Origin of the sequence: Agrobacterium sp. CFBP 3001 (genome assembly GCF_027871605.1) — a bacterium.
In the GTDB taxonomy this organism is placed as follows: Bacteria; Pseudomonadota; Alphaproteobacteria; order Rhizobiales; family Rhizobiaceae; genus Agrobacterium; species Agrobacterium leguminum.
On sequence record NZ_JAQAHD010000006.1, the window covers coordinates 54,657 to 168,659 of the forward strand.

General features: G+C 60.9%; 107 protein-coding genes, 1 tRNA gene and 2 pseudogenes (2 of these 110 running past the window's edge). 57 read left to right on the plus strand and 53 right to left on the minus strand.

Translation table 11 applies throughout. The features are described 5' to 3' along the window. On the minus strand, positions 1–692 hold the start of the coding sequence (gene dsbD / locus PH605_RS10155; RefSeq protein ID WP_142844972.1) for a protein-disulfide reductase DsbD. 1,129 nt of this gene lie to the left of the window's left edge; 692 of the gene's 1,821 nt are visible here — the first part of the coding sequence; its start codon is at positions 690–692; the stop codon falls past the left edge of the window. Between the two features lie 116 nt (positions 693–808). Between dsbD and PH605_RS10160 the strand changes: the two genes are divergently transcribed. From PH605_RS10160 to PH605_RS10170, 3 genes are all read left to right on the plus strand, one after another. Next, entirely contained in the window at positions 809–1,468 is a 660-nt protein-coding gene (locus PH605_RS10160) for a response regulator (RefSeq protein WP_065656201.1), read from the plus strand. Next, positions 1,468–2,826 carry an ATP-binding protein gene (locus PH605_RS10165; protein ID WP_142844971.1) on the plus strand — a complete coding sequence of 453 codons (1,359 nt, stop codon included), beginning with the start codon at positions 1,468–1,470 and terminating at the stop codon, positions 2,824–2,826. The genes PH605_RS10160 and PH605_RS10165 overlap by 1 nt, the downstream gene beginning before the upstream one ends. Before the next feature lie 80 nt (positions 2,827–2,906). Continuing rightward, complete coding sequence (locus PH605_RS10170) at positions 2,907–3,608, plus strand: L,D-transpeptidase (protein ID WP_237680920.1); 702 nt, start codon at positions 2,907–2,909, stop codon at positions 3,606–3,608. Positions 3,609–3,671: 63 nt separating this feature from the next. On the opposite strand, the gene PH605_RS10175 is transcribed toward PH605_RS10170, so the two are convergent. Next, positions 3,672–4,520, minus strand: a complete 849-nt coding sequence (locus PH605_RS10175; protein ID WP_162856837.1) for a LysR family transcriptional regulator — start codon at positions 4,518–4,520, stop codon at positions 3,672–3,674. Positions 4,521–4,623: 103 nt separating this feature from the next. Here PH605_RS10175 and PH605_RS10180 point away from each other — a divergent pair, with 103 nt between their 5' ends. Further along, on the plus strand, positions 4,624–5,958 hold the full coding sequence (locus PH605_RS10180; protein WP_142844970.1) for an aspartate aminotransferase family protein: 1,335 nt from the start codon (positions 4,624–4,626) through the stop codon (positions 5,956–5,958). Here PH605_RS10180 and PH605_RS10185 read toward each other — a convergent pair. Both PH605_RS10185 and PH605_RS10190 read right to left on the minus strand, forming a co-directional pair. Then, a complete protein-coding gene (locus PH605_RS10185) occupies positions 5,955–8,060 on the minus strand; it encodes a sensor histidine kinase (RefSeq protein WP_142844969.1) in 2,106 nt (701 codons plus the stop codon). The two genes, PH605_RS10180 and PH605_RS10185, sit on opposite strands and share 4 nt — an antisense overlap. Continuing rightward, positions 8,057–8,791, minus strand: a complete 735-nt coding sequence (locus PH605_RS10190) for a response regulator transcription factor (RefSeq protein ID WP_142844968.1) — start codon at positions 8,789–8,791, stop codon at positions 8,057–8,059. Before PH605_RS10190 ends, PH605_RS10185 begins: the two co-directional genes overlap by 4 nt. A gap of 239 nt (positions 8,792–9,030) precedes the next feature. Here PH605_RS10190 and PH605_RS10195 point away from each other — a divergent pair, with 239 nt between their 5' ends. The 4 genes from PH605_RS10195 to PH605_RS10210 all read left to right on the plus strand — a co-directional run bounded on the left by PH605_RS10195 (position 9,031) and on the right by PH605_RS10210 (position 14,544). Then, positions 9,031–10,029: an ABC transporter substrate-binding protein gene (locus PH605_RS10195; RefSeq protein ID WP_142845011.1), complete on the plus strand. Its 999-nt coding sequence runs from the start codon at positions 9,031–9,033 to the stop codon at positions 10,027–10,029. Positions 10,030–10,143: 114 nt separating this feature from the next. Then, on the plus strand, positions 10,144–11,169 hold the full coding sequence (locus tag PH605_RS10200; protein WP_142844967.1) for an ABC transporter substrate-binding protein: 1,026 nt from the start codon (positions 10,144–10,146) through the stop codon (positions 11,167–11,169). Positions 11,170–11,254: 85 nt separating this feature from the next. Further along, entirely contained in the window at positions 11,255–13,486 is a 2,232-nt protein-coding gene (locus PH605_RS10205; protein WP_142844966.1) for an ABC transporter permease, read from the plus strand. Continuing rightward, a complete protein-coding gene (locus tag PH605_RS10210; RefSeq protein ID WP_125145427.1) occupies positions 13,483–14,544 on the plus strand; it encodes an ABC transporter ATP-binding protein in 1,062 nt (353 codons plus the stop codon). Before PH605_RS10205 ends, PH605_RS10210 begins: the two co-directional genes overlap by 4 nt. 75 nt (positions 14,545–14,619) lie before the next feature. Here the strand turns inward: PH605_RS10210 and PH605_RS10215 are convergent, their stop codons facing one another. Then, on the minus strand, positions 14,620–16,656 hold the full coding sequence (locus tag PH605_RS10215) for an NADH:flavin oxidoreductase (protein WP_142844965.1): 2,037 nt from the start codon (positions 16,654–16,656) through the stop codon (positions 14,620–14,622). A gap of 141 nt (positions 16,657–16,797) precedes the next feature. Here PH605_RS10215 and PH605_RS10220 point away from each other — a divergent pair, with 141 nt between their 5' ends. The 3 genes and pseudogenes from PH605_RS10220 to PH605_RS25330 form a co-directional block, all read left to right on the plus strand. Next, on the plus strand, positions 16,798–17,439 hold the full coding sequence (locus PH605_RS10220) for a TetR/AcrR family transcriptional regulator (RefSeq protein WP_161987860.1): 642 nt from the start codon (positions 16,798–16,800) through the stop codon (positions 17,437–17,439). A gap of 166 nt (positions 17,440–17,605) precedes the next feature. Next, a pseudogene (locus tag PH605_RS25365) lies at positions 17,606–17,725 on the plus strand (DNA-binding response regulator); the annotation flags it as partial. Then, positions 17,685–17,918, plus strand: a pseudogene (locus PH605_RS25330) (sensor histidine kinase); the annotation flags it as partial. The pseudogenes PH605_RS25365 and PH605_RS25330, both read left to right, overlap by 41 nt. Before the next feature lie 20 nt (positions 17,919–17,938). Here the strand turns inward: PH605_RS25330 and PH605_RS10225 are convergent. Then, entirely contained in the window at positions 17,939–18,370 is a 432-nt protein-coding gene (locus PH605_RS10225; protein ID WP_004433168.1) for a MarR family winged helix-turn-helix transcriptional regulator, read from the minus strand. Positions 18,371–18,576: 206 nt separating this feature from the next. Here PH605_RS10225 and graD point away from each other — a divergent pair, with 206 nt between their 5' ends. The 7 genes from graD to PH605_RS10260 all read left to right on the plus strand — a co-directional run bounded on the left by graD (position 18,577) and on the right by PH605_RS10260 (position 25,266). Next, on the plus strand, positions 18,577–19,116 hold the full coding sequence (gene graD, locus PH605_RS10230) for an FADH(2)-dependent resorcinol hydroxylase reductase component (protein ID WP_020810141.1): 540 nt from the start codon (positions 18,577–18,579) through the stop codon (positions 19,114–19,116). 93 nt (positions 19,117–19,209) lie between these two features. Further along, positions 19,210–20,439 (plus strand): FADH(2)-dependent resorcinol hydroxylase oxygenase component, encoded by a 1,230-nt coding sequence (graA, locus tag PH605_RS10235; RefSeq protein ID WP_078051628.1) that lies wholly within the window; start codon positions 19,210–19,212, stop codon positions 20,437–20,439. Positions 20,440–20,485: 46 nt separating this feature from the next. Then, complete coding sequence (tsdA, locus tag PH605_RS10240) at positions 20,486–21,469, plus strand: gamma-resorcylate decarboxylase (protein WP_078051629.1); 984 nt, start codon at positions 20,486–20,488, stop codon at positions 21,467–21,469. A 3-nt stretch (positions 21,470–21,472) separates the two neighbouring features. Further along, positions 21,473–22,528 (plus strand): maleylacetate reductase, encoded by a 1,056-nt coding sequence (graC, locus tag PH605_RS10245; protein WP_078051630.1) that lies wholly within the window; start codon positions 21,473–21,475, stop codon positions 22,526–22,528. Positions 22,529–22,540: 12 nt separating this feature from the next. Further along, entirely contained in the window at positions 22,541–23,428 is an 888-nt protein-coding gene (gene graB, locus PH605_RS10250) for a hydroxyquinol 1,2-dioxygenase (protein WP_078051631.1), read from the plus strand. Beyond that, on the plus strand, positions 23,425–23,763 hold the full coding sequence (locus PH605_RS10255; RefSeq protein ID WP_142844964.1) for a YciI family protein: 339 nt from the start codon (positions 23,425–23,427) through the stop codon (positions 23,761–23,763). The genes graB and PH605_RS10255 overlap by 4 nt, the downstream gene beginning before the upstream one ends. Positions 23,764–23,979: 216 nt before the next feature. Continuing rightward, positions 23,980–25,266, plus strand: a complete 1,287-nt coding sequence (locus PH605_RS10260) for an MFS transporter (RefSeq protein WP_161987859.1) — start codon at positions 23,980–23,982, stop codon at positions 25,264–25,266. Positions 25,267–25,365: 99 nt separating this feature from the next. On the opposite strand, the gene PH605_RS10265 is transcribed toward PH605_RS10260, so the two are convergent. The 3 genes from PH605_RS10265 to mprF all read right to left on the minus strand — a co-directional run bounded on the left by PH605_RS10265 (position 25,366) and on the right by mprF (position 30,898). Further along, entirely contained in the window at positions 25,366–26,694 is a 1,329-nt protein-coding gene (locus PH605_RS10265) for a telomere resolvase (protein ID WP_142844963.1), read from the minus strand. A gap of 221 nt (positions 26,695–26,915) precedes the next feature. Further along, on the minus strand, positions 26,916–28,301 hold the full coding sequence (locus PH605_RS10270) for a virulence factor (protein ID WP_161987858.1): 1,386 nt from the start codon (positions 28,299–28,301) through the stop codon (positions 26,916–26,918). Further along, positions 28,298–30,898, minus strand: a complete 2,601-nt coding sequence (gene mprF, locus PH605_RS10275; RefSeq protein ID WP_080856748.1) for a bifunctional lysylphosphatidylglycerol flippase/synthetase MprF — start codon at positions 30,896–30,898, stop codon at positions 28,298–28,300. The genes PH605_RS10270 and mprF overlap by 4 nt, the downstream gene beginning before the upstream one ends. 274 nt (positions 30,899–31,172) lie before the next feature. On the opposite strand from mprF, the gene PH605_RS10280 reads away from it, so the two are divergent. Beyond that, positions 31,173–31,466 (plus strand): hypothetical protein, encoded by a 294-nt coding sequence (locus PH605_RS10280; RefSeq protein WP_142844962.1) that lies wholly within the window; start codon positions 31,173–31,175, stop codon positions 31,464–31,466. Positions 31,467–31,521: 55 nt separating this feature from the next. Here PH605_RS10280 and PH605_RS10285 read toward each other — a convergent pair whose 3' ends face one another. Further along, on the minus strand, positions 31,522–32,562 hold the full coding sequence (locus tag PH605_RS10285) for a dipeptidase (protein WP_142844961.1): 1,041 nt from the start codon (positions 32,560–32,562) through the stop codon (positions 31,522–31,524). A 235-nt stretch (positions 32,563–32,797) separates the two neighbouring features. Between PH605_RS10285 and PH605_RS10290 the strand changes: the two genes are divergently transcribed. The 7 genes from PH605_RS10290 to PH605_RS10320 all read left to right on the plus strand — a co-directional run bounded on the left by PH605_RS10290 (position 32,798) and on the right by PH605_RS10320 (position 40,754). Then, positions 32,798–34,393: an ABC transporter substrate-binding protein gene (locus tag PH605_RS10290; RefSeq protein WP_078051637.1), complete on the plus strand. Its 1,596-nt coding sequence runs from the start codon at positions 32,798–32,800 to the stop codon at positions 34,391–34,393. A 2-nt stretch (positions 34,394–34,395) separates the two neighbouring features. After that, the gene (locus PH605_RS10295) at positions 34,396–35,409 is read left to right on the plus strand and encodes an ABC transporter permease (protein ID WP_065656219.1); all 1,014 of its coding nucleotides are present in this window, start codon (positions 34,396–34,398) and stop codon (positions 35,407–35,409) included. After that, positions 35,406–36,308: a nickel transporter permease gene (nikC, locus tag PH605_RS10300; protein ID WP_004433196.1), complete on the plus strand. Its 903-nt coding sequence runs from the start codon at positions 35,406–35,408 to the stop codon at positions 36,306–36,308. Before PH605_RS10295 ends, nikC begins: the two co-directional genes overlap by 4 nt. Before the next feature lie 3 nt (positions 36,309–36,311). Beyond that, positions 36,312–37,142, plus strand: a complete 831-nt coding sequence (locus PH605_RS10305) for an ABC transporter ATP-binding protein (protein ID WP_004443518.1) — start codon at positions 36,312–36,314, stop codon at positions 37,140–37,142. Beyond that, positions 37,139–37,879, plus strand: coding sequence for an ABC transporter ATP-binding protein (locus PH605_RS10310; protein WP_137003976.1), 741 nt, complete (start codon positions 37,139–37,141; stop codon positions 37,877–37,879). Before PH605_RS10305 ends, PH605_RS10310 begins: the two co-directional genes overlap by 4 nt. A gap of 212 nt (positions 37,880–38,091) precedes the next feature. After that, a complete protein-coding gene (locus PH605_RS10315; RefSeq protein ID WP_142844960.1) occupies positions 38,092–39,603 on the plus strand; it encodes a serine hydrolase domain-containing protein in 1,512 nt (503 codons plus the stop codon). Between the two features lie 254 nt (positions 39,604–39,857). Next, a complete protein-coding gene (locus tag PH605_RS10320) occupies positions 39,858–40,754 on the plus strand; it encodes a LysR substrate-binding domain-containing protein (protein WP_142844959.1) in 897 nt (298 codons plus the stop codon). Between the two features lie 7 nt (positions 40,755–40,761). On the opposite strand, the gene PH605_RS10325 is transcribed toward PH605_RS10320, so the two are convergent. From PH605_RS10325 to PH605_RS10365, 9 genes are all read right to left on the minus strand, one after another. Beyond that, a complete protein-coding gene (locus tag PH605_RS10325) occupies positions 40,762–41,628 on the minus strand; it encodes a D-amino-acid transaminase (protein ID WP_142844958.1) in 867 nt (288 codons plus the stop codon). Positions 41,629–41,648: 20 nt separating this feature from the next. After that, positions 41,649–42,707, minus strand: coding sequence for a P1 family peptidase (locus PH605_RS10330; RefSeq protein ID WP_142844957.1), 1,059 nt, complete (start codon positions 42,705–42,707; stop codon positions 41,649–41,651). A gap of 144 nt (positions 42,708–42,851) precedes the next feature. Further along, the gene (locus PH605_RS10335; RefSeq protein WP_142844956.1) at positions 42,852–43,811 is read right to left on the minus strand and encodes a sugar kinase; all 960 of its coding nucleotides are present in this window, start codon (positions 43,809–43,811) and stop codon (positions 42,852–42,854) included. Positions 43,812–43,832: 21 nt separating this feature from the next. Then, complete coding sequence (locus tag PH605_RS10340; RefSeq protein WP_078051645.1) at positions 43,833–44,891, minus strand: ABC transporter ATP-binding protein; 1,059 nt, start codon at positions 44,889–44,891, stop codon at positions 43,833–43,835. 29 nt (positions 44,892–44,920) lie between these two features. Beyond that, complete coding sequence (locus tag PH605_RS10345) at positions 44,921–45,742, minus strand: carbohydrate ABC transporter permease (protein WP_174039668.1); 822 nt, start codon at positions 45,740–45,742, stop codon at positions 44,921–44,923. 14 nt (positions 45,743–45,756) lie between these two features. After that, positions 45,757–46,695: a carbohydrate ABC transporter permease gene (locus PH605_RS10350; protein ID WP_078051647.1), complete on the minus strand. Its 939-nt coding sequence runs from the start codon at positions 46,693–46,695 to the stop codon at positions 45,757–45,759. Next, entirely contained in the window at positions 46,695–48,026 is a 1,332-nt protein-coding gene (locus tag PH605_RS10355) for an ABC transporter substrate-binding protein (RefSeq protein WP_065655582.1), read from the minus strand. The genes PH605_RS10350 and PH605_RS10355 overlap by 1 nt, the downstream gene beginning before the upstream one ends. A gap of 105 nt (positions 48,027–48,131) precedes the next feature. After that, the gene (locus PH605_RS10360; RefSeq protein ID WP_020810165.1) at positions 48,132–48,788 is read right to left on the minus strand and encodes a GntR family transcriptional regulator; all 657 of its coding nucleotides are present in this window, start codon (positions 48,786–48,788) and stop codon (positions 48,132–48,134) included. 21 nt (positions 48,789–48,809) lie between these two features. Then, positions 48,810–49,694: a dihydrodipicolinate synthase family protein gene (locus PH605_RS10365; protein WP_142844955.1), complete on the minus strand. Its 885-nt coding sequence runs from the start codon at positions 49,692–49,694 to the stop codon at positions 48,810–48,812. 305 nt (positions 49,695–49,999) lie between these two features. Between PH605_RS10365 and PH605_RS10370 the strand changes: the two genes are divergently transcribed. The 7 genes from PH605_RS10370 to rutF all read left to right on the plus strand — a co-directional run bounded on the left by PH605_RS10370 (position 50,000) and on the right by rutF (position 55,275). Then, a complete protein-coding gene (locus tag PH605_RS10370; RefSeq protein ID WP_078051649.1) occupies positions 50,000–50,611 on the plus strand; it encodes a biliverdin-producing heme oxygenase in 612 nt (203 codons plus the stop codon). 460 nt (positions 50,612–51,071) lie between these two features. After that, positions 51,072–52,163 (plus strand): pyrimidine utilization protein A, encoded by a 1,092-nt coding sequence (gene rutA / locus PH605_RS10375; RefSeq protein ID WP_142844954.1) that lies wholly within the window; start codon positions 51,072–51,074, stop codon positions 52,161–52,163. Beyond that, entirely contained in the window at positions 52,160–52,900 is a 741-nt protein-coding gene (gene rutB / locus PH605_RS10380) for a pyrimidine utilization protein B (protein WP_142844953.1), read from the plus strand. Before rutA ends, rutB begins: the two co-directional genes overlap by 4 nt. A 25-nt stretch (positions 52,901–52,925) precedes the next feature. Beyond that, entirely contained in the window at positions 52,926–53,312 is a 387-nt protein-coding gene (gene rutC / locus PH605_RS10385; RefSeq protein WP_003492069.1) for a pyrimidine utilization protein C, read from the plus strand. A 13-nt stretch (positions 53,313–53,325) separates the two neighbouring features. Next, entirely contained in the window at positions 53,326–54,117 is a 792-nt protein-coding gene (gene rutD, locus PH605_RS10390) for a pyrimidine utilization protein D (RefSeq protein ID WP_161987857.1), read from the plus strand. Between the two features lie 16 nt (positions 54,118–54,133). Further along, the gene (locus PH605_RS10395) at positions 54,134–54,724 is read left to right on the plus strand and encodes a malonic semialdehyde reductase (protein WP_059760057.1); all 591 of its coding nucleotides are present in this window, start codon (positions 54,134–54,136) and stop codon (positions 54,722–54,724) included. 26 nt (positions 54,725–54,750) lie between these two features. Continuing rightward, on the plus strand, positions 54,751–55,275 hold the full coding sequence (gene rutF / locus PH605_RS10400; RefSeq protein WP_065655575.1) for an NADH-dependent FMN reductase RutF: 525 nt from the start codon (positions 54,751–54,753) through the stop codon (positions 55,273–55,275). Positions 55,276–55,344: 69 nt separating this feature from the next. Here rutF and PH605_RS10405 read toward each other — a convergent pair whose 3' ends face one another. The 3 genes from PH605_RS10405 to PH605_RS10415 form a co-directional block, all read right to left on the minus strand. Continuing rightward, a complete protein-coding gene (locus PH605_RS10405; protein ID WP_003522629.1) occupies positions 55,345–56,790 on the minus strand; it encodes an NAD(P)(+) transhydrogenase (Re/Si-specific) subunit beta in 1,446 nt (481 codons plus the stop codon). Positions 56,791–56,809: 19 nt separating this feature from the next. After that, positions 56,810–58,384, minus strand: coding sequence for a Re/Si-specific NAD(P)(+) transhydrogenase subunit alpha (locus PH605_RS10410; RefSeq protein WP_065655573.1), 1,575 nt, complete (start codon positions 58,382–58,384; stop codon positions 56,810–56,812). Positions 58,385–58,581: 197 nt separating this feature from the next. Next, positions 58,582–60,465 (minus strand): MFS transporter, encoded by a 1,884-nt coding sequence (locus tag PH605_RS10415; protein WP_161987856.1) that lies wholly within the window; start codon positions 60,463–60,465, stop codon positions 58,582–58,584. 508 nt (positions 60,466–60,973) lie between these two features. Between PH605_RS10415 and PH605_RS10420 the strand changes: the two genes are divergently transcribed. Both PH605_RS10420 and PH605_RS10425 read left to right on the plus strand, forming a co-directional pair. Then, entirely contained in the window at positions 60,974–62,008 is a 1,035-nt protein-coding gene (locus tag PH605_RS10420; protein ID WP_003522626.1) for an aspartate-semialdehyde dehydrogenase, read from the plus strand. Positions 62,009–62,230: 222 nt separating this feature from the next. Continuing rightward, on the plus strand, positions 62,231–63,046 hold the full coding sequence (locus PH605_RS10425; RefSeq protein ID WP_003522625.1) for a lytic murein transglycosylase: 816 nt from the start codon (positions 62,231–62,233) through the stop codon (positions 63,044–63,046). A gap of 177 nt (positions 63,047–63,223) precedes the next feature. Here PH605_RS10425 and PH605_RS10430 read toward each other — a convergent pair whose 3' ends face one another. Together PH605_RS10430 and pdxY are read right to left on the minus strand one after the other, a co-directional pair. Beyond that, entirely contained in the window at positions 63,224–63,865 is a 642-nt protein-coding gene (locus PH605_RS10430; RefSeq protein ID WP_065655570.1) for a carbonic anhydrase, read from the minus strand. A 175-nt stretch (positions 63,866–64,040) separates the two neighbouring features. Further along, positions 64,041–64,916 (minus strand): pyridoxal kinase PdxY, encoded by an 876-nt coding sequence (gene pdxY / locus PH605_RS10435; RefSeq protein WP_078051917.1) that lies wholly within the window; start codon positions 64,914–64,916, stop codon positions 64,041–64,043. A gap of 225 nt (positions 64,917–65,141) precedes the next feature. Here pdxY and PH605_RS10440 point away from each other — a divergent pair, with 225 nt between their 5' ends. Beyond that, on the plus strand, positions 65,142–66,602 hold the full coding sequence (locus PH605_RS10440) for a phospholipase D-like domain-containing protein (RefSeq protein ID WP_125145524.1): 1,461 nt from the start codon (positions 65,142–65,144) through the stop codon (positions 66,600–66,602). Between the two features lie 49 nt (positions 66,603–66,651). Then, positions 66,652–67,497, plus strand: a complete 846-nt coding sequence (locus tag PH605_RS10445) for an endonuclease/exonuclease/phosphatase family protein (protein WP_078051654.1) — start codon at positions 66,652–66,654, stop codon at positions 67,495–67,497. 46 nt (positions 67,498–67,543) lie between these two features. Here PH605_RS10445 and PH605_RS10450 read toward each other — a convergent pair whose 3' ends face one another. From PH605_RS10450 to PH605_RS10465, 4 genes are all read right to left on the minus strand, one after another. Continuing rightward, the gene (locus PH605_RS10450; RefSeq protein WP_065655566.1) at positions 67,544–67,747 is read right to left on the minus strand and encodes a hypothetical protein; all 204 of its coding nucleotides are present in this window, start codon (positions 67,745–67,747) and stop codon (positions 67,544–67,546) included. 291 nt (positions 67,748–68,038) lie between these two features. Further along, positions 68,039–71,233 carry an efflux RND transporter permease subunit gene (locus PH605_RS10455; protein WP_142844952.1) on the minus strand — a complete coding sequence of 1,065 codons (3,195 nt, stop codon included), beginning with the start codon at positions 71,231–71,233 and terminating at the stop codon, positions 68,039–68,041. A gap of 130 nt (positions 71,234–71,363) precedes the next feature. Then, a complete protein-coding gene (locus PH605_RS10460; protein WP_078051656.1) occupies positions 71,364–72,554 on the minus strand; it encodes an efflux RND transporter periplasmic adaptor subunit in 1,191 nt (396 codons plus the stop codon). A gap of 56 nt (positions 72,555–72,610) precedes the next feature. Continuing rightward, positions 72,611–73,417, minus strand: coding sequence for an alpha/beta hydrolase fold domain-containing protein (locus PH605_RS10465; RefSeq protein WP_020809339.1), 807 nt, complete (start codon positions 73,415–73,417; stop codon positions 72,611–72,613). Positions 73,418–73,666: 249 nt separating this feature from the next. On the opposite strand from PH605_RS10465, the gene PH605_RS10470 reads away from it, so the two are divergent. Next, positions 73,667–74,566, plus strand: coding sequence for a LysR family transcriptional regulator (locus PH605_RS10470; RefSeq protein ID WP_003522616.1), 900 nt, complete (start codon positions 73,667–73,669; stop codon positions 74,564–74,566). A gap of 9 nt (positions 74,567–74,575) precedes the next feature. Here the strand turns inward: PH605_RS10470 and PH605_RS10475 are convergent, their stop codons facing one another. Then, the gene (locus PH605_RS10475; RefSeq protein ID WP_142844951.1) at positions 74,576–75,475 is read right to left on the minus strand and encodes a LysR family transcriptional regulator; all 900 of its coding nucleotides are present in this window, start codon (positions 75,473–75,475) and stop codon (positions 74,576–74,578) included. A 191-nt stretch (positions 75,476–75,666) separates the two neighbouring features. Between PH605_RS10475 and PH605_RS10480 the strand changes: the two genes are divergently transcribed. Both PH605_RS10480 and PH605_RS10485 read left to right on the plus strand, forming a co-directional pair. Beyond that, on the plus strand, positions 75,667–76,848 hold the full coding sequence (locus PH605_RS10480; RefSeq protein ID WP_142844950.1) for an MFS transporter: 1,182 nt from the start codon (positions 75,667–75,669) through the stop codon (positions 76,846–76,848). A 61-nt stretch (positions 76,849–76,909) separates the two neighbouring features. Then, on the plus strand, positions 76,910–77,743 hold the full coding sequence (locus PH605_RS10485) for an aldo/keto reductase (RefSeq protein WP_125145451.1): 834 nt from the start codon (positions 76,910–76,912) through the stop codon (positions 77,741–77,743). Positions 77,744–77,884: 141 nt separating this feature from the next. Here PH605_RS10485 and PH605_RS10490 read toward each other — a convergent pair. Beyond that, a tRNA-Gly gene (locus PH605_RS10490) sits at positions 77,885–77,959 on the minus strand. Positions 77,960–78,083: 124 nt separating this feature from the next. Between PH605_RS10490 and PH605_RS10495 the strand changes: the two genes are divergently transcribed. After that, positions 78,084–78,236 (plus strand): hypothetical protein, encoded by a 153-nt coding sequence (locus PH605_RS10495; protein WP_161987855.1) that lies wholly within the window; start codon positions 78,084–78,086, stop codon positions 78,234–78,236. Positions 78,237–78,346: 110 nt separating this feature from the next. Beyond that, positions 78,347–78,568 (plus strand): hypothetical protein, encoded by a 222-nt coding sequence (locus tag PH605_RS10500; protein WP_003522612.1) that lies wholly within the window; start codon positions 78,347–78,349, stop codon positions 78,566–78,568. A gap of 78 nt (positions 78,569–78,646) precedes the next feature. On the opposite strand, the gene dps is transcribed toward PH605_RS10500, so the two are convergent. From dps to PH605_RS10550, 10 genes are all read right to left on the minus strand, one after another. Beyond that, positions 78,647–79,135, minus strand: a complete 489-nt coding sequence (gene dps, locus PH605_RS10505) for a DNA starvation/stationary phase protection protein Dps (RefSeq protein ID WP_003522611.1) — start codon at positions 79,133–79,135, stop codon at positions 78,647–78,649. A gap of 122 nt (positions 79,136–79,257) precedes the next feature. Continuing rightward, entirely contained in the window at positions 79,258–80,016 is a 759-nt protein-coding gene (locus tag PH605_RS10510) for an iron ABC transporter ATP-binding protein (protein WP_078051660.1), read from the minus strand. Beyond that, positions 80,013–80,981 carry an iron chelate uptake ABC transporter family permease subunit gene (locus PH605_RS10515; protein ID WP_142844949.1) on the minus strand — a complete coding sequence of 323 codons (969 nt, stop codon included), beginning with the start codon at positions 80,979–80,981 and terminating at the stop codon, positions 80,013–80,015. Before PH605_RS10515 ends, PH605_RS10510 begins: the two co-directional genes overlap by 4 nt. Beyond that, the gene (locus PH605_RS10520; RefSeq protein ID WP_271040144.1) at positions 80,974–81,939 is read right to left on the minus strand and encodes an ABC transporter permease; all 966 of its coding nucleotides are present in this window, start codon (positions 81,937–81,939) and stop codon (positions 80,974–80,976) included. Before PH605_RS10520 ends, PH605_RS10515 begins: the two co-directional genes overlap by 8 nt. A 220-nt stretch (positions 81,940–82,159) precedes the next feature. Beyond that, entirely contained in the window at positions 82,160–83,098 is a 939-nt protein-coding gene (locus PH605_RS10525; RefSeq protein WP_078051662.1) for a siderophore ABC transporter substrate-binding protein, read from the minus strand. Between the two features lie 274 nt (positions 83,099–83,372). Next, positions 83,373–83,630: a hypothetical protein gene (locus PH605_RS10530; protein WP_003522606.1), complete on the minus strand. Its 258-nt coding sequence runs from the start codon at positions 83,628–83,630 to the stop codon at positions 83,373–83,375. Between the two features lie 127 nt (positions 83,631–83,757). Beyond that, positions 83,758–85,275 (minus strand): tripartite tricarboxylate transporter permease, encoded by a 1,518-nt coding sequence (locus PH605_RS10535; RefSeq protein ID WP_020809148.1) that lies wholly within the window; start codon positions 85,273–85,275, stop codon positions 83,758–83,760. Positions 85,276–85,382: 107 nt separating this feature from the next. Further along, positions 85,383–85,877: a tripartite tricarboxylate transporter TctB family protein gene (locus PH605_RS10540; RefSeq protein ID WP_078051663.1), complete on the minus strand. Its 495-nt coding sequence runs from the start codon at positions 85,875–85,877 to the stop codon at positions 85,383–85,385. Continuing rightward, positions 85,874–86,818, minus strand: coding sequence for a Bug family tripartite tricarboxylate transporter substrate binding protein (locus tag PH605_RS10545; protein ID WP_078051664.1), 945 nt, complete (start codon positions 86,816–86,818; stop codon positions 85,874–85,876). Before PH605_RS10545 ends, PH605_RS10540 begins: the two co-directional genes overlap by 4 nt. Before the next feature lie 337 nt (positions 86,819–87,155). Then, positions 87,156–88,253, minus strand: coding sequence for an ABC transporter substrate-binding protein (locus PH605_RS10550; protein ID WP_425292601.1), 1,098 nt, complete (start codon positions 88,251–88,253; stop codon positions 87,156–87,158). 52 nt (positions 88,254–88,305) lie between these two features. Between PH605_RS10550 and PH605_RS10555 the strand changes: the two genes are divergently transcribed. Together PH605_RS10555 and PH605_RS10560 are read left to right on the plus strand one after the other, a co-directional pair. Next, complete coding sequence (locus tag PH605_RS10555; RefSeq protein ID WP_003491888.1) at positions 88,306–88,986, plus strand: response regulator; 681 nt, start codon at positions 88,306–88,308, stop codon at positions 88,984–88,986. Next, positions 88,983–90,377 carry a sensor histidine kinase gene (locus PH605_RS10560; RefSeq protein ID WP_142844947.1) on the plus strand — a complete coding sequence of 465 codons (1,395 nt, stop codon included), beginning with the start codon at positions 88,983–88,985 and terminating at the stop codon, positions 90,375–90,377. Before PH605_RS10555 ends, PH605_RS10560 begins: the two co-directional genes overlap by 4 nt. A 13-nt stretch (positions 90,378–90,390) precedes the next feature. Here the strand turns inward: PH605_RS10560 and PH605_RS10565 are convergent, their stop codons facing one another. The 6 genes from PH605_RS10565 to PH605_RS10590 all read right to left on the minus strand — a co-directional run bounded on the left by PH605_RS10565 (position 90,391) and on the right by PH605_RS10590 (position 93,977). Beyond that, complete coding sequence (locus tag PH605_RS10565) at positions 90,391–90,696, minus strand: addiction module antidote protein (protein ID WP_065655553.1); 306 nt, start codon at positions 90,694–90,696, stop codon at positions 90,391–90,393. 4 nt (positions 90,697–90,700) lie between these two features. Then, positions 90,701–90,997 carry a type II toxin-antitoxin system RelE/ParE family toxin gene (locus PH605_RS10570; protein ID WP_142844946.1) on the minus strand — a complete coding sequence of 99 codons (297 nt, stop codon included), beginning with the start codon at positions 90,995–90,997 and terminating at the stop codon, positions 90,701–90,703. A gap of 44 nt (positions 90,998–91,041) precedes the next feature. Further along, a complete protein-coding gene (gene purU / locus PH605_RS10575; protein WP_065655552.1) occupies positions 91,042–91,926 on the minus strand; it encodes a formyltetrahydrofolate deformylase in 885 nt (294 codons plus the stop codon). Positions 91,927–92,142: 216 nt separating this feature from the next. Then, entirely contained in the window at positions 92,143–92,919 is a 777-nt protein-coding gene (locus PH605_RS10580; protein WP_078051920.1) for a YbaY family lipoprotein, read from the minus strand. A gap of 176 nt (positions 92,920–93,095) precedes the next feature. Further along, positions 93,096–93,620, minus strand: coding sequence for a heme utilization cystosolic carrier protein HutX (hutX, locus tag PH605_RS10585; RefSeq protein ID WP_080856731.1), 525 nt, complete (start codon positions 93,618–93,620; stop codon positions 93,096–93,098). Positions 93,621–93,629: 9 nt separating this feature from the next. Beyond that, the gene (locus tag PH605_RS10590) at positions 93,630–93,977 is read right to left on the minus strand and encodes an antibiotic biosynthesis monooxygenase family protein (RefSeq protein ID WP_003522597.1); all 348 of its coding nucleotides are present in this window, start codon (positions 93,975–93,977) and stop codon (positions 93,630–93,632) included. Positions 93,978–94,164: 187 nt separating this feature from the next. On the opposite strand from PH605_RS10590, the gene PH605_RS10595 reads away from it, so the two are divergent. The 3 genes from PH605_RS10595 to PH605_RS10605 are packed head-to-tail and all read left to right on the plus strand — an operon-like array spanning position 94,165 to position 96,922. Beyond that, the gene (locus tag PH605_RS10595; protein ID WP_142844945.1) at positions 94,165–95,058 is read left to right on the plus strand and encodes a heme/hemin ABC transporter substrate-binding protein; all 894 of its coding nucleotides are present in this window, start codon (positions 94,165–94,167) and stop codon (positions 95,056–95,058) included. Next, positions 95,055–96,143, plus strand: a complete 1,089-nt coding sequence (locus tag PH605_RS10600; RefSeq protein ID WP_142844944.1) for a FecCD family ABC transporter permease — start codon at positions 95,055–95,057, stop codon at positions 96,141–96,143. The genes PH605_RS10595 and PH605_RS10600 overlap by 4 nt, the downstream gene beginning before the upstream one ends. Beyond that, positions 96,140–96,922, plus strand: a complete 783-nt coding sequence (locus PH605_RS10605; RefSeq protein WP_142844943.1) for a heme ABC transporter ATP-binding protein — start codon at positions 96,140–96,142, stop codon at positions 96,920–96,922. The genes PH605_RS10600 and PH605_RS10605 overlap by 4 nt, the downstream gene beginning before the upstream one ends. A gap of 16 nt (positions 96,923–96,938) precedes the next feature. On the opposite strand, the gene PH605_RS10610 is transcribed toward PH605_RS10605, so the two are convergent. Further along, positions 96,939–97,295: a YbaN family protein gene (locus PH605_RS10610; RefSeq protein WP_059754575.1), complete on the minus strand. Its 357-nt coding sequence runs from the start codon at positions 97,293–97,295 to the stop codon at positions 96,939–96,941. 252 nt (positions 97,296–97,547) lie between these two features. On the opposite strand from PH605_RS10610, the gene PH605_RS10615 reads away from it, so the two are divergent. The 5 genes from PH605_RS10615 (at position 97,548) to PH605_RS10635 (ending at position 101,805) form a co-directional block, all read left to right on the plus strand. Further along, positions 97,548–97,943 carry a VOC family protein gene (locus tag PH605_RS10615; RefSeq protein WP_142844942.1) on the plus strand — a complete coding sequence of 132 codons (396 nt, stop codon included), beginning with the start codon at positions 97,548–97,550 and terminating at the stop codon, positions 97,941–97,943. 23 nt (positions 97,944–97,966) lie between these two features. Further along, a complete protein-coding gene (gene ung / locus PH605_RS10620; RefSeq protein WP_142844941.1) occupies positions 97,967–98,680 on the plus strand; it encodes a uracil-DNA glycosylase in 714 nt (237 codons plus the stop codon). Between the two features lie 71 nt (positions 98,681–98,751). Further along, the gene (locus PH605_RS10625) at positions 98,752–99,828 is read left to right on the plus strand and encodes a siderophore-interacting protein (RefSeq protein ID WP_142844940.1); all 1,077 of its coding nucleotides are present in this window, start codon (positions 98,752–98,754) and stop codon (positions 99,826–99,828) included. Between the two features lie 163 nt (positions 99,829–99,991). Next, positions 99,992–100,936 (plus strand): VOC family protein, encoded by a 945-nt coding sequence (locus PH605_RS10630; RefSeq protein WP_142844939.1) that lies wholly within the window; start codon positions 99,992–99,994, stop codon positions 100,934–100,936. Between the two features lie 254 nt (positions 100,937–101,190). After that, positions 101,191–101,805 carry an alpha/beta hydrolase gene (locus PH605_RS10635; RefSeq protein ID WP_142844938.1) on the plus strand — a complete coding sequence of 205 codons (615 nt, stop codon included), beginning with the start codon at positions 101,191–101,193 and terminating at the stop codon, positions 101,803–101,805. A gap of 54 nt (positions 101,806–101,859) precedes the next feature. On the opposite strand, the gene PH605_RS10640 is transcribed toward PH605_RS10635, so the two are convergent. After that, entirely contained in the window at positions 101,860–102,444 is a 585-nt protein-coding gene (locus tag PH605_RS10640) for a transglycosylase SLT domain-containing protein (protein WP_003522586.1), read from the minus strand. Positions 102,445–103,108: 664 nt separating this feature from the next. Between PH605_RS10640 and PH605_RS10645 the strand changes: the two genes are divergently transcribed. After that, positions 103,109–103,642, plus strand: coding sequence for a transglutaminase-like cysteine peptidase (locus tag PH605_RS10645; RefSeq protein WP_142844937.1), 534 nt, complete (start codon positions 103,109–103,111; stop codon positions 103,640–103,642). A gap of 90 nt (positions 103,643–103,732) precedes the next feature. On the opposite strand, the gene PH605_RS10650 is transcribed toward PH605_RS10645, so the two are convergent. Next, complete coding sequence (locus PH605_RS10650; protein WP_161987854.1) at positions 103,733–104,620, minus strand: DMT family transporter; 888 nt, start codon at positions 104,618–104,620, stop codon at positions 103,733–103,735. A 241-nt stretch (positions 104,621–104,861) separates the two neighbouring features. Here PH605_RS10650 and PH605_RS10655 point away from each other — a divergent pair, with 241 nt between their 5' ends. Beyond that, a complete protein-coding gene (locus PH605_RS10655; RefSeq protein ID WP_003522583.1) occupies positions 104,862–106,160 on the plus strand; it encodes an adenylosuccinate synthase in 1,299 nt (432 codons plus the stop codon). 70 nt (positions 106,161–106,230) lie between these two features. Continuing rightward, positions 106,231–108,525 (plus strand): hypothetical protein, encoded by a 2,295-nt coding sequence (locus PH605_RS10660; RefSeq protein ID WP_161987853.1) that lies wholly within the window; start codon positions 106,231–106,233, stop codon positions 108,523–108,525. Positions 108,526–108,956: 431 nt separating this feature from the next. On the opposite strand, the gene rpoH is transcribed toward PH605_RS10660, so the two are convergent. From rpoH to PH605_RS10675, 3 genes are all read right to left on the minus strand, one after another. Further along, positions 108,957–109,859, minus strand: a complete 903-nt coding sequence (gene rpoH, locus PH605_RS10665) for an RNA polymerase sigma factor RpoH (protein ID WP_003522581.1) — start codon at positions 109,857–109,859, stop codon at positions 108,957–108,959. A gap of 166 nt (positions 109,860–110,025) precedes the next feature. Then, a complete protein-coding gene (locus tag PH605_RS10670; protein ID WP_142845008.1) occupies positions 110,026–110,850 on the minus strand; it encodes a class I SAM-dependent methyltransferase in 825 nt (274 codons plus the stop codon). A gap of 273 nt (positions 110,851–111,123) precedes the next feature. Continuing rightward, positions 111,124–112,146: an RluA family pseudouridine synthase gene (locus PH605_RS10675; protein ID WP_142844934.1), complete on the minus strand. Its 1,023-nt coding sequence runs from the start codon at positions 112,144–112,146 to the stop codon at positions 111,124–111,126. A gap of 38 nt (positions 112,147–112,184) precedes the next feature. On the opposite strand from PH605_RS10675, the gene PH605_RS10680 reads away from it, so the two are divergent. After that, positions 112,185–112,577: a hypothetical protein gene (locus tag PH605_RS10680; RefSeq protein WP_065655535.1), complete on the plus strand. Its 393-nt coding sequence runs from the start codon at positions 112,185–112,187 to the stop codon at positions 112,575–112,577. Further along, positions 112,567–113,421, plus strand: coding sequence for a TrmH family RNA methyltransferase (locus PH605_RS10685; protein WP_142844933.1), 855 nt, complete (start codon positions 112,567–112,569; stop codon positions 113,419–113,421). Before PH605_RS10680 ends, PH605_RS10685 begins: the two co-directional genes overlap by 11 nt. Before the next feature lie 222 nt (positions 113,422–113,643). Here PH605_RS10685 and PH605_RS10690 read toward each other — a convergent pair whose 3' ends face one another. After that, positions 113,644–114,003, minus strand: partial view of a hypothetical protein gene (locus PH605_RS10690; protein WP_142844932.1) — the 3' portion only. The gene runs 870 nt beyond the window's last position; only the last 360 of its 1,230 coding nucleotides appear in the window; its start codon lies off the right edge, out of view — the gene reads right to left on this strand; its stop codon occupies positions 113,644–113,646.

The following is a 114,003-nucleotide window of genomic DNA, read 5'->3' on the forward strand; positions in this document are numbered from 1 at the left end:
AGGAAGCCGCGCCGCGCGGTCAATTTTTCCCCTTCCCGGGCGAGCAGGGCCGCAACGATAGGATACATCGGGAAAACGCATGGCGTGAAGGCGAGCAGCAATCCGAAACCGAGAAATCCGGCAAGAAGCAGGATCAATCCGCCATCCGCCAGCAGCAGATCGACCGCTGTCTGCGCGTTATCCTCCGCCAGTGAAAATCCTTCCTGTGTGGCGTCCATGGAGACGCCGGCCGAAGCCTGTGCGGCTTTGGCGAAGCTGTTTTGGGAAAACACACCTTCAGCGCCCACGGTCAGGCTTGCCATATCGACCGTTTTGGTGGTCGGCGGATAGCAGAGCCCCTTGTCCTTGCAACCCTGATAGGTAAGGCGGAATTTTGCCGGCGCTTCGGCGACCGATGCCGTTGCGGTCTTGTAGAAAATCTCGGTAAAGCCGAAACTGGGGTCTTCTTTCATCTCTCCGGGGAGGGACTGGATTTCCAGTTTGCGGCCGTCCTCGCCTTCTGCGCTCAGATAGTCACGGTAGAGATAATAGCCGTCATTGATCGCCCAGCGAATGATGGCGCGGCCGTCGTTTCCCCGCTCGACCGTTGCCTTGAACGCCTGGTCCATGGCAAGTGGTGTTTCCATCGCGGACGCCGGGGAGACGACCCTGAAAAGCGCCAGGATCACAAATGTGAACGCCAATATGCGCATCCGGCATATCCTTTCATGTATTCTTCCATGCCGGGACTGATCTCGCCGGGAGCTTAAGGCAGGCTTAAGCTGGTGCGCGCATGGCAAGATTGGATGGACCGCTTGCGGAGGCGTGATTGCGAATTCTCATTGTCGAAGATGATCCGATCCTGCTCGACGGGTTACGGGAAGGTTTGAAGCTGAGCGGCTTCGTCGCGGACGGCGTGACAACGGCCGCCGACGCGTCGGAGGCGCTGGCGACGGATAATTTCGATGCGGTCGTTCTTGATCGAATGCTGCCGGACGGTTCCGGGCTGGATGTCCTGAACGGCTTGCGTCGCAGTGGAAACCGGATTCCCGTCCTGCTCCTGACGGCCAAGGATGAGGTTGGAGACCGCATCGATGGTTTGGATGCGGGCGCCGACGATTATCTTGGCAAACCTTTCGATCTGGATGAGGTTGCCGCCCGTCTGCGGGCGATCATGCGCCGTGCGGCCGGGCGGGCGAGTGCGCAGATCAGCCTGCGAGGGCTGACGCTGGATCCCGCTTCGATGCAGGTTCTTCGGGATGGGTCGACCGTAATCCTGTCGCGCCGCGAGTTCTCGATCCTTCATGCGCTGATGGAAAGTCCCCAGGCAATTCACTCCAAACAGGCACTGGAAGAGCGTCTCTACGGCTGGCAGGAGGATGTGGAGAGCAATACGATCGAGGTGCATGTGCATAAGCTGCGCGCCAAACTTGGAAGTGCCGCCATCGAAACGGTGCGCGGGGTTGGCTACAGATTGGGGATGCCCTGATGCGTTCGATCCGTTTGCGGCTTTTTGCGATCCTGCTGGCGACGACGGGAGCCCTCTGGCTGCTTGCCGTCATGTGGACCTATTTCAGTGTGCAGCATCAGGTCGAGCGGGTGCTGGACGCGCGACTGATGGAAGCCGCCCGCATGGTCAGCTCGCTCCTTACCGATCACCATATCGATGTGGCTGCCGCCGTGGACGACACGAAAGCCACCGACGCCGCCTCGTCGTTCGATCTCCAGGGGGACTACCGACGACAGCTCTCCTGCCAGATATGGTCGCTTCAGGGGCAACTCGTCAGCCGGTCGGAAAGTGCGCCGCGTGAATCGCTAACAGACAATCGCGACGGGTTTAGCGAAACCATCGTCGATGGTGTCCGATGGCGTGTCTTTGCGGTTGTGAATCCGAACCTCAATGCCCGTGTTCTTGTGGGCGACAGTCTGGAGATACGCGACAGGCTGGTTGCCGATGTGGTCAAGGGGCAGCTCGTTCCGGCCGTTGCCATTTTGCCGATCCTTGCGGTGCTGATCTGGCTGAGTGTTGGACAGGGGCTGGGACCGCTCAACAGGATCGCTATGTCACTGGGGTTGAGGTCTGCGGATGAACTGCACGCCATCGAAAACAGGGACACGCCCAGTGAAATCAAGCCATTGCTTAGATCGCTGAACTCCCTCTTCCTGCGGGTGGAGGCAGCCCGTGAGCGTGAGAAGACGTTTATCGCCTATGCCGCCCACGAGTTGAAGACCCCGCTTGCCGGATTGAAGACCCAGGCTCAGGTGGCGCTGCGGAGTAAGGAGGATGATGTTCGAGACAAGGCGCTGGCGCATATTTCGACGAGCGTTGACCGGACCGGGCGTCTTGTCCGCCAGCTTATCGACCTGGCGCTCGTCGATTCGGCGGATCGCGGCGACGGGATCGAGACGGTGCTGCTCGCAGGGATAATGGAGGACATTCGGTCCGATCTTGAAGCCCAGAGCAGCAGGCGTGGCATCTCCGTGAAGCTTCGCATGCAACCGGATGAAATGGTGACCTTGAGAAACGTCAATCTCCTGCGTCTGGCGCTGCGCAACGTGATCGAGAATGCGATTCAGTATTCGCCGGAGGGCTCAAGCGTTGAGATTTGTGCACTGAAGAACGGTCCCGAGGTCGAAATCGACGTGACGGATCAAGGGCAGGGCATAAACCCGGAAGATCAGGCGACTGTGAGGGAGCGGTTCAAGCGAGGACATTCGGCCCATGGCGAGGGCAGCGGCCTTGGCCTGGCGATTGTCGACATGGCGATGCGAAAGCTCGGCGGGGAACTTGATTTTCGTCAGGCTGATTCCGGCTTTGTCGTGACGCTTATTCTGCCGCAGGAGTGACCGGACTACGGTTTAAGGCAGCCTTAAGGTTGGAGCTTCAGCCACGTTTTATAGGCTCCAACCAATTCCAGCAGGCTCCCATGATTCGTCTAATTGTTTCTCCTCGCAGGCCGATGGCCGTCGCGTTGACAATCTTCCTCACCGCTTGCGCAAGCAATGCCGACCGTATTCCCGGCGCTGCGCCGCGCCCTTCCAATGAGCGTGTCGAAGATCGGGAGGCAGCCCCAATCGGAACCGACCCGGTGCTTATGTATGGCGAAAAGACGGATGCCGGTTTTCATATTGCCGGCGTTAATACCGGAAAAATGAATCCTGCCTTCGTGCGACAGGTCGTAAGCTATGCCACGGACGAAAAGCCCGGTACGATCATCGTCGATCAACGAGCGCGTTTCCTTTATCTGATTCAACCCGGCGGTAAGGCGATCCGATATGCCGTGGGTGTCGGCCCTGTTGCGCGCGCCTTCGATGGTGGCGACGCGATTATTGCGCGAAAAGCTGCCTGGCCTCGCTGGATCCCAACACCTGAAATGGTCGCAAGGAACCCCGCGCATTACGGCCCGAACAAGGATGGAGTCGATGGCGGCCCGTCGAACCCGATGGGTGCCCGAGCGCTGTATATGCATAAGGATGGCAGGGATACATATTATCGTGTTCACGGCACGAATGATCCAGGCTCAATCGGCAAGGCTGTATCGGCCGGCTGCATTCGTCTTCTGAATCAGGATATCATCGACCTCTACAACCGGGTAAAGCCCGGTGCCCGGATCGTTGTACAAGGATAGCATGCAGCCGCTTGATAGCCTGGCGAAGTTCCAGGCGATTCCGAAGCCCGGATTAACCTGACGCTACAGGCTAAGACCGGGAAGAACGGTGCGGATGTGATCGCCCAGCGCCCTGGCTGCCGACGATGTCTGCGTATCGGCAAACTCGATGGCAATGCCGATCGTCGGCAGGGGTGGTAGCCCGCTTTTGACGATATGAAGGTCGGCTGGAACGGCTGTCCTTGTCAGCACGCTGATGGCGTGGCCGGAGCGCGCGATTGCGATGAGGCCGGAAAGGCTGTTGCTGGCGAAGGCGACGCGGTAGCGGCGATTGGCGGCTTCCATGGCGTCGCACGCCGCGCGGTGATCCAGCGTCACGGGCGCGGAGAGCGCCAGCGGCAGCACATCCTTGGCGAGGAGATCCGGCTCCGGCCTGTCCGCCACCCAGACGAAGCTTTCCCTGCGGAGCACGTCGCGGTGATCCGGATCGGATTGCGAAACCAGCGCCATGTCGATCTGGCGGCGTTGTAGGAGGGGGCGCAGTTCCGTCGTGGGTGCGCAGACCATGCGCAGATCGACTTTCGGGTAGGTGCCGAAGAAGCCTCTCAGCAGTTCCGGCAGGAAGGCGATGGAATAATCTTCAGGGCAGCCAAGGCTCACGGTTCCTTGCAGCGTCGCCTCGCCCATATCGGCAAGGATTTCATCATGCCGGGCAAGCAGGGCGCTGGCATGGGCAAGCAGTCTCTCGCCCGCCGCAGTTACGCGCACTCCCGAACCCGTTCGCTGGAGCAGGGTATGGCCGACCAGCTCTTCCAGCCGCTGCATCTGGGTGCTGAGCGCGGATTGGGTGCGTCCGATCTGCGCTGCGGCGACGCTGATGGAGCCGGCGCGAGCGACAATGATAAAGTTCTTCAGCAGCGTAAGGTCGAGCATGGCGATATCAAAATTATCGATATCGGAGTAAAATACTATCAATTGGACTGAGGTGGCAATGGGTTGTTATGTTTCCGCAAGATAAACTCTTGGGGAATATGCCATGGACAAGCTTGCGAAGAACTTCGCCTCGCTCAATGACGAACCGGCTTTCTGGGAGGCCGCCAATAAACATCTGACCCGCTACGGACCGGCCTTCGAGGAGATCATCGTCGAACGGGCTGAGGGAAGTTTCGTCTACGATGCGGATGGGCGCGCCATTCTCGATTTCACCTCCGGCCAGATGAGCGCTTTGATCGGGCATACCCATCCGGATATCGTTGCCACCGTCAACCGGCAGATGGCATCGGTCGCCCATCTCTTTTCCGGCATGTTGTCGCGCCCTGTCGTCGACCTGGCGGCGCGGCTGGCGGCGCTCGCGCCGGGTCTTGATCGCGTGCAATTGCTGACCACCGGGGCTGAATCCAACGAGGCGGCGATCCGCATGGCGAAGCTTGTGACCGGCGGGCATGAGATCGTCGCTTTCGCGCAGAGCTGGCACGGCATGACCGGCGCTGCGGCCTCCGCCACCTATAGCGCCGGCCGCAGGGGTTATGGCCCGGCCACGGCCGGTTCACTCGTTATTCCCGCGCCGAATGCCTATCGTCCGCGTTTCAAGAATCCCGATGGATCGAATGACTGGCAGGCGGAACTCGACGATGCTTTCGAACTGATAGATCGCCAGTCGACCGGCAATCTTGCCGCCTTCATTGCCGAGCCGATCCTGTCGAGCGGCGGTATCCTCGAACTGCCGGCCGGTTATCTCGCTGCGCTAAAGAAAAAGTGCGAGGAGCGCGGCATGCTGCTCATTCTCGATGAAGCCCAGACCGGTGTTGGCCGGACCGGGCATATGTTCGCCTTCCAGCGGGACGGTGTGACGCCCGATATCATGACGCTGTCGAAGACGCTCGGCGCTGGCCTGCCGCTTGCGGCGGTGATGACGAGCGCGGAGGTCGAACAGAAGGCCTTCGAGAGGGGTTTCCTGTTCTATACGACCCATGTTTCCGATCCCCTGCCGGCGGCTGTCGGCGTGACGGTTCTCGATGTGGTGGCGCGAGATGGTCTGGTGGAACAGGCAATTGCCCGCGGGAACCGTTTGAAGGAGGGGCTGCTCTCGCTGCAGCAGCGGTTCGAATGCGTTGGAGATGTGCGCGGGCGCGGGCTTTTGCTCGGACTTGAAGTCGTCGCCGACCGGCATACGAAAGCCCCCGGTTTCGAACTCGGTGCGCGCATCATGCAGGAGGCGATGTTGCGCGGCCTCAGCATGAACATCGTCAAGCTGCCCGGCATGGGCGGCGTCTTCCGCATTGCGCCGGCGCTGACGGTATCGGATTCGGAAATCGACCTTGGGCTGGAGATACTGGCGGATTCGATCGAATCCGCACAGCTTGCCCGCTAGGTGTGACCGGCATTTGCCGGAAACGTCAGTTCAACCCTTGCGCCTTCGCCGGGCCGGGAACTGATATGCGCTTCGCCGCCGCTCTGGCGCACGAAACCGTAGACCATGGCGAGGCCGAGACCTGCACCGCCATGGTCGCCCCGCGTGGTGAAATAGGGCTCGAAGGCCTTGTCCACGGCCTCCGGCGTCATGCCGATGCCCTCGTCGGTGACGGCGATCACCAGCGTATCTTTGCCGGAGGCGGCCTGGATTGAAATCAGGCCGCCATCGGGCATGGCGGCTGCGGCGTTCAGGCAGAGATTGAGGATGGATTGTTCGAAAAGGGCCGGGTCCAGCGGTATCGAGGGAAGATCGCCCTCGATATCGAGCGCGATCCGGCATTTAGGGCCGACGGCGATTTCGAGAATATCGGCCATGCCGCGCAGCAGGCTTGCGACATTGATGACGCTTGGATGAATCGGCTGCTGGCTGCCGATGGTAAGCATGCTGCTGGCCAGAGACCGGCCGCGGTCCGCCGCCTTGCGGATGCGGGCGATGTGCCGCTTCTGGCGATCGTTGAAACCGGCTTCCCGCTCCAGAAGTCCTAGACTGCCGGTGATGATGCCGATCATGTTGCCCACCTCGTGGCTGACCTGATGGGTCATGCGCATGATGCCATCAAGCCTCTGGGCTTTGACGGCTTCCGCTTCCTGACGATCGAGAGCGGTCACATCGCGGGCGAGCAGCACGATGCCGCCATCCGGCTGGCGTGACATCGATACTTCAATCACCCGCTGATCGTCTGTGCGATGGCGAAGGACTGCGCGGTCGAGCAATTCCCCCGGTTCTGCGTCGAAGGGCAGCAGAGCCGGGTCGATTTCCGGGATCGGTTCGACAAACCGGCGAAGCGGCAGTTTTCGCGATGAGCCGGAGCGTCCGACGAGTTCGATGATGCGACGATTCATGGTGATGGGCCGGCCGGCCGGATCGAAGAGCGCAATTCCCTCGTTCATGGTGCGGAAGGTCGAGCGGATGGTGCGGGCTGCCGCTTCGGCCGTACGCCTGAGGCGCGAGACGCGGTCGACGCTGTCATGGAAGGCGCGAAACGCATCGAGCAGCCGGATCAACTCTGTCTCGGGACCGGTATAGGCGGGCGGGCCGACATCCTTATCCCCCTTGGCAAGGGCATTCATGCCGTTGGAGAGCGTCACGATCCCGCGCGAGACACGCATTACCGAGCGGATCGAGAAGATCGCCACGATGAGAACCAGAAGTGAGGCGACGGCGACAATGATCAGCAGCCGGTTGAGAGCATCGGAAGTCGAAATCAGGTCTTCGTTCAAGCTGCGCGCAACCGCATCGCCCTGGGTTTCTGTCACATGGGAAAGATCCCGCGAGACGGTGTGAAGGCGGGAGACCGAGGCGCGGATGGCGAACATTTCCAGAAGGTAACGGCTCTGGGCTTCGAAGACCCGCTCATAGGGCTGCAGCTCGGCCACGGGCAGGCGCTCGCCGGGATAGCCCTGCTGGCGCGCCGTCGTTTCCGCCACGTAGCGGCGGCGCAGTTCGCCAAGCTGGAAAAGGCTGTCGGATGCGGATGCGGCCTGTACGATGCCGTTCATTCGCCGGCGCAGTTCCGGATCGAGGATGCCCTGACCGGTGGCGATTTCGCCGAGCGCCGCTGCCGCTTCCGCCTTGTGGCCCTGTGCCGCATCGGCATCCTTCGCAAGATCGAGCGTCTGTTCCCGGATGATCTGGAGGAGTTCGACGATGCGTTCGCTGGCAAAGCCACGGGTGATCCGTTCGCCGCTGTCCGGTCCTGTCATTTTAAGCAAAATATCGACCTGCTGGACCACCGAGCGGCTTTCGCTGGAAACGCGATAGGGCGAGGCGGCGTTCATCAGGAACGGTGCGCTGGAGACGAGATCGGAGACCTGCCGCGAGACCAGCGACGCCTTGGCGAGGCTTGAAAAGGCCTGCAACCCATAGGCCGCCATTTCATCGCGGGCGCGCTGCAGGCCATAAATGGCGATGGCGGAAAGGCTGAAGACGAGGAGGCAGGTAAAGACAATCGCAAAGGGCAGGCGAAAGGCGATGGAGGAAAGGAAGGAGCGGCTGATCACGGGGAAGGCTCGCCCTCATCGGTGTGGAGCACGTAACCCTTGCCGCGCCGCGTCTTGATATGGCGCGGCAGGTCGGGATTGATCTCGATCTTGCGCCTGAGCCGCAGCACCAGCACGTCGACATTTCTGTCGATGTAACGGTCGCTCTCCGAACCCAGCCTGTCGAGAATCTGGGAGCGGCTGACGGGCTGGTTGGGTGTTTCCGCCAGTATTTCCAGAAGCGCGAATTCGGCGGTGGTCAGTGTCCGGCTACGGTCCGCGAGGCAGACGGCGCGGCGTGCATCGAGATCGATTGCCCAGTCGCCGAGGCGAAGCGCCCCGCGCCCATGATCGCTGTCCTTCTCCTGTTTCAGCGAAGGGATCGTTCGGCGTAGAACAGCTTTGATCCGGGCCGTGAGTTCGATGGGTTCGAAGGGTTTGACCACATAATCGTCGGCTGCGGTCTCAAGCCCGAGAACCCGGTCGGCGGCGCTGCCGGCGGCAGTGACCATGACGATGCCGATGTCGATCTGGCTGCGCAGCCGCTGGGCGAAGGTGCGTCCGGATGTGCCCGGCAGATTGTGATCGACCAGCACAAGCTGCATCCTGTCCCTTGCCAATATCTCGTCCGCCTCCTCGGCGGAGCGCGCGCAGGTGGGCAGCCAGCCCTCCGCCTCGATGAGGTCCGAGATGAGCTCGGCCATATCCGGATCGTCCTCGACGATCAGAATGCGAACCTTCTGATTAAGCACTGCACTTTCCTCCCGCCATCATCATAGGCATTGCGGCGGCGATCTTCAAAGGCTCGCTGGTTATCGCCCCTGTCATAATTGTAATATCTGTAATCTTGTTCGGCGGTGCGGTGAAAGATTGGTAACCATTCTTCGATTGCGGTGCGGACAGGATGTGACATGCTGTAGGTGGAGACTGGAACGGGGAGGTTCCGGGCAGGGAGGCTTAATTGAAAGCATTGACCGCACTTGCGGCGAGCATGGCTTTATGGCTGTGCGGCGCAGGGCATGGCATGGCCGAGCCGAAGTTGAACGTCCTTTGCGGCGTCGACGAGGCCTGGTGCGTGACCATGCAGCGGGCTTTCGAAGCCAGGGCCGGTCTCGAGATTTCGATGGTGCGCAAGAGCACCGGCGAAATTCTCGACCAGATTCGGGCCGAACGATCCCATCCCACTGTCGATGTCTGGTGGGGCGGTACTGGCGATACCCATTTGCAGGCGGGGTCTGAAGGGCTGCTGGATGAATACCGGCCTGTCCATCAGCAGGATTTGCTGCCGTGGGCGCAGAATTTCTCGGTGATGTCTGGATCGCGGTCTGCGGGAATTTATGCCGGCGCGCTGGGCTTTGCCTATAATTCGGAACTGCTTGCGAAGAACAATCTGCCGGCGCCGACCTGCTGGAAGGATCTGGCGAAGGATGTCTATCGCGGCCATATCCTGACCGGCAATCCGAACTATTCAGGCACGGCCTTCACCATGCTGGCCACTCTCGTCCAGCTCTTCGGCGAGGAGGAAGCTTTCGGGTTCGTGGCGAAGCTCAACCAGAACGTCGTGGGCTATACCAAGGTGGGTGCTGCACCGGTGAAGGCGGCGGCGCGGGGCGAAGTCCTGATCGGAATTTCCTTCATGCATGATGCAGTGACGCAGAAGACCGAAGGGTTTCCGCTTGTTATCGTCGCCCCCTGCGAGGGCACCGGTTACGAGATCGGGGCGGTCAGCATCGTCAAGGGCAACCGCAATACGGCACTTGCGCAGGATTTCGTGGAATTTGCGTTGAGCCCGGAAGGGCAGGCGACCGGGGCCGCGGCCGGCCAGAACCAGGTGCCTTCCAACGCCCGGGCGACATTGCCGCTGACCGCACCTGACATATCGATGATCAAGATGGTGGATTACGATTTTGCCACCTTCGGACAGCCGGAAGAGCGAAGTCGGCTATTGAGCCGCTTCGACAGCGAAATCCACCCGAGCCAGACCCAGTAGGGCCAAAACCAACATCCCGAAAAAGACAGCGCGCGCGCCGCAGAGCGCCGCGACCGGCAGCGCCATGTCTGCGCGCGGCCCAAGAATTCAGACGCAAACTACAGGAGGATAACGATGCGACTGACGATACTTTCCACCCTGCTTTTTGCCGGCACGGCACTCAGCGCCGTTTCCGCGCAGGCGGCGGGCGAACTCAACCTGATCTGCTCGGCCGATGTCGTCATCTGCGAACAGATGAAGGGCGATTTTGAAAAGTCACACGACATCAAGGTCAATATGGTGCGTCTGCCTTCGGGCGAGACCTATGCCAAAGTGCGTGCGGAAGCCCGCAACCCCAAGACCGACATCTGGTGGGCCGGCACCGGCGATCCGCACATGCAGGCGGCGTCCGAGAACCTGACGCTCGAATACAAATCACCGATGCTGGACCAATTGCAGGACTGGGCCGTGAAGCAGGCGGAAAGCAGCGGTTACAGGACGGTCGGCGTTTATGCCGGCGCGCTGGGCTGGGGCTACAACACCGAAATCTTCAAGTCCAAGGGTTACAAGGAGCCGAAGTGCTGGGCCGACCTGCTGGCGCCGGAACTGAAGGGCGAAATCCAGATCGCCAATCCGAATTCGTCCGGCACCGCCTATACGGCGCTTGCCTCGCTGGTGCAGATCATGGGCGAAGATCAGGCGATTGATTATCTGAAGAAGCTCAACGCCAATATTTCGCAATATACCAAATCCGGCTCGGCACCGGTCAAGGCGGCGGCACGCGGCGAAACGGCGCTCGGCATCGTCTTCATGCATGATGCGGTGGCGCAGACTGCGGAAGGTTTCCCCGTCAAGTCCATCGCGCCCTGCGAAGGGACGGGTTACGAGATCGGCTCCATGTCGATCATCAAGGGCGCCCGCAACCTCGACAACGCGAAGACCTGGTACGACTGGGCGCTGACGCCGGAGGTGCAGTCGCGCATGAAGGATGCCAAGTCCTTCCAGCTGCCCTCCAACAAGACGGCGGAAGTGCCGAAGGAAGCGCCGAAGTTCGAAGACATCAAGCTCATCGACTACGACTTCAAGACCTATGGCGACCCGGCCAAGCGCAAGGCGCTTCTGGAGCGCTGGGACCGCGAAGTTGGTGCGGTCGCCAACTGATCTTAACTCCGGCGACAGGCATCCCGGCTTTTTTAGCCGGGGTGTCCGCCACTCTTTCATCGGCATGAAATAAGCGAGGTCGGCCATGACACGTGGCAATCGCAGGCTGGACATCGTCCTGGCGCTCGGGGCTTTTGCCCTCATTCTTCTTCCCTGGTATCGCATCGAAGGCGGCTTTTTCAGCTTCCGCTGGCTTTCCGGATTTTTCTCTTCCGCCAGCAATGCGCCCGGTGTGCTGCAAATATTGTCCTATGGAAAACCATGGCTGGTCGGCGTTGCTATCTTTTTCCTCGCCGCATGCCTTCTCCGGTCCATCCGTGATCCGATGCGGCGCGGCGGTCTGCTTGCCGCCGTCGGCGCTGCCGGGCTCGTTTTCCTCGCCTTGCAGGGGCTGGCCATCGGCTTTAGCGGCTGGAGCTGGACGGTGAGCGAAAACCTCTTCGGCATGCTTGCCGATGGCCAACCTTCCATGGGTGCCGGTGCCGTCGTAATGTCGTTCGTCTTCGTGCTGCTTTTCGCCTTCGGTCTCGCCGAGCGGGGCGTCATGAAAGGCGACGCCTTCGTCGTCGGTGCCATTTCCGTTCTGGTTTTCCTCGTCACGGTTTTTGTCTTTTATCCGATTGGCAGCATGCTGGTCGCCTCCGTTCAGGATTTCGATGGCTCCTTTAATGCCGATGGCTTCATCCGCAATATTCAGGATCCCGGCATCTGGAGCCTTGGTTGCGTGGCGGGCGAAGAGCGTTGTGGCGTTGCCTGGCGGACGCTGTTTCTTGCCCTGATGACGGCCTTCGGTTCGACCGTGCTCGGTCTCGGCTTCGCGCTGATTGCCACCCGCACCCGCTTTCCCTTCAAGAAGGGCCTGCGGCTTCTCACCGTTCTGCCGATCATCACACCGCCTTTCGTCATCGGCCTTGCCCTGACACTGCTTTTCGGTCGCGCCGGTGTCGTCACCGAATGGCTTTCCTATCTCTTCGGCATTGAGCCCGGTCGCTGGCTTTATGGCATGACCGGCATCTGGATCGCGCAGGTCCTTTCCTTCACGCCCATCTCGTTTCTGGTGCTGATCGGCGTGGTTGAAGGCGTCAGCCCGTCGATGGAAGAAGCCTCGCAGACGCTGCGCGCCGACCGCTGGCGCACCTTCTGGCGGGTGTCGCTGCCGCTGATGAAACCCGGTCTCGCCAATGCCTTTCTGATCGGCTTCATCGAGAGCATGGCGGATTTCGGCAATCCGCTGGTGCTTGGCGGCACCCATGGCGTGCTATCGACGGAAATCTTCTTTGCCGTCGTCGGCTCGCAGAACGATCCGTCGCGTGCTGCGGTTCTGGCGATCATCCTCCTGTGCTTCACGCTTTCGGCCTTCCTTGCCCAACGCTTCTGGCTGGCCGGCAAGAATTTTGCGACGGTGACAGGCAAGGGTGACAGCGGCGCGCATATCGCGCTGCCGCGCGGCCTGTCCATCGGCGTTCACGCCGTCGTGGTGCCGTGGATGGTCTTCACCATCGTTGTTTATGGCATGATCCTTGTGGGCGGTTTCGTGAAGACATGGGGTCTCGACAATTCCCTGACGCTCGACCACTACGTCCGCGCCTTTTCCGTCAGCTTCTCCAATGGCTCGATTGCCTGGACGGGCGTCGCCTGGAATTCGTTCTGGACGACCATGAAGATCGCACTGGTTTCCGCGCCGCTGACCGCTGCCGTCGGTCTTTTGACCGCCTATATCATCGTGCGGCAGAAATTCGCCGGGCGGAACCTGTTCGAATTCGCGCTGATGATGAGTTTTGCCATTCCCGGCACGGTCATCGGCGTCAGCTACATCATGGCCTTCAACCTGCCGCCGGTGGAAATGACCGGCTCGGCGCTCATCCTGATCGCCTGCTTCGTGTTCCGCAACATGCCGGTCGGCGTGCGCGGCGGCATTGCGGCGATGAGCCAGCTGGACAAGAGCCTCGACGAAGCCTCGCTGACGCTGCGGGCCAATAGTTTCCGCACCATCCGCAAGGTCATCCTGCCGCTCTTGAGGCCCGCAATCACGGCCGCACTGGTCTATTCCTTCGTGCGCGCCATCACCTCCATCAGCGCTGTCATCTTCCTCGTCAGCGCCGAATACAACATGGCGACCTCCTATATCGTCGGCCTTGTCGAGAACGGCGAATATGGGGTGGCGATTGCCTATTCCTCCATGCTGATCGTGGTGATGATCACCGTCATCACAGGCTTCCAGCTCATTGTCGGCGAGCGTCGCCTGCGGCGCGAAAACCGCGTCGCCGGCCTGCCTTCCGCTTCCTCCGTTCCTCTCGCTCAGGAGAAAACCGCATGATTTCGGTAAAGCCCGGCTCCGTCACCTTTCAGAATGTCCGCAAGACCTTCGGCGCCTTCACCGCCATTCCCGACCTGTCGCTCACCATCGAGCCCGGCACGCTTGTAACCCTGCTCGGTCCCTCCGGCTGCGGCAAGACGACGACGCTGCGCATGCTGGCGGGCCTCGAGCATCCGACCTCGGGCCGTATTCTCATTGGCGACAAGGATGTGACCATGCTGCCCGCCAATGAGCGCGATGTCTCGATGGTCTTCCAGTCCTATGCGCTTTTCCCGCATATGACGGCGCTCGACAATGTCGCCTATGGTCTGCAATCCTCCGGGCTGCGCAAGGCGGAAGCGCGGGAAAGGGCGGAAGAGGGGCTGAAGCTCGTCGGCCTTGCCGGCATGGGCCACCGCCTGCCTGCCGAACTTTCCGGCGGCCAACAGCAGCGCGTGGCGGTTGCCCGCGCTCTTGTGCTCGAGCCGCAGGTGCTGCTGCTGGACGAGCCGCTTTCCAACCTCGATGCCCGCCTTCGCCGCCGGGTCCGCACCGAAATCCGCGAATTGCAGCAGCGGCTTGGCTTTACTGCCGTCTATGTCACGCATGATCAGGATGAGGCGCTCGCTGTTTCCGACCGGATCATCGTGATGAAGGATGGCGAAATCGCCCAGTCGGGTGCGCCACGCGATCTTTACGAGGCCCCGGCCTCCGCTTTCATCGCCGATTTCATGGGTGAGGCGAATGTCGTCGGTTGCGAGGTCATTGGCGTTGAGGGCGCCGATGCGCTGATCCGCGTCGGGGGGATCGATCATCGGGTCGCGGCCCGCAACGCCCGGCCGGGTCCCGCAGAGCTTGCGGTCCGCCCCGGCTCGATTTCCATCGGGCAACCTGGCGGGCCGGGGCTTGCCGGAAGGGTGCTGCACAGCGCCTATCTCGGCGGTCACGTTGAATATGAGGTGGAAACCGATATCGGTACGCTTTTCATTGTCGACCATGCTGTTGAGACCAGCCTGCCGGCGGCGAGCGATGTGACGCTGGGGTTCAAGAACAGGGGCATTGCCTTGATTCAGGCTTGAAGCCGCTCCTGCCCTCAGGATTACATCGAGACAGAGGCAGATTTGTTCTGCCTCTGTCTGTCGGGAAGGCGGGTCTCAAATATCCTTTGCCAGACGAAGCGCATCGTAGATCGCCGCATGGGTATTGCGTGCGGCGACCGCATCGCCGATCCGGAAGAGCCGGTAGGCGCCTTCCGGGTTGCGCTCGACCGCTTGGGCGGCTCCCGCAAGCAGGGCGTCGTAGGAGATTTCCCCGAGGTTTTTCGAACCGGGTTTGAGTTCGAAATAAAGGTCGTCCAGCGGGATCGTGCCGTGGTTGACGACGATCTGATCGACGGTTCTCGCTTTGGCCACGCCGCCATAATCGCTGCCGACATGGGCAATGAGCTGGTTGCCGTTTCTTTCCGCTGCTTCCAGCCGGTAGGTAACGGTGAAAGTCACATCGTGTTTCTGCAGCGAGCGCATATAGGGAACGAGGTTCATGGCCATGACTTCCGGGGCGAAGGCGCGGTCGGGCGTCATGATCTCCACCTTCGCCCCCGCTTTTGCAAGGAATTCGGCGGCTTGCAGACCGGCATGATCGCCGGCATCGTCGAAAACCAGTACATTCGTTCCCGGCTTGACGTCTCCTGAAATGATATCCCATGCCGAGACGACGAGATCGTTGCCGCTGGAAAGTACATCGGTATGCGGCAAGCCGCCGGTGGCGATGATGACCACGTCAGGGTTCTCCGAAAGAACCGTGTCCGCTTCGGCCCAGTTGTTGAAGTGAAAGGTAACGCCCAGTCTCTCGCACTGGCTCATGCGCCAGTCGATGATGCCGATCATCTCACGGCGGCGTTCGCTTTGCGCCGTCAGCCGGATCTGGCCGCCGGGATTGTTGGCGGCCTCGAACACGACGACCTCATGGCCGCGTTCGGCACAGACGCGCGCGGCCTCGAGCCCGGCCGGTCCGGCGCCGACGATCACCACCTTCCGGCGTTCCGCCGCCTTGGGTATCTCGTGCGGCATGGTTTCCTCACGACCCGTTGCCGCATTGTGAATGCAGAAGGCGAGACCGCCCTGATAGATACGGTCGAGACAATAATTGGCGCCCACGCAGGGGCGAATATCTTCCTCGCGTTTTTCCATGATCTTGCGCACGATATGCGGATCGGTCATGTGGGCGCGGGTCATGCCCACCATGTCCACCTTGCCGGCGGCGATGGCGTGGCGCGCGGTGGCGACATCGGGGATCTTGGCGGCGTGGAATGTCGGGAAACTGGTCACGGCGCGGATTTCACCGGCGAAATCGAGATGCGGTGCATTGGCCATGCCCTGAATGGGGATGACGTCGGTCAGGCCCGGGTCGGTGTCGATATGACCCCTGATGACATTGAGATAATCGATCAGGCCGCTGTCCTTCAGGCGTCTGGCGATTTCGATGCCTTCTGCCTTCCCGGTGCCGCCCTCAAGACATTCGTCGGCGGTATAGCGGACACCGAGGATGAAATCGTCGCCCACGCGTTCGCGCATCGCCCTGAAAACGTCGAGACAGAAACGCATGCGGTTTTCAAGCGGGCCGCCATAGGGGCCGTCCAGTTCGTTGGTCAGCGGCGAGACGAACTGGTCGATCAGATGGCCATAGGCTTCCAGCTCCACCCCGTCCATTCCGCCCGCCTTCATGCGTTCGGCGGCGTCGGCGAAGTCCTTGATGATGCGCTCGATATCCCAGTCCTCGATCTTCTTGGGAAAAGCCCGATGCGCCGCTTCGCGGTGATGGGATGGCGCAAGGATCGGCAGCCAGTCGCCCTTGTCCCAGCGGGTGCGGCGGCCGAGATGCGTGAGCTGGATCATGATAGCCGCACCCTCTTCATGCACGGCGTCGGTCATTTCCCGGATCCACGGGACGATTTCATCCTTGTAGGCGAGCAGGTTGTTGAAGACGGGCGGGCTGTCCCTGGAGACAGCGGCGGAGCCGGCCGTCATTGTGAGCGCAACGCCGCCCTTTGCCCGCTCCACCGTGTAGGCGCGGTAACGCCCCTTCGGCATGCCGTCCTCGGGATAGGCGGGTTCGTGCGAGGTGACGATGATGCGGTTGCGCAGTGTGAGGTGTTTTAGCTGGTAAGGCTGAAGAAGGGGATCGCTCGACATAGCCTGCTCCAAAAGGGTTTCTGTCTCAAGGCTAAGCGGGAATGTACACTTGTGTCAATTTAAAAAACACAATTGTCTTTCCTTTTGACATGAGTGTACATCCCGCTTGTCGCGAAGAGACCGATTTGCTACGAACGCGTCATGGAAGCGACATTGAACGACACCGGCTGGCGTGGATCGCAGGAGGGGTGGCTTGAGGCCGCCTATCAGGCTTTGCTGGAATCGGGGGTGGATTCCGTCAAAATCCTGCCTTTGGCGAAAAAGCTAAATCTGTCGCGCACGAGCTTCTACTGGTTCTTCAAGGACCGGGAGGAATTGCTGGCCGCGCTTGTCGCCCGCTGGCGGGAAAAAAATACCGGAAGCATCGTCCGGCAATCCGAAGCCTATGCCGAGACGCTGGCCGAAGCCATGCTGAATGTTTTCGACTGCTGGCTGGATCCCGCGCTTTTCGACAGCAGATTTGAATTCGCCGTTCGAAGCTGGGCCCTTCAGTCCGACGAGATTCTTGCGGAGGTTCGCAAGGCCGACGAGATGAGAATGACGGCGCTTGCACGCATGTTCGTGCGGTTCGGCCACAATGAAAACACGGCGGATGTGCGTGCCCGGACCACCTATCTGGTGCAGATTGGCTACATTTCCATGCAGTCCGAGGAAGCTGTTGCGGTGCGGATGCAGAGGATTCCCGACTATATCGCCATCTATACCGGTGAGATGCCGCAGCAGCGTGAGCTTGACCGGTTTTATGCGAGACACGGGTACAGGTCTGCAACGGCGCAACTGTGAGATTTCCGGAGTGACGTCAGCGTACAACGCACGCAATGCCGTCGGCTTATCTGCTGTTGCTGTAAGGTGGTAGAAGTCGAATTGTCTGCCCGCCCTCCTGCAATGTAGCTGCAACATTTCTCGACCAGTGGTGGGGATGGCAAGAATCCATTTCCGGGGGAAGTCATTGCGAATCTTGCTTCTTGAGGATGAACCCGAAATGGCGCGCGCGCTTCTTGAAGCCCTGCGCCGGCGCGATGTGCTAGGATGGACAGGGCAGGCCGCAACTTCCGGCGACGCCGGAGCTGACGGAACTTAAACGGCGCTATCCGAATCTCTGGTTTGTGGTGCGCGAAGCCAATGACATCGTATTGCAATATGGCGCTGTCCCGGGGCGTGCCCTGTCGGCGGTATTTCCCCGAAGTTTTGACCGTGCGCGTCTGGAGGTGGCCGGAACGCTACGCGCCACCGTTGAAAACCGCGATACAGCCGCCGGGCGCTAGTTCGCCGGCTATCGGTATCAGAGGCCGGCAATGTTGCGGCCGATATGGCGCAGTATGCTTTTGAAGAGTTTCACTTCGGCCGGGTCGAGGCCTTCGATTGCGGTTTTTTCGAACATGGCGGCGATGGGCATGAGTTCGTCGGCCAGTTCCTCGCCCTTCGGGGTGAGGGTGATGCGCACGATGCGCGCATTGTCGAGCGGCCGTTCGCGGCTGACGAGGTTACGCCGGACCATCAGCCCCACAAGCCGGGACAGCGTGGAAATCTCCACCGATACCATGTCTGAAAGCTCGGTCAGCGTCTTGCTCTCCTGCTGCCGCAGCGTCGCCAGCACGCGATACATCGGCAGGGTGATGTCATAGGAGGCCAGTCTTACCGAAAAGCGCTCGCCAAGCCGAACGCCCACCCAGTTGAGCAGGTAGGGTACCGAATCGGTGAATTGATAGGACACGAGCAAATCCCCGTTTGAGAACCATCTGCGCAGATGCTGATGTGCGCCTATCGGCTGTACCGGCACAATCCATCCGTTTCAATAGCTTCGCCCCATAAGACGGGGGAATGCGGCGTTCTCCCCTGCACAAAAAATGACAAACAACATTTGCATTGACAAACGTTGCAAACGCAAATAAATAAAAATGCAGGATTTGGGAGGATCTCATGACATCAGCATTGTTTGGCCTGAGTAGCCTTGCGCCTGAAGGCGTCGGTCAGAATTTCCGTTCAACAATGCGTCGTTTTCCGGCGACTGTGACGGTTATCACGGCCTGTGCTTCGGGTGATCAGCGCGATCACGGCATGACGGTCACGGCCGTCACTTCGGTCTCGATGGAGCCGCCGTCCCTGCTGGTTTGCCTGAACAATCGCACCCTGCTGCATGAACTGCTGCTGTGCCGACCCGATTTCATCGTCAATGTGCTGACGCAGGATCAGATTGCCCTGTCGGATGCCTTTAGCGGCAAGGTGTCGCCGGAAGAGCGTTTTCGCGACGGTCAATGGCAGCGCCACGACAATGGCGTTCTCTATCTGCCCACGGCCCATGCCGCCATCGCCTGCCGCCGGGTCGCGGCCATGCCTTACGGAACCCATACCGTCTTCATCGGGCAGGTTGTCTCGGCCGATGTCAGCGAGACGACACGGCCGTTGCTTTACGAAAACGCCCAATATTGCGCCGCAAGCCCCGCGAGCCTGCCCGCCTGATCATCGCCGCCCAGATAATCCCGGCGGGATAACCTCCGGCCAGCAACATCCGGCCGGTAAAGTCCGGCCAGTAAAGTCCGCAAGGAGACAATCATGAACGATATGAGCCATGCGCCGCTGCCGGCGCAAACGAACCCGCGTGCCCGCCTCGCAAGCCGCGTTACCGGCATAGCCGATCTTTTCCGGGCGAGCGCCCGGCAGACGGAGGAGGCCCGGCGCGTTCCTGCCAGCCACATCGAGGCGCTTCGTGGAATCGGTTATTTCGATATCGTCAAACCCCGCGCCTTCGGCGGCAAGGGCGGTGACTTCGCCGAGCTCGTCGAGGCCAATATCGAGCTTTCGGCCGCCTGTGCGTCGACCGGCTGGGTCGCTGGCCTGCTGTCGGCCCATCAATGGCTGCTGGCGATGTTTCCGGAAGAGGCGCAGACCGATGTCTGGGGTGAAAACCCCGATGCACTGCTATGCGGCTCCTATGCGCCGGTGAAGATGGCGGAGCTCGCGGATGGCGGTTACCGCCTCAGCGGCAAATGGGCTTTCGCCTCGGGCTGCGAGAATGCGCAATGGTCTCTCTGCGCCGCCATTCTGCCGCCGCAGGGCGAGGGCAAGCCGGTTCCGGCCTTCCTGCTCGTTCCCGCGAGCGAATATACCATTGAAGATACCTGGCATGTGGTGGGGCTGGCCGGCACGGGTTCCAAGACGCTCGTTCTCGACGATGTCTTCGTTCCCGGACATCGGGTTCTGACCTTTCCGGACGCCACCAGCGGAAAGACGCCCGGTGGAAAATATTATGCCGAGGAAGGCCTGTTCAACATGCCGCTTCTGACCGGCATTCCCTCCTGTCTCGCGGCGGCCGGCGTCGGCGCGGCCAGGGGTGCGCTTGCGGCTTACGTCGATCATGTCGGCGGCCGGGTGACGCGCGGTGCGGTGGCGGGCGGCAATAATCGCATGGCCGAATTTCCGACCATCCAGCTGCGCGTTGCGGAAGCAGCGGCGAGCGTCGATGCGGCTTGCGAAATATTGCTGCGCGATGTTGCCCGCGCACAGGCGCTCTCGCAGGCAAGGATCGAAGGCCGGGCGGAATTTACGGTGGATGACCGTCTTCTCAGCCGTCGCGGCCAGTCCTTTGCGGTGTCTCTCGCCCTGCGCGCCGTGCAGGCGCTCAACGATTCCACCGGCGGCGTCGGGCTCGATCTTTCCAACCCGGTGCAGCGGGCTTGGCGGGATGCGAACGCGGTCGGCCGCCATATCAGCATGAACTGGGACGCCGTGGGCACCATGATCGGCCAGAGCATGCTCGGGCTGGAACCCAAGGGCCAATATTGATCGCCTCTCGGGCGGCAAATCATAGAGTGAATTCGGAGGAAACCACATGCAAGGCAAGGTCGCTCTCGAGGAGCATTTCGCAATCCCGGAAACGCTTCAGGATTCGGCCGGGTTCGTGCCCGGCGATTACTGGAAGGAACTGCAGCACCGCCTGCTCGACATTCAGGATACGCGCCTGAAGCTGATGGATGCGCATGGCATCGAAACCATGATCCTGTCGCTGAACGCGCCGGCGGTGCAGGCCATTCCCGACAGGAAGAAGGCGATCGAGATCGCGCGGCGAGCGAACGACGTCCTCGCCGAAGAATGCGCCAGGCGGCCGGATCGTTTCCTCGCCTTCGCAGCCCTGCCATTGCAGGACCCTGACGCGGCGACGCAGGAGCTTCAGCGCTGCGTCAACGATCTCGGTTTCGTCGGCGCGCTCGTCAATGGTTTCAGCCAGGAGGGCGATGGCCAGACGCCGCTTTATTACGACCTGCCGCAATATCGCCCATTCTGGGGCGAGGTGGAAAAGCTCGATGTGCCCTTCTACCTGCATCCGCGCAACCCGCTGCCGCAGGATTCGCGCATCTATGACGGCCATCCCTGGCTGCTTGGCCCCACCTGGGCTTTCGCGCAGGAAACGGCCGTGCACGCGTTGCGCCTGATGGCGTCCGGCCTGTTCGACGAACATCCGCGGCTCAACATCATCCTCGGGCATATGGGCGAGGGCCTGCCCTACATGATGTGGCGCATCGACCACCGCAATGCCTGGGTGAAGCTGCCGCCGCGTTATCCGGCCAAGCGCCGTTTCGTGGATTATTTCAACGAGAATTTCCACATCACCACCTCGGGCAATTTCCGCACCCAGACGCTGATCGACGCGATTCTGGAAATCGGTGCGGATCGCATCCTGTTTTCCACGGACTGGCCCTTCGAGAATATCGACCACGCCTCCGACTGGTTCAACGCGACGACCATCGCCGAGGCGGACCGGGTGAAGATCGGCCGCAGCAATGCGCGCCGCCTGTTCAAGCTCGACGGGCGTTGAACCATGCAGCCGTTCGTCTATATGGCCGCGCCCGCCCGCATCGTCTTCGGCGCGGGCAGCTCGGCGGGCGTGGCAGAGGAAATCCGCCGCCTTGGCCTGTCGCAGGCGCTGGTGCTTTCCACGCCGCAGCAGAAGGGCGACGCGGAGGCGCTTGCCGCCCGGCTTGGCCGGCTTGCCGTGGGTGTCTTCTCCGATGCGGCCATGCATACGCCGGTTGAGGTGACGAGAAACGCGGTCGAAGCCTATCGCACCACCGGAGCGGATTGCATTGTAGCGCTCGGCGGCGGCTCCACCACCGGTCTCGGCAAGGCCATTGCGCTGCGCACCGATGCGGCGCAGATCGTCATCCCGACCACCTATGCCGGCTCCGAGGTGACGCCCATTCTCGGCCAGACGGAAAACGGTGTGAAGACCACCATACGCGGGCCTGAAATCCTGCCGGAAGTGGTGATTTACGATGCGGAACTGACGCTTGGATTGCCGGTCGCCATCAGCATGACGAGCGGGCTGAACGCCATGGCGCACGCGGCGGAGGCGCTTTACGCGCAGGACCGCAATCCAATCGCCAGCCTGATGGCGGTTGAGGGATTGCGGGCGATGATCGAGGCGCTTCCCGGCGTGAAGGCTGCGCCGCAGGATGTCAAGGCGCGCGAGACCGCGCTTTATGGTGCGTGGCTGTGCGGCACGGTGCTTGGCGCCGTCGGCATGTCGCTGCATCACAAGCTTTGCCACACGCTGGGCGGCAGTCTCGATCTGCCGCACGCGGAAACCCATGCGGTGCTTCTGCCGCATACCATCGCCTATGTGGAACAGGCGGTGCCGGATCTGCTTGCGCCGCTTGCTTCTCTAGTGGGCGGCAGGGCAGGGACGGGGCTCTATGATTTTGCCGCCCGGCTTGGCGCGCCCTCGAGCCTTGCCGCTCTCGGGGTCCGGTCGGACGATCTCGACCGCATGGCGGAGCTTGCAACGGCCAATCCTTACTGGTGCCCGCGGCCAATCGAAAAAACTGCGATCCGCGACCTTTTGCAACGCGCCTTCGAGGGCGCGCGGCCGGAGTGATGGGAGGAGACGATGGATATGAAGATAAGCAATGATGACGGCTATTTCGTCGAGGAACGTTCGGCTGAAACCGTGATTGCGCGGATGCGCGACTGTGACGATCCGCGTCTGAAGGAAATCATGGCGGTGGTGACGCGCAAGCTGCATGAGGCGGTGAAGGAAATCGAACCGACCGAGGAGGAGTGGATGAAAGCCATTCATTTCCTCACCGAGGTCGGCCAGATCTGCAATGAATGGCGGCAGGAATGGATCCTGTTTTCCGATATTCTCGGCGTCTCCATGCTGGTCGACGCCATCAACCATCGCAAGCCAAGCGGCGCGTCGGAATCGACCGTTCTCGGCCCCTTCCATGTCGCGGATGCGCCGGAAATGCCGATGGGTGCGAATATCTGCCTCGATGGCAAGGGCGAGGATATGGTGGTCACCGGACGCATCCTCGATACCGAGGGAGCGCCGGTCGCCGGCGCGCGCATCGATGTCTGGCAGGCCAATGACGAAGGTTTTTATGACGTGCAGCAGAAGGGCATCCAGCCCGATTTCAACCTGCGCGGCGTCTTCATCACCGGCGAGGACGGGCGCTACTGGTTCCGGGCCGCCAAGCCGAAATATTATCCGATCCCGGATGACGGTCCGGTCGGGCAGCTGCTGCGCGCCATGGGGCGGCATCCCTACCGGCCAGCGCATCTGCACTATATCGTTTCGGCCGAAGGCTTCGCCACGCTCGTCACCCATATCTTCGATCCCGACGATCCCTATATCCGTTCGGATGCGGTCTTCGGCGTAAAAGAAAGTCTGCTCGCCGATTTCCAGCGGGTGGATGATGCGCAGAAGGCGCGGGACCTGGGTTTCATCGGCGACTGGTTCTGGTCGGTGAACCACGATTTCGTGCTCGCCCGATGAGCGGCGGCAGCGACCGAACACGGCTTTACGTGCGTTTTGCCGAAAGCGATCCCGCTGCGGCTGCGCAACGGGCGGCGCAGATAGAGGCTCACAAGGCCCATCTGCGCAATGGCGAGGCGATGGCGGAAGGGTTCAAGATTCTTGTCTCCGGCCCGATGAGCGCGGTTGCCGATGGCCCATCCGCCGCCCTCATTATTGCGCAGGCGCTCTCGATCGAAGACGTCATCGCCTTCAGCGATGCCGACCCATTCGTCATTCACGGTGTTTATAACCGCATTCATATTTTGAGCTGGACGCCGACGTTGTCGACGATTTCCGGGCTGGAGCCTGGCTGAATTTCGTCGGCGCGGTGCGCCTGGCATTTGTTAATATTTCATTTGCAATTTTTGCAAATGCAACATTTAATCGAAGGCGGGATGCTGGCGATATGTGCTTGACAGGAGCAGGGCACATATCAGTGTGGAGCACGCCGGGCACTCACGGAGGATATCGCAGGAACGGGAGACGCTTATCCATACCGGATGGCGCGTTCATGCGTGAAAGGGAGGAACATGTCCACGAATTATCTGAGCGCCGCGTCAGCGCGGACGAAGAACCCGGCCGGCGTTATCGCGACATGCGGCCTGATGATCATGTTTGACGGTTACGATCTCGTCGTTTACGGCGCCGTCGCACCGGCACTCTTGAAAGAAGGAGCATGGGCGCTCAATCCGGCCATGGTCGGGCGCGCCGCCGCGCTGACGCTGGTAGGCATGCTGCTGGGCGCGCTTTTTGCCGGCACCATGGCCGACCGCATCGGTCGCCGCAAAGTGGTTCTTCTCAGCCTCGCCGGCTTTTCGGCGATGATGATCGCCTCGGCCATGACGCCGAATTTTCTCGCCTTCGAAATCACGCGCTTCTTCGCCGGTCTCGGGCTTGGCGCGCTGTTGCCGACAGTCACCGCGCTGGTGCTGGAATTTTCGCCGCCGCATCGCAGGGCGCAGGCCAATTCCCTGTCTTTCCTCGGTTATCTTGTCGGCGGCATCATTTCCGGCGTCATGGGCATTCTCCTTCTGGAGACCTATGGCTGGCGGCCCTTGATGCTGATCGGCGGCCTGCCGCTTATTCTTCTGCCGATCTTCATGCGTTTCCTGCCGGAATCGCCCGAATGGCTGGCAAGCAAGGGCCGGCAGGCGGAGGCCGACGGCATTTGCGACAGCTACGGTCTGCAACGCATCGTGCCGCATGCGAAAATTCAAAAGGGTGGTGTCGGCGCGCTGTTCTCGGAAGGTCGGTTGCTCTCGACGCTGAATGCCTGGGGCATCCACTTCTGCTCGCTGCTTCTCACCTTCGGCATGGTCAACTGGCTGCCCACCATCATGAACAAGATGGGTTATGATATCAGCTCGGCGCTCAGCTTTTCCGTCATGCTCAATGTCGGGGCCGCGATCGGCATCCTCATCGGCGGTCGGTTTGCGGATAAGGGCAATGTCAAGGTGGTCGTGGCGATCCTGTTTGCCATCGGCGCCGCCTCGATCTTCGCCCTGACGGTGAACAAGGGTCCGCTTCTTTATGCCTTCGTCGCTCTTGCGGGTGCGGGCACCATCGGCACCCAGATTCTCGCCAATGTTCTGGTGGGACGGCTCTACCCCGTTCATATTCGCGGCACGGGTCTCGGTTTTTCGCTGGCGGTCGGGCGGCTCGGCGGCATTGCCGGTCCGATGATCGGCGGCCTCGTGCTGCAGCGGGGTCTGGCGCCCGAATGGAATTTCTACATTTTCGGCTCGGTCGCACTTGTGGGGCTGATGCTGACGGTATTGACCCTGCTTTACCGCACCTCCGGTGACGCGCGGGTTTGATGAATGAAACGGCTGGCCGCGGAGAACCCAAATCCGCGGCCGGAGCATTTCCGGCAAAGCTGCCGAGCGGTTTTACGCCCGGAAAATGACGTTAACGCATCATGCCTTGCGGGACACCGGCGCTATTGTCGCCATCTGCTGCAACGTCCGTTCGTTGATGCGTTTGGCCCGCGCCAGCGCATCGTCGCGATCTTCCGGCAGTGTATAGGTCATATAGGACAGCGACGTTTCGAGGTCGTTGTTGTTATGTCCGAGAATGGCGGCGAAGTAGCTGTTCTTGGTCACATGCGGCGGCGCGAAATTGTGAAAGGCTACCTCGGCATAGAGGTGCCGGAGGCCATAGGGCTTTGGCAGCTCTTCCTTCGGCCAGAGATCCTCGAACAGGTTAAAAACCGTGTCCCGGAGCAGCAGGCGGGTTTCCGACGAAAAATCGTCGATCGACATGCCATGCCACAATTTTCCCTGCCCGCTTTCGCGCAGGCGCCTATAGGCGGCCAGAATCGTTTCCGAGCGGGCAAGCACCGGGATTTCATAGGTAATCCCGAATTTCGTTCCTTCGCCCTGTTTCGTCTTGGCCTGGCCGTTGAACAGGAGGCTCCATTTGGAGACGCCCTTGCCATAGGGGGCAGGTGAAAATTCGGCCTGGGTGAAGACCTCGTAGGGGCGGCGTCCCGTCATGCCGATCAGGCCGATGCCGATCATCAGGGGATCGGCGGACAGGAGCTTATCGGCGCAAATCTTCAGAACCTGCCGATAATTCTCGAAGGTGATCAGCGCGCCGTGCTTTCTGGCGATCTTCTCCATCTTCACCCGGCGTGCATCGTCATACATCGCGGCATCGCCGGTGGCGATCTTCAGCATCGGGTGGTCGTCGCCGAAGGCCTCGCGGATGGCGTTGCGATATTTGGTGATGTAGGAGATGATCGTTGTCTGGGCTCTGCCCTTCATGGTGCTGATTTCAGCATTCCACAGGGACTGCATCTCTTCTTTTGTTCCCATGCCGTTCATCGCCGAAATGAAATCCGCGATGCGCAGCAGAACGGTCGGCTTGCGACCGGCGGTATTGAACTCCGCCCGCTCGATTTTTTCGACGATGGAGGTCGCCACGCCGGTTTTCGTATAGTCGGCGCGCGCAATATAGGTGTTCAGCCGCTCGCGCAGCTTTTTCATGTTGCAGATGGCAAGCGGTGTGCTCTTTGCGCCGAACTCGGCCTTCAGCGCATTGCGATATTTCATGATGTAGAGTTCGAGCGTCTTTTCGGTGCGGCCATTGTCGAAATGGTAGCGGACCTCGGCATCCCACAGATCGCGGATTTTTCTGTTGCGGAGCGTGTCATCGCTCTTCATCGCCTCTTTGACCTGGCCGACGAAATGATCGATGCGTTCCACGAGGACTGGTGTTTTCGTCTTTCGCTTTGAAGCGGGCATGCGGCGGCTCCCTGAACCCGTCCGGAAATATAAAATCCATGGTTGGCGATCAACAGCAGCACGGTTGCGGAAATGTGATGAACATCCACTGCAGGCCGGTTTCTTTTGAATAATAGTTTAAGCGATTCCGCAAGCACGGCCGCGACGCGAAGAAGCATCGGCGATGCATTCGCCGCCGAAGATCATCCTAGACGCGGGATTTCGGCCGATGGGGATGCAGGTTATTTCGGAAGCCGGGTCTTCAGCGACGTCACGATACGCTTGGCCAGTCCCTCATAGTCCTCGTCAAAATGGTGACCGCCCTCGATGCCGACTGCTTCCACGCCCTTGGCTTTCAGGCCGGGGCAGGGGTCTTCATCTTCTTCTTCCGTGCCATAGATGCATTGCACCAGCTTCGGATCAATCTTGGCGATGTCATCCACCGTCTTGCCGCCCTTGCCTTCACCGGCAACGCCAAGCCAGCCTTCGACGGAAATCTCGAAATCCACTTCGGTCGAAAGTCCCATCAGGGTCAGTTGCACGACATGCGACTTGTCGCGGTCCGGCAGCAGATTATAGGTGGCGGGAAGAATATCGGCACCGAAGGAATAGCCGATCAACACCACATTGCGGACTTTCCATTCCTTGCGATAGGTGTCGATGATGCGGCCGAGATCTGTGGCGACCTCCTGCGGTTTCTTTTCCTTCCAGAAATAGCGGAGCGAATCGACGCCGATGACGGGTATGCCTTCCTTCTGGAAGGCGCCGCCCACTTCCTCGTCGAGATCGCGCCAGCCGCCGTCGCCGGAATAGATCACCGCCATGGTGTCCATCACCGGGCTGGTTTCCAGAACCTTGATCGGCAGGCCGAGCGGGCTGTCGGTGTCGCCTGCGGCGTCGATCTGGTCGGACAGGGTCTGGGTCAAAACCTCGTCCGCCTTGTCATCCACATCCGTCACGTCGATATCGGGATGCAGCTTGACGAGCGCGTTGACGTGGTCGCGGCCCTTCTGATCCGCGGCAGGCGTGAACAACACGCTGACGGGGGCGGGCAGCGGCCCGTCGGTCAGGCCATAGACCGTTTCGCCATCCGCCTTGTCCTTGGTTGCGGGGGTGCAGAGGATTTTCTCAAGCGGCAGGCCGGCCTTGGGGTCGACGGCGATGGCTTCCCGGACGGTGGAGACGGGGCTCTGCGCAATCATCGCCAGCGCCAGCGTTCCGCCCTTGCCGATGCCGGTGAGGATGGGCTGGCGATAGCTGCTCGTGCCGGCGGTGCGCTGGATCTGCTGCGAGAGCGACTCGATGTCCGAGATCATATAGATGCACTCGTCATCATCGGCCTCGAGCGCCTTCAGATATTCCTTGAAATCGATACCGACCACGGCTGCGCCCTTTTCCACCAGCGCCTTGGCGCGGGTCTCATCGGCAGCCGTCCATCCGTCCGCATCAGAAATCAGGAAGACGCTGGCGAGAATTTCGCCATCCGGCACCATGATATGCTCGGAAGGGATCATGCCGGTCTCGTAAGCGGGCTTGTCCTGCGCAAAAACGGCGCCAGAAACAAACAAGGGGGAGGCGAACAGGGCGGAGGCGGCAAGAACCGCTTTCAGCATGCTGGGTTTTCTCATTTTCCGATCACTCCTCTGACGCCGCCGCTGATGAGAACCGTCGCATCCATCAGCGCCAGAGCGGCGTCTGCGCCGTTCTGCACGGCAAGGTAACGCGGTTCCCATTTCGGGTGGAACTTCGCCTTGAAGGCGCGAAGTCCCTTGAAGTTGTAGAAACGTTCGCCGTGTTCGAACAGCGTGCTGCCGATGCGGTCCCAGACGGGGGCGGCGTCGCGTTTCGACATGCCGGACATGGGGGCCATGCCGAGATTGAAGCTCTCATAGCCCGCCTCGCGCAGATATTGCATGATGCTGACGAAGAGAAAATCCATCGAGCCGCGCGGCGCATCCGGCGAAAAACGCATGAGGTCGACGGTGGCTTCCTTTTTTGTGTCCGTCACCATCAGATTGGCGAAGGCGGTGATCTTTCCATCCTTGCGCAGCACGGCGACAGGTTGCGACAGGATGTAATCCGGCTCGAAAGCGCCAAGAGAGAAGCGCTTTTCCCGGGTATTGTGGTGGGCGAGCCAGCCATCGGAGACCTGTTTCAGCTCATCCAGAATATCCGCCACCTGCGCCTGTTCGACCACCTCGAAGGTCAATCCGTCGCGCGCGCCGCGGCTCAGCGACTGGCGAAGATTGGCGAGCTTGCCGCCCTTCAGTTCGAATGCGGTGAGATCGACCAATGCCAGTTCGCCGAGCTTGAAGGCGCGCAGGCCCGCATCGGCGCAATGGGAGAGGAGGAAAGGCGAAATCTGGTAGAAGGCGGCGCGCGCACCGGCGCCACGGGCGGCTTCCACGAATTGCCAGACCAGATCCGGAAAATCATCCTCATCGCCGACCGGATCGGCAAACGCGATCCATGAGCGGCCCTGGATGCCATACATGATGAAGGCGTTGCCGCTTTCGGAGAACATCACGTGTTTGTCGCCCATGCGCACCAGATTGGCGTCGGCCGCATCCTGTTTCATGACGATGCCGGTCGCACTCGTGACGTCGTCGGCCTTGATGGCGTCCGGCCTGAAGGCCACCGGCCGCATCAGGCTGAAGATGGCGATGGTGGAGGAGGCAAGAACAAGGCCGAGAAGGGCGCGCAATCCGCGCGGCGCTTCCTCGGAGAATTCGAACTGCCACCATAATGTCTGGCTGTAATCCGTATCGCGATAAACGAAGAGCAGGATTGTCGCCGCGCCTGCAATGATGACGGCCATGGCGGCGAGCCAGCTTGGGCCCAGCGCCTGTTTCACCAGCGAGGCATGGCGGTTGAAGCTGCGCATATTGACGGAGAGGGCCGCAATGAAGACGCCGAGGATGGCGGCTTCGAACACGGCGATGGCCTTAAGGAGCGAGAGGACCAGCGCCAGCGAGGCGGCGACCAGCGCAATCCACCAGGCGCCGTCCAGCCGCTGCCCGAGGCCCCGCGAGGCGACGACAAGCACGAGGCCGAGAATGCTCGTGAGAAAATGCGCCGCCTCGACGATGGGAAGCGGTACGAAATTGGAGAGGAAATCCAGATTGCTGTCCGGTGTCGGCGTCACACTCGAGAAGATCAGCATGGTGCCGAGGATCATCGCGAAGGTCGACAGCAGCGGCGGTGCGAGCCTGACGGCAAGCTGGCTGATATCGGAGACAACAGGCTTTGCCGCGAACTGCTTCATCTCCGAGACGAGCATGACCAGGATGGCCACCACCAGCGGCAGCACGTGATAGATCACGCGGTAGAGAACGAGGCTTCCGAGCAGCTGATCGACGCTGATGGCGTTGCCAAGTCCCGCAACCATGACGGTTTCGAAGACGCCAAGGCCGGCGGGCACATGGCTGAGCACGCCGAGGCCGACGGCGGTGGCGTAGATGGCGAAAAATGTCGGCCAGCCGAGATGCGTGTCGGGCAGCAGGACATAAAGCACGGAGGCGGAGGCGGCGATATCGAAAGCGGAGACCAGGAACTGGCGCGACGATGTCCGGCTGTCCGGGAGACGAAGCCGCCATGCGCCGAGCCGGATGGCGCGCCCGTTGCGCCCGACATAGGCGGCCGCCACGAGAATTGCGATTATGGCAAGCGCTGCACCCCTGAGAATAACGGCATCGACGCCGATGATGGCGGCGATGCGCGGTGCGACGATGAAGGTGGAGATGGCGCTGACCGAAAGCAGCCCAAGCCCGAAGGACAGCGTGACGAAGGCGATGACGCGGGCGATTTCACCGGGTGAAAGACCCAGCCGGGAATAGGCGCGAAAGCGGATGGCGCCGCCGCTCAAGGGGCCGAAACCGGCGGTATTGCCAATGGCATAGGCCGCAAACGCAGTTGCCGCCATGGGCGGAAAGGGCAGCTTGCGGCCGATATATTCGATGGCATTGGCGTCGTAGAATATCAGCGCCAGAAAGCTTAGCGCGGTGAAAACGATGGCGAGCAGCACCGCCGAGGCCGAGGTCTGTGTCAGCGCATCGATGACGTCGTCATAGCGGACTTCGGAGGTCAGGTGATAGATGGCGAAAGTCATCATCACGAAGACCAGCGTAATGGCGATCGCTGTCAGATAGGGGCGGTTTCTGGCAAAAAAGCTTTCAACCGCAGATTCCGTAACATCGGTTTGTGTAATTTCGCTCTTGTCTGCCATTTACTTTGCCCAGCGCCAGTTCCTGTTGGCGAACCACAGGATTGTGTCGCTAATTCGTTTAGGTTGAGGAAATGTGATTAGCAGAAAAGCATGAAGTGTCGATGTGAAGTTTGTGGCCGATCATGCGTGAATTTCACCGGTTTGGGGCGGAAAATGCAACTATGGAATGCATGATTGACGGGATTGTTCCGAATGACGCCAAATTGACCGTTGTGGTTGCTTGGTGGTGCCGTTTGATGCGACTACACGCTCCTTTCGATTGAAGGAGATGCCAATGAACAAGCCCACAAGAATAGTCGTTTCGTTCGTCGTCGCCCTTGTGGCGGGCGGCGGATACATGGCGGTGGATAAGATGCGCGGCGCCGAATGGGTCGTTTCGCCGCAACAGATCGCGGAGGCCAAGGCAAAAGGGCAGATGGGTTATGAATCCCGTCCGGGCACCGTGACTGTGTTGCCGATCCGCAGCGAGACGGCGGATGTGCTGCCGATGAAATGGGCGCTGATTGGTGTCGTCGCCGGGCTTCTGGCTTTCCGGGCGACCGGCAAGAAAAAAGCGGCAAAGGCTTAAGGGCCTGCCGCTCACATCTCCGGCGCTTTGCGCCGGAGATAAATTGCAATATGCCTCACGCGCCCCAGGTTTTTTCGAGCACACGGATCCAGTTGCCGTGGCAGATTTTGGCGAGCGCCTCGTCGTCATAACCACCCTTGCGCAGGGCTTCGACCAGCAATTGCAGGTCGGCTGCGTCCTTCATGGCGGCGGGAATGGTGGTGCCGTCGAAATCCGAACCGAGAGCGACGTGATCGATGCCGATGCGGTTGACGATATAGTCCACGTGGCGGACGAGTTCGTTGAGATCGGTGTCCGGATTTTTCACGCCGTCCTGACGCAGGAACAGAACGCCGAAATTGATGCCTGCGAGGCCGCCCGTGTCGCGGATGGCGTCAAGCTGCCGGTCCGTCAGGTTGCGGCTGTGATTGCACAGCGCATAGGCGTTGGAATGCGAAGCCACCAGCGGCGCGTCGGAAATCCCGGCAATATCCCAGAAACCCTGCTCGTTCATGTGCGACAGGTCGACCATGATCTTCAACTCGTTGCAGGTCTTTATCAGCCGCTTGCCGGCATCCGAGAGGCCGGGGCCGATATCCGGCGTCGAGGGGAAACGGAAGGGAACGCCGTAAGCGAAGATGTTCGGGCGGCTCCAGACCGGCCCGAGCGTGCGCAGGCCCGCTTCGTAGAGAACGTGGAGCGCATCCAGATCGGCGCCGATCGCCTCCGCACCTTCGATATGGAAGACGGAAGCGAAAGCGCCCTCTGCCATGGCGTTGCGGATATCGGCGGCCGTGCGGCAGACCTTGAGCGCGCCTGCGGATTGTTTTTCGGCCCGGAACAAAAGGCCGGCCATGGCAAGTGTCGCCTTCAGCGCATCCGCCTCGGTCGGCGTCGGGTAGTCGCCGTTGGCGTCCTTGTCCATGCTGGGCGAAGGCACATAGGCGGCGCAGAGGCCACCGGCCAGCCCGCCTTTCTTGGCGCGGGGCAGGTCGATGTGGCCGATGGTATCCCCTTCGATGAGAAGCGTTTCGGGGGAAACATTGCCCGATCGCCATAACCGCAGCAGCACGTCGTTGTGGCCGTCGAAGACGGGTACGGTTTTTTGATCGGTCATGGTCATTCACCTTCGGAAATGGGATTGCGCGGACGCGCGTGCGGACGAGTTTTCTGAATTGGTAGAGGAAAGGTCAAGGCGGGAGCAAATGCAATCCGTGCATAGGCTCTGCCAAATTTGGAATTGGTCGGGCCTCGTTTGCTCGTGGTAATCGCGGGAAAACATAAAAAAAATGACTGGATTGGGGCAAACCCATACCGTTTTCCGAAAAATAAGGTCCGAAAGGGGATTTTCGATGATTTCAAGACGCAACCTGCTGATTGCCGGCGCTGCCGTTCCGTTCCTTTCTTATGCGCGCATTCCGGCCTTTGCCGCGACGCCGAAGGATATTCTGGTTGTTGCGCAGCAGCTGGACAATATGACGAGCCTTGACCCGCATGAAGGTTTCGAAGCCGTCGGCGGTGAAATCATCTCCAACATGTATCAGAAGCTGGTGCGCGCCAACCGTGAGGATTCGACCAAGGTCGATCCGGTCATCGCGAAATCCTGGGAAGCCGATGCGGACAGCAAGGTCTTCACCTTCACGATCGGTGACGAGGCGACCTTCGCGAGCGGCGCCAAGGTCACGGCGGAAGACGTCGCCTTCTCGTTGCAGCGCGCCATCAAGATGAACAAGAGCCCGGCCTTCATCATCAGCCAGTTCGGCTTCACGCCCGACAATGCCGAGACAACCATCGTTGCCACTGATGACAAGACGGTGAAGCTGACGACGGCAAAGCCGACCGCCATCTCCTTCCTGCTTTATTGCCTCTCCGCCAATATCGGCGCGATCGTCGAAAAGAAGGCGGTTCTCGCCAATGCTTCCGGCGAAGACCTCGGCAATGGCTGGCTGCAGAAGAACAGCGCCGGCTCCGGCGACTTCGTGCTACAGGCCTGGAAGCCGAGCGAAAGCGTTGCGCTCACCGTCAATCCGAACGGTCCTTACAAGGGCAATATCAAGCGCATCATCCTGCGCCACGTCACCGATCCGTCTTCCCAGCTGCTGATGCTGCAGAAGGGCGATATCGACATTGCCCGCGACCTGACGTCGGAACAGCTGCGCACTGTCAAGGACGATGCGAATATCGAACTGGAGCGCAAGTCCATTGCCTCGCTGGTGCTGATCTCGCTTAACCAGGGCAATGAGAACCTCGCCAAGCCGCAGGTCTGGCAGGCCATCAAGTGGGCGCTGGACTACAAGGGCATGCAGGAAAACATCGTGCCGCTGACGCACGAAATCCACCAGAGCTTCGAGCCGAAGGGCTTCCCCGGTGCCGTCAACGACATTCCGTACCAGCGCGACGTCGAAAAGGCCAAGGCGCTGATGGCGGAAGCTGGTCTTGCCGATGGTTTCGAGATCAGCATGGATCACTATTCCGCCCAGCCTTACCCGGATCTGGCGCAGGCCATTCAGGCAAACCTTGCCGATATCGGCATCAAGGTGCGCCTGCAGTCGGCGGAAAACCGTCAGGTTCTCACCAAGATGCGCGCGCGTGAGCACCAGATGGCGCTTTCCGCATGGGGCACGGATTATTTCGATCCGCATTCCAACGCCGATGTCTTCAACATCAACAAGGACAATGGCGACGACGCCAAGTCGAAGCCCTTCCTGTGGCGTTCGCGCTTCAAGAACGACGACTTCGCCGCCAAGGCCGAAGCCGCGCGTGACGAGAAGGATCCTGCAAAGCGCGTGGAGCTTTATGAAGCCCTGCAACGCGAGCACATGGAAAACAGCCCCTTCGTCTTCATGTTCCAGACCACGAAGACGGCAGCCTTCCGCAACGGTGTTTCCGGCTTCGAACTCGGCGTTCTCTCCGAGGGCAATTCCTACCACGATGCGAAGAAAGCGTGACATTGAACAAGCGCGTTAAAAGCATATCGTCGATACTGGGCAGCGTCCTTCTGACGCTGTTCGGTTTGATGATCATCACCTTCATGATCGGGCGCGTCATGCCCGTCGATCCCGTCATCGCGGCGGTCGGCGATAACGCGCCCGAAGACGTCATCGTGCGGGTCCGGGCCGAAATGGGTCTCGACCAGCCGCTGGTCGTGCAGTTCTTCCATTATGTCTCGCAGGTCCTGCATGGCGATTTCGGCAATTCGATCCTGACCCGCAATCCGGTCTGGATCGATATCAAGCGCGTTTTCCCCGCCACCTTCGAACTTGCCACCGCAGCTCTCATCCTTGCTGCGCTGATCGGCATTCCGCTCGGTGTCTGGGCGGCCGTCAAGCAGGGCAAGCTGACCGATCAGGTCATCCGCGTGGTCTGCCTTGCCGGTCACTCAGTACCTGTCTTCATGCTGGCGCTGATTTCGCTGCTCGTGTTTTACGCAACGCTTGGCGTCGCGCCGGGACCGGGCCGGCAGGACATCATCTATGACGGCATGATCACGCAGGTTACCGGCCTGATGACGGTCGACACGCTGCTTGCCGGCGACTGGGACGCCTTTTACGACGCCATCGCCCACATGGTGCAGCCCGTCTGCATTCTCGCCTATTTCAGCATGGCCTATATCACCCGCATGACGCGCGCCTTCATGATCGACGCGCTGAAGGGCGAATATGTCATCACCGCCCGCGCCAAGGGGCTTTCGGCCATGACCGTGATCTGGGGCCATGCCTTCCCGACGGTCGCCGTGCAGCTCATCACGGTTCTCGCACTCACCTATGCCGGCCTCCTCGAAGGTGCGGTGGTGACGGAAACTGTGTTCAGCTGGCCGGGTCTCGGCCAATATCTCACCGTCTCGCTCATGAACGCGGACATGAACCCCGTCGTCGGAGCAACCCTGTTGATCGGCTTCATCTATGTCGCCCTCAACCTGCTCGCAGACGTGCTTTACAGAGTTATGGATCCTCGCGTTCGATGATGTTAGCTAATTTCAGAAACTGGGCGCTGGATGAGACGCCGCATTCGCGAACACAGGCTGCCTGGGGCAACCGGTATCGCATCTGGCTGAACCTCAAGTCCAACCCGCTGGCGGTGATCGGGCTTACGATCATCGTTCTCTTCATCGCGCTGTCGCTGCTGGCGCCGCTGCTTGCCCCTTACGATCCGGCGACGCAGAACCTCGGCAATCGCTTAGCGTTTCCGAGCGCCGAACACTGGTTCGGCACGGATGAGCTCGGTCGCGATATTCTCTCGCGCATTCTCTATGGCGGCCGCGTCACGCTCGGCATGGTCATTGCCGTCGTCGTTCTCGTCGCACCCATTGGCCTCGCCATCGGCTGCATCGCCGGTTATTTCGGCGGCATTGTCGATACGGTGCTGATGCGGGTGACGGATGTGTTCCTGGCTTTCCCGCGTCTCATTCTGGCGCTCGCCTTCGTTGCGGCGCTGAAGCCCGGTGTTGAAAGCGCCATTCTCGCCATCGCGCTCACCGCCTGGCCGCCCTATGCGCGTCTGGCGCGCGCCGAAACCATGACGGTGCGCGGCAGCGATTTCGTTGCGGCTTATAGGCTGACCGGTGCTTCCGCCTGGCGCATCATCGCCCGGCATATCGCGCCGCTCTGCGTGCCGAGCCTTATCGTGCGTATCACGCTCGACATGAGCTCGATCATCATCACCGCCGCCAGCCTCGGCTTCCTCGGCATGGGTGCACAGCCGCCTTCGCCGGAATGGGGAGCGATGATTGCGACAGCCAAGCGCTTCATCTTCGAACAATGGTGGGTCGCCACCATTCCGGGCATCGCCATCTTCCTCGTTTCGCTCGCCTTCAACTTCCTAGGCGATGGCCTGCGCGACGTTCTCGACCCGAAGGGACATTGAGCCATGCTGGTCGAAATCGAAAATCTGAAGATCGCTTTCCAGACCCGCACCAGCCGTTTCGAGGCGGTGCGTGGTGTCTCCATGAAGCTCGGCACCGAAAAGCTCGGCATCGTCGGCGAATCCGGTTCCGGCAAGAGCCTGACGGCCCGGGCGCTGATGAAGCTTCTGCCCTCCAATGCGGATATCCGCGCCGACAAGCTCGCCTTCGACGGCATCGACGTGCTGTCGGCCAGCGAAAGGCAGATGCGCCAGATCCGCGGCAAGCGGGCGGGCTTCATCCTGCAGGACCCGAAATATTCGCTGAACCCGGTAAAGACCATCGGCGCGCAGGTGGCTGAAGCCTGGCGCACCCACAAGGGCGGCAGCAAGCGTGCCGCCATGGAAGCGGCCATCGCGCTTCTCGATCAGGTGAAGATCCGCAATCCGCGCCAGGTTGCCTCATCCTATGCGCATGAGGTTTCCGGCGGCATGGGCCAGCGCGTGATGATCGCCATGATGCTCGCGCCCGATCCGGAACTGCTGATCGCCGACGAACCGACCAGCGCGCTTGACGCCACGGTGCAGGCTGAAATCCTGCGGCTGATCGAGGAGCTGGTATCGGAACGCGGCATGGGCCTCATCCTCATCAGCCACGACCTGCCGCTCGTTTCGCATTTCTGCGACCGCGTCGCTGTCATGTATTCAGGCCGGGTGATGGAGGAACTGAAGGCTTCCGAGCTTTTGAAAGCCCAGCATCCTTACACGCAGGGACTGCTGAACTGCATTCCCTCGCTGACGCATCCGCGCGAGCGTCTTCCCGTTCTCAACCGTGATGCAGCGTGGTCCAGCCAATGATCGACGTCGATAATCTCCGTATCAAGTTCGGCGACCGCGAAGTGGTAAAGGGCGTGTCCTTTTCGGTGGAAAAGGGCGGCAGCTTCGGCATCGTCGGCGAAAGCGGCTCGGGCAAGTCCACCATCCTGCGCGCCATGGCCGGCCTGAATGAAAGCTGGGAAGGCCGCATCGCCTTTGCCGGCAAGGATGCGCCGCTGAAGCGCACGCCGGAATTCTTCCGGCAGGTGCAGATGGTGTTTCAGGACCCCTATGGCTCGCTGCATCCGCGCCAGACCATCGACCGCATTCTCAGCGAATTGCCGCTGGTGCATGGCATGGACAATATCGAAAAGCGCATCCAGCAGGCGCTCTCGGATGTGGCGTTGCCGCAGGCGGTGCGCTTCCGTTTCCCGCACCAGCTTTCCGGCGGCCAGCGCCAGCGCGTGGCCATTGCCCGTGCGCTGATCGCCGATCCGCAGGTGCTGCTGCTCGACGAGCCGACGTCGGCGCTCGATGTTTCGGTGCAGGCGGAAATTCTGAACCTGTTGCAGGACCTGCGCGCGGTGCGCAACCTCACCTATATTCTCGTCAGCCACAATCTGGCGGTCATCGCGCATCTGTGCCCGCAGGTTGGCGTGATGCTGAACGGCGAAATGGTGGAGCAACTGAGCGCTGGCGATCTGCGCGAAGGCCGCACGAAACATCCGCATACGGAAGAGCTGCGCAGCCTGAGCATCCGGCTGGAAGAGCCGGCCTGAGTCCCCGCTACCAAGGATCGAGCGGGTGCCACGAGTTTCTTCTCCCCGAGGGGGAGAAGTCCGCGGCAGCGGGATGAGGGGGCAAGCTTCCCGTAAATCTCTACCGTTGCCCCCTCATCCGACCCTTCGGGCCACCTTCTCCCCCTCGGGGAGAAGAAACAAGCGGCGATGCCGAGGCTTTCTGTAGAGACGACAAGACACGAGACCGAACCATGCCACAGCAATTCGACTGGAATGCCGCTTCAACGCTTGCCGAGAGCTTCGTCTCGCAATGGGCGGGCAACGAGCCGGGCGGGGCGGTCATTGGTTTCGATCTCGATGGCATTCGCTTTGCCCATGCGGGCGGTGTCGAGAGCCTTTCGACATTCGCACCTTTCACGCCGCAGAGCGTGGTGCGTTATGCCTCCGTCACCAAACACGCTTTCTGCGCCATGGTGCTTGCCCATTCCGATCTGATCGGGCTTGACGATCCGCTCGGCAAACATCTGCCGGAGCTGCAATCGCCGCTCCGCGAGGTGACGGTGGGGCAGGCGCTGGATATGAGTGGCGGGCTGCCGGATACGCGGGAATGCCTCTCACTGCTTGGTCTTTCCGTTTACACGGAGACAAAGGCCGGCCCGCTTCTCGATTATCTGTCGCGGCTCACTCGGCTGAATTTCCCTGCCGGCAGCGAGGTTTCCTATTCCAATACGGGCTACCGTTTGGTGGAAGCGGCGCTGGAGCGTCGCGGTTTCCGTTTCGATGATTTCGTGCAGACGCAGATTGCCGGTCCCTTCGGCGTGTTCCTGAAGGCGCCGGATGTCTGGAACGATCCTGTCGACGGGTTGGTGCCGGGTTACTGGAAGGCTGAAGACAACTGGCAGCTTTCGGCCGCCGGTCTGCATATTTCCGCTTCGGGCAGTCTTGCCGGCAGCGCCGAAGCGCTGACCCGCTGGTTGCAGGGGCTGATGCGGGGCGAGGGCAGCTTTGCGGGTGTTCTCAACAGGCTCTCTGCCGAACGTTCGCTGGCCGATGGGCGAATGAGCGAATATGGTCTCGGCCTGCGCTGGTCGCATCTGGGAGACAGGCGCTTCGTCGGTCACGGCGGTTCGCATCCGGGCTACAAGACTTACTTTCTGCTCGATCCGGAAAATGGCACGGGTTTTGTCGTGGTGTCGAACCGCGAGGATACCAACGGCTTCAAGATCGCACTTGAAAGCATGGCGGCCCTCACCGGCCTGCCTTTGCCCAAGCCGGCCGCCAGCTTGCCGGAAGGCCTTTACGTGACCAAAAGCGGGCCGTGGTGGCTGGAAATCAAGGGCAGTACGTCGACCTTCATCGATGGTGACGACACGCTTTATGAGGATGCGGATGGCTGGGTCTCCTCCCGTTCCGCATCGTCTCCGATGCGCCTCAGGCTAGAGGGTGATGCCATTGTCGGCGACGCCGGCCACGCCGCCCGCCGCTTCCTGCCGGTCGGCGATCATGCGGTGCCGGATGATCTTTCGGGCTCGTGGCGCTCGGATGAGGGCGCGGAATTTATCATCAGCGGTTCCTCTCTGACGATGGGCATCGGCCCCACGCGCCGGAGCATGCCTCTGAAGGCGCTCGGTAATGGCCGTTTCCTCTTCACGCTCATCGATGGGCCGTGGACGAAGCGCGTCTGCCTCAACCGGCTGGGTGACGACCGGATCGAGCTGGTATCAAGCCGGGCGCGGATGATCGAGTATTCCAGAAGCTGCTAACGGGGTCTGAAACCGATCCCGTCGCGCCCGACAAATTCGACGTCATCCTCGGGCCTGTGCCGAGGATCTGCAAGCGATTGATTTTGTTGACGTGCTTAGATCCTTGGGACAAGCCCAAGGATGACGAGAGCGAGGCTCGGGCTGTTTCCTCACAGTCCGAAGTTTCTAGTGGGTTTCAATCAGGTTCCATTGCTCCTAATAAAGACCCATGTTCCCGGCAGGCCGGGACAACATCTTTGTGGGAGAACAGGCCCTTGGAAGTCAAATGGCTCGAGGATTTCCTGGCGTTGGCCGGAACGCTCAATTTCTCGAAAGCGGCGGATGAGCGGCATGTGACGCAATCCGCCTTCAGCCGACGCATCAAGCAGCTGGAGGCCTGGGTGGGTGCCACGCTGGTCGATCGTGCTTCCTACCCCTCGCGGCTGACCGAGGCGGGCGTGAAGTTCGTGCCGGTGGCACAGGAGACGCTGAAACAGCTCTATCATGCCCGGCGCACCCTGTTGCAGGAGGATGGCGAGGATGCGAAGACGGTTCGGCTGACGGCCCTGCACACCCTGTCCTTCACTTTCTTCCCGGATTGGCTGAAACGGGTGAACGAGAAGGCCGGGCCGCTGTTTTCGGTTCTGCGGCCGGATTCCGGCAGCATGGAGGAAAATCTCAATTCGCTGGTGGACGGGCAGAGCGATTTCCTTCTGACTTATGCCCATCACGAAGTGCCGATGCTGCTCGATGCGCAGCTTTTCGAGTTTCGCGTGCTCGGTGCGGAAAAGATCATTCCCGTTTCAGCGCCCGCAAAAGACGGTTCACCGCTGCACGCGCTTCAGCAAGATGCGAAAAAACCATTCGCCTATCTGGACTATGAAAAGGCTTCGTTCTTCGGGCCGTTGCTGCGCGATCTGCTGAGCGCGCGCCTGCCGCAATTCGAGCGGGTGCATGAGGGCAGCATGTCGGTGGGGCTGAAAGCCATGGCGATGGCCGGCTGGGGTGTCGCCTGGGTGCCGGAAAGCCTGATGCGGCAGGAGCTGGACAGCGGCGCGCTGGTGCGTGCCGCCGATGACAGTTTCGATATTGCCGTCGATATCCGGCTCTATCGTTCCAAGGAGAACCGCCGGCCCGTTGTCGAGCGTATATGGGCGGTTCTCGAAGGCTGATGTTTGCTTAAATCGCGGTGCGGCGGGCGTTTTCCAGATAGAGCGCGCGCAGACGGCTGACGAGCGGGCCGGGCTTGCCATTGCCAACCGGCTTGCCGTCGATCTTCGTTACAGAGACAACGAAGTTGGAGGCGCTGGTCAGGCAGGCTTCGTCGGCATTCAGCGCCTCTTCCAGCGTGAAGGGCCGCTCTTCCAGCGTGAAGCCGGCTTCCCTGGCCAGTTGCAGGGCGGCGAGGCGGGTGCAGCCGGGCAGGGTCTTGTTGCTGTTGCCGCGGGTGATGATCTTCTTGTCGCCGGTGATGATATAGGCGGTGGAGGAAGCGCCTTCGGTCACGAAACCATCCTCGATCATCCACGCCTCGTCACAGCCTTCGGCCTTGGCGATGCGCTTTGCCATGACCTGCGGCAGAAGGCAGACGGTCTTGATGTCGCGGCGTTCCCAGCGCTGGTCGGGAACGGATTTGACGGCGATGCCGGCTTCTTCGACCGGGGTGCCGATCAGCTTCTTGGCCTGGGTGAACATGACAAGCGTTGGCTTCAGATCGGCGGAGAACAGGAAGTTGCGGTCTTCAGCACCTCGCGTCAGCTGCAGATAGATCATGCCTTCGACGAGATTGTTGTCTGCGATCAGGCGGCGCTCGGCCTCGACGATTTCCTTGGTCGTGACAGGCAGGGTCACGTCGATTTCGCGGGCGCTGCGCTCCAGCCGGGCCATGTGCAGGTCGCTATCGATCAGCTTGCCTTCCAGAACCGAGGTGACTTCATAGATGCCGTCGCCGAACAGGAAACCGCGGTCGAAGATGGAAAGGCGGGCGTCCGCTTCGGGCAGGAATTCGCCGTTGACGTAAACGATGCGACCGGATGGGCTAGTCATGAAAACTCCGTCTGGAAAAGTCAGGCTGAAAGAAGGGTTTTAAGGGCGTCGATGGAAATGGCCTCGACCGTGGAGGCCTTGCCGGTGCCGGCATTAAAGCCGGTTGTCGTGGTTGCGGCGCAGAGCGAGTTGAGGATCGCCTCCTCCGTCGCCTCTATCGCGGCTTCGAAGAGCGGCGAAATCGCATCGTTGGAAAGTTCTGGATAGTCTGCGACGGCCTTTCGGCGCGTGGGCGTGCGGCGCAGCCGCTCATCGGTGGAAAATGCCAGCGCGTAATCGCCAGAACCATTGCTGAGCGCGGCACCCGTGCGTGCCAGCCCGCCGAAGCTTCTGGCGGCCAGACGCTTTAGATTGCGGGAGGAGAGCGGCGCATCGGTTGCCACAATGATAACGATCGAGCCGTCCTTGTCCTTGTGGTCAGGGCTGACATAGGGACTGCCGCAGACCAGCAGATGGCCGCCGTAGTTGGACTGCACGAGAATGCCGAGCGTATAGGTCGTTCCGGCGATGGTGACGATGCGGGATGCGGTGCCGATGCCGCCTTTCATGCCGAAGGCCACCGTGCCGGTTCCGGCACCCACGCCGCCCTCGGCCACCGGGCCTGTGGCCGCGTTTTGCAGCGCGACCGAAATTTCCTCGATGGTCGGGCGGCCGGCACGGATGTCGTTCAGGCGGGAATCGTTGGTTTCGCCAACGACGGCATTGATCGAGACGACTTTCTCATTGCCCGGCTGTGCCAGCGTATGGCGGTTGATCGCCTCGATGGCCCGGCCAGTTGCCAGCGTATTGGTGAGGATGATGGGTGTTTCGAGTTCGCCGAGTTCCTCGATCTGGGTGGAACCCGCAAATTTGCCGAAGCCGTTATAGACGGCGAAGGCGGCGGGCACCTTGTCTTGAAAGAGATTACTGCCATGCGGCAGGATCGCGGTTGCGCCCGTGCGGATCGTGTCGCCTTCGATGACGGTCGAATGGCCGATGGTCACGCCTTCGACATCGGTGATGGCGTTGAGCGGGCCGGTCTCGAAATGGCCGGGCCGGAAACCGATATCGCGCAGTCTCGGGCGGGTCGTCTGATGCATCGGGCGATCACTTTTGCGGAATACGGGCTCAAGGTGGAAAAGGCGCGGCTTCATGAAAAGCTTTGCTCTGACTTGACGTTAGACTACTTCGCCGCGAAACGGCATCGCAAAAATGGAATAGTTTTATGCGGGCAATGGATGCGCTCAGGAGGCGCGCAGCGCGGGTTCGCCTTCACGCTCCAGCCATTGGCGCATCGCGTCTTCCGTCTCTTCGCTCGTTGGTGCGCCGATGCGGCCGCCGAAGATCGTGCATTTCAGCGCGGCGGCAACGGAGGAGAGGCGGATGGCCGCGCGGCTTTCCATGCGCTCAGCCATCGCAAGTGCAAACGTGCCGTGGAAAATATCGCCCGCCGCCAGGGTATCGACTGCCTTAACCTGCATGGTCGTCTGGAAATGCACCGTGGGATCGCCGGCTTCCGTCCACCAGCAGCCTAGTGGACCGGCGGTGACGGCGATGAAGGTCTGCGGGTAGCGGGAATGCAGCATCGGCAGCATGTCCTTCACCGTTTCAAGTCCGGTGAGCCGGGCGGCGGCGGGTTCGGAAAAGACGATATGGGTTGCGGCGGGAGCGAGCTTTTCAAGCGTCTCTACCGGAGCAACGTCGCCATCCAGAATGGCCGGTTTGCCAAGCGCGCGTGCCACAGTCAGAACATCGAGCGCCAGTTCCGGCCAGCGCACATCCACCAGGATGGCATCGAAAGGAGCAATATCCTCCGGCGTGCAGGTGCGTTTTTTCTCATGCAGCCGGTGATCGTAAAAAGGCACGATCAGCCGTTCTCCCCGGTCATCGATGATGATTGTCGACAGGGCCGAGCGTGCGCCGGGTGCAACCGTCATGCCTGATGTGTCGATGCCGCTTTCACTGAGATCGCCCAGGATGCGGGTACCGGTTTCGTCATCGCCCACCGCGCCCCAGAGGCTGGCGCGGCCCCCCATGCGATGGACGGCGTAGGCAGCACTCGACGCCATGCCTTCGGCAATCTGCAGCATCTCATAGGGCAGGACCTTGCCTTCGCCCTTCGGCATGTCGTGCACACGAAACAGGGTGTCCAGCACGGCGGCACCCACGCAGAGCACATGCTTGCCGCCCTGTTTGTCTGCCATGCTGTTCACTCCTGTCACCTGTCAGATACGCTTGCCGCTGTCCTTGTCGAACAGATGCACGGTTGCCGGATCGATGGCAATGTGGATCGTATCGCCGAAGCGGACATTGAGGCGCTCGCGGAACAGGCAGGCAATGTCATCGCCCTTGCAATTCAGCTTGGCATAGATTTCCGAGCCGGTGCCTTCGACCAGTTCGACCCGGCCTTCAATGCCACTCTCAGCGGCGCGGATATGTTCCGGCCGCACGCCGTAGACGAGGTCACGGCCGCCCAGCTTGCCGATATCGGCATTGGCGGGCAGCGGCAGGCTGAGGCCCTTCGCCGTGCGGAACACACCTTCCTCCACCCGGCCGCGAATGAAATTCATCGCGGGCGAGCCGATGAAGCCGGCGACGAAGAGGTTGGCGGGATTGTCGTAAAGCTCCAGCGGCGCGCCGATCTGCTCGATGACGCCATCATGCAGCACCACGATCTTGTCGGCCATGGTCATGGCTTCCACCTGGTCGTGGGTGACATAGATGGTGGTGGTGCCGATGCGCTGGTGCATGGCCTTGATCTCGCCGCGCATCTGCACGCGCAGCTTGGCGTCGAGGTTGGAAAGCGGCTCATCGAACAGGAACACCTGCGGATCGCGCACCAGCGCGCGGCCCATGGCGACACGCTGGCGCTGGCCGCCGGAAAGCTGGCGCGGATAGCGGTCCAGCAGCTTTTCCAGCCCCAGAATGGCCGCGGCCCTGTCGACCTTGGCCTTGGTTTCCTCGGCGCTCACCTTCTTCAGCTTCAGCGCGAAGCCCATATTATCCTTGACCGTCATATGCGGATAAAGGGCGTAGTTCTGGAACACCATGGCGATGTCGCGGTCACGGGCGGGCAGGTGGCTGACCTCGCGTGCGCCGATGTGGATTTCGCCGTCGCTCAACTCCTCCAGCCCGGCGATCATGCGCAGCAGGGTGGACTTGCCGCAGCCGGAAGGGCCGACGAGCACGACGAATTCGCCATCCTTGATGTCGATATCGATGCCGTGGATGATGTTGACCGCGCCGAAGCGCTTCTGGACATTTTGGATATTGACCGGTGCCATGTGCAGGTTCCCGTTATGATTTGTTTGGTTCAGCCGCCCTTGACGGCGCCGGCGGTGAGACCCGCCACGATCTGTTTCTGTGCGAACATGGTCAGCAGCAGCACCGGCAGCGTCACGATCAGAGCTGCGGCGGCAAGCGGACCCCAGCTCACCTGTTCGAAGGACAGCATGTTGTAGACCGCGACCGGCAGGGTGCGGGTTTCACGGCTGGCCAGCACGATGCCGAAGACGAAGTTGTTCCACGAGAAGATGACCGCGAGGATGAAGGAGACGACGATGCCGGGCTTGGCAATCGGCAGCGCCACCAGCCGGAACACCTGCCAGGAGGATGCGCCGTCGATGCTTGCCGCCTCTTCCAGCTCTTTAGGCGTGGTCTCGAAATAACCGATCATGATCCAGACGACGATCGGAACCGTCACCACCAGATGGATGATGATCTGTGGCCAGAGCGTGCCGAGCAGGTTCAGCCATTGGAACAGCAGGAACAGCGGAATGAGGAAGGAGAGGCCGGGCGTCATGCGGGCGATCATGATGACCACAGCCGACTTTTCCGCCTTCAGCCGGGCGATGCCGTAACCGGCGGGCACGCCGATGACGAGCGCGAGAATAGTGGCCGCACCGGTGACGAGGACCGAATTCCAGAAATAGAGGAAGAAATTGTTCTCTTCGAACACCTTCACATAGTTCGACCAGGCGAAACGTTCGGGGATCAGGATTGGCGGATAAGCGCCGTTGTCGATTTCATATTTCAGCGACAGCGAGATCATCCACATGAAGAACAGGATGACCGGCGAGATCATCACCAGCGCCACGAAGAACAGGCCGAGCCGGTCGAGATTTCTGCGTTTCAGGATTTTTGCGGACATCAGTGTTCCTCCATCTCGTTCCATTGCGAGCGCTGGCGCACCATCAGAAGCACGAAGGAGAGCGCCACGATGATGATGAAGAAGACGACGGCCATGGCTGAGCCGTAACCGATGTCGTAATAGGCAAACGCCGTATTGTAGAGGTAGATGTTTATAGTTTCCGATGCCGTGCCGGGTCCGCCCTGGGTCATCGCATAGATGATATCGAAGCTTTTGACGGCGTCGATGGAGCGGATGATGACAGCGATCATCAGAAACGGCGCGATCATCGGCATGGTGAGATAACGAAACTTCTGCCAGGCATTGGCGCCGTCGATTTCGGCGCTTTCATAGGGTTCGCGGGGCACTGCGGCGAGCCCGCCGAGCACGATCAGCATGACCAGCGGCGTCCATTGCCAGGTTTCCACCAGCACCAGCGAGGGGATGACGGTGGACTGGTTGTAGATCCATTCCAGCGGGCCGATGCCGATGAAGGAGAGCAGATAGTTCAGGACACCGAGCTGCGGGTGGAACATCATGGTCCAGACGAGCGCGATGGCGACCGGCGTCGCCATCATCGGCATGACGAAGACGCCGCGCAGAAAACCGCGCAGCGGAAACTGCGCATCGAAAACCAGCGCCGCCAATGTTCCGAGGAACAGCGGAGCGACGACCGACAGCACGGTATAGATGAGCGTGTGCCAGAGCGATTCCCAGAACCGGGCGTCGCTGGCGAGCCGGATGTAGTTCTCGAAACCGATAAAGCTCTGCTCCTGTCCGAGCGTCCAGCGATGCGCGCTCATCCAGAGGGTAAAGACCCATGGAAAAACGATTACCGCCGAAATGACGACAAGTGCCGGTATGACGAAGGGCCAGTAGTTGGGAGCAAGCCTTGCCGGCCCGCTCCCTTCTTTACGACTGACGCCTGTTTTGGTGTTTTCGATGCTCACGGAGGCCATTATCCCTCGCTACGCGCCAGAACGGGTGCGAACTGTTCCGTCGCCTTTTTGAGTTCGGCGGCAGGATCCGCGCCGCCGATCATGTTGGTGAGGCCGACGCCGTAGATATCGCGGAATTCCGTCACCGGAATGATGACGGGCAGCGCAAGCTGCGAGACCTTGCCGGAACCGACGACCGCATCCAGCCAGGCGGCCGGCATCTTCACGCCTTCGCGCACCTTCTGGTCTTCGAGGATGGACTGGCGGAATGGAACGCCGGCACCCGCCTGCAACAGACGCGCGCCCATTTCATGCGAAATCGCCCATTGGCAGAAGAGGTAAGCGGCTTCCTTCTTGCTGCTGGCTTCGACAACACCGAGACCATCGCCGAAAGTGCCGGCGGCCTGGGTTGCCGGGCCCTTCGGCATGACGCCGTAACCGACCTTGCCGACGACGCGGGATTTTTCCGGGTTTTCGATTGGCGGCGCAAAACCGACGCCATCGAACCACATGCCGATCTTGCCCTGGAGGAAGGCCGACTGCGCTTCTGCCCAGTTGAAGCCGGAGACGCCGGGAGGAGCGGCTTTCGTCATCAGGCGCTGATAGAGCTTGGCCGCTTCAACCGCCTCCTTGGACTCGGTGTTGACCTTTCCATCCGCGCCGATGGGCTTTGCGCCGTAACCCAGCATCAGCGAGGTCCAGACCGGGGTATTGGCGTTCTTCAGGCCACGGGCAACGAAACCATAGGTGTTGGTTGCGGGATCGGTGATCTTTTCCGCCGCCGTCACCAGTTCCTCGAAGGTCTCAGGGTATTTCAGGCCCTTGGCTTCGAAGAGCTCCTTGTTCCAGTAGACGATCCAGTAGTCCACCGAGAAGGGCAGCGAGCGCAGCACGCCGTCGCTATCCTTGGCAAATAGCATACCGGCCTCGGCAAAATCCTTCTCCGCAAGCGAAGGGTCGGTCAGCGACGGGTCCTTCAGGAAGCCGCTGATATCGGCCAGCCACTTGCCCTTTTCGAACTGGCGCTTCTGCACGTGGTAGCTCAGATGCACCACATCGAAGCTCGGTTTGCCGGAGGAAAGCTCGATCACGACCTTCTGGCGCTGCTGCTGTTCCGGGGTGGCTTCGGCATTGACCTTGATGCCGGTCAGCTCTTCGAATTCGCCGAGATATTTGATCAGCGTTTCGCTGCGCGGGCTTTTGACGAGATTGACCTCAAGCGTGGTGCCGGCGTGTTTTTTCCAGTTCACCGCCGCCGATGCCGGGCGAATGCCGAGCATCGCGCCGCCGCCAAGCGCCGCCGTGCCTGCCAGAAAGGCGCGACGCGTGGGGTTGAGCAATGAATGCGTCATGTCAGTTCTCCTCCAGATTAGCCGGAAATTCTCCTCACCCCGGCTTGTTGCTTATTTTCCTGCAATCCCGGCGCAGAACCCTCTTCAGTCCCTGCCGGAATTGCCCTAAACCGCCAGCGCCCTGTCCCTTGCGTTGCGGATATGGGCGGTCAGCCGCTCCACGGCGTCTTCGACGGATCGCCTCTCGATGGCCTCGAGAATGGCGAGATGTTCCTTCATCACCGACTTCACGTGGCCGGCGATGCGGAAGCGCTCCTGATTGATGAGGCGCATCTTGATGGAATTGACCCGGTAGGCGTTCGAGATGATCGAGTTGCCGAGCGCATCGATGAAGGCGTCGTGCATGCCCCAGTCCACCTGCTGCGCATGCTCGTCCAGTTCCGGCGATTCCCCGCCATTTTCAGCCGCTTCGGCAATGTCGCGATGCTGTTTTAAAAGCTTTGCGATTGCCTCGTCGGAGGCCGAGCGGGTAAAAAGCGCGACAGCCTCCTTTTCGAGAAAGATGCGGAACTGGAACGCCTCGCGGATGAGATTGAGGTCGATATGGGCGACCTGCAACCCCCGCTGCGGCACGGTCTTGATAAGGCCTTCCGCCTCCAGCCGCGGAATGGCCTCCCGGATCGCCCCCAGCGGCAGACCCGTCAACTCCACGAGGCGGCGTTGCGAGATGAACTGCCCCGGGCGAACGTCGCGCGAGAGAAGGTGATGCGTAAAGCTTTCATACGCCCGTTCCCGCAATGTCTGTTCGCCGGTATCTTCCATGCTCAACCTTTCAAGGTCTGTTCAGGCGGCCTGCCTGCGAAACAGCGAATCGAACGCGCCTTCGATCTGCCGCCGGTCCTCCGGTGAAATGGCGACGAGCGGTGCGCGCACGTCCGACCAGATATTTTCCCCTGTCGTGTGTGATACCAGCACCTTGACCGCTGGTGTAACCGGGAATTTCAGAAGTTCCACAACAAGATCTTCGACGCGCTTGTCGTCCTTGCCGTCGACGGCCATGGCGCGGACTTCCTGTGTCAGGAAATTGGCGACGCCGGAGATCGCGCCCTGACCGCCGAGGCGAACACCCTTCGCCAGATCGCGCTCATCGCCGATCAGGATGGCGAGATCGCCATGTTCTTTCAGCAGACGCTCGGTATGGCTCCAGTTGCCGGAGGAATCCTTGACGCCGGTGACGATGCCGGGGAATGCCTTTTTCAGCCGTCCAACCAGCTCGACCGACAATGTCACCATGGTCACGGAAGGGATGTTGTAGACGAGAATGTCGCGAGCGCCCTTGCCGATCTTTTCGAACACCGCCGAGAACCAGGCAAACAGGCCGTCATCGCTGACATTCTTGAAATAGGAGGGCGGGGCGAGAAGAATATTGCGGGCGCCGGCCTTCAGGGCCTCGGCCGACTGGTCGGCGGCGTCCTCGATGGAATCCACCAGAACGCCGGTGACCAGACGGGAAGGCGCAACGCCGGCCTCGATGAAGCGGGAGAGAATGACCTGCCGTTCACGGCTGCCGACGGAGCATCCTTCGCCCGTGGTGCCGAAGAGTGTCACGCTGTCGCAGCCATTTTCAAGGCAGCGTCGGGCATGGGCGATCATGGCGTCGATATCGACCGTTCCGTCCTTTTTGAAAGGAGTGGTCAGGGCTGCCGAAAGGCCAAATTTCTGGGTCAAGTAAGATGCTCCTCGAAGGTGATTGCGCATTGATAACGCGCTGACATGTTAGTTGTAAAGAGGTAATTGCAGTTTGATTGTTCGGAAGAAGGGAAGCGAGGAATTCGCTTCGGCGTGCGTTGCGGGGCAACGTTGCGAGGCGTGGGGATGGAAGGGTTGTGCAGGGAGAGGAAGGCTGCTTTACCTTGGTGACAGCGCGCTTATGCTCTTTGCAGGGCGAGCGGATAAATGCGAAAATAAATTTGACTGTTGGAGTAAAGATTTTTATCAGCAATCTGAATATTAGGGATAAAGGGACCATCATCATGACCATTGCGGAGCCGTCAGCGCCTGTAGCAGACATTGAGCAGAGCCGCGTCAAGCGCCTGAAAGCTGCGACGCGCGGCGCGCATGGCGATCTCGATGCCTTCATCATGGCATCGAAGCCGTTCGAGAGCCGGGAGAACTTCGGCAAATTCGTGGAAACGCAATATCTTTTTCATCGTGACCTCGATGTCTTCTTTTCCAATGCGACGCTCGATGGCCTGCTTCCTGATCTCAAGGGCCGCCGCCGTCTCTCCATGATCGAGCAGGACCTTGCCGATCTCGGTCTTGCCATTCCCGAAACCGCCGAGCCGCGCTTCACCGGTGAAATGCCGTTCGATCTGCCGGAGGCCATGGGTTGGCTTTATGTGGTTGAAGGCTCCAATCTGGGCGCTGCTTTCCTGCTGAAGGATGCGGCCAAGCTTGGTCTGAATGAAGACTTCGGCGCGCGCCATCTGGCCGGCGCCCCGGAAGGACGCGGCCTGCACTGGCGCACTTTCACCGCCGCTCTCGATGAGATTTCGCTGACGGTCGAAGAGGAAGAGCGGGTCATCGCCGGTGCGGAAGCCGCTTTCCGGGCCGTGCATGCCTATGCGCGGCAACGCCTCGCCTGAGATTTTGGCATAGCTTTGCGATTCTTGTTCTCATCGCGCAGACGTGCCCCGTGGCACGTGTGTGTTCGATTGAGTCGTAAAATCCCTGCACCGTCACCCCGGACTTGAACCGGGGTCCAGTGCGATCAAGTCCTTGATCGCGAAAGGCTCCTCTCACGGCGCAGACGCGCCGTGGCTGGATGCCGGCTCAAGGCCGGCATGACGGAGGGAGGTTTTGGGATGCCGCGCAACGCTCCGCGACCGATATAAGAGCCGCCCATTTCCCGCAGATTGCGTTCGATATTTGCCGAATAAACAGGCAAATAATTTTATCGAATGATAAAATTTTTATCTTTTGGTAAAAATAATTCGCCTCCAAAATTTTATCCATTTGATAAAATTATTTTATTTGGTCTGGCACAGAACCTGCTACTCTTTTGCCAAGTCAGGAGACACCTGATGCAAAAAAGGGAACAGCAAGATGGAAGTTGGTGTTTTTATCCCGATCGGGAACAATGGTTGGCTGCTGTCAGAAAACGCGCCGCAATACAAACCGAGTTTCGACCTGAACAAGGCCATCACTTTGAAGGCGGAGCAATATGGTTTCGACTTCGCGCTCTCGATGATCAAGCTGCGCGGTTTTGGCGGCAAGACCGAGTTCTGGGACTATAATCTGGAATCCTTCACGCTGATGGCGGGCCTTGCCGCTGTCACCTCCAAGATCAAGCTGTTCGGCACGGCCGCAACGCTGGTCATGCCGCCGGCCATCGTAGCCCGCATGGCGACGACCATCGACTCCATTTCCGGCGGCCGTTTCGGCATCAATCTTATTACCGGCTGGCAGCGGCCGGAATATAGCCAGATGGGACTCTGGCCGGGCGACGATTATTTCGGTGATCGTTATGAATATCTCGGCGAATATACGACAGTCCTCAAGGAATTGCTGACGGAGGGCCAGTCGGACTACAAGGGCAAGTTCTTCCAGATGGAGGATTGCCGCATGAAGCCGGTGCCGCAGGGCGACGTCAAACTCATCTGCGCCGGCTCTTCCAATTCCGGCATGGCGTTTTCGGCCAAGTTCGCCGATTACAGCTTCTGCTTCGGCGTCGGCGTCAATACGCCGAAGGCCTTCGCACCCACCAATGAGCGGCTGCTGGCGGCAACGGAAAAGACCGGCCGCGAGGTTAAGTCCGTCGTGCTGACCATGATCCTTGCCGAGGAAAAATCCGAAGATGCCTGGGCGAAATGGGAGCACTATAAGGCCGGTGCAGATGAGGATGCGATCAAGTGGCTCGGCCTGCAAAGCGCTGTCGACACCAAATCCGGCTCCGACACCAATGTTCGCCACATGTCCAATCCCGTCTCGGCGGTCAACATCAACATGGGAACGCTGATCGGCTCCTATGAGGAAGTGGCGGCGATGCTGGACGAGATGAGCGAAGTGCCGGGAACGGGCGGCGTGATGCTGACCTTCGACGACTTCCTCGAAGGCGTCGAGAAATTCGGCAAATATGTGCAGCCGCTGATGAAGAGCCGCGCGCATGTTCAGGCTGCACTGGAGGCTGCGGAATGAGTGAAGCCGTCGTGGCGGGTTACAAGGGGCCGGAAAGCCGTTCGGAAAGTGTGACGCTTCCCGCAAGGCCGGAGCCGATCACCCTGAAACCCAGCGAGACCGCCGTTGTCGTGGTCGACATGCAGAACGCCTATTCGACCGAGGGCGGTTATGTCGATCTGGCCGGTTTCGATATTTCCGGGGCCAAGGGCACCATCGCCAACATCAAGAAGACGCTGGATGCGGCGCGGGCGGCAGGCGTTCAGGTCATCTATTTCCAGAATGGCTGGGACAAGGACTACGTCGAGGCGGGCGGGCCAGGTTCGCCCAACTGGCACAAGTCCAATGCGCTGAAGACCATGCGCAAACGCCCGGAACTGCAGGGCCAGTTGCTGGCCAAAGGCACCTGGGACTACGCCATTGTCGACGAGTTGCAGCCGCAGCCCGCCGATATTCTGGTGCCTAAGACGCGATACAGCGGTTTCTTCAATACCAATATGGATAGCGTGCTGCGCGCCCGCGGCATCCGCAATCTGGTTTTTGTCGGCATCGCCACCAATGTCTGCGTGGAAAGCTCGCTGCGCGATGCCTTCCATCTCGAATATTTCGGGGTCATGCTGGAGGATGCCACGCATCATCTGGGCCCGGACTATATCCAGCAGGCGACGGTCTACAATGTCGAGAAATTTTTCGGCTGGGTCGCCACCGTCAATGATTTCTGCGGCGTCATCTCGCAGGCCGCACCCGTCAGCGCTTGATATCCAACCACAAGAGGAGAACGAAATGCCGAAGAAGATCGTCGTGCCCGCCGGCACCAGCAAACCCATCGCTCCCTTTTCGCCGGGAACCCTTGCCGATGGCGTGGTTTACGTTTCCGGCACGCTGCCCTTCGACAAGGACAATAATGTCGTGCATGTGGGCGATGCGAGCGCCCAGACCCGCCATGTTCTCGAAACCATCAAGTCCGTCATCGAAACCGCCGGCGGCACGATGGAGGACGTGACGATGAACCATATCTTCATCACCGACTGGGCGAATTACCAGGCCGTCAACACGGTCTATGCCGAATATTTCCCCGGCGACAAGCCGGCGCGTTATTGCATCCAGTGCGGCCTCGTAAAGCCAGACGCGCTGGTGGAAATCGCCACCGTCGCCCATATCGGCAAATAGGGCGAAACGGCAGATGATGCATTTCGAGGTTCATGGCCGGACTGATCCTGAGGCGCCCACCATCCTGCTGTCATCGGGGCTGGGCGGATCGGGCGCCTATTGGACGCCGCAGATCGAAGCCCTTGCCGATCATTTCCGGATTGTCACCTACGATCATCGCGGAACCGGCAGGACCGGCGGCGAGGTGCCGCTGGATGGCGGCATATCGGCGATGGCGGATGATGTGCTGGAAATCGTCTCGGCGCTGAACCTCGAGAAATTCCACTTCATGGGTCATGCGCTTGGCGGTCTGATCGGCCTCGATATCGCGCTGCGCCAGCCCGGCCTTATCGACAGGCTCGTTCTGATCAATGCCTGGAGCAAGGCGGATCCGCATTCCGGGCGCTGCTTTGATGTGCGGATCGAGCTTCTGGAGAAATCCGGCGTTGAGGCTTTCGTGAAAGCCCAGCCGCTGTTTCTTTATCCGGCCGCCTGGATGTCGGAACATCAGGAGCGGCTGGCGCGGGACGATGCCCATGGCGTCGCGCATTTTCAGGGCAAGGGGAATGTGCTTCGGCGCATCGCGGCACTGAGGGCCTTTGACGTCGATAGTCGCCTCGGCGAGATCGGCAATCCGGTTCTGGTGGTGGGCACGAAAGACGATCTCCTGGTGCCCTACACCCGCTCCGTGCGTCTCGCTGAGGGTTTGCCGCAGGGGGAACTCTGCCTTCTCGATTTCGGGGCGCATGCGGTCAATATTACTGAAGCTGACCTTTTCAATGCCCGGCTTTTGCAGTTTCTGCTACCGGCAACACGAACATTCTGACGGGATTTTTAGGACAATGACGACAGCACTCGACGACAAGGCACTTGCAGCACTTTTCACCGCGGCGCGCACCCACAATGGCTGGGCTGACAAGCCGGTCGGCGACGAGACGCTGAGAGAGCTTTACGATCTGACGAAGATGGGTCCGACCTCAGCCAATTGCTCGCCGGGACGTTTCGTGTTCGTGCGCAGCCAGGAAGCGAAAGAAAAACTGCGGCCAGCGCTTTCGTCGGGCAATCTCGAAAAGACGATGGCAGCACCCGTCACCGTGATTGCCGCCATCGACCGCGAATTTTACGAGAAACTGCCGATGCTGTTTCCGCATGCCGATGCCCGTTCGTGGTTCACCTCCAGCCCGGCCGTGGCCGAGGAAACGGCCTTCCGCAATGCCACTTTGCAGGCGGGTTATCTCATCCTAGCAGCCCGCTCGTTGGGACTTGATACCGGGGCGATGTCCGGTTTCGACAAAGGCAAGGTGGATGCGGCGTTTTTCGCAGGCACGACGTGGAAGTCCAATTTCCTGATCAATCTCGGCTATGGCGATCCGTCGAAGCTTTTCGGACGGTTGCCCCGCCTTGGCTTCGAAGACGCCTGTGTGCTGGCTTGATGGCCTGTTAAGGAAGGATGGGTTAGATGCAGATGATGTCTCTTGAAAAGGAAGCGGAAATGGAGACGAAGACTGCACAGCAGCGCAGCCTCGATTATAGAAACGCCATGGCGCGGCTCGGTGCGGCGGTCAATATCGTCACCACGGACGGGGCGGCAGGCCGTGCAGGCTTTGCAGCGACGGCGGTTTGCAGCGTTTCCGACAATCCGCCCACCCTTCTTATCTGCCTCAACCGCAATTCTTCCGCTTACAGGGTGGTGAAGGCCAATGGCGTCGTCTGCGTCAACACGCTCGCCGCCCATCACGAGGTGCTGAGCACGCTTTTCGGCGGCAAGACGCCGGCGGAAGAGCGTTTCGCCGCCGGGAGCTGGGGTGTGCTTGAAACCGGCGCGCCGGTTCTGGAGGACGCGCTTGTCTCTTTCGACTGCCGCATCCGTGAGGCGCATGACGGCGGCACGCATGATATTCTGATCTGCGAGGTTGTGGATATGAAGATCAATGAAGGCGATGAGGCGCTGATGTATTTCAACCGGCGTTACCGGGTGCTTTGATCCAGCGGGAGTTTTTCCTCTCGGACTATAGAAAGGGCGTTTCCGGCCTCCCGGAAACGCCCTTTTCATTTACTTGATCAGCGGCAGAAGATCGTTGATCGACTTCTTGGCGTCGCCGTAGAACATGCGGGTATTGTCCTTGTAGAACAGCGGGTTCTCGATACCGGAGTAACCCGTGCCCTGGCCGCGCTTGGAGACGATGACCAGTTTGGACTTCCACACTTCCAGAACCGGCATGCCCGCAATCGGCGAGTTCGGATCGTCCTGGGCGGCCGGATTGACGATGTCGTTGGAGCCGATGACGATGACGACGTCGGTATTGGGGAAGTCGTCGTTGATCTCGTCCATTTCCAGCACGATGTCGTAAGGCACCTTGGCCTCGGCCAGCAGCACGTTCATGTGGCCGGGAAGACGGCCTGCGACCGGGTGGATGGCGAAGCGCACGGTCTTTCCGTCGGCGCGCAGCTTGCGGGTCAGTTCGGAGACCGCGGCCTGCGCCTGCGCCACCGCCATGCCGTAGCCGGGAACGATGATGACGCTGTCGGCGTCATTCAGCGCTGCGGCCACGCCTTCGGCGTCGATCGCCACCTGCTCGCCCTCGATTTCCATCGCCGGACCCGTCGTGCCGCCGAAGCCGCCGAGGATGACCGAGATGAAAGAGCGGTTCATCGCCTTGCACATAATGTAGGAAAGGATGGCACCCGAGGAGCCGACCAGCGCACCGGTGACGATCAGCAGATCGTTGCCGAGCGTGAAGCCGATTGCCGCGGCCGCCCAGCCGGAATAGCTGTTCAGCATCGAAACGACGACAGGCATGTCGGCGCCGCCGATGCCCATGATCAGGTGATAACCGATGAAGAAGGCGGCAAGCGTCATCAGCACCAGCGTCCAAGCGCCGGCGCCGTTGCAATACATGATGAGCAGCACCAGCGACAGGATCGCAGCGCCGGCATTGAGCAAATGTCCGCCCGGCAGCTTCTTCGCCTTGCCGTCCACCTTGCCGGCAAGCTTGCCGAAGGCGACGACGGAGCCAGTGAAGGTGACTGCACCGATGAAGACGCCAAGGAAGACCTCGACCTTCATGATCGCCAGTTCCACCGGCGTCTTGTGGGCGAGAATGGCGGAAAAGCCCGTCAGCAGCGAACGCGCGGTCTCATCGAGCGAGGCGACATGCGCTTCCTCGATATGGGCGTTGAAGCCGATGAAGACGGCGGCGAGGCCGACGAAGGAGTGAAGGGCTGCAACAAGCTGCGGCATTTCGGTCATCTGCACGCGGCTTGCGACGAAGTAGCCGAGAACGGAGCCGCCCGCCAGCATCAGCAGCACCACGAGCCACTGCCCGACGCCCTTGCTGATCTCAGGGCCGAAGACGGTGGCGACGATGGCGAGACCCATGCCGACAATGCCGTACCAGACGGCGCGTTTGGCGCTTTCCTGTCCGGAAAGGCCACCAAGTGAAAGGATGAAAAGAACGGCTGCGGCAACATAGGCCGCGGAAACGATACCAATGGTCATTGAATGTCCCCTACACGGCTCAGGACTTCTGGAACATGGCGAGCATGCGCCGTGTCACGAGGAAACCGCCGACGATGTTGATCGTCGCGATCAGGACGGAAAGCGAGGCGAGGATCACCACCAGCCAGTTGCCGGAACCGATCTGCAGCAATGCGCCGATGATGACGATGCCGGAGATCGCGTTCGTCACCGCCATCAGCGGCGTGTGCAGCGAGTGGCTGACGTTCCAGATGACCTGGAAACCGACGAAGCAGGCCAGCACGAAAACGATGAAGTGGCTCATGAAGCTTGCCGGCGCGAAAGCGCCCACCAGAAGCAGGATCGCCGTACCGACGGCGAGCAGGCCGACCTGGCTTTTCGTCTGCGCCTTGAAGTCCGCGTGTTCCTTGGCGTGCTTTTCCTCAGGCGTGAGTTCTTTTGCTCTTTCCTTCGGCTTCTGCGCGGCAATCGCCTGAATTTTCGGCGGCGGCGGGGGATAAGTGATTTCACCCCGATAGGTGACCGTCGCACCGCGGATGACGTCGTCTTCCATGTTGTGAACCGGCTTGCCGTCCTTTGCAGGCGTCAGATCGGTCATCATGTGGCGGATGTTGGTGGAATAGAGCGTCGAGGCCTGCGTGGCCATACGGCTCGGGAAATCCGTATAGCCGATGACGATGACGCCATTCTCTGAGACGACACGGCTGTCGGGAACCGTGAGGTCGCAATTGCCGCCGCGTTCGGCGGCCAGGTCGACGATGACCGAACCCGGCTTCATCATCGCCACCATGTCGGCGAGCCACAGTTTCGGGGCGTCGCGGCCCGGAATGAGCGCCGTGGTAATGACGATATCGATCTGCGGCGCGAGTTCGCGGAATTTTTCGAGCTGCTTCTCGCGGAATTCCGGCGAGGAGGGGGCGGCATAACCGCCGGTGGCCGCGCCATCCTGCTGCTGGTCGGCGAAATCGAGATAGACGAATTCGGCGCCCATGGATTCGATCTGTTCGGCCACTTCCGGGCGAACGTCGAAGGCATAGGTGATGGCGCCGAGCGATGTGGCCGTGCCGATGGCGGCGAGACCGGCGACGCCTGCGCCGATGACCAGCACCTTGGCGGGCGGCACCTTGCCGGCGGCGGTGACCTGGCCGGTGAAGAAGCGGCCGAAATTATTGCCGGCCTCGATGACCGCGCGATAACCGGCGATATTGGCCATGGAGGACAGGGCGTCCATCTTCTGGGCACGGGAAATGCGCGGCACCATGTCCATGGCGATGACACTTGCGCCCTTTTCCTTCGCCTGCTCCAGAAGGTCCTTGTTCTGGGCGGGATAGAAGAACGAGATCAGCGTCTTGTCCGAAGACAGGCGATCAATCTCCGACGTTTCCGGCGGACGAACCTTGGCGATGATATCGGAACCGGCGTAAAGCGCATCGGCGCTGTCGACGATCGTCACACCGGCTGCGCGATAGGCGTCGTCGGAAAAACCCGCCGCCTTGCCTGCACCGGTTTCAAGAATGCAATCATATCCGAGTTTCTGCAATGCCTGGGCGCTGTCGGGCGTCATGCCGACGCGCGCCTCGCCCTCATATAATTCCTTAGGTGTCCCGATTCTCAAAATGGCTCTCCCTCTGCCTGATAATATAGGGGGGTCATAACCTATTCAGGGGGGCTTTGTCTCCATATTGATTTTGTCTTGCCTGCGACGGAATGACAGCCCGCTGCGACAGTCTTGTTCGATATGCGGACGTATCGCGCAATAAAAGAACCCGGCGCTCCAGCGCCGGGTTCCGAAAATGTCGAACAGGGTATGGCTCAATCCATGGCGTGGATATCGCGATCCTTGGTTTCCGGCAGGAACAGCAGGCCGACGACCAGCGTGATGCCCGCGAAGATGATCGGGTACCAGAGGCCGTAATAGATGTCGCCCTTCGCCGCGCTCATCGCAAAGGCGGTGGCGGGCAAAAGGCCGCCGAACCAGCCGTTACCGATGTGGTATGGCAGCGACATGCCGGAGTAGCGGATGCGGGTCGGGAACAGTTCGACCAGCAGGGCGGCGATCGGGCCATAGACCATCGTTACGTAGATGACGAGGACGGTCAGGACCGCAATGATGACGACCCAGTTCACGGCGGCCGGATCGGCCACCATGGAGAAGGTGCCGCCGCCGGCTACGGTGTAGACGGCCATTTCCGCCGCACCTGCGGCTTCTGCCGGTGTCAGCAGCTTGTCCGCCACCAGCTTATCGGTCGCGACCATTTTCTTGTCGGCAGCGCGAACGGCCTCCGCATTGAGGTTAAGCTCCGGATTTGCGGCAATGAAGGCATCCAGTTTCGCGTCCGGCACCTGCGCCGCGCCGCGCACCAGCGGGTAGCCGCCATCGTGAAGCGCCATGTTGACCTGCTTCTGGAAGGCCTTGTCCTTGGCTGCCGCATCCGCACCGGCGGCGACGGCGTCATAGCTGGTAATGGTGGCATCGCCGATCTTCACGGTGGCCGGCTGGCCGGCTGTGCCCGCAACCACGTCGTAAGGCACGGAGTTGCGTGTCAGGAACGAGGTGGCGATATCGCAGGATGTGGTGAATTTCGCCGTGCCGGTCGGGTTGAACTGGAACTTGCAGTCGCCGGGGGCTGCGGTCACGGTGGCGCGAACGGTGGACTGGGCTTGCGCCAGCGCCGGGTTGCCGGCCCATGTCAGTGCCTTGAACAGCGGGAAGTAGGTCAGCATGGCAAGGATGAGACCGGCCATGATGATCGGCTTGCGGCCGATCTTGTCGGAAAGCCAGCCGAAGATGACGAAGAAGCTGGTGCCGAGGATGAGTGCTGCCGCCACCATGATGTTGGCGGACTGGCCGTCGACCTTCAGGATGCTCTGCAGGAAGAACAGCGCGTAGAACTGGCCCGTATACCAGACAACGGCCTGGCCGATGACGGCGCCGACAAGCGCGATGAGCGCGATCTTTGCGTTCTTCCACTGGCCGAAGGCTTCGCTGAGCGGCGCCTTGGATGTCTTGCCTTCTTCCTTCATTTTCTTGAAGGCCGGAGATTCGTTCATTTTCAGACGAATCCAGACCGATACGCCGAGCAGCAGAACGGAGACGAGGAAGGGAATGCGCCAGCCCCAGGCAGCGAAGGCTTCCTTGCCGAGTGCGAACTGCACGCCGAGAATGACCACCAGCGACAGGAACAGGCCAAGCGTCGCCGTCGTCTGGATCCATGAGGTGTAATAGCCCCTGCGGCCGTTCGGTGCATGTTCGGCAACATAGGTTGCCGCACCGCCATATTCACCGCCGAGCGCCAGGCCCTGCAGCATGCGCAGAACGATCAGGATGATCGGAGCGGCAATGCCGATCTGCGATGCGCCGGGCAGCACGCCGACGAGGAAGGTGGACACACCCATGATGAGGATGGTGATGAGGAAGGTATATTTGCGGCCGACAATGTCGCCCAGACGGCCGAATACCAGCGCGCCGAAGGGGCGCACGAGGAAGCCGGCGGCGAAGGCCAGCAGCGCAAAGATGTTGCGTGTCGTTTCCGGATATTGGCTGAAGAAGTTCGCGCCGATATAGATCGCGAGCGAGCCGTACAGATAAAAATCGTACCATTCGAAGACTGTTCCGAGAGAAGAGGCGAAAATCACCTTCTTCTCTTCACCCGTCATTGGACGGGCGGCGCCGCTCACGGCTGCAATATCTGCCATTGTCTGTCCTCCACAGATGTCCCAATTGGCGCATTGCCGAGCCCATCTCTCTCCTCCGGACTCCCCATAAGGGTGCAATGCGCGGAGTGTCAGAGTGACAGAAAATTAACTGCAATAAGAGCGATGCTTTCGGATTATGACTTTAGTCTAATGCAAGGCGTCCCGAAAATGTCGCGAGGCCGATTTTACGGCCTGCGCAAGACGCCTCCAAACGCGCCTTTTTTCTTGACACAACCGAGAAACCTTCTAATAGCTTCTCGCGAAGAAGGAGCATCACCTTGCGCATGCATGTTGCAGACATGTTCGTCATGGAAGGACCGGCACAATCCGCCGGCGATGATCCGCGCCTTTCTCATTCTACCCGAATTACGGCCAAAACGACGATTAAAACCGTCTAACGTCTCTGGCCACCGCTCTCTCCCCGGTTTGGCTGGGGATTGAGGAAGCCGCGATCTGATGCGGGTTCCCACCTCACCAAAAAGAGGAGAGACAGAAAGAGAGCTTGATCATGGGTTTCAAAGTTGCAATTGCAGGCGCCACCGGCAACGTCGGTCGCGAAATGCTCAATATCTTGGCCGAACGCGGTTTCCCCGCCGATGAAGTCGTGCCGCTTGCTTCCGCCCGCTCGCAGGGCACGGAAGTCTCCTATGGCGACCGCACGCTGAAGGTCTCGAACCTCGAGAACTACGATTTTTCCGACACGGATATTTGCCTGATGTCGGCCGGCGGCGATGTTTCCAAGAAGTGGTCGCCGAAGATCGGTCAGCAGGGCTGCGTTGTCATCGACAACTCGTCCGCATGGCGCTACGACCAGGACGTTCCGCTGATCGTTCCGGAAGTCAATGCCGATGCAGTTGCGGGCTTCACCAAGAAGAACATCATCGCCAACCCCAATTGCTCCACGGCACAGCTCGTCGTCGCGCTGAAGCCGCTGCATGACTTCGCCAAGATCAAGCGCGTCGTCGTTTCCACCTACCAGTCGGTGTCCGGCGCCGGCAAGGAAGGCATGGACGAGCTGTTCCAGCAGACCCGCGCCGTGTTCGTCGCTGATCCGGTGGAAGCCAAGAAGTTCACCAAGCGCATCGCCTTCAACGTCATTCCGCATATCGACGTCTTCATGGAAGACGGCTACACCAAGGAAGAGTGGAAGGTTCTGGCCGAAACCAAGAAGATGCTCGATCCGAAGATCAAGGTAACCTGCACGGCCGTGCGCGTTCCGGTCTTCATCGGCCATTCGGAATCGGTCAATATCGAGTTCGAAAACGAGATCACCGCCGATCAGGCGCGCGACATCCTGCGCGAAGCGCCGGGTTGCCTCGTGATCGACAAGCGCGAAAACGGCGGCTACATCACCCCGGTTGAATCCGCCGGTGAGGATGCGACCTATATCTCGCGTATCCGCGAAGATGCGACGGTCGAAAACGGCCTCAACCTGTGGGTTGTTTCCGACAATCTGCGCAAGGGTGCGGCTCTCAACGCCGTCCAGATCGCCGAACTGTTGATCAATCGTGGTTTCATCAAGCCCCGCAAGGCGGCTGCCTGATCCACGATACGATTTTTTAAGGTTCGTTAAGTATAACCCGTCTGTTCTGTGTGGGGCAGGCGGGTTTCATAATTGGCGACGATCACGGCCAGTTTATTTGCAGGCCTTGCTGCCGAAAGGCAATTTAGGCCGCCAAAAGACAGTTTTGGCACCTGAATCATACAGTATTGACGGTTTGGTTCTCGGGAAAAATTCCCCAAAGGATATCGAAGGCAGATTTTGATGCGGGCAATGAAGGTAATTCTGGCTGGTGTGGCCATGGTTTCGGTTCTGGCAGCGACGCCGGTTATGGCTGCGCAATGCGGTAACACTTCGGCGGGCTTCGATGCCTGGGTCGGCGCCTTCAAGCAGGAAGCGGCGGGCCGCGGCGTCAGCGCCTCGGTGCTCGACCGTGCTTTCTCCGGCGTCTCCTACAACCAGGCGACGATCCGCGCAGACCGCGGCCAGCACAGCTTCAAGCTTTCCTTCGAACAGTTCATGCAGAAGCGCGGCGGTCAGACGATCATTTCGCGCGGCAAGACCATGAAGAAGAACAACGCTTCTCTCTTTGCTTCCATCGAGCGCGCCTATGGCGTGCCGGCCGGTCCGCTTCTGGCCATCTGGGGCATGGAAACCGGCTTTGGCGGCTTCATGGGCAACCAGCACACGCTTTCCGCCGTCGCGACGCTCTCCTTCGATTGCCGTCGTTCGGATTATTTCACCGAGCAGCTTTACGCGGCCCTCAAGCTCGTCGGCAGCGGTTCGCTCAACGTCAACGCCAAGGGTGCGGCCCATGGTGAAATCGGCCAGACGCAGTTCCTGCCGCTGAACGTCGTGCGTTACGGCGTGGATTTCGACCGCGACGGCCGTATCGATCTCGTCGGTTCGCGTGCCGATGCGCTGGCTTCCACCGCGAACTTCCTCGTCGGCCATGGCTGGCAGCGCGGTGCAGGCTACCAGCAGGGACAGGCAAACTACGCCGCCATCCAGGGCTGGAACGCAGCAAGCGTCTACCAGCAGGCCATCGCGTTCATCGGCAAGGCGATTGACGGCCAATAAGGCTGCTTTCCACGCGCGAATTCCCACTTCCGTCATGCCGGACTTGATCCGGCATCCAGTCACGGCGCGTCCGCGCCGTGAAAGAGTCTTTGGCGATCAAGGACTTGATCGCGCTGGACCCCGGATCTAGTCCGGGGTGACGAGCGTTGAATTTGGCCGGTAGCTATTACCTGCCAATCACAGATCCGGGCGACGGAAATCACCCGTCTTGCCGTCCATCACCCACAATTCGCCGGTCGAAATATCGAACCATGCGCCGTGCAGCTTCACCTTACCGGCCGTCTCCTGCGCCTTCACAAAAGGGAAGCCGCGCAGATTGGCGATGGAGTTGCGGATGGAAACGCGTTCCAGCGCCGTCTGCCGCTCGGAAGCTGTCATCACGTCGTTGCTCTGGATTTGCGAGGCGGCCGACTTGACCATGTTCATCCATTTACCGATGAAATCGCCGGGCGACAGCGGCTCGAGATTGGGATCGAGCGCTGCCTGGATGCCGCCGCAGCGGCCGTGGCCCATGACGACGATATCCTTCACCTTCAGAACCTGTACGGCATATTCGATAGCCGCCGAGGTGGCGTGGTACTGGCCATCGGGCTCGAAAGGCGGCACCATGTTGGCGACGTTGCGGACGACGAAAAGCTCTCCCGGTCCGCAGTCGAAAATGGTTTCCGGCGCGGAGCGGGAGTCACAACAGGCAATGAACAGGGTCTGCGGCTTCTGTCCGGTGTCGGCCAGAACGCGGTATCTTTCGCGCTCGTCGACATAGCGACCGTTCATGAAGTTCTTGTAGCCGTTGAGAAGGTTTTCCGGAAAATCTTTCATCTATCGCAGTACCGTTGTGGTTGGACCGAGATCAAGAAAAGAACTCGGTGCGTTGAAGACCAATCCTTTGGAGCATTTTCGCTTTTCTTCGAACCGCGAAATCGCTCCAACTCCTTGTTTGTCGCATTTCCGGACGGAAAACCGAGGGCCACTTTTCCTGGAAATGCTCTAGCCGCTATTTGCGCTTGCTGCGCGAAGGATGCAAGAGATGACGCATCTGCACCATCGCCATGGGTGTGGAGAGGCTGGAAGAGTCCGTCTCCAGCGTCAGTTCGTTCATCTCGCGTTTTTTGGTGCGGGCCAGAATTTCGAACACGCTGGCGGTCGCGAGCTGCAGCGCCTTTTCGTCATCCATGCCTTCCAGCAGGCGGGCGAGGAACAGCGCCGACATCAGGTCGCCGAGACCGTTCGGCGCATTCTCAATGGCACGATGTTCGGCAAGCAGCGCGTGGCGGCCGCTGAGATAAAGATTGCCGGTGCCGCCCGTCATCATCGGCACGGCCGAGGTGACCAGCATTTTCGGCGGGCCCAGCGCAAGCGCGGCATCCATGATGGCATTGTTGGTCTCGAGCTCCGCGCCGCTCATCCAGGCGAGTTCATAACGGTTCGGCGTGGCGACAGTGGCAAGCGGGATGAGGTGATCGCGGATGGCTTCCGCGGTCTCGAGCGGAATGTAAAGCCCGCCCAGATCGCCCATGACCGGATCGCAGGCGTAAATCAGCGACGGGTTCTTTTCCTTCAGATTGCGGATCAGCCGTGCGGTGGAGCGAACCTGCGCCGCACTACCGAAATAACCGGTCAGAACAGCCTTGACCTCGCCGATCCATTTGGCGTTTTCGAGGTCGGTCATCGCCTTGTCGAAATCGTCGTCCTGAAAGCGCATCCGGGTGGAAGGGCCGTGGCCGGGATGCCACGGCATGACGATGGTGGGCACCGCCCAGACGGGATAACCGAGGGTCTCCAGCGCAAAGACTGCAGCGCGATTGCCGACGGAGCCACGCATGACATGGCTGGAAATGACGATGACGGCGCCCTGTGTATTTTCCTGCATCACGGCCTTCTTGCTTTCAAACAAGGCAGAAAGCCCGCAAGTGCACCTCGCCCTGCCACTGCCCAAAGATCAAGATGCGCTCTCATGACATATCGCAAGGCCGGTTTCCACCGTTAATCCCGCAAGGGTCTGTCCCGCAAAAGCATGGCGCGGTCAGGTTCTTTGTCTCTGCCAGCGCTGCCTGCCTGTCATTGCGAGATTGCCGAAGTACTCTATAGTTGTACCATGCTCGATCTCGTCATTGCCTATTGGCCGCATATCCTTGCCGTTCTCTCGATTTTGATGGGAAGCGTGGCGGCCGTGCATGCCACGATGACGAAGGAGGAGGTCCGCTCCGCGCTCGGTTGGGTCGGCGTCATCGTGCTGTCGCCCGTCGTCGGCGCGGTCATCTATGCCATTGCCGGCATCAACCGCATTCGCCGGTCCAACATCACGCAGCAGCGGTCCTTCATGCAGGACGAGATCATGGATCGCGTGGCGCGTCTGGATGCCAGCGGCGACATGATCGCTGCGCGCTTCGGACGCCGTTTCGAGGCGATGAAGACGCTGGGCGACCGGGTGACGCGCCATGCGCTGACGACAGGCAACGGCATAGAGCCGCTGGTGACGGGGGATGCCGCCTATGCCGCCATGCTGGGGGCCATCGACGAGGCGAAGCGGTCGATCATTCTCGAAACATATATTTTCGACAATGACCGGATCGGCGCCCGCTTTGTCGCGGCGCTCGAAAGGGCGAAGTTCCGCGGCGTGGAGGTGCGGGTGCTGGTGGATGCGGTGGGCGCGCGTTATTCGGTGCCGAGCATCCTGCCGACGCTCAGGGAAAAGGGCATCGTCTGCGACGTCTTCAACGGCAATGTCATCATGGGGCTGCGGCTGCCCTATGCCAATCTGCGCACCCACCGCAAGATCCTCGTGGTGGACGGCCGCATCGCGTTCAGCGGCGGCATGAATATCCGCGAGGGGTTCACCCAGGAATTCGGCGGCGAAAGCCAGTCGCACGATACGCATTTCAAGATCACCGGGCCGGTCGTATCGGATTTTTTCTCCATCGCGGCGGAGGACTGGCGTTTCACGACGAAGGAACTGCTGGACACGCCCGTCTGGGATATCGCCATTCCCGATGGTGTGCCGGGTTCGCAGATCGTTGCCCGCGTCTGCTCCTCCGGGCCGGATAAAAGCATCGAGACCAGTCACAAGATGCTGATGGGCGCGTTTTCCGTCGCGCGCTCCTCCATTCTCATCATGTCGCCCTATTTTCTCCCCGATCGGGAGCTTATTTCGGCACTCATTACCGCAGCAAGGCGGGGAGTCGTAGTGGATATCATCGTGCCGAAAAGCAACAATCTGGTGCTTGTGGACAGGGCGATGACGGCGCAGTTCGACCAGATGTTGAGGAATTACTGCCGCATCTGGCGGGCGACGGGGGCTTTCAATCACTCCAAGCTTCTGGTGATCGACGGGCGCTGGAGCTACATTGGCTCTTCCAATCTCGATCCGCGTTCGCTGCGATTGAACTTTGAGATCGATCTCGAAGTTATGGATGAGGAATTCGCCGCGACAATCGGCGAACGCATCCGGGATGCACGGGCAACCGCCTTGCCCGTGCGGCTCAGCGAACTGAATGCGCGGCCATTCGTTGTCCGCTTTGTGGAGCGTGTCCTGTGGCTCGCTTCGCCTTATCTTTAGAGTGCGGTGCGTCCGGCAGGGCGCTGCGCGAGACCGGAGGCATCGACGCGTGAAAAAGAACGGTTTGCTGGATGATGAAAAAACGGCTTTGACGAAAAACACCAGCCTGTCCGCCTTCGTCATGCAGTCGCTGCGCGACCGCCGCCAGCGCCAGAATGCGGCGCCAGCGACGAAAGATCATTCCTTCCCCGTCATCGCCTCCTACAATGTGCATAAATGTGTCGGCCGCGACCGCAAGTTCGATCCCGATCGCACCAGCCGCGTCATTCAGGAAATCGGCGCTGACATCATCGCCCTTCAGGAAGCGGACAGCCGTTTCGGCGAGCGTACCGGCCTGCTCGATCTCGCGCGGCTGGAGCGGGAAAGCGGCCTCATTCCCGTGCCCGTGCAGGCCGGCGTGAAGGCGCATGGCTGGCACGGCAATGTCGTGCTGTTCAAGGAAGGCGCGGTCAGGGATGTGCATACGCTGAAATTGCCGGGGCTGGAGCCGCGCGGCGCGCTCGTCGTGGAGCTGGATCTAAAGCGGGGCGGCACGCTGCGGGTCATCGCCGCCCATTTCGGGCTTCTCAGACATTCCCGCGCCCAGCAGGCGAAAGCGTTGATCAGCCTTCTCGAAGCACGCAACGAATGCGCGACCATCCTCATGGGAGACCTGAACGAATGGCGTCTCGGCAACGGGTCGTCGCTCAATACGTTCCGGGATGCTTTTGGCGCTTTGCCGCCGGCGGTGCCGAGTTTTCCGTCCAACCTGCCGGTGCTGGCGCTCGACAGGATCATCGCCAATCGTGAAGGACTGATCGAGCAGGTGGAGGCGCATGACAGCGCGCTGGCGCGCATCGCCTCGGATCATCTGCCGCTGAAGGCGGCGGTGCGGACCGACCTGCTGCCGGCCTGATCGCGTTGCGGCGTGGTGTGCCGCATAAAGGCGCCAAAAGGCCGGATTAAACCCGTTGCGCCACCGTCATGTGGCTGCGCGAGCGCGCTTCAAGCAACGATGTGCGAATGGCTTCCATCAGCCGCTCGCGATTATTTCGGGTCTTGCCTCTGTCGAGATTCTGCGCGGCAAGCGCGAGATCGAGACCCTCATGCATCACTATCGAATAGGCAACGGTCGTTGCCCAGTTTTCATAGTCCTGCTCCATCATGTCGCCCCTGAACTAAATCATTTAGTCCGAATCACCCTGTTCTTTAAAAGTACCACAAAATACAAAGCATAAAATAGAATTGTTTCTTTTGATGTTCATCAATATGGCTGGATATATTGCATTTCTGACGCCTCCGATGCGGCTTAAATTATCTAGTGTTGCCGTGTAAGTATTTGAAACTGATTCTATTTCAGAAAACCCGCATGAACGTTTTGTGTCATAAAAAACGCCGCGCATCGGGGGATGCGCGGCGGGCTTGCTTTGAAGGTGGCGGTGGATGGGAGTGCGGTCTCAGCCGGCCTTTTCGAGCTTGTAGTCCGAATTGGCCGGTTCTTCCTGCTTGTGCTGGATGAGCGGACGATTGCCCGCCAGCCTGCGCACCAGCACGTAGAAGACCGGTGTCATGAAGATGCCGAAGAACGTTACGCCGATCATGCCGGAGAACACCGCGACACCCATGGCCGCACGCATTTCCGCACCTGCACCGGTGGAGACGACCAGCGGCACCACGCCCATGATGAAGGCGAGCGAGGTCATCAGGATCGGGCGCAGGCGAAGCCGGCTTGCCTCGATGGCCGCCTGAAGCGGTGTTCGTCCTTCGAATTCCAGCTCCCGGGCGAATTCCACGATCAGGATCGCGTTTTTCGCCGAGAGACCGACAAGGACGACAAGGCCGATCTGCGTAAAGATGTTGTTATCCCCTCCCGTCAGCCAGACGCCCGTGAGGGCCGCAAGCACACCGAGCGGGACGATCAGGATGATCGCAATCGGCAAGGTGAGGCTTTCATATTGCGCGGCGAGCACGAGATAGACGAGCAGCAGCGCCAAGGGGAAAACCACGATGCTGGAATTGCCGGCCAGAATCTGCTGGTAGGTCAGGTCCGTCCATTCGTAGTCGACGCCTGCGGGCAGGGTTTCGGCAAGGATTTTTTCAATCGCCGCCTGTGCCTGTCCAGAGGAGAAGCCCGGTGCCGGACCGCCGTTGATATCGGCCGCAAGGAAGCCGTTATAACGGTTGGTGCGCTCCGGCCCCGTCGTCGCATTTACCTTCAAGAGCGTCGACAGCGGGATCATCTGGCCCGATGCGGAGCGAACCTTCAGGCGACCGATATCTTCGGCATGCGCGCGGAACTGGGAATCCGCCTGAACCCGCACGCTGTATGTCCGTCCGAAAGCATTGAAGTCGTTGACATAGAGCGAGCCGAGATAGATCTGCAGCGTCTGGAAGACGTCGCTGACGGAAACGCCCAGCTGTTCCGCCTTGGCGCGGTCGAGATCGGCGAAGAGCTGCGGCACGTTGATCTGGTAGCTGGAGAAGATGCCCGCGAGTTCCGGCGTTTGATAGGCCTTGCCGATCACGGCCTTCGTCGCTTCATCCAGCGTCTGATAGCCGTAGCCGGCGCGGTCTTCGATCTGCAGCTTGAAGCCGCCCGTCTGGCCGAGACCGTTGACCGGCGGCGGCGGGAACATGGCGATGAAGGCATCTTGAATGCCCGCATATTTCTGGTTCAGCTGCATGGCGATGGCGCCGCCGGACAGTTCCGGTGTCTTGCGCTTTTCGAAGTCATCGAGAACCGCAAAGACGATACCGGAATTGGAGCCGATGGTGAAGCCGTTGATCGACAGGCCCGGGAAGGCGATGGCGTGGCTGACGCCAGGTGTTTCGAGCGCGATGTCGCTCATCCGCTTGATGACGCTTTCCGTGCGGTCAAGCGTTGCGCCGTCCGGAAGCTGGGCGAAGCCGATCAGGTACTGCTTGTCCTGCGCCGGCACGAAGCCGCTCGGGACGGTGGTGAACATGCCGTAGGTGGCGGCCACCAGCGCCATATAGACCATCATGACAAGGCTCTTGCGCGTCACCAGCCCGCCCACGGTCTTGCCGTAGCCGTTGGAGGCCGCACCGAAGGCGCGGTTGAAGCCGCGGAAGAACCAGCCGAGGATTTTATCCATGAAGCGGGTCAGCCAGTCTTTCGGTGCGCCGTGTTCCTTCAGCAGCAAGGCTGCAAGAGCGGGCGACAGCGTCAGCGAGTTGATGGCTGAAATGACGGTGGAGATGGCAATGGTCAGTGCGAACTGCCGGTAGAACTGGCCGGACAGGCCGGAGATGAAGGCAAGCGGCACGAAGACCGCGACCAGAACCAGCGCAATCGCGATGATCGGGCCGGAGACTTCGCGCATCGCCTTATAGGTGGCGTCACGCGGCGAGAGCCCGTTTTCGATATTTCGCTCGACGTTTTCGACGACAACGATGGCGTCATCCACCACGATGCCGATGGCGAGCACGAGACCGAACAGGGTCAACGCGTTGATGGAGAAACCGAAGGCATACATGACGGCGAAGGTGCCGATGATCGAGACCGGAACGGCGATCAGCGGAATGATCGAGGCGCGCCAGGTCTGCAGGAAGAGGATGACGACGAGCACCACGAGGCCAACGGCCTCGAGGAGTGTATCGACAACCTTTTCGATGGAGGAGCGCACGAATTTCGTCGTGTCGTAGACGATCTCGTATTTCACGCCATCGGGCATTGCCAATTGCAGATTGTCCATCGTGGCGCGGACATTGTCGGCGATTTCAATGGCGTTGGAGCCGGGGGCCTGAAGCACCGCGACAGCCACGGCGGGTTCGCCGTCGAGCAGCGAGCGCAGCGTGTAATCGGCCGCACCGAGTTCGATGCGGGCGACATCGCGCAGGCGGGTGATTTCACCGTTTGCGCCGCTCTTGACGATGATGTTGCCGAATTCCTCCGGCGTCGTCAGACGGCCCTGCGCATTGACGTTGAGTTGCAGGTCGACGCCATTGGGGCTTGGCGAGGCGCCGATGACGCCGGCTGCTGCCTGCACATTCTGCTGGCGGATGGCGTCGGAAACGTCGCTGGCTGCCAGATCATGCTCGGCCACCTTCTGCGGGTCGAGCCAGACGCGCATGGAATAGTCGCCTGCGCCGAAGACCTGCACCTGGCCGACACCTTCGATGCGGGCAAGCCGGTCCTTGACGTTCAGCGTCGCATAGTTGCGCAGATAGGTGATGTCATAGGCGTCGGTCTTCGAGACGAGGTTGACGACCATGATGAAGTCGGGCGAGCTCTTGACGGTGGTGATGCCGAGTGCGCGCACTTCCGCCGGCAGGCGCGGTTCGGCCTGCGACACGCGGTTCTGCACCAGCTGCTGCGCCTTGTCAGGATCGGTGCCGAGCTTGAAGGTCACGGTCAGCGTCAGCACGCCGTCGGACGTCGCCTGGCTGCCCATATAGAGCATGTCCTCGACGCCGTTGATCTGTTCTTCCAGCGGTGTCGCGACGGTTTCGGCGATAACGGTCGGGTTCGCACCGGGATAGGTGGCGCGCACGACGACGGATGGCGGAACGACTTCGGGATATTCCGAAATCGGCAGGGCGCGCATGCCGAGTAGGCCTGCCACCACAATCAGGACCGAAAGCACGGCAGCGAATACCGGCCGGTCGACAAAAAATCTGGAAATATTCATATCCAGTCCCTCTCCGGGTCTTTGGGAATGCGAAGGCCGTTCCGGCGGCAATTCTGCCGCCGGTGAAGGCCGGTTCTGTCTGAAGGGGCGTCTCGCGGGAGGCGGGACGCTTACTGATCAAAGAGGCGGGTTACTGCGAAGCAGCAACCTTGTCTTCCGCCTGCGGTGCGACGGTGGCGCCGGGACGAATGCGCTGCAGGCCGTTGACGACGATCGTATCACCGGCGGCAAGGCCGCTTTCGATGATGCGCTGGCCATCGGCCGGTGCGCCCGGCTTGATCTGGCGGTAGCTCACCTTGTTTTCGGCATCGACCACGAAGACGAAGCGCTTGTCCTGATCCGTGCCGATGGCCCGGTCGCTGATGACGATGCGGTTTTCCGGCTTCGGTTCGCCCATGCGCACCCGCACGAACTGGCCGGGAATGAGCCTGCCGTCCGGATTTTCGAAGACGGCGCGGACACCGATGGTGCCGCTTGCCGAATCCACCTGGTTGTCGATCAGATGCAGCGTGCCCTTGATCGGCGTGCCCTCATCCGAAAGCGTGCCGATTTCCACCGGGATCTGTTCGAGAGCGGGCAGGGCGCCGTCCGTCTGCGGCAGTTCGGCAAGCGCTTTGGCCACCACGCCTTCGCTGGCGTTGAAGCTTGCATAGATCGGGTTGACCGATACCAGTGTCGTCAGCGCCGGCGAGGTCGAGCCGGCGGCGACGAGGTTGCCGGCGGTGATTTCGATGCGGCCGACGCGACCGGATACCGGGGCGAGGATTTCGGTATAACCGAGATCGAGCTGAGCCGTGGTCAGTGCTGCGCGGGCGGCGCGAAGCTGGGCTTCGGCATCCGCAAACGAGCTTTGCCGCTGGTCGAGATCGCTCTGGGAGATGGTGCGGTTATCGGAAAGCCTGCGGCCACGGTCGAGTTCCGTTTTGGCAAGGCTGACCTTGGCTTCGGCGGAAGCGACCTGGCCTTCAGCACCCGCAACAGCGGCCTGATAAGGGGCCGGGTCGATGGTGAAGAGAGGATCGCCTTCCTTCACCAGCGCGCCTTCGCGGAAATGCACGGCCTTGATCTGGCCGGCGACGCGGGAGCGGATCTGCACCCGGTCAACGGCTTCGAGACGGCCGGAAAACTCTTCCCAGCGCATCACGTCGCGGCTTTCCACCTTGGCGACGGTGACCGGGATTGCAGGTGTTTCGGCCGGCGTGGAAGCGGCCGTTGCATCGCGGCTGGTGGGGAGGTCGAAAAACAGTGCTGCTGCTGCAACGGACATGGCAAGTCCGATGCCGGCACCCGTCAGGGCCCGGCGCTTTGTGTTCAGCGTCATGGGTATCTCCTTGGCCCCCGATCGGGAGCAGGTCGTTCATAAATAAATGCGAATTTTCAGTGTTTTAACTGGTCAACGAAGGTCTTGAACTCCGAACAGACGGATGAGACCCATCCGCCGCCCTCTCCTTGATAAAGCCCCGTCCAGCCGACGCCGGCGGGGAAAACATGCTGCCGGACGCTGACACCGGAGGCGATGAGGCGGTCTGCATAATTGACCGTTTCGTCGCGCAGAGGGTCGTCCTCGGCGGTAAAGATCAGCGCCGGCGCCACCCGGTTCAGCCGCGTGCACTGGCAGGGCGCGGCATAGGGGTGGAAAAACCCGCACGCCTTGGCAAGGTAATGGCTCCAGCCATCGGCCCAGCGCTGGCGCATGCCGATCCTGTCCGCATCGCGGAAGGATTCCGTCGTCATCATCGGGTCGATCATGGGCGACAGAAGAATCTGGCCTGCGAGTTTGCCCGGCATGCGGTCGCGGGCCTTCAAGGCAAGCCCCGCCGCCACATTGCCGCCAGCCTCTTCGCCGGCCACGAACAGCAGCGATTTCGCGCCGCCATAATGCTTGCGGTCCCGGCTCAGATGATCGAGCGCCTCATAGGCGCAGTCGATGACCATCGGAAACTCATTGCCGGACGGCTTGCTATAGTCGGCTTCCACGACCACTGCGCCGCTTTCCGCGAGCGCGCGAGCCACCGGAAGCTCGGGGCAATTGCCGCCCGGCTCGAGACCGGGTTCCAGAAACGATCCGCCGCGCAGATAAAGCACGACAGGCGGATGGCTGCAGAGGCAGGAACCTTCATAACGGCGCACGGAGAGCTTCGACGCGGACGTCTCGCTACCCATATTTTCCCAATGCGCGTTCATGAACCCAGATCCTTTGCGCCACCACTTAAAGCGTGTTGCGATCCTTCGGATAAGCTCCTGCGCTTTAAGTTTTTATCTTGCCGCATATCGTCACCGCAAAACCGCAACGCACTTTCGCGCGACATGCTTCAAGGCGGATCATATTGCAAAATCTGAAATCCATATTATTGTTCGGATCGAAACGATCAAGCATGCAAATTTGAAAACACTATTCCGAAATAACGGATAATCATATCTCCGAGGCAGTGAATGGATCAGCTCTCCGCCATGCGGGTTTTTACGCGGGTCGTGGAAACCGGCAATTTCAGCCGCGCCGCCACCGCGCTGAACATGCCGAAAACCACTGTTACCAATATGGTGCAGGCGCTGGAGGCGCATTTGCACACCACACTTCTTAACCGCACCACACGCCGGGTGATGCTGACAACGGACGGCGCTCTCTATTATGAGCGGGCCTCACAGATTTTATCGGAAATCGAAGAACTTGACGGTAGCATGTCCAGCGCGCAGGTGCAGCCCTCCGGCCGGTTGCGGGTGGAAATGGCCGGTGTCTTCGCGGACCTGGTGGTTATCCCACATCTTTGCGAATTTTACCAGCGTTATCCGCAAATCCGTCTCGACCTCGGTGTCGGCGACCGTCTGGTCGATTATATCGCGGAGAATGTCGACTGTGCGCTGCGGGTCGGCGTGCTGCGCGATCAGTCGCTGATTGCTCGTAAAGTGGGCGAACTCCGGTTCGAGACATTCGCCTCGCCGTCCTACATCGAAAATTTCGGTATGCCGCAAGAACCGGAGGATCTGGAGAAGGAGCATTATTCGGTGGGCTACCTCAATGCCACCACCGGCCAGATCATGCCGGCCTCCTTCGACAATGGCGTGCGCAGCGTCGAGCTGACCCCGAATTATGTCGTCTCGGTCAATGACAGCCGCACCTATCTCAATGCGGCGCTGGCCGGCATGGGCATCGTGCAGCTTCCCGTTTTCATGGTGAAGGATGCGCTTTCGCGGGGAGAACTGGTGCCGGTGCTTTCCGAATGGCGGCGCGAGGCCATGCCGATCTATGTGGTCTATCCCCAGACCCGGCATGTAACCAACAAGGTCCGCGTTTTTGTCGACTGGCTGGCCAAGCTGGTGCACGGTCTGGTGTGAGGCGGCCAGTCACCGCCCGACCCTTGCTGCGACAAAATCGATGAAGGCGCGAACGCGGGCGGCCAGGTGTTCGTGACCGGCATAAACCGCGTGGATCACTTCCATCTCCTCGGCATTGTAGTCTTCCAGCACCGGCACGAGCAGGCCCGCCTCTATATCCGGCTCGATATGAAATTCGCCGACCCTTCCCAGCCCTAGACCCGTCAGGCAGAGCCTTCGCATGGCCATGCCGCTGTTGACCGAGACATTGCCTGTTACGGGCAGGCGGTAGACTTCCGTGGAGCCGGGGTTGCGAAAGGGCCATTCGTTGAGGCTGCGGCTGAAATTGAAGCTGAAGCAATTGTGCCGCGCCAGATCCTGCGGTGTTTCCGGCAGGCCGTGTCGTTCGATATAGGCGGGGGAGGCGACGATGACGCGGCGCACTTCCTTCAGCTTTCTCGCCTTCAGGGATGAATCTCCCATCGCGCCCGAGCGGATGGCGATATCGGTGCGTTCCTCGATCAGGCTGATGACGCCGTCGGTCAGCGAGATATCCAGCTCGATTTCCGGATAAAGCGACAAGAATTCCGGCGCAAGCGGCAGCAGATAACGTTCGCCGAAGCCCAGCGTGGTGTTGACGCGCAAAAGGCCGCGCGGCACCACCTTGCCGCCGCTCGCCACGATCTGCTCGGTCTCGGCTATATCGGCGAGAATGCGCCTTGCCCGCGCAAGATAGACTTCGCCCTCCGGTGTGAGCGTGACAAGCCGGGTGGAGCGGGCAAGCAGCCGGGTGCCGAGGCGGTCTTCGATACGTGTGACAAGCTTGCTCACCGCCGAGGGTGAAAGCTTCAGCCTGCGCCCGGCGGCGGAAAAGCTGCCAAGTTCCGCCGCCGCCACGAAGACTTCCATTTCTCCGGCCCGATTGTCCATCGCCGCACCACCTGTGAAATCAATTCAAAGGTATTTATCCGACCTTGCCGATTATCATGCAAGTCCCCTTCGCCCATATTGCGTCCATAGATTTGATCCAACCGGATAGCATCGCTATCCAAATGATCCAACCGGACGGCGTTGCTGTCCAGAACGCCCGCGATCCCGCTCCGGGCGAAGAGGTATTTGTCATGCCATTGGCCATATTTGCCCTGACGATCGCGGCCTATGCGATCGGCACCACGGAGTTCGTGATTGTCGGCCTTCTGCCGACGGTCGCGACCGATCTTCACATCACCCTGCCGCTTGCCGGCCTCATCGTCAGCGTTTATGCGCTGGGCGTCACCTTCGGTGCGCCGATCCTGACGGCGCTAACCGGCAGGATCGAAAGAAAGCCGCTGCTGCTCGGCCTGATGGCCCTGTTCATCATCGGCAACAGCGCTGCGGCCCTGTCGCCCAGCTATGAGATGCTGCTTGTCGCCCGCGTCATCGCCGCCTTCGCCCATGGTGTCTTCTTCTCGGTCGGCTCCACCATCGCCGCCGATCTCGTGCCGGAAAATCGCCGCGCCTCGGCCATCGCCATGATGTTCATGGGGCTGACGGTCGCCATCGTCACCGGCGTTCCGCTCGGCACCTATATCGGGCAGGTCTTCGGCTGGCGTGCGACCTTCTGGGTCGTTGCCGCCCTTGGCGTCATCGCCTTCTTCGGCATTGCCACGCTTCTGCCGAACACGCTCAAGAAGGCGCCGCCGGCGAGCCTCTTCGATCAGGTCCGTGTTCTCGGCTCCGGTCGCCTGCTCATCGTTTTCGCCATGACCGCGCTCGGTTACGGCGGCACCTTCGTCGCCTTCACCTTCCTTGCGCCGATCCTGCAGGATGTCACCGGCTTTTCCGAAAAGAGCGTCAGCCTGATCCTCGTGCTTTATGGCATCGCCATTGCGGCCGGCAATATTGGCGGCGGCAGGATCGCCAACCATAACCCGGCCAGGGCGCTGATCGGCCTCTTCCTGGCGCAGGCCATCGTGCTGCTCGTCTTTTCCTTCACCGCCTTCTCGCCGGTGCTGACGCTCATCACGCTTGCCGCGCTCGGCTTCCTGTCCTTCGCCAATGTTCCCGGCCTGCAGCTTTATGTGGTGCAGCTTGCCAAGGAACATCGCCCCGGCGCCGTCGATGTCGCCTCGGCGCTCAACATCGCCGCCTTCAATCTCGGCATCGCCATTGGCGCATGGCTTGGCGGTCTGGTGGTGGAATCGCCGATGGGTCTTGCCGCAACCCCGTGGGTCGGCGCCATCCTCGTCGCCGTGGCCCTGCTCCTGACCCTCTGGAGCAGCATGCTCGACCGCCGCGCCGCGCTGACGCTGAAAACCGCCTGAACTTTTCATAAAATTCCCGGCCGCTCCCAAGTCGGCCGGGCCGCTTCAAAGGAGAAAATATATGTTTAATGTCACCGCAAATGGCGCTTCGATCCCGGCGCTGGGTTTCGGCACGTTTCGTATTCCCGGTGCCGATGTGCTGCGCATCGTTCCCCATGCGCTGAAAGCTGGTTTCCGCCATATCGATACCGCCCAGATCTACGGCAATGAGGCTGAGGTCGGTGAAGCCATCGCTGCTTCGGGCGTGGCGCGGGGCGACGTGTTTCTCACCACCAAGGTCTGGGTCGAGAACTACAGGCACGATGCCTTCCTCGCCTCCGTGGATGAGAGCCTGAAAAAGCTGAAGACCGATTATGTCGACCTGCTGCTGCTGCATTGGCCGAATGAGGCGGTTTCGCTTGCAGAACAGATCGGCGCGCTGAACGCGGTAAAGGAAGCGGGCAAGGTGCGCCATATCGGCGTTTCCAATTTCAGCACGGCGCTGATGGCCGAGGCGGTGAAGTTGTCCAAGGCCCCGATCGTGACCAACCAGATCGAATACCACCCCTATATCGATCAGGACGTGGTTATCGCCGCGGCAAAGGCCGCCGGCATGTCGGTGACGGGTTATTACGGCATGGCCGATGGCAAGGTCTTCACCGATCCGGTACTGAAGGAAATCGCCGCAGGCCGTGGCAAGTCGGTGGCGCAGGTGGTGCTGCGCTGGCTCGTGCAGCAGCAGGGTGTCATCGCACTGTCGAAAACGGTCAGCGAAGCGCGCGTCGATGAAAATCTCGCCATCTTCGATTTCGAACTTTCGGCCGATGAAATGGCGGCGATCCGCGCGCTTGCCAGACCTGATGGCCGCATCGTTTCACCGGAAGGGCTTGCACCCGTCTGGGACAAGGCCGCCTGATAATAAGAGCCGGGGAGGGAACGCCCTTCCCGGTTTGCCCGTGCGTGGGAAATCCTCGCGCGGCAATGCTCCTCACAGCCCATGGAAACGACGCGTTTCACATCGGGTGCAGTGAAGATTTATCTGCCTGTTCTGGAAATTTGGAGCGGGCGAAGGGATTTGAACCCTCGACCCCAACCTTGGCAAGGTTGTGCTCTACCCCTGAGCTACACCCGCTCAAATCCACCGGTCCGGGGTAGTTCGCTGAACCGTGGGCCACCGAAGCGGCGACGGGTGCTATATCGCTCAATCGTTTTTGGAATGCAACAGTTTCTTTTGTGGTTTCGGTGGAAATCCGCCTGTGCGCGGATTTATCCGAAAACTGGCGGCCATCACGGGCTCTGACGACCAGGGAATTTCCGCTGAAGATATTGTTTCAGCTGGTTTTTATCCCCCTGCCATGGGGTGGCGGCTGGCGGGAATGCCAGAAAATAACCTATTTACATTTGGTTAAAATCTGATTCGACAAGTGATTCGTTCGGGTGTACAAATTCCCTGTCCACAAGAAAAATCAAAACGATATTGGGAACGATGTTTGGCATATCATCATCGGGAGGATGAGCCTTGTCGTACGCAGCTTTTGAACGGGTTGGCGCACAATTGTCGCCGGAGCAGATCACCGATCTGCAGACTATTTTCGATGGCGTATGTTTCGAATGCTTTCAAGACCGCAGCAGCCATGTTGCCAATGAGTGCGCGGCGGTTTTGATCCGTAGCGCCCAGCGCGGCATTCTTGACCATGAGATGTTGCGCGATATCGGTCTTGCGGTTTTACGTCGGCACTGATTGCGCCATATGACAATAAAAAAGCGCCCGAGCTTCTCGGGCGCTTTCGTGTGTGTTGGGGCGGCAGCCGCTTCCGGCTCAGCTCTTTTCCTGCACATGCGCTTCGAGGAACCACAGCGACTTGTCGAGATCGCGCGAGGCGGCGGTGAAGATGTCCGCCGTCGTCGGGTCGCCCGCCTCGTCGGAATCGTCGATAGCCTTGCGGATCATGTTCGCGACCTCGCCATAACGCTCGATCAGCTCGTCCAGATGGTCGTGGATCTTATAGATATCGGTCGGATAGGCCTTGAGCTTCGTCGTCGAGGAGACTGATTGCAGGCTGCCGAGCGCCGTGCCGCCAAGCTGGACAACACGCTCGGCAATCGTATCGCCATGATTGTCGAGCTGGGTGCGGAAAGTGTCGAGAAGTTCATGCACGGCGATGAACTGCGGGCCCTTGAGGTTCCAGTGCGCCTGCTTGGTGATGAGCGCAAGGTCAATCACCGAGGCCAGCGATTCGTTCAGAATGCCGATCACGGTCGACTTGGCGTTGGAAGGCAGGTCGTTCTTCGTCTTGTGCGTCTTCATCGATGTCTCCTGAAGTTGCGGACGGAATGCCGCTTTGGAAAAGTCCGTCGTTTAACGTCCGGGCCTGAGGCCCTGTTCCATGCTAAGCACTGGGACAGCGAAAATCCTGCACAATCATCATGTCATTCGTAAAACAGGCAGATGCGCCGGCCGTCTATCTCATTGACGCGGATCGGCATGTCGTAGATGTCCTTGAGGACATCCGGACGGATGATCTCTTCCGCCGGCCCATGATGGCAGATGCGGCCTTCGCGCATGGCGATGATGGTGTCGGAATACCAGGAGGCAAAGTTGATGTCGTGCAGCACCAGAACCACGGTCTTCTTCAGCTCGTCAGCGGCGCGGCGCATGATCTTCATCATGCTGGAGGCGTGTTTCATGTCGAGGTTGTTGAGCGGCTCGTCGAGCAGCACGTAATCCGTGTCCTGGCACAGCACCATGGCCACGAAGGCGCGCTGTCGCTGGCCGCCGGAAAGCTCGTCCAGAAACCGGCCGGCAAGGGCTTCGAGGTGCAGATATTCCAGCGCCCGGTCGATGTGGACCTTATCCTCGATGGTGGGGCGGCCCTTGGAATAGGGGTAACGGCCAAAACCGACGAGGTCGCGAACCGTCAGGCGCGAAGAGATGTGGTTGTCCTGCCGCAATATGGAGAGCCGCTTGGCCAGCGTATCGGATGGGGTTTTCGTGACATCCAGACCGTCCACCGTCACTGTTCCGGCATCCATCGACATCAGCCTTGCGACGATGGAAAGCAGCGTCGATTTTCCCGCACCGTTCGGCCCGATGATGGAGGTGACGCCACCTGCCGGAATGGAGACGGAGACGCCGTCAACGACGAGGCTGTCGCCATAGGATTTGCTGATCTGACTGGCGATGATCATCGCGCACCCCGCTTCAAAATAAGACCGATAAAGACGATACCGCCCAGAAATTCGATGATGATCGAGAGCGCCGTATCGAAGGCGAAGACCCGCTCCAGCACCACCTGACCGCCCACGAGGCAGATCACGGCGATGAGGATCGCCGCCGGCAACACATAGGCGTGTTTGCCATTGCCGGTAAGATAATGGGCAAGGGCCGCGACCAGCAGCCCGAAGAACATGATCGGGCCGACGAGAGCGGTCGAGACGGCGACCAGCACGGAGACCAGCACGAGGATGATGGTGACCGTGCGCTTATATTCGACCCCCAGGCTGATGGCCGTTGCGCGGCCGAGCGAGAGGACGTCGAGCGTGTGCATCAGCCTGAGTCCGATGATGGTCACCACGCCGATGATGACGGCCGAGACCGCAAGAAGCGTCGGATCGATGGAATTGAAGCTGGCGAACAGCACATCCTGCAGCACCGTATATTCATTGGGGTCCAGCACGCGTTGCATGAAACCCGAGAGGCTGCGGAAGAAGACGCCGAAAACGATGCCCACCAGCACCAGAAGATGCAGGCTGCGTTCCGCACCGACGAAAAGCCAGCGATAGAGCAGGGCGGAAAAGACGACGAGCAGGCTGGTTTCAGCGAGAAACTTCAGCTGCGGATCGATCATGACGACGGTTGCAGAGCCGAAGACGAAGATCAGCCCGGTCTGCATCAGCACATAAAGCGAATCGAAACCCATCACCGAAGGGGTAAGGATGCGGTTGTTGGTGACCGTCTGGAACAGCACGGTGGAGACCGCGATGGCATAGGCCACCAGCAAGAGCGACAGAAGCTTGATGCCGCGAAACGGCAGTACGAAGCTCCAACTGCCCTTGGCGCCAAGCGTCATGAAGGCGGCCATGGAGATGAGTGCGAATACCGCAAGCACCAGCAGAACGGTTTTTGCACGCCGGTCGGGATGTCTCTCACGCATGGTGGCGTTTCCGCAGCAGGAGATAGAGGAACAGCGCGCTGCCTATGACGCCGACCACGGTTCCGTTGGGTATTTCGTAAGGCGCGCGCACGGTGCGGCCGATGATATCGCAGGAAAGCACGAAGACCGCGCCGAGCGTTGCCACCCAGGGCACTGAGCGGCGCATATTGTCACCGATCATCAGACTGACGACATTCGGCACGATCAGCCCGAGAAAGGGGATCATGCCGACGGTGACGACGACGACCGCGCTGACCAGCGAGACGATGGTGAGGCCGAGCGCCATGACGCGGCGATAGTTGAGGCCGAGATTGGTGGTGAAATCGCGGCCCATGCCGGCCACGGTGAAGCGGTCTGCGGCGAGATAGGCGGCGATGGCGAAAAGGAAGCCGACCCACAGCAATTCATAACGGCCGCGCAGCACCCCAGAAAAATCTCCCGTCATCCATGCGCCGAGCGATTGTAGAAGGTCGAAGCGATAAGCGAAGAAGGTGGTGACGGCGGAGATGACGCCGCCCAGCATGATGCCGATCAGCGGCACCAGCAGCACGTCGCGCAACGGCACTTGCCTCAGGATACGCAGGAACAGCGCGGTGCCGGCGAGCGCGAAAACGGCGGCCACCAGCATCTTGCCGAAGATCGGCGTGTCCGGCGCCAGCAGGGTGACGGTGAGCAGGCCGAGGCCGGCGGATTCGGTGGTGCCCGCCGTCGAAGGTTCCACGAAGCGGTTGCGCACCAGCATCTGCATGATGAGCCCCGCAATCGCCATCGAGCTTCCGGCCAGGATCAACGCCAGCGTGCGCGGAATGCGGCTGACCAGCAGCACGCGCAGTGCGTCCGCACTCGTGTCCGGTGCGAAAAGCGTTGTGAGCGAAACGTTGCTCACGCCGACGAACAGGCTGGTGATGGCGAGCACCAGGGCCAGAAGAAGGGCAAGGATGAGAGACAGGGATTTCACGTTGGCGGTTTTTCGAAAATGGTGAAAGCTCCCGGCGACCCCTCAGGTTACGGTGAGGCTACAAACCTCTCTCCGTCATCCTCGGTCCCCGGAACAAGCCCGAGGATGTCCCGAGGATCCGCAACCTATTGATTTTACGATACCTTGGTAGATCCTCGGGTCAAGCCCGAGGATGACGTCGAGTATGGAGCAGCCTTCAGAAGCGGATGCCTGGAGGCTTTTACGATTTCTTCTCCGAGACGGCCTTGTAGACCTGATCGAGCAGGGTGGAGAGCGCCGTATAACCGCTGCTGACGATATAGGCCGCCTGCGGATCGAGATAAACGATCTGCTTTTTCTTCCAGGCATTGGTCTGGTGCACCAGCTCGTTGTCCAGCACCTGCGCGGCTGCCTTGCCCGGATCGGTGGCGCGGCCGATGCCGGCGTCGCGGTCGATCACGAACAGCCACTCGGGATTGACCTCGGCCAGATATTCGAAGGAGACGACATCGCCACGGTCAAAACGGTCGTCGATGTCGGCTGCGACCGGCTTGAAGCCGATTTCGGTGTGCAGCCAGCCGGTGCGCGAACTGGGGCCATAAACGCCGACCTTGCCGGCATTGGTGACGAGGATCATCGCCGTGCCGGAATTGGGTGCGATTTCCTTCAGCTTCGCCACTTTTTCATCGATGGCGGCATCGAGCTTCCTGGCTTCTTCCTGCTTGCCGAAGATATCGCCGAGCTTGGTGATGTTGGCTTTGACGCTGCCGATGAATTCCTTGGAATCCACCGACATGTCGATGGCGGGCGTGATCTTCGCAACGTCCGGATATTTCGCGCGCGAACGGCCGCCGACGATGACGAGATCGGCCTCAGCCGCATTGATCGCCTCATAATCAGGCTCAAACAGCGTACCGACCTTCAGATATTTGCCGTCGGCATATTTCTGCAGATAGGTGGGCAGGTTGGAGCCGACGACACCGGCGGGCTCGACGCCGAGCGCATCTAGATTGTCGAGCGAGGGAATATCGAGAACCAGAACCTTCTTCGGCGCCGCCTTCAGCACGGTCTCGCCCTGCGCGTGCTTGATCGTCATTTCTTCGGCACTCGCCGTCATCGCGCCGAGGCTGAAGGCCGCTGCCGCCAGCAGCCGAACGGGGAAGGTGAAGTTGATGGCCACTTAATATGTCCCTTGCAATATGGTTCCGAGCCGGCGGACGTGATCCCGCCGGGTTAACTTGATGTTGGCGATCAGCTTTATTGGCAAGGTCGACGGAAATCAAAATTATGTTTTAGAACGGTTCTGAATTGCGGTGAGCGGGAAAGGGGGAGCCGCGCGTAGCAAGACTCGTTGTGATCGCCGGACGTAAACCACAATACGTCCACACAAGTCCGGCATGACGGGAAGAGTGGTCAGTCGTAGTAGAAGCGGGAACCACATCAAGTCCCATCCATCAATCCGGAGGCCAGTCGCCGACGATTTCGCGCCTCTCGAGTTTCAGCGACCGGTCCGGTTGCACGCGGTAGGTTTCGATCGCCAGCCGCCCGTCGCCCATCACGAATTCATTGCTGAGCGTGCTGCCGATGGGGGACTTGGTGAGTTTGGTGCGCGGCTGTCCGCCATAGGTGATGCTGCCGGGAATGGGCTCGACATCGGGGGCGGTGGTGCAGCCGGCAAGCGCCAGAACCATCATGATCGCAATCGTGCGCATGTCTTTCTCCTGCGGTTGGCGCAATTCTATCATGGGCGGGTGCGCATCACACATCCCGTTGGCGTGAATAAAAAAGGCCCCGCATCCGAAGATACAGGGCCAGTTGCCTTGGGAGGTTCTTGGTTTCTCAGTCCTCGTTGGCGGCAAGCTGCGTCAGCACCTCGCCACGGCCGCGGATACGCATGATGAGCGGGATGATGAAGGCGGCGGCTGCCACGATGAAGAGGCCAACGGCAATCGGCGAGGTGAACAGCACCGTCGGGTCGCCCTGGCCGATGGCAAGAGCGCGGCGCAGCTGCTGTTCCGCAAGCGGGCCGAGAATGAGACCAACGACCGCAGGCGCAATCGGATAACCGAAGATGCGCATGATATAGCCGAGGATACCGAAGGCGAGCAGCATGCCGAGTTCGAAGACCGATGGGTTGGCGCCGATGGTGCCGAGCGTCGCAAACAGCAGGATGCCGGCATAAAGCCAGGGCTTCGGAATGGTCAGCAGCTTCACCCACAGGCCGACGAGCGGCAGGTTCAGAACCAGCAGCATCAGGTTGGCGATGAACAGGCTGGCGATCAGGCCCCAGACCAGCTGCGGATTGGTGGCGAACAGCAGCGGGCCGGGCTGAAGGCCATATTGCTGGAAGCCGGCGAGCATGATGGCGGCGGTCGCCGTCGTCGGCAGGCCGAGCGTCAAGAGCGGCACCAGCGTACCGGCGGCGGAGGCATTGTTGGCGGCTTCCGGACCTGCGACGCCTTCAATGGCGCCATGGCCGAATTCTTCCGGATATTTGGTCAGCTTCTTTTCGGTGGCATAGGACAGGAAGGTGCCGATTTCAGCGCCGCCCGCCGGCATGGCGCCGATGGGGAAGCCGATGAGCGTGCCGCGCAGCCAGGCTTTCCACGAGCGTGCCCAGTCCTGCGCGCTCATCCAGACGGAGCCTTTCACGGCTTCGACCTTGTCCGGGCCGGTGCTGCCCTGGGCGACGATGAACAGGGTTTCGCCGATGGCGAACATGGCGACCGCAAGCGTCGTTACTTCCACGCCGTCGAGCAGGTCGGGAATGCCGAAGCTCATGCGGGTCTGGCCGGTCAGCTGGTCGATGCCGACGATGGCAAGCGCAAAGCCGATGAACAGCGAGGTAAGGCCGCGTAGCGCCGAATCCCCGAAAGCGGAGGAAACGGTAACGAAGGCGAGCACCATCAGCGCGAAATATTCACGCGGGCCGAAGACCAGCGCCAGCTTGACGATATAGGGCGCGATGAAGGCGAGTGCGATGGTGGCGATAAGGCCGGCGACGAAGGAGCCGATGGCGGCGGTGGCAAGGGCCGGACCGCCTCTGCCCTTGCGGGCCATCTTGTTGCCTTCAAGCGCGGTCACGATCGAGGCGCTTTCGCCCGGCGTGTTGAGCAGGATCGAGGTGGTCGAGCCGCCATACATGCCGCCATAATAGATGCCGGCGAACATGATGAGCGAACCGGCGGGATCGAGCCTGTAGGTAACGGGCAGAAGCAGCGCCACGGTCAGCGCAGGCCCGATGCCGGGCAGAACGCCGACGGCGGTGCCGAGTGTCACGCCGATCAGCGCATAGAGCAGGTTCATGGGTTGGGCGGCAACCTCAAGACCGTGCAGCAGGAATTCAAAGGTACTCATGGACAGATGTCCCCCAAGTGGACCCGATGGGCGGGCGGAACGGCTGGCATATGCGTCATTGCGCGCCTGCGGTTTCCTGTGATCTCAAATTTTGGTCGGAATGGCTGTTAGAACAACAGCCGTTCCAGAGGCCCGGCGGGCAGCGAAAGTTGCAGCAGCCGCGCGAAGATGAACCAGATGAAGAAGCTCAGGGCGATGCCGATGGGGATCGAATACCAGAGCTTGCGTTTGCCGAAGGCGCGCGCCGTAAAGGCGAAAAGCAGGCCGGTGGCAATGGAGAAACCCGCGACGTTGAGCAGCAACATCTGCGCGGCAAGGCCGGCGACGACCCAGATAACCGGGGCGATTTCCTGTTTGTCGCGTTCGGGAAAATCACCGCGCCAGGCCTCGATGGCCGTCCACAGCGCCAGGCCGATAAGACAGAAGCCGATGGCATAGGGCACGGTTGCCGGGCCGACCGGCGAATAACCGGTGACGCTGGCGAGGCGGGCGCTATCCCAGAAGATTACGCAGGCGATGATGACGAGGAAGATGGCGATCACCAGCGCCGCCCAGTCAGGGCGGCGCTTTTGATGCTGCGAAGGGTTGGAACCCTGGCTCATTTTACCAGTCCGATGTCTTTGAGGATGGCGGCGGTGGCGTCGGTATCCTTGGCGAGCTGCGCCTTGAATTCGTCACCGGCGAGATAGGTGTCCATCCAGCTCTTGGTCTTCAGGGTTTCCTGCCACTTGGCGGACTTCACCAGCTTTTCGATGTCGGCATTGACGGCCTTTTCCTGCTCCGGCGTCAGGCCGGGAGGAGCGGCGACCATGCGCCAGTTCTGGACGACGACATCGAGACCGCTTTCCTTCAGCGTCGGCGCATCGACACCTTCCAGCTTCTCTTCGCTGGAAACCGCGAGCAGGCGCAGCGTGCCGGCCTTTACCTGGCTCTCGAATTCGCCGTAGCTCGAAATACCGGCAGTCACCTGCGAGCCGAGGATCGAGGCAAGCGCTTCGCCACCGCCGGAATAAGCGATGTAGTTGATCTTGGTCGGATCGACGCCGGCCGCCTTGGCAATCAGGCCAACGGCGATATGGTCGGTGCCGCCAGCGGAGCCGCCGCCCCAGGAAACGCTGCCCGGATCCTTCTTGAGCTGGTCGATGAGGTCGCCGATGGTCTTCAGCGGCGAGGAGGCCGGAACGACGATGGCTTCATATTCGCCGGTCAGACGGGCGATCGGCGTCACTTCCTTGAGGGTGACGGGCGCGTTGTTGGTGAGGATCGCGCCGACCATGACGTAACCGCCGACGATGAGGGCGTTCGGGTTGCCCTTCTGCTGGCTGGCGAACTGCGCAAGACCGATGGTGCCGCCGGCGCCCGGTACGTTCTGCACCTGAACGCTCTTGGAAATGCCTTCTTCCTGCAGCACGGTCTGCAGGGAGCGCGCGGTCTGGTCCCAGCCGCCGCCGGGATTGGCCGGGGCGATGATGGTGTAATCCGCTGCAACCGCCGGAAGCGCGATCACGCCCGCCAGGAATGTGCCGATAAGAAAATGCTTCACTTGGAAAACCCTCCTCAGGATGCCCTTTTTGGGCGTCGTTTTTCGTTTATGCGGGGGGCTTTCGGACGCGTCTGCGCCGGCGCTGAATGCTCAGCGTGGGGCCTTGGCAATCCTGGATTTCCTCCCGCATCTTCTTCCGCCTCCACGGAATGAAGAAGAATTGCAGAGCATCACAGAAAGCTGTCATCTAACTGACGCTACGCAAGTCCTTGCGCATTTACTCTCTATTAATTTGTATCGGACGTCTACTGTGGCGTGTGGGACGGCTTTGTTTTGCGCCTTTGAAGCTTTCTCCACACCCTCATTCCTGTGACAAGCACAGGAATGAGGGGGGAACCTACTGCGACCGCAACGCCTCGTTCCAGCGCTCGATCAGGCGGCTGCGTTTGACCTGATCCAGATAGACCATCAGGCCGGGGCTGACGGGCACGGGGCGCAATTGTGCGCCGTGGATGGCCTGCATGGTGTTGGCGGTGTTTTCGCCCGCCACTTCCGGGCTGACGGCGGGGATCTGCAACTGCCGGGCCATGATCGTCTGGCCCTCCTTCGACATGAAGAATTCCAGATAACGGCGGCCGAGCGCCGGGTTGGCGGCGGCTTCCGGCACCAGACCGATGCGCGACATGACGACGGTATAGTCTTTCGGCAGTACGATGCCGACATCGGGGTGGCGCGAGGCCCAGTCGGCTGCGTAGGAGCCAAGAATATTGTAGCCCAGCACGAAGCGTCCGTCGGAAACACGTTCCAGAATGGCCGAGGAGGTGGAATAGACCTTCACGCCCGCCGCGCCCATGGCCTTGATGACGTTCCATATATCGCCGAACTGCTCCTGATCGCGCGACATGAACAGGAAACCGACGCCGGAGCGTTCGATGTCGTAGGTGGCGATGCGGCCATGCACTTGCTTGGCGTTGCGTTCGAGATAATCGACGAATTCGGCGCGGCTGGCTGGCGGTTCTTCGGTGGTGAAGCTCGGCTTGTGATAAACGAAAACCGCCGGCTCGAAAGTCAGCGCGTAAGCGGTGTTGCGCCAGTTCGCCCAGGCGGGCCAGCGGGCGCTCATGGCGAGGTCGGAACGCTGGGCATAACCGTCATTGCTCAGCTTCACCTGCAAATCCATGGCGGAGGAAAAGGCGAAATCGGCGGTCTTTTTGCCCGCATCGGTTTCCTTCACGATGCGGTCGTAAATCTCGCCGGTCAGCATATCCTCATAATGGACGGCGATATCGGGATTGGCCTTCTGGAAACCCTCGATCATCGGCGTCGCCAGCGGTTCGTCCAGCGAGGAATAGACCACCAGCGTTTCGGCATCCGCCTTGCCGGAGGGTGCCGGAAAGATGGCGACTTGCGCAAGCGCCGGCGAGGCCGTGCAAAGACAGAGACAGAGGAGAAGGCAGATACGCATGGAAAAGATCATGCAGCAGGCGCTGGCCATTCACAAGCGGTAAGGGTCTGGTTAAACTCGGCAATGCTGTGGGAGGGACGATTTGCGTATTTTGCTGGTCGAGGACAATCAGGTGCTGTCGGAGGGGCTGTCGGCGCTGTTGCGCGGCAGCGGTTATGCCGTGGATGTGGTGTCCGATGGCGCTTCCGCCGATGCGGCGATTGCGGCGGAAAGTTTCGACCTCGTCATTCTCGATCTCAACCTGCCGGAAATGGACGGTATCGAGGTGCTGCGCTCCATGCGTTCGCGCCAGGACAAGGCGGCGGTGCTGATCCTGACGGCGCGCGGCACGCCGGAAGAAAAGGTCAAGGGGCTCGATCTCGGCGCTGACGACTACATGATCAAGCCTTTCGATATCACCGAATTCGAGGCGAGGGTGCGGGTGCTGCTGCGCCGCAATGCCGGGCTGCGCTCCTCGGCGCTGAGTTTCGGCAAGGTGCTGTTCGATCTCAATTCCCGCACCTTTTCGGCGGATGGACGTCCGCTCGATATTCCGGCGCGCGAGGTGGCGCTGCTCGAAGTGCTGTTCATGCGGGCCGGCAAGGTCGTCGCCAAGGAGGCCATCGTGCAGTCGCTGACCGGCTTCGATGACGATATTTCCGCCAATGCCATCGAGCAATATGTCAGCCGCCTGCGCAAGCGACTCGCGCCGCACGGGTTGACGGTAAAGACGGCGCGCGGCATCGGTTATTATCTCGAAAAGCTGCCGGAGATGGCTGAATGAGACAGGCCGCCTATTCGCTCAGGCGGCGACTTTTAGGCTGGCTTCTCATTTCCACCGCCATCATCGGCTGCGTTGCGCTGACCGATACCTGGCGTGAGGCGGTCAATACCGCCAATGTCGTCTCCGACCGGGTACTATCAGGTTCCGCGCTTGCCATTGCCGAGCGGGTGGTGGTGGCCGAGGACGGCTCGCTGGAAGTCGATATTCCCTATGTGGCGCTGGAAATGCTGACATCGGCCGCACAGGACCGGGTGTTTTACCGTGTCGACGGGCCGAACGGGCAATTCCTGACCGGCTACCAGAACCTGCCGACGGTGGAGAACCCGGCGGGCGATATCCCTGCCTATCGCGATGCCGTGTTCCGCGACGAGCCGATCCGCATCGCTGCGATCCGCCGTTTCGCTTCCACCGGCATCAATTCCGTGCCTTTTTCCGTAACGGTCGCCGAAACCACCATTGCCCGCAGCCAGCTGGCGCAGGCGATCATCCTGCGCTCTGCGCTGCGGCTGCTGTTGATGATCGTCGGGGCGGCGATAATCGTCTGGATCGCGGTGACGATTTCGCTCAGACCGCTTTACCGGCTCAGCGAAGCCATTGCCGAGCGCAGCCCGAACGACCTGCACCCCATCCATCAATCCGTGCCGGTGGAGGTGGAAAATCTGGTGGAAACGGTCAATTCCTTCATGTTGCGGCTGCAATCGGCGCTCGACGCGCTCCGGCATTTCACCGGCAATGCCAGCCACCAGCTGCGCACACCGCTTGCCATCATCAGCACCCAGCTTGCGCTTTCCGCCCGCGCCGCGAGCCTTGAGGAAGCGCAGGCGGCGGCGCTGAAGGGCGGGGCGTCCGTGGCCCATGCCGAACATATCCTCGCCCAGCTGCTGCGCATGGCCAATATCGATGCCGCCGGCTCCAGCGAAAAACATGATTTTTCCGCGATCGATCTCGTGGCCGTTGCGCAGAATGTGACGGCCGATTTCGTGCCGCGTGCGGCCGAAGCCGGCATCGATCTCGGTTTCGAAGGCGAGGGGGAGGTCGCCATTGCCGCCGAGCCGCTCCTGATCGGCGAACTGATCGGCAATCTCGTTTCCAATGCCATCAACTATGCCGGTCGTGGCGCGGAAGTCACCGTCCGCGTCGGCAAGGAGACGGACGCCGTCTGGCTGGAAGTGGAGGATAACGGCCCCGGCATCCCCCCGGAAAAACGCGCCATGGTGCGCCAGCGCTTTGCCCGCGGCGAAGCCAATGCCGCCCCCGGCGCCGGCTTGGGCCTCGCCATCATCGAAGAGATCGCCGGGCTGTTCGGCGGGCGGCTGACACTGGAGGATGGCGCGGAGGGGCGGGGCTTGAGGGCGCGGGTGATGTTTGGTGGCGTGGAAAAGGCGCCGTAGCCCGCCGGGTTTATCAGGCGGCTGTGTCTGCAGGCGATTTCGCCACCAGCGAGAGCCTGTAGCCCAGCGCGTCGGCGACCTTGGCAATCGTCGCCAGTTCCGGATTTCCGTCGCCGCTCAGGGCCTTGTACAAGGTCTGGCGGGGAAGGCCAGTTTGCCTCGAAAGGTCAGTCATACCCTTGGCCCGCGCCACGACGCCCAGCGCATGGGCAAGCTCCTGTGCGTCGCCGCTTTCTGTGGCGTCGGCGATGTAAGCGGCAAGCGCTTCGTCACTATCAAGGTAGCGGGCAGCATCGTAATCGCGTGTCACAAGTGGCATGGTCTCACTCCTTGAGCGCTCTGGCCAGTTTCTTGGCTCTGGCGATGTCGCGGGACTGCGATGCCTTGTCGCCGCCACACAGCAATATGATGACGACATCGCCGTGCCGGACAAAATAGACCCGATATCCGGGTCCAAGGTTGATCCTGAGTTCGCTGACGCCTTCGCCAACCGGTTTCACGTCTCCGGGATTGCCGTCCGCCAGCCGGTAAATGCGCCGTGCTATGCGGGCGCGCGCCTGCACATCGCGCAGACCCGCCAGCCAGTCGGCAAACTCGCTTGTTTCCCGGATCGTGAGCATGGCGCAATGTAAACTGTGGTTGTCATTTCGTCAATGCGAAGGGTTCACCCCATCCGCTCGGAAGCATAACTTCCAGGGCTTGGCGGGAAGACGACGGTGCGGTTGCCGTTGATGAAGGTGCGGTGGTGGATATGGGCGTGGATGGCGCGGGCCAGCACCTGGCTTTCGACATCGCGGCCAAGCGAGACATAATCGTCGGCGCTCTGTGCGTGGGTGATGCGCACCGTGTCCTGCTCGATGATCGGGCCTTCGTCGAGATCGGCGGTGACGTAATGGGCCGTGGCACCGATCAGCTTCACACCGCGCTCATAGGCCTGCTTGTAGGGGTTGGCGCCCTTGAAGGAGGGCAGGAAGGAATGGTGGATGTTGATGATTTTGCCAGACATCTTCCGGCACATGTCGTCGGACAGAACCTGCATGTAGCGCGCCAGCACGACGAGTTCCGTGCCGCTAGTCTCGATCAGGTCCATCAGCTGAGCTTCGGCTTTGGGTTTATTCTCCTTCGTCACCTTGATGTGGTGGAAGGGAATGTCGTGGTTGACGACAACCTTCTGGTAATCGAAATGGTTGGAGACGACGCCGACGATGTCGATCGGCAATGCGCCGATCTTCCAGCGATAGAGCAGGTCGTTGAGGCAATGGCCGAAACGGGAGACCATCAACAGCGTCTTCATGCGCTGGCCGTCCGGATAGATATCCGCCTCCATGCCGAATTTTTCCGCCACCGGCTTGAAGCCGTCGGTGATGGCCTCAAGGGTGGCGCCTTCTTCGGAGATGAAGGAGACGCGCATGAAGAACTTGCCGGTCTCGAGGTCGTCGAACTGCGAACTGTCGACGATGTTGCAGCCTTTTTCCGCCAGATAACCGGAAATCGCAGCCACAATGCCACGGGTCGATTTGCAGGCTACGGTCAGAACATAGGATGTCATTCGTTTTCCCTCAAAGACGTCGCGCCGGCATCAACCGGCGCAGTTTGGCGCGTTCCATAGCGCAGCTCCGCGGCGGAGCAAAGCGTCAAGACGAACGCAGCCAAAGTCATAGGGCGGGAAAAGGCAGCGCGCCGTGCCGGAAGCGACATGGAATGTTCCATGGCCAGCACGTTGGGCCAGGACGGCGACGCAGGGTGTTGCGGCAGGTTGCCGGCCTCAGGCGCGGCGCAGGCGCATCGCCGTGCGGCCGCGGCCGTCGAGCAGTTCGAGCGTGCCCCGGCGCGGCTCCAGCCTGAAGGAGCGGGCGCCTTCCAGCGCTTCGATAAACTGCCGTTCCTGGCGCATGATGTCAGGCGCGCAGGCCATCTGGGTGGAAATCATCCGGCCGAAATCGATACGGTTACGGCTGATCTTCACCTCGCCACCGATGCCGTTGCAACCGGCATTGCCCGAAACGCGGCCCTCGCGGGTAATTTCCAGCGTCGCCTGACGGCGGCCGCGAACCCGCTCGCCACGGATGTCCTGCACCAGCCAGCGCCCGTCGATACCGGCTTCCGGCTCCGGCCGACCCGGGCCCGCGCCGACGCGCTCCAGCACGAGGTCGGTATCGTCGCGACCGCCGGTCAGCACCGAATAACGGCGGGTGGTGGTGAAGAGCAGCCGGTCGCGGTCGCGGATTTCGGCGCTCAGCGCATAGGAGCGGCGGCCACGGATGTCTCGGTCATCATAACGCAGCACGAAGGGTACGGGCACCTGGCCACGGGGGCGAATGGTGGTTTCGGCAATCGTCTGCGAGGGCGCATCCGCAAGCGAAACGTCGATCAGACGCACCGTAACGGTCGCGCCCGGCGGCAGGGCGATGCGTTCACGATAGGAAACGCTGCCGCGCAGGCTTGCAGGTGCGGCAGCCGCGCCGCCCGCTGCAAAAAGCGGCGCAAGCGCAACAAGCCCGGCGAAACTGCGGCGAGAAAGAAGAGGTTGGCGGTCGGTCATGGTGCTTGCTCCGTGCTGGTGCCGTTCGAATTTCAGCGGATGATAAAAAACGGCACTGAACGGGCGATGAACCGGTGGTTGTTTTTTCACGCGTCATCCGGAGAGGTCCCGGGCGAATGATGACGCGTGCGATTATGGAAGCAGTGGGGAGGCAGCTGGCAGCCTCCCCACGGGTCTCAGCCGCGGAAACCGTCCCGCAGCGCTTCGAACTTCGCCAACTGCCCGGCCAGCAGTTCCTTGTTCTCGTCGCGGCGGACGAAAATCTTGAACATGGCGTTGCCGGCGGCGTTCATGAACCAGACGGAACAGGAGCGGCGGCCGTGGAAGCCGCGATCGACGAAGGTGATGCCGGCGCAATTGTCCTTCTTGATGTGACCGCCGATGGGGCTGTCGCCGTGGATGTTGAACCAGCCGTGGCTTTCGCTGCCTTCCGGCAGGTGGCCCGGCACTTCGAACACGATATCGCCGGTCTGCACGATCATCAGGACTTCGCCCCAGCCGCGCATCTCGTTCCAGATGGCGTCGAAGCGGTCGGCGGCAGCGGAAACGGCGGCACCTTCCGGCAGGATCGCCAGAATTTCGGCCGGCGTCACCTCGGCCTTGGCGGCGATGGCCTCCACGATGCCATCGGGCTTTTCGGCGAGCGCAGCGGCGGCGCGGGCCTGCCTGTCGTCGTCGGTCTTTTGGGCTGCAATGCTCATCGGGCGGCCTCAGGCGGCAATCGAACGGCGTTCGCCATTCTTGTCTTCATGGATGATGACGTCGAAGCCTTCGAAATGCGGGCCGGAGAGATATTCCACCTTGCCGCGGTTTTCGCCGGCCTTGGCGTGGGCGGCGCGGAACTGTTCGGATTTCGTCCAGGCGAGGAAATCGTCCTTGGTGGCCCAGACGGTGTGCGAGGCATAAAGCGTGTGGTCATCTGCCTTCGGGCCTTTCAGCATGTGAAATTCGATGTAGCCCGGCAATTCGCTCAGATGCGATTTGCGCTCGCGCCAGATGGATTCGAAGGTTTCTTCATAACCCGGCACGACACGAAAACGGTTCATTGCGATAAACATGAAATTCTCCCTTTAAGTTTCCAGTTTGAGTCAGGATATCCAGCCGCGGGGAGGTTGGAAAGGGGTTCACGACAAAGCGAACAAATTTACTCCACTTATCGATTGCGCCGCCCATAAACATGTGTAAAGAACTCAAGATTAATTGGCGCAGGGAAAGCCGCGCCGGGTCGTGTTTCAGGATAGCGCCATGTTGAATTCCCGCCTTCGTTCCTTTGTTTTCGCCTCTCTCGTGCCCGCCGCAATCGCCTTTGCCGCACCTGCCGCCATGGCTTCGGACAAGGGCAATCCGGAAGCGAAACGCATTGTCGCGGTGGGCGGCACGGTCACCGAAATCCTTTATGCGCTGGGCGCAGGAGACCGCGTCGTTGCGCGTGACAGCACCAGCAGCTATCCGGCAGATGCATTTGCCAAGCCGGATATCGGTTACATGCGGGCGCTTTCGTCGGAAGGCATCCTGTCGCAGAAGCCCGATCTCATCCTCTCTGAGGACGGGTCCGGCCCGGCCGATGTCATCGCCATCCTGAAGGCGAGTGCGGTGCCTTTCGTCACCGTCGATACGCCGCCGAGCGGCGACGCCATCCCCAAAAAGATCGAGGATGTCGGCGCGGCGGTCGGTCTTTCTGACAAGGCGAAGGCGCTGGCTGCCGAGACCAAGGCCGGGCTCGATGCGCTCGCCAGGGATGTTTCGGCCGTGCCGGAAAAGGGCAGAAAGCGGGTTCTCTTCGTGCTTTCCACCGCCGGCGGCCGCATCATGGCGGCGGGCAAGGATACAGAAGCCGCCGCGATCATCGAAATGGCAGGCGGCATCAATGCGGCTCAGGAGATCAATGGTTACAAGCCGCTGACGGATGAGGCGGTCATTGCCGCGGCACCCGATTTGGTGCTGACCATGGCGCGCGGCGACCATGCCGCCAAGGCGGAAGAGATCTTCGCGCTGCCGGCCTTCCAGTCCACGCCTGCTGCCGCCAGCAAGGCGCTCATCAGCATGGATGGGCTTTATCTCATCGGTTTTGGTCCGCGCACGCCTGCTGCGGGCCGCGAGCTGGCAGCCAAGCTCTATCCTGAGGTGGTGAAGCCGTGAGCCTTGCCGCCTTGAGTTCCGCTGAAGGCAGGGTTGCGGGCGACAGATCCCGCCAGGGGGTCGTCACCCTCGCCGTGCTCGTCGGCATCCTGCTGTTTGCCTGTGGCGTGTCGCTGGTCAGCGGACCCACGGGCGTCGGCATGTCCGAACTCTGGGCCTATTTCACCGGCGGCGCGGATCAGCTCGATGCGCGCGACAGGGTCATTCTTGAGGCGGTTCGCCTGCCGCGCACGGCGCTCGGCATGTTGATCGGCGCGGGGCTTGCCGTTTCGGGGGCGATGATGCAGGGCCTGTTTCGCAATCCGCTGGCCGATCCCGGCATTGTCGGCGTCACCTCGGGTGCAGCGCTCTTCGCGGTCGCGGCCATTTCTCTCGGGGAAGGCGCGCTTGCCACCGTCGCCGTGTTTTTCGGCCCGCATTTTCTGCCGCTGATGGCGTTTTTCGGCGGGTTGCTGAACACCTGGGTACTTTACCTGATCGCGACGAAGGATGGCGCCACCTCCACCACCACGCTCATTCTGGCCGGCATCGCGGTGGCGGCGATCAGCGGTGCTTTGACGGGGCTGATGATTTTCATGGCCGATGACCGGGCGCTGCGCGATATTACCTTCTGGTCGCTCGGTTCGCTCGGTGGGGCCACGCCCGCCAAGGTGCTCGCGACCCTCCCTTTCATCATCGTCGTTCTCGCCATCATTCCCTTCGTTGCCCGCGGGCTCGATGCGCTGATCCTCGGGGATGCCGCCGCCTTTCACATGGGCATTCCGGTGCAGCGGCTGAAGCGGATCGTCATTCTGGCCGTTGCCGCCGCCTGCGGGGCGAGCGTGGCGGCGGCCGGTTCCATCGGTTTTGTCGGCATCGTCGTGCCGCATCTTCTACGGCTCGCCATCGGCCCGTCGCACCGCTTCCTGCTGCCGGCCTCGGCACTTGGCGGGGCGGCACTTCTGCTTCTGGCCGATAGTTTCGCCCGCACCGTCGCGTCACCGGCGGAACTGCCCATCGGCGTCGTCACGGCGCTCATCGGTGCGCCGGTCTTCCTGTTCCTGCTATTGGGACGCGGCGGTTTTTCCATGCGGAACATGCCATGATCCGGGCCGAAAACCTCACCCTCATCCGCTCCGGCCGCCGGCTTCTCGATGCGGTCAGCGTCGATCTGAAGCCCGGCAAGGTCAATGTCATCATCGGCCCCAACGGTGCGGGCAAATCCACGCTGATGAAGGTTCTCTCGGGCGAGATGCGCGCCGAGGGCGGTTCGGTGACCTATAACAACGTTGACCTGCCGGCCTTCACGCCGGTCCAGCTCGCCCGTCTCAGGGCCGTGTTGCCGCAGAGCACCCAGCTTGCTTTCCCTTTCACCGCGCTCGAAATCGTGCGGATGGGGGCTGTTGCACAAGGCTCCCGCGCGCCGGAAGAGCAGGCCCGCCGCGCACTCGCCAAGGCCGGGCTGCGCGGTTTCGAGCAGCGGTCCTACAACATGCTCTCCGGCGGAGAACAGCAGCGGGTGCAGTTTGCCCGGGCGCTGGCGCAGGTGCCGAACCCGATGGAAAATGGCGAGGCGCGGGCGCTCTTCCTCGACGAGCCCACCGCAAGTCTCGATATCGGCCACCAGATTGCCGTGCTGGAAACGGCGCGCGACTTTGCAAGCGGCGGCGGGCTGGTGCTCGCCATCCTGCACGACCTCAACCTTGCGGCCGAATTTGCCGATCAACTTATCGTCATGCATGGCGGCCGGGTGACGGCGAGCGGCCCCTCGCTGGAAACGATCAGCGACGAGACGATTGCAAGGGTCTATGGCATTGGCGGTGTCGTCGGCCGGCTGCCGGCGCGGCATATTCCTTACGTGCTGCCGCAGTCGCGCCACCGTTAAGGGCCTGTCCTTCGCCTCAGCTTTCCGGCCGGGTGGCGATGAAAAGCGCGGAGCCGAGCATGACGGCGGCGACGATGGCGGCCCGCAGCGGCGGCGGCTCGCTCAGAAACCAGAAAGCAGCGTAACTGACGGACATGGCGGAAAGTGCTGCGACCTTGGCATTGCGGGCGATTGCGCCGCGTTCGCGCCATCGCCGCAGCGAAGGGCCGAATCTAGGGTGGGCCAGCAGCCATGCCTCGAGTTTTGGCGAGGAGCGGGAAAAACACCAGAGCGCCAGAAGCAGGAACGGCGTGGTGGGCAAAACGGGAAGAAACGCGCCGACAATGCCGGTCGCGACCATAAGCCAGCCAAGACAGAGGTATAAAAGGCGCATGCCTAGCCGGTATCATGAGTTCAACACTCAGGATAGAGCGGCAGAGCCAAAACCATGCGGTCTCGTTGCCGCAGGTCCCAACCGCACCGGAAAAACTAACGGGTTTTTGCCATCACATTTGCCGTGATCGGGCCGTTACGTCCTGTCGCAGAGCGCCTTTAGGGTTGAAAGCGAAGCACACTGTCTTTATCCCCTTGGCCGCGATGCCCGGAGCATAACCGGGCCGTCAACAGGAAGAAGAAGGAAAACACCATGGCCAAGCTGATCCACTCGATGGTCCGGGTGCTGGACGAAAAGCGTTCGGTGGAATTTTACAAACAGGCTTTCGGGCTTGAGGTTACGGAACGCGCCGAGTTCGAAAACTTCACGCTGATCTATCTCAGCAATGCCGAGGGTGATTTCGAGCTGGAACTGACCGTCAACCGGGGTCGCGAAGTGCCCTATGCGCTGGGTGATGGTTATGGTCACCTTGCGGTCAGCGTGGTCGATGTGGATGGCGAGCACCAGCGCTTCACCGAGATCGGCCTTTCCCCCGGAAAAATCATCGAAGCCGATTATAAGGGCCAGCCTTTCGCGAAATACTTTTTCATCTGCGATCCGGACGGTTACAAGATCGAAGTGCTGCAACGCGGTAACCGGTTCAAATAAGCGCGATTATGGGAGAGGCGGGCATGGCAGAGGCAGGCGTCAAACTCGAGGAGAGCTGGAAACGCGTTCTTTCCGGTGAATTCGCCAGCCCCTATATGCTGAAGCTGAAGGAGTTCCTGCTTGCCGAAAAGACCGCCGGCAAGCGCATCTTCCCCAGGGGTGCGGAATATTTCCGGGCGCTGGATCTCACGCCTCTCGATGAGGTCAAGGTCGTCATTTTAGGCCAGGACCCCTATCATGGGCTCGGCCAGGCGCATGGGCTGTGCTTTTCCGTCCAGCCCGGCGTGCGCATTCCGCCTTCACTCGTCAATATCTACAAGGAATTGCAGAGCGATCTCGGCATTCGCCCGGTGGGTCACGGCTTTCTGGAAAGCTGGGCGAAACAGGGTGTGCTTCTGCTCAACAGCGTGCTGACGGTGGAGGAATCCCGCGCCGCCTCGCATCAGGGGCAGGGCTGGGAAAAATTCACCGACGCCGTGATCCGCGCCGTCAACGACGAATGCGACCATGTCGTCTTCCTGCTCTGGGGTTCCTATGCACAGAAGAAGGCGGCCTTCGTGGATCAGCGCAAGCACCTCGTGCTGCGCTCGCCGCATCCATCCCCGCTTTCGGCCCATAACGGCTTTTTCGGCAATGGCCATTTTTCCAAGGCAAACGCCTTTCTTGCCTCCCATGGCCGCCAGCCGATCGACTGGCAATTGCCGGAAACGGTGGGAAGCGACAAAAACCTTCTCTAGACACTCATAAAATACCTTTACGCTTTGCGGTTGTCGGGATTAAAGATAACCGGACTGCAAAGTGAAGGATTATGCCCGTGTCTCTCCTGTCTGCCGAAACCTCCGTCTCGCTGCCCGATCCACTGTCGATTGTCGATGCTTTCGAGGATCATTTTTCCGAGCATATGGAGATGGAACGCGAAGGCGCGACAGTGCGGTTCAAGACGGAATATGGCCATGGCAGCTTCAGCGCCGAGGGCGGGCGTTTCGCGGCAAGGGTGAGCTGCATTTCCGAACATATATTGATGTCGGTGAAGGCGATGGTGGCCGAGCATATCGTCGAATTCTCCGGCGAGACGGGGCTGGATTTCCGCTGGAGCGGCCATGGCGCGCAACAGCGTGAGCTGCCCAATCTCTTCGTCGGCAAGGTCGCCCGCGCCTATAATCTGACGCCGCATATGCGCCGGCTGGTGGTTTCCGTCGAAAGCGGCATCGAAAGGCTGCTGACCGGCGGCATGCATGTGCGCCTGCTTCTGGTGCCGGATCAGGCCCGCGCGCCGGTCTGGCCTTATCTTGCGCCCACCGGCGCCATCGTCTGGCCGGCGGGCGACGATCTTCTCACACGGCGTGTCTACACCATCCGTTCCGGCGATATCGCGCGCGGTGAAGTCGATATCGATTTCGTCATGCATGAGGGCGACCACATGCCGGGCGCAACCTTCGGCGCGACGGCGAAGCCCGGCGATGTTCTCGGCATCATCGGCCCGAGCGGTGTTTGCCCGGAAGCCGAGCGTTATGTCTTTGCCGGCGACGAGACGGCGCTGCCGGTGATGCTGCGCATGGCGGCCGAAATGCCGGCCGGCAAAAAACTCAGCGTCTATGCGGAGATCGACGATGAAGCCGAGCGGCAGGAGATCGTCTGTGCGGCAAATGTCGAGTGGACATGGCTTTATCGCCGCGGCAAGCCCGCCGGCACCGCGGGCCTTATCGAAAAGGCGCTGCGCGACCATGGCTGGAGCGCGGATCATGACGGTCTGCATGTCTTTGTCGCCTGCGAAAAATCCGAGGCGAGGGCGGCAAAATCCTTCCTCACCGACGAGATTGCTTTCCCGAAAGCATCGCTGCGCGCTGTCGGCTACTGGACCCTGGGCGTCGCCGACGATCATTGAGCTGCCTTATCGGGCCCGTTGAACAGTCGGTTTTATCGTTCATCATTCGGGAACAATCCGTTCCCGTTGTCCACTCTATGCCTGAGAGCGCTGTTACCCCATCTTTACGCCATGAACAGGGCAGGCCCCAACCGTGAGGCCCGCCAGGCAAAAGGGGTTTATCATGCTCAACCAGATCAAGGGCCTGCACCACGTTACGTCCATGGCGGCGAGCGCGCGCCAGAACAACATTTTTTTCACCGATACGCTTGGCCTGCGCCGGGTGAAGAAGACGGTCAATTTCGACGCGCCTGACGTCTATCATCTCTATTATGGCGATGAAGTCGGCACGCCCGGCTCCGTCATGACTTACTTTCCGTTCCCGCATATCGCCCGCGGCCGTCCCGGCACCGGTGAGGTGGGCACGACGCTGTTTTCCGTTCCGGAAGGATCGCTCGGCTACTGGCAGGACCGTCTTTCCAAGGCCGGGGTGGATGGCCTGAAGGCCGATGAAGCCTTCGGCAACAAGCGCCTGCATTTTGCAGGTCCCGATGGCGACGGTTTTGCGCTGGTCGAGGTCAGGGATGACAACCGCGCGCAATGGATCGGCAATGGCGTCGGTGCGGATCAGGCGATCCATGGTTTTCAGGGCGCCTCGCTGCGTCTTCGCGATGAAGGTGCGACGGCCGAGCTTTTGAAATTCATGGGCTATCAGGAAGTGGGCCGTCAGGATGGCGTTCTGCGCCTCGGTATTCCCGGCGGCAACGGTGCCGACTTCATCGACATCGAAACCATGCCGAATATTTCTGGCGCGCGGCTGGGTGCGGGGTCCGTGCACCACATCGCCTTTGCGGTCGAAAACCGTGAAAAGCAGCTGGAGGTGCGCAAGGCGCTGATGGATACCGGCTATCAGGTGACACCGGTGATCGACCGCGATTATTTCTGGGCGATCTATTTCCGCACGCCGGGCGGCGTGCTGTTCGAAGTGGCCACCAACGAGCCCGGTTTCGACCGCGACGAGGACACCGCCCATCTCGGCGAGGCGCTGAAGCTGCCGACCCAGCACGCGCATCTGCGCTCCGCGCTTGAAGAGCATCTGGAGCCGCTGGGGGACGAGAAGGCGGCTTAACCGCTCGATAGCGCTTGGCAGGACATTGCGACCTGCTTCTTCTCCCCGGCGGAGAGAAGGTGGCCCGAAGGGTCGGATGAGGGGGTAACGTTGCCGGATTTCGGAGAGCTTGCCCCCTCATCCCGCTGCCGGGGACTTCTCCCCGGCGGGGAGAAGACACAAGCCGCGTCCGTTCGCTTCATATGATTGCTCCGCTTGGCCGAAGAGGCCTTGCGGAAGCCATTGAACCTCTTCCTTTCAGAAAGGATCCTCCCATGACCAGGGACAGCTATTTCCACAAATCCCGCGCCGGCGCTGCCGGTGCACCGCTTTTCGTTTTGCTGCACGGCACCGGCGGCGATGAAAACCAGTTCTTCGATTTCGGCTCGCGCCTGCTGCCTGAGGCGACTATTCTCTCACCCGTCGGCGATGTCTCCGAACATGGCGCGGCGCGGTTTTTCCGGCGCACGGGAGAGGGCGTCTACGACATGGCCGACCTTCAACGGGCGACCGTCAAGATGGCGGACTTCATCAGGGCGAACCGGGAGCATTATCAGGCCGGTCCGGTCATCGGCCTCGGTTTTTCCAACGGTGCGAATATTCTCGCCAATGTGCTCATCGAAGAACCCGGGCTTTTCGATGCGGCGGTGCTGATGCATCCGCTCATCCCGTTCGAACCAAAAATCTTGCCCGCCAAGGCTTCGCGCCAGGTGTTGATCACGGCCGGCGAGCGCGATCCGATCTGCCCCGTGCCGCTGACGAAGGCGCTGGAACAGAGCCTCAAGGCACAGGGCGGCACGGTGGAAACCGTGTGGCACCCGGGCGGACATGAAATCCGCTCCGGCGAGATCGATGCGGTCAGGGGTTTTCTGGCGGCTTATAACGCTTAGCTGAATGTCTGCGCCATGCCGGCTGTTAAGCCGGCATTCGCCTGTGCTGCCGCCTCAGCGATATCCGCATTGCTGCAGCTGCGCCTCGTAACGCAGCGCCATGTTGGCGGAGCGGCGGGCGGCCTTCTGGACGGCGGAATTGTTGCGCCAGCTGCCCTTCGCATAACCGGCATGGCCGGAATAATAGGCGAGGTAGAGATTATAGGGGTCGTTCAGCGAAATGCCGTTTTCGCGCCGGCTCTTGGCATGATACCAGCCGACGAAGTGGATGGCATCGGTGAAATCGGTGCGGCTTGCCGACCAGCGGCCGGTTTCACGCTGGTAAACGCTCCATGTGCCGTCCAGCGCCTGTGCGTAGCCATACGCGCTCGACTGGCGTGTCCAGGGAATGAAACCGAGAAGCTTGGTGCGCGGCGGCCGCGCATAGGGGCGGAAGGCGGATTCGGTGTAGATCGTCGCCATCATGACAGGCACGGGCACGCCGAATTCGCGCTCGGCCGCTTTCGCATCGCGCCGCCAGTTGTTGAAGATGCCGTTCCGCTGCTCGAAAATCGCACAGGCATTGGTCACCTGCGACGGTGCGGTGGCGCAGCCGGCCAGAACGAGCATCAGAAAAACAACGGCAAATACGCCACGCATAACGGAACCCTTTCGTTCCGTTATTCTTAAATTGCTAACCATTAACGTCGGGTTTTAAGACAAGGTTAATTCAAATGCCGCCGATCGGGCGGGCGTTAACCCGCTGAAAATTCCTGTGGCCGGGATGGGGCGAGGCCGCTTCCCGGGCGCCTTTTTTCAAGAAGCGTTCATCCCCGCGCGTCCACGGTCCCGCCGGCCCGGCTATACTTGGCCCATCCCGGTCATCAGGCGTGCGCGCGGCGCAAGGTGGACGGGCCAGGCGGCCAAAACCGGGGAGTTTCCCGATGTCACGGTTGAGGCGGCCGGCATATGTCCATCCTCCAAACAGGAACCGGTTTGGCGGGCGGGTCACATGTTTCAAGCCGGGGCCGCATCGTCTGCAAACCCTGCAATACACTTTAATACCCCGCAGCGATGCGGCCCTCTTTTATCGCTTCCCAACGTTGCCGCGGAATTCGCGGTGACGGTGTTGGCGCATATTCGAAAAAAGCTGTCCGCTGTACAAAAATGAAAACCGATAAAATTGTAGCAATCGGCTTAAAGCAGCTGAAAACAGTGCTGTGCCATTGTGGGATCACAGACGGGGAGCGGCCTTTTAGAGAGACGCTCCACACAACAGAAATCGAGACCGGCACAAGCCGGCGGATCGCAAACGGGGTATGAAATGCTGAAGAAGATTATTGCTGCCGCCATCTGCGGAATTGCCGTTGCTTCCATGTCCAATCATGCCGACGCGGCTGGCGCTGCCGGTTTTGCCCGCGGTTTCGCCGCCGTCGAAAAGTCTGCGGTGACGCAGATCGGTGTTTCCGCGCGGGGCGGTTTCGATGGCTGCGTTCTTTCCGCCGGCCAATGCGTCTCCACCATCGCCGCGCCGCTGACGGTCGAGCGCCGTAAGGAACTGCTGCGCGTCAACCGCGATGTGAACGCCACCATGGGCGCGCTCGATGATTATTTCTCCGGTTTTGCAACCGATGTCCCGGCAACGCCGTCGTTGAGCCTTGGCAATTGCGGTGACTGCGCCGCCATCAAGCGCACGGCCCTTGCCGGCGCCGGCTGGTCCTCCAGCGCGCTGCGCCTTGCCTTTTCGCTGAACAATGACGGATCGCTCGAAAAAGTGCTGATCGTCACCACCGACAAGGGCGATATCGTCCTTGGCAACGCCGCCTTTTCTCCGGCAGAGCGCGAAACCGCGCTCTGACCTTTCGTTCGAGCATCGGAAAGATTTGCGATCCGATGCTCCATTCTTTCATGCCTGCCAGACTACGCCGGTTTTCCTGATCCTGTTGGTTCAGGAAGCCGGCGATTTTTTTCGTTCCGCGACGGCAATGCCCGCCAGCGCCATGATGAGAGCGACGATCTGATAGGTGTGCAGCGTCTCGCTGAGCACGATAACCGACAGCAGGGTGCCGAAGACCGGCACGAGGTTGATGAAGAGGCCGGCGCGGTTGGCGCCGATCTGTTCAACGCCCTTGATGTACAGGATCTGCGCGATCAGCGACGCAAAAATGGCGGCATATACCACCAGCACCCAGCCCTTCTGATCCGGCCAGACGACGCTCTCGCGTGAGATTTCCCAGAAGATCAGCGGCACGGAGGTGAGGAGCGCGAAGAAGGCGGGAATGGCCATCAGCGTGCGCCAGTCGACCGCCGGTTTCCAGCGCAGGATGACGGTGTAGATGGCATAGACCAGCACGGCCAGCAGCATGATCGCGTCGCCGACATTCATTTCCAGTTGCAGCAGCGAGACCGGATCGCCATGCGAGGCGAGAAGCGCGACACCAGCGATGGTGAGGCAGAAGCCGGCGATCTGGCCGAACAGCACAGGGGTGCGGAACAGGATGAAGTTCAAGACGAAGATGACCATGGGAATGCCGGCCTGGATGACGGCGGCATTGATGGCCGAGGTGTGTTGCAGGGCCGTGTAGAGAAACACGTTGAAGGCGGTATAACCGACGCTGCCGAGCACGAGGAAATAGGGCAGGCGTTTTTTCACTACCGGCCAGTCCTTGATGAGTTGCGGCACGGAAATGGCGAAGATGATGGCGACTGCGAAGACCCAGCGCAGGAAGGTGAAGGCCATGGGGCTGATGTGGCCGACCGCCAGCTTGCCGGCAACGGTGTTGCCGCCCCAGCAGAGCGTGGCGATGATGAGGGCGATATAGGCTTTGGAGGGCACGCTGATGTTTCGCTTCTTCACGGGGCGGGAAAACGGCTAAGGGGTGAATGGCGGTCTTGCGCCCGCGCCTGGCCCCCACGGGGCGAGATAATGCGGGAAATCCGCGCCTTGTCACGGAAAAAGCAAAATTCTCCATAAGAAACAGGGTCGCTTTCCGTAAAACAACACAGTATACATTCGCGGGTTTGGGTTTCCCATCGGGTTATCGGGCGCGCAAGCGCCATGAGCAGGAAAGCAAGAAATGACGAATGTTGTGGTGGTCGGCTCGCAGTGGGGCGACGAAGGCAAAGGCAAGATTGTCGACTGGCTGTCCGAGCGGGCAGATGTCGTCGTGCGGTATCAGGGCGGCCATAATGCCGGTCATACGCTTGTCATCGATGGCATCAGCTACAAGCTTTCGCTTCTGCCGTCCGGCGTCGTGCGTCCCGGCAAGCTCGCCGTCATCGGCAATGGCGTCGTGGTCGATCCGCATGCGCTGATCGCCGAAATCGGCCGTCTGGAAGCGCAGGGCGTGAAGGTTACCCCGGAAAACCTGCGTATCGCCGACAATGCCACCCTCATTCTGTCGCTGCACCGCGAGCTGGACGGCATGCGCGAAGACGCCGCCTCCAACAGCGGCACCAAGATCGGCACCACCCGCCGCGGCATCGGCCCGGCCTATGAAGACAAGGTCGGCCGCCGCGCCATCCGCGTCATGGATCTCGCCGACATGGAGGCGCTTTCCGCCAAGGTCGATCGCATCCTCACGCATCACAATGCGCTTCGTCGCGGTTTCGGTGCAACCGAAGTCTCGCATGAGACGATCATGGAAGAGCTGGGCTCGATTGCCGAGCGCATCCTGCCGTTCAGCGAAACCGTCTGGCTGCTGCTCGACAAGAAGCGCCGCGCCGGTGCGCGCATCCTGTTTGAGGGCGCTCAGGGCTCGCTGCTCGATATCGACCACGGCACCTATCCCTATGTGACCTCTTCCAACACGGTTGCCGGCCAGGCGGCTGCCGGTTCGGGCATGGGTCCGGGTTCGCTGGGTTATATCCTCGGCATCACCAAGGCTTACACCACGCGCGTCGGCGAAGGCCCGTTCCCGACCGAGCTGAACGATGAGATCGGCCAGTTCCTGGGCGAAAAGGGCCATGAATTCGGCACCGTCACCGGCCGCAAGCGCCGCTGCGGCTGGTTCGACGCCGCACTGGTGCGCCAGTCGGTCGCCACCAATGGTATTACCGGCATCGCGCTCACCAAGCTTGACGTGCTTGATGGTCTCGATGAGCTGAAAATCTGCGTCGGCTACAAGCTGGACGGGCAGGAAATCGACCATCTTCCGGCGAGCCAAGGCGCGCAGGCGCGCGTCGAGCCGATCTACGTCACGCTGGAAGGCTGGAAGGAATCTACCGTCGGTGCCCGAAAATGGGCGGATTTGCCTGCTCAGGCAATCAAATATGTCCGTCAGGTCGAGGAATTGATCGGGGCGCCTGTCGCACTTCTGTCGACAAGTCCGGAGCGTGACGACACCATACTTGTGACTGATCCGTTTGAGGATTAATGTCCTCGGCGATCTAGATTCATAAACCATATCGGGCCGGTACGTCGCCGGTCACGACGAGAAAGTGCTTATGGCGGATTTTGTAGCAGTCATTCGCAAGGCCGTGGATGGCTTGGCGAACAATACTCCCGAAAACCGGGCGAAGGTTTACGACAAGGCGCGCAGTGCGGTTGTGCGCCAACTCGAGAATATGAAGCCACGTCCGCCGGAAGAATTGTTGCGCCGGCAGATCGCCAAGCTGGACGCCGCCATAGCCGAGGTGGACAGCGAATATGCCGAGGCGCTTCCGGCGTTGGAGGATGATGACGCTGTCTCTCCCGCCGCGGAAGAGACGGCGGCATCCTATTACCAGCAGGATGCTGCCGACGAAGACGAGGCCCGCGCCGCCGAGCCGGCAGAGGATGCCGACCGGGAAGAGGCGCGGCACGAGCCGGCCTACGAAGAGCCGGCATCCGCTGAACCCGCGCAATCGGAGCCGGCTTACGAAGACGCGGCCGAAGAGGAAGAGCCCCGGCACGCTGACACCGCTGCCGATGAGGAGCAGCATCACGGCGACCGCGCGCCGGAAGAGCTTTATGATGCGCCGGAAACGGTTCATGCCGCTCCCGCCCCGGCACACGGTTCCGACGAAGTCGTCGGCACCTATTTCACACGGGCGGATGAAGAGCCGGCTCACCAGCCGGAGCCTGAAACGGCGCTCGGCGCTGCCGATGATTCCGTTCCCTCCCATTGGGCGCAGCCGGTGGATGAGGATGACTGGCGCAAGCTCGATGAAGCGCAGGACGACGATGTGCGTCCGGCCGCCGAGGAATATGAAGAGGTTCGCAACCAGACCGACGAACGTCCGCTTGTTGCCGGTTATGCCGCGCAGCATTACCAGGAGCCGGAAGTAAGTTTCGAGCCCGCCCCTTACGAAAAGGATGAGCGGCGCGAGGCGGACGACCATTTCGGCCCCGCCGCCGTGGAGCATGCTCCGGCGTTTGGCGGCCGGCACGATTTTGACGACCATCGCCAGCCGGAAGAGCAGGCTCCGAAAAAGGCGGCCGTGGTCGAGGATTTCTCGTCCTATTTCCAGGATGCGGATATTGCCATTCCCGCCAAGGACGCGCCGGCGCTGCCGCGCGCGGATAACGATCTCTTCGGCGATCAGGCAGCGGCAAAGGACAACAAGGAACGCACGCCCTGGGACGATCTGGACGAGCTGATCGGTTATGACGGCGCGTCGTCCTCCACCCGTCAGGCTTCGGGCGAAACGAATGGCGTGGGCGCTGCCGCCGCAACGCCCGCCTATATGGTCAAGAAGAAGCCGCGCCGCAATTATGCGTCGCTGGTTCTGGCCGTTGTCGGCGTGGCGCTGCTTGCCGGCGGCGGTTATGCCGTGTGGATGAACCGCGATGCGCTGAACGATATGGTCGGCGGGCTGGTCAGTTCCGCACAGAACGGCGGCACCAGCCAGACGGCTTCGAACGGCACGGGTGAGGCGCAGACTTCGACACCGCCGGCGACCCAGCAGCCGCCCGCCACGGGGCAGCAGCCGACAACCCCGACCAACCATCAGGCCCCGACCCATGGCGATGACGGCTCCGTCACCGGCACCAAGTTCACCCAGCGGCTTCTGGCCGACGGCACCGAGCGTGACGAGGGACCTGCCGCCGGTGCGAACGGCCAGCCGGTCACCGCCGAAGGCCAGTCGGTCTATGAGCAGAATGTCGCGCCGCCGCCTGCGGGCGAGGCTCCGGCCAACAATGCCGGTGCGCCCGCTGGAACACCTGCTGGCACGCCGCCGGCGCAGCAGCCTGCCGCCGCTGCCGGCGACCGCATGTTCCTTTATGAGGAAGTGCTGGGCCAGACGGTGCCGACCGCCATTCAGGGCAGTGTTTCCTGGTCGTTGCAGCAGGAAAATGACGGTGAGGGCAAGCCTTCTCCGACCGTGCAGGGCCAGATCACCGTTCCCGGCCGTGGCCTCAGCGCGCTGATCACCTTCAAGCGCAATACCGATCCGTCGCTGCCGGCCAGCCATCTGATCGAGATCGTCTTCTCGGTTTCGCCCGGCTTCGAAGGCGGCGCTATCGACAGCGTCCAGCGCATCGCGATGAAGAGCACCGAGCAGGATCGCGGCAACGCGCTGATCGCGGTTCCGGCCAAGATCACCGACGATTTCCACATGATCGCGCTCAACGACTTCCCGGATGCGATGAAGACCAATCTGGAGCTTCTGAAGAGCCGTAACTGGATCGACATTCCGGTTTCCTACCGCAACGGCCGGCGTGCGCTGCTGACCCTGCAAAAGGGCAATGACGGCATCGCCGCCTTCGACAAGGCGCTCAGCGAATGGGCGGCAGCAACGCCAGCGACCGGTCAGTGATGATTTAAGGGCGGCTCAGGCCGCCCTTTTCGTTATATGGCTGCGGCGGTGTTTTTGCGTTGGCGGGTGATGGGTGGGTTAGTTGGTGCTGGTGGGTGTGGCTTACCCCCCTCTGCCCTGCCGGGCATCTCCCCCACAGGTGGGGAGATCGATATGCCGCGAGGTCGCGTCCAACTCAACGGTCAAGGATGAAGCGGCGGTAGAGCGTCTTGCCAATCTCCCTCCTTGTGGGGGAGATGCCTGGCAGGGCAGAGGGGGATAAGCGGCATACTCCGAAGCGCGGATATTCGCCCTAACGTTTTTCCTCCAGAACAATCGCGGGTCTCAGAGACAGGCCATTTGCCATCGCCCGCCTTTTACAAACAAAAAATCCCCGGCCAAAGGCCGAGGATGATTCGTGGTCAGCGCATTGGCGTCAGGCGCGTGTCGCCTTAAGCATCCACCACGCGCAGCGCACGCGCAGCTTCCAGCGCTTCCTTCTGCACCGCTTCCTGCACCTTCTCGAAGGCGCGAACCTCGATCTGGCGCACGCGTTCACGGCTGATGTCGAACTCGGAGGAAAGTTCCTCCAGCGTCACCGGGTCTTCGGCAAGCCGGCGGGCTTCGAAGATGCGGCGTTCGCGGTCGTTCAGCACGCCCATGGCTTTCGCCAGCATGCGGCGGCGGGTTTCCAGTTCGTCCTGTTCGATCAGCACGTCTTCCTGGCTGTCATGGTCGTCTACCAGCCAGTCCTGCCATTGGCCGGACTCACCTTCGGAAGCCTTGATCGGCGCGTTCAGCGATGCGTCGCCATGCAGGCGGCGGTTCATCGAGATGACTTCTTCTTCCGACACCTGCAGCTTCGTCGCGATTTCCTTGACATGCTCCGGCTTCAGATCGCCATCGTCGATTGCCTGGATGCGGCCTTTCAGCCGGCGCAGGTTGAAGAACAGGCGCTTCTGGTTGGCGGTCGTGCCCATCTTCACCAGCGACCAAGAGCGCAGGATATATTCCTGGATCGAGGCCTTGATCCACCACATGGCATAGGTGGCCAGACGGAAACCGCGCTCCGGATCGAACTTCTTCACCGCCTGCATCAGGCCGACATTGCCTTCGGAGACGACTTCGCCGATCGGCAGGCCGTAACCGCGGTAACCCATGGCGATCTTGGCGACGAGACGCAGGTGGCTGGTGACGAGTTTATGCGCGGCGTCGCGGTCGCCATGCTCGGCATAACGCTTGCCAAGCATGTATTCTTCCTGCGGCTCCAGCATCGGAAATTTACGGATTTCGTCGAGATATCTATTGAGACCGGCTTCGCCGGCTGTAATCGTAGGCAAACTATTGCGGGCCATAAAGCACCCCCTTATCTATGGTCTGGAACGGCACCCTCTTTGATCGGCGACTGACCCGCCGGAGGCACACCGTAAGCTGCGGGTCGTTACCGACCCCGCACGAACCCATGTGACAGATATGTACGCGCCCGCCGCGTTTCAAGCGAACGCTGCGTTCACACATGCGTTATGTTCCAGTGACACCTTCTTTGACCTGTTTAACTTTCGAACGGTAGATTCGTTCCGAAAAACCGCCAAGGCCGGAACGCACCATCAGCTCATACATTACCCGCCGGCGCATGGGATTGTGCAGGCGCACAACCTTGGAGCCAAGGAACTGCGTCTCCACATGGGCAAGCGCCTGCAGATCGGGATCGGCGGCAATCGCGTTCGCGTAGGTTGCGTGAAATTCCCGGCGGCAGACATAGGTTTTGTATTTCGTCATGCCGAAGCAGACGAGGCTGTGACCATGGGTGCGCAGGAAATCGGCGACGCCCACCGTCACTTCCGGCCAGGCGGGATTGAAAGTGTCGTCGAAGACGATGACGCCATGCGGCGCGATCACTTCCATCGCCAGTTTCGCATCGGCCAGCACGTGGTGCAGGTTGTGGCCGCCATCGATGCTGAAGAAGCGGGCGGGGCCGATGCGGGAGGTAATGTTGGCGGGTGCCAGCTGCGTGCTGTCGCCCCTGATGATCAGGTCCTCATCCATGGCGAAACCCAGCCGGCGACCGTTTTCCATCAGGCGTTCATATTGGTCGAGGCTGCCATCTTCGGGCGGATCGAGATCGAAGAGATCGATGCCCAGCACTTTTTCCTGCCTCCCGGCGAATTTGCGCAGCAGGAAATAGGAGCGGCCGTAATAAACGCCGATTTCCGCCATGCCGCCATGGAGGCCGCTTTTCGTCTGGGCCTGCAACAGCGCCTTGAAGACGAGCGCATCGGGCGGGTCGATATAGCCTTCGACGCTGCGCAACTCCTGAAAGATAAACCGGCGGTCTTCGATATTCATGCGATAGATCCCGTCATCATGCCGGTTCCGTTCGGGGGCGGATCGAACGAATGGCGTCCCTGCGGCTTTATTTGGCAGGCTTGAAATCGCCACGGTTAATGGCGGCGATTTCAGGCTTTGCGGGGCCGAGGAGGTGTGACGATTGAAGCGAAATTGGGGCGGTCTATAAAAAGGACCGACTGCGGAATATCGCTATCCGCTAATCTTTTTTTATTATCCGGGGCTTCCGGCGAAATGCATGGCGCAGTTTTTTTGACCGCGCCATGCAGGTTTTCAGCCACGCAATGCGGCGGTCAGCGCTTCCATGTCATCCGGCAGGTCGGTTTCGAATTCCATCACCTCGCCGGTGCGCGGATGTTCGAAGGCGAGCAGATAGGCATGCAGGGCCTGGCGCGGAAAGCCGCGGACGGTGCTTTTTGCAGGTTCTTCGAGAAGGTTCGCCTTGGTGCGGAAGGCCGCGCCATATTCGGGATCGCCGATCAGCGGATGGCCGATATGGGCCATGTGAACGCGGATCTGGTGGGTGCGGCCGGTTTCCAGCCGGCATTCCACCATGGAGGCGAGGCAGGTGGCGTCCGGCCGCTCATGGTAACGCTCCATCACCTCGTAATGGGTGATCGCCTCGCGGGCATCGTCCGAATCCTCGTGCTTGACGGCGCGTTTGGTGCGGTCGGCGCTGCGGCCGAGTGCGGCGTCGATGGTGCCGCGCAGGGTGCGCGGGCGGCCCCAGACAACGGCCTTGTAGGCGCGCTCCAGCGGCCCGGTGCGGCCATGGTCGGCAAATTGTGCGGCGAGATGGCGGTGTACATTGTCGTTCTTCGCCACGACCATGACGCCGGAGGTTTCCTTGTCCAGCCGGTGCACGATGCCCGGCCGCCTGACGCCGCCAATGCCGGAGAGGCTGTCGCCGCAATGGTGGATGAGGGCGTTGACCAGCGTGCCGGTCCAGTTGCCGGCGCCCGGATGCACGACGAGACCGGCGGGCTTGATGAGCACGATCAGGTCTTCATCCTCATATTCCACGTCGAGCGGAATGTCCTCGCCCTTGGGTTCCGGGTCTTCCGGCTCGGGCATGACGATTTCGATGCGATCCTTGGGATGCACCTTCTTTTTCGGCTCCGTTACCGGCTGGCCGTTGATGGAGACCGCGCCCTGTTCGATCAGCGCCTTCAGGCGACTGCGGGAGAAGTCGCCGCCCACTTCGCCTGCCAGCCAGGAATCGAGGCGGCCTTCGGCGTCTTCCCCGGCAATCAGGACTTTCCTTGCGTCTCCGCCTTGTTTAAAGGGGTCGTTCATTCTTATTTTTCCGATCCATCAGCATTTCAGGGAACCCGATGACGCAGATCGAGCAAGACGAACAGGAAGACAAGCCGCTTGATCCGGCCATGGAAAAAGTTCGCCGCAAGATGATCCGTTTGCAGATCGTGTCGGGCTCCGTGATGTTTATCAGCCTTATGGCCGTCTTCGGTGCGGTTGTCTACAAGGCGATGGGGCCGTCGAAGGCGGTTCAGACGCAGACGGAAGCGCCGAACCTCGCCGTTCCCACCGGCAACGGGCCGGTTGCCGTCACCGCCAGCCTGCCGCAGGGCTTCGTCATCGATAATGTCAGTTATTCCGGCGGCGACATGCTGTTTTACGGGCGGCTCGCCAACGGCACCCGCAAGGCGCTGGTCTTCAACGTCGCGGCCGGCCGGTTCCTCGCCGATGTGACGGTCGATGGCCAGTGAGGCCAATACGCTGCTGGACGGGCGCGCGCTGATCCCGGTCGACGACCCGGCCGATCCGCGCATCGCCGCGTTTCGCGATATTCGCGAGCGCGACCTGACCGGGCGTCAGGGCCGCTTCATTGCCGAAGGAACGGTGGTGCTGCGCATGCTGGCCGCCGCCCATAAAGCGGGCGGCGCCTTTGCGGCCGAGAGCATCCTCATCCTCAGAAACCGGCTTTCGGGCGTCGCGGATATCCTTGCCGATTTCCCGCCGGATGTGCCGGTTTATGTAGCGGAAGCGCCGGTGCTGGATGGCATCGTCGGGTTCCACCTGCATCGCGGCATTCTGGCGCTCGGGCGGCGGGTTCAGGATCGCGGACTGGAAAAGATGACGGCAGCACTTCCTGCGTCGTCTCTGGTGCTCGTTGGCTGCGGTATTTCCAATCACGACAATCTCGGGGCGATGTTTCGCAATGCGGCGGCGTTTTATGCCGATGCGGTGCTGCTGGACGAGACCTCATGCGACCCGCTTTATCGCAAGGCGCTGCGCGTTTCCGTCGGCTCGGTGCTTTCGGTTCCCTGGCATCGCGGCGGCGGGGCGGTGGAGTTGCTGGAACGGCTTTCCGAGGCCGGTTTTGCGATCTGGAGCCTGTCTCCGAATGGCGAGACGGAGATACGCGATATTCCCCGGTCCGAGCGCATGGCGCTGGTGATCGGCACGGAGGGTGAGGGGTTGCCGCAATCGGTGCTGTCGCGGTTCCATACGGCGCGGATTGCGCAGTCGCCGCAGTTGGACAGCTTGAACGCGGGCACGGCTTCGGGGCTGGCGCTTTATCAGATGGCGGGGGTTATGGGGCGGGTTTAGGGGTTTCCGCAGCATATGCGGCTCACCCCCCTCTGTCCTGCCGGACATCTCCCCCTCAAGGGGGGAGATCAGCTGGGAGCTAACGCTCGCTCATTCGCAACGTTAGAGTTGGGCTGAAGAGTGCCGCATATCGATCTCCCCCCTTGAGGGGGAGATGCCCGGCAGGGCAGAGGGGGGTAAGCCGCACACTCAACGCGAGGTACAACCACACCCGTTGAGGGCCTAATGTTCCCGCTTCTCCATCACCACCTTCGCCCGCTTCGCAAGGCTCTCCCGCCCCGATGAACCGGAGGCCTTGGCGAGTAGCGCCGGGATGGGCGATTTTTCGCCCTCCTGTGCGGCGGTGAGTGCGATCATCTCGGCGGCGATCCTTGCGATTTCGCGGCGGATGGGTTCGTCATTGCCGGTGCCGCGCACGTTCAGCAGGCGTTCGGTGAGCGCGGTGCCCTGATTGCGGATATCCTCGATTTCCTGCTCCAGACCTTGCGGCGCCGCTGGCTCCGTCACGACCGGAGGGGCTGGCTCCGCTGCGGCCATCGCCGGTGCCGCCTCTTCTTCGGCGGCGGGTGCGGTTTCAAGCGC

Coding starts and splice junctions, on each gene's coding strand:
- PH605_RS10165 (WP_142844971.1), top strand. CDS start 1,468: ATGCGTTCGATCCGTTTGCGGCTTTTTGCGATCCTGCTGGCGACGACG.
- PH605_RS10170 (WP_237680920.1), top strand. CDS start 2,907: ATGATTCGTCTAATTGTTTCTCCTCGCAGGCCGATGGCCGTCGCGTTG.
- PH605_RS10175 (WP_162856837.1), bottom strand. CDS start 4,520: ATGCTCGACCTTACGCTGCTGAAGAACTTTATCATTGTCGCTCGCGCC.
- PH605_RS10180 (WP_142844970.1), top strand. CDS start 4,624: ATGGACAAGCTTGCGAAGAACTTCGCCTCGCTCAATGACGAACCGGCT.
- PH605_RS10195 (WP_142845011.1), top strand. CDS start 9,031: ATGGCTTTATGGCTGTGCGGCGCAGGGCATGGCATGGCCGAGCCGAAG.
- PH605_RS10200 (WP_142844967.1), top strand. CDS start 10,144: ATGCGACTGACGATACTTTCCACCCTGCTTTTTGCCGGCACGGCACTC.
- PH605_RS10205 (WP_142844966.1), top strand. CDS start 11,255: ATGACACGTGGCAATCGCAGGCTGGACATCGTCCTGGCGCTCGGGGCT.
- PH605_RS10210 (WP_125145427.1), top strand. CDS start 13,483: ATGATTTCGGTAAAGCCCGGCTCCGTCACCTTTCAGAATGTCCGCAAG.
- PH605_RS10215 (WP_142844965.1), bottom strand. CDS start 16,656: ATGTCGAGCGATCCCCTTCTTCAGCCTTACCAGCTAAAACACCTCACA.
- PH605_RS10220 (WP_161987860.1), top strand. CDS start 16,798: ATGGAAGCGACATTGAACGACACCGGCTGGCGTGGATCGCAGGAGGGG.
- graD (WP_020810141.1), top strand. CDS start 18,577: ATGACATCAGCATTGTTTGGCCTGAGTAGCCTTGCGCCTGAAGGCGTC.
- graA (WP_078051628.1), top strand. CDS start 19,210: ATGAACGATATGAGCCATGCGCCGCTGCCGGCGCAAACGAACCCGCGT.
- tsdA (WP_078051629.1), top strand. CDS start 20,486: ATGCAAGGCAAGGTCGCTCTCGAGGAGCATTTCGCAATCCCGGAAACG.
- graC (WP_078051630.1), top strand. CDS start 21,473: ATGCAGCCGTTCGTCTATATGGCCGCGCCCGCCCGCATCGTCTTCGGC.
- graB (WP_078051631.1), top strand. CDS start 22,541: ATGGATATGAAGATAAGCAATGATGACGGCTATTTCGTCGAGGAACGT.
- PH605_RS10255 (WP_142844964.1), top strand. CDS start 23,425: ATGAGCGGCGGCAGCGACCGAACACGGCTTTACGTGCGTTTTGCCGAA.
- PH605_RS10260 (WP_161987859.1), top strand. CDS start 23,980: ATGTCCACGAATTATCTGAGCGCCGCGTCAGCGCGGACGAAGAACCCG.
- PH605_RS10265 (WP_142844963.1), bottom strand. CDS start 26,694: ATGCCCGCTTCAAAGCGAAAGACGAAAACACCAGTCCTCGTGGAACGC.
- PH605_RS10270 (WP_161987858.1), bottom strand. CDS start 28,301: ATGAGAAAACCCAGCATGCTGAAAGCGGTTCTTGCCGCCTCCGCCCTG.
- mprF (WP_080856748.1), bottom strand. CDS start 30,898: ATGGCAGACAAGAGCGAAATTACACAAACCGATGTTACGGAATCTGCG.
- PH605_RS10280 (WP_142844962.1), top strand. CDS start 31,173: ATGAACAAGCCCACAAGAATAGTCGTTTCGTTCGTCGTCGCCCTTGTG.
- PH605_RS10285 (WP_142844961.1), bottom strand. CDS start 32,562: ATGACCGATCAAAAAACCGTACCCGTCTTCGACGGCCACAACGACGTG.
- PH605_RS10290 (WP_078051637.1), top strand. CDS start 32,798: ATGATTTCAAGACGCAACCTGCTGATTGCCGGCGCTGCCGTTCCGTTC.
- nikC (WP_004433196.1), top strand. CDS start 35,406: ATGATGTTAGCTAATTTCAGAAACTGGGCGCTGGATGAGACGCCGCAT.
- PH605_RS10305 (WP_004443518.1), top strand. CDS start 36,312: ATGCTGGTCGAAATCGAAAATCTGAAGATCGCTTTCCAGACCCGCACC.
- PH605_RS10310 (WP_137003976.1), top strand. CDS start 37,139: ATGATCGACGTCGATAATCTCCGTATCAAGTTCGGCGACCGCGAAGTG.
- PH605_RS10315 (WP_142844960.1), top strand. CDS start 38,092: ATGCCACAGCAATTCGACTGGAATGCCGCTTCAACGCTTGCCGAGAGC.
- PH605_RS10325 (WP_142844958.1), bottom strand. CDS start 41,628: ATGACTAGCCCATCCGGTCGCATCGTTTACGTCAACGGCGAATTCCTG.
- PH605_RS10330 (WP_142844957.1), bottom strand. CDS start 42,707: ATGCATCAGACGACCCGCCCGAGACTGCGCGATATCGGTTTCCGGCCC.
- PH605_RS10335 (WP_142844956.1), bottom strand. CDS start 43,811: ATGGCAGACAAACAGGGCGGCAAGCATGTGCTCTGCGTGGGTGCCGCC.
- PH605_RS10340 (WP_078051645.1), bottom strand. CDS start 44,891: ATGGCACCGGTCAATATCCAAAATGTCCAGAAGCGCTTCGGCGCGGTC.
- PH605_RS10350 (WP_078051647.1), bottom strand. CDS start 46,695: ATGGCCTCCGTGAGCATCGAAAACACCAAAACAGGCGTCAGTCGTAAA.
- PH605_RS10355 (WP_065655582.1), bottom strand. CDS start 48,026: ATGACGCATTCATTGCTCAACCCCACGCGTCGCGCCTTTCTGGCAGGC.
- PH605_RS10360 (WP_020810165.1), bottom strand. CDS start 48,788: ATGGAAGATACCGGCGAACAGACATTGCGGGAACGGGCGTATGAAAGC.
- PH605_RS10370 (WP_078051649.1), top strand. CDS start 50,000: ATGACCATTGCGGAGCCGTCAGCGCCTGTAGCAGACATTGAGCAGAGC.
- rutA (WP_142844954.1), top strand. CDS start 51,072: ATGGAAGTTGGTGTTTTTATCCCGATCGGGAACAATGGTTGGCTGCTG.
- rutB (WP_142844953.1), top strand. CDS start 52,160: ATGAGTGAAGCCGTCGTGGCGGGTTACAAGGGGCCGGAAAGCCGTTCG.
- rutC (WP_003492069.1), top strand. CDS start 52,926: ATGCCGAAGAAGATCGTCGTGCCCGCCGGCACCAGCAAACCCATCGCT.
- rutD (WP_161987857.1), top strand. CDS start 53,326: ATGATGCATTTCGAGGTTCATGGCCGGACTGATCCTGAGGCGCCCACC.
- PH605_RS10395 (WP_059760057.1), top strand. CDS start 54,134: ATGACGACAGCACTCGACGACAAGGCACTTGCAGCACTTTTCACCGCG.
- rutF (WP_065655575.1), top strand. CDS start 54,751: ATGCAGATGATGTCTCTTGAAAAGGAAGCGGAAATGGAGACGAAGACT.
- PH605_RS10405 (WP_003522629.1), bottom strand. CDS start 56,790: ATGACCATTGGTATCGTTTCCGCGGCCTATGTTGCCGCAGCCGTTCTT.
- PH605_RS10415 (WP_161987856.1), bottom strand. CDS start 60,465: ATGGCAGATATTGCAGCCGTGAGCGGCGCCGCCCGTCCAATGACGGGT.
- PH605_RS10420 (WP_003522626.1), top strand. CDS start 60,974: ATGGGTTTCAAAGTTGCAATTGCAGGCGCCACCGGCAACGTCGGTCGC.
- PH605_RS10425 (WP_003522625.1), top strand. CDS start 62,231: ATGCGGGCAATGAAGGTAATTCTGGCTGGTGTGGCCATGGTTTCGGTT.
- PH605_RS10430 (WP_065655570.1), bottom strand. CDS start 63,865: ATGAAAGATTTTCCGGAAAACCTTCTCAACGGCTACAAGAACTTCATG.
- pdxY (WP_078051917.1), bottom strand. CDS start 64,916: ATGCAGGAAAATACACAGGGCGCCGTCATCGTCATTTCCAGCCATGTC.
- PH605_RS10440 (WP_125145524.1), top strand. CDS start 65,142: ATGCTCGATCTCGTCATTGCCTATTGGCCGCATATCCTTGCCGTTCTC.
- PH605_RS10450 (WP_065655566.1), bottom strand. CDS start 67,747: ATGATGGAGCAGGACTATGAAAACTGGGCAACGACCGTTGCCTATTCG.
- PH605_RS10455 (WP_142844952.1), bottom strand. CDS start 71,233: ATGAATATTTCCAGATTTTTTGTCGACCGGCCGGTATTCGCTGCCGTG.
- PH605_RS10460 (WP_078051656.1), bottom strand. CDS start 72,554: ATGACGCTGAACACAAAGCGCCGGGCCCTGACGGGTGCCGGCATCGGA.
- PH605_RS10465 (WP_020809339.1), bottom strand. CDS start 73,417: ATGAACGCGCATTGGGAAAATATGGGTAGCGAGACGTCCGCGTCGAAG.
- PH605_RS10470 (WP_003522616.1), top strand. CDS start 73,667: ATGGATCAGCTCTCCGCCATGCGGGTTTTTACGCGGGTCGTGGAAACC.
- PH605_RS10475 (WP_142844951.1), bottom strand. CDS start 75,475: ATGGACAATCGGGCCGGAGAAATGGAAGTCTTCGTGGCGGCGGCGGAA.
- PH605_RS10480 (WP_142844950.1), top strand. CDS start 75,667: ATGCCATTGGCCATATTTGCCCTGACGATCGCGGCCTATGCGATCGGC.
- PH605_RS10485 (WP_125145451.1), top strand. CDS start 76,910: ATGTTTAATGTCACCGCAAATGGCGCTTCGATCCCGGCGCTGGGTTTC.
- dps (WP_003522611.1), bottom strand. CDS start 79,135: ATGAAGACGCACAAGACGAAGAACGACCTGCCTTCCAACGCCAAGTCG.
- PH605_RS10510 (WP_078051660.1), bottom strand. CDS start 80,016: ATGATCATCGCCAGTCAGATCAGCAAATCCTATGGCGACAGCCTCGTC.
- PH605_RS10515 (WP_142844949.1), bottom strand. CDS start 80,981: ATGCGTGAGAGACATCCCGACCGGCGTGCAAAAACCGTTCTGCTGGTG.
- PH605_RS10530 (WP_003522606.1), bottom strand. CDS start 83,630: ATGCGCACGATTGCGATCATGATGGTTCTGGCGCTTGCCGGCTGCACC.
- PH605_RS10535 (WP_020809148.1), bottom strand. CDS start 85,275: ATGAGTACCTTTGAATTCCTGCTGCACGGTCTTGAGGTTGCCGCCCAA.
- PH605_RS10540 (WP_078051663.1), bottom strand. CDS start 85,877: ATGAGCCAGGGTTCCAACCCTTCGCAGCATCAAAAGCGCCGCCCTGAC.
- PH605_RS10550 (WP_425292601.1), bottom strand. CDS start 88,253: ATGGCCAGCGCCTGCTGCATGATCTTTTCCATGCGTATCTGCCTTCTC.
- PH605_RS10560 (WP_142844947.1), top strand. CDS start 88,983: ATGAGACAGGCCGCCTATTCGCTCAGGCGGCGACTTTTAGGCTGGCTT.
- PH605_RS10565 (WP_065655553.1), bottom strand. CDS start 90,696: ATGCCACTTGTGACACGCGATTACGATGCTGCCCGCTACCTTGATAGT.
- PH605_RS10570 (WP_142844946.1), bottom strand. CDS start 90,997: ATGCTCACGATCCGGGAAACAAGCGAGTTTGCCGACTGGCTGGCGGGT.
- purU (WP_065655552.1), bottom strand. CDS start 91,926: ATGACATCCTATGTTCTGACCGTAGCCTGCAAATCGACCCGTGGCATT.
- PH605_RS10580 (WP_078051920.1), bottom strand. CDS start 92,919: ATGACCGACCGCCAACCTCTTCTTTCTCGCCGCAGTTTCGCCGGGCTT.
- hutX (WP_080856731.1), bottom strand. CDS start 93,620: ATGAGCATTGCAGCCCAAAAGACCGACGACGACAGGCAGGCCCGCGCC.
- PH605_RS10590 (WP_003522597.1), bottom strand. CDS start 93,977: ATGTTTATCGCAATGAACCGTTTTCGTGTCGTGCCGGGTTATGAAGAA.
- PH605_RS10595 (WP_142844945.1), top strand. CDS start 94,165: ATGTTGAATTCCCGCCTTCGTTCCTTTGTTTTCGCCTCTCTCGTGCCC.
- PH605_RS10605 (WP_142844943.1), top strand. CDS start 96,140: ATGATCCGGGCCGAAAACCTCACCCTCATCCGCTCCGGCCGCCGGCTT.
- PH605_RS10610 (WP_059754575.1), bottom strand. CDS start 97,295: ATGCGCCTTTTATACCTCTGTCTTGGCTGGCTTATGGTCGCGACCGGC.
- PH605_RS10615 (WP_142844942.1), top strand. CDS start 97,548: ATGGCCAAGCTGATCCACTCGATGGTCCGGGTGCTGGACGAAAAGCGT.
- ung (WP_142844941.1), top strand. CDS start 97,967: ATGGCAGAGGCAGGCGTCAAACTCGAGGAGAGCTGGAAACGCGTTCTT.
- PH605_RS10625 (WP_142844940.1), top strand. CDS start 98,752: ATGCCCGTGTCTCTCCTGTCTGCCGAAACCTCCGTCTCGCTGCCCGAT.
- PH605_RS10630 (WP_142844939.1), top strand. CDS start 99,992: ATGCTCAACCAGATCAAGGGCCTGCACCACGTTACGTCCATGGCGGCG.
- PH605_RS10635 (WP_142844938.1), top strand. CDS start 101,191: ATGACCAGGGACAGCTATTTCCACAAATCCCGCGCCGGCGCTGCCGGT.
- PH605_RS10640 (WP_003522586.1), bottom strand. CDS start 102,444: ATGCGTGGCGTATTTGCCGTTGTTTTTCTGATGCTCGTTCTGGCCGGC.
- PH605_RS10645 (WP_142844937.1), top strand. CDS start 103,109: ATGCTGAAGAAGATTATTGCTGCCGCCATCTGCGGAATTGCCGTTGCT.
- PH605_RS10655 (WP_003522583.1), top strand. CDS start 104,862: ATGACGAATGTTGTGGTGGTCGGCTCGCAGTGGGGCGACGAAGGCAAA.
- PH605_RS10660 (WP_161987853.1), top strand. CDS start 106,231: ATGGCGGATTTTGTAGCAGTCATTCGCAAGGCCGTGGATGGCTTGGCG.
- rpoH (WP_003522581.1), bottom strand. CDS start 109,859: ATGGCCCGCAATAGTTTGCCTACGATTACAGCCGGCGAAGCCGGTCTC.
- PH605_RS10670 (WP_142845008.1), bottom strand. CDS start 110,850: ATGAATATCGAAGACCGCCGGTTTATCTTTCAGGAGTTGCGCAGCGTC.
- PH605_RS10675 (WP_142844934.1), bottom strand. CDS start 112,146: ATGAACGACCCCTTTAAACAAGGCGGAGACGCAAGGAAAGTCCTGATT.
- PH605_RS10680 (WP_065655535.1), top strand. CDS start 112,185: ATGACGCAGATCGAGCAAGACGAACAGGAAGACAAGCCGCTTGATCCG.
- PH605_RS10685 (WP_142844933.1), top strand. CDS start 112,567: ATGGCCAGTGAGGCCAATACGCTGCTGGACGGGCGCGCGCTGATCCCG.